This is a genomic window from Pseudomonas sp. GW821-FHT02C04, from assembly GCF_059421845.1.
This window is the reverse complement of record NZ_JBWKVT010000008.1, coordinates 115,344-196,984: the sequence shown is the minus strand read 5'-3', so window position 1 is coordinate 196,984 and position 81,641 is coordinate 115,344. Positions and strand designations below refer to the sequence as shown.

General features: G+C 62.0%; 39 protein-coding genes and 1 tRNA gene (1 of these 40 only partly in view). 18 read left to right on the top strand and 22 right to left on the bottom strand.

The genetic code is table 11. The annotated features are described in order from the left end of the window. Positions 1–209: 209 nt before the first annotated feature. Entirely contained in the window at positions 210–1,691 is a 1,482-nt protein-coding gene (gene gltX, locus AC07VV_RS25105) for a glutamate--tRNA ligase (protein WP_495037773.1), read from the bottom strand. A gap of 230 nt (positions 1,692–1,921) precedes the next feature. Between gltX and AC07VV_RS25100 the strand changes: the two genes are divergently transcribed. Both AC07VV_RS25100 and AC07VV_RS25095 read left to right on the top strand, forming a co-directional pair. After that, on the top strand, positions 1,922–2,971 hold the full coding sequence (locus AC07VV_RS25100) for an HlyD family secretion protein (protein WP_495037772.1): 1,050 nt from the start codon (positions 1,922–1,924) through the stop codon (positions 2,969–2,971). Next, positions 2,961–4,511, top strand: coding sequence for an MDR family MFS transporter (locus tag AC07VV_RS25095; protein ID WP_495037771.1), 1,551 nt, complete (start codon positions 2,961–2,963; stop codon positions 4,509–4,511). Before AC07VV_RS25100 ends, AC07VV_RS25095 begins: the two co-directional genes overlap by 11 nt. 60 nt (positions 4,512–4,571) lie before the next feature. Here the strand turns inward: AC07VV_RS25095 and uvrB are convergent, their stop codons facing one another. Then, on the bottom strand, positions 4,572–6,587 hold the full coding sequence (gene uvrB, locus AC07VV_RS25090; protein WP_495037770.1) for an excinuclease ABC subunit UvrB: 2,016 nt from the start codon (positions 6,585–6,587) through the stop codon (positions 4,572–4,574). 336 nt (positions 6,588–6,923) lie between these two features. Here uvrB and AC07VV_RS25085 point away from each other — a divergent pair, with 336 nt between their 5' ends. Further along, complete coding sequence (locus AC07VV_RS25085) at positions 6,924–8,120, top strand: amino acid aminotransferase (RefSeq protein ID WP_102621974.1); 1,197 nt, start codon at positions 6,924–6,926, stop codon at positions 8,118–8,120. A 111-nt stretch (positions 8,121–8,231) separates the two neighbouring features. Beyond that, positions 8,232–8,432 (top strand): hypothetical protein, encoded by a 201-nt coding sequence (locus AC07VV_RS25080; protein ID WP_007956421.1) that lies wholly within the window; start codon positions 8,232–8,234, stop codon positions 8,430–8,432. Here the strand turns inward: AC07VV_RS25080 and AC07VV_RS25075 are convergent. Further along, entirely contained in the window at positions 8,429–8,659 is a 231-nt protein-coding gene (locus tag AC07VV_RS25075) for a hypothetical protein (protein ID WP_102621973.1), read from the bottom strand. The two genes, AC07VV_RS25080 and AC07VV_RS25075, sit on opposite strands and share 4 nt — an antisense overlap. Positions 8,660–8,887: 228 nt before the next feature. Between AC07VV_RS25075 and AC07VV_RS25070 the strand changes: the two genes are divergently transcribed. Continuing rightward, positions 8,888–8,963: transfer RNA gene (locus AC07VV_RS25070), tRNA-Asn, on the top strand. Positions 8,964–9,084: 121 nt separating this feature from the next. Here the strand turns inward: AC07VV_RS25070 and AC07VV_RS25065 are convergent. Beyond that, on the bottom strand, positions 9,085–10,605 hold the full coding sequence (locus tag AC07VV_RS25065; protein ID WP_495037769.1) for a nucleobase:cation symporter-2 family protein: 1,521 nt from the start codon (positions 10,603–10,605) through the stop codon (positions 9,085–9,087). A gap of 254 nt (positions 10,606–10,859) precedes the next feature. On the opposite strand from AC07VV_RS25065, the gene AC07VV_RS25060 reads away from it, so the two are divergent. Then, positions 10,860–11,144, top strand: a complete 285-nt coding sequence (locus tag AC07VV_RS25060; RefSeq protein ID WP_495037768.1) for a BrnT family toxin — start codon at positions 10,860–10,862, stop codon at positions 11,142–11,144. Positions 11,145–11,147: 3 nt separating this feature from the next. Further along, entirely contained in the window at positions 11,148–11,477 is a 330-nt protein-coding gene (locus tag AC07VV_RS25055; RefSeq protein ID WP_495037767.1) for a BrnA antitoxin family protein, read from the top strand. A gap of 3 nt (positions 11,478–11,480) precedes the next feature. Here the strand turns inward: AC07VV_RS25055 and AC07VV_RS25050 are convergent, their stop codons facing one another. Continuing rightward, entirely contained in the window at positions 11,481–12,308 is an 828-nt protein-coding gene (locus AC07VV_RS25050) for an arylamine N-acetyltransferase family protein (protein WP_495037766.1), read from the bottom strand. A gap of 198 nt (positions 12,309–12,506) precedes the next feature. Between AC07VV_RS25050 and AC07VV_RS25045 the strand changes: the two genes are divergently transcribed. Next, on the top strand, positions 12,507–13,094 hold the full coding sequence (locus AC07VV_RS25045; protein ID WP_495037765.1) for a GNAT family N-acetyltransferase: 588 nt from the start codon (positions 12,507–12,509) through the stop codon (positions 13,092–13,094). A gap of 6 nt (positions 13,095–13,100) precedes the next feature. On the opposite strand, the gene AC07VV_RS25040 is transcribed toward AC07VV_RS25045, so the two are convergent. The 4 genes from AC07VV_RS25040 to AC07VV_RS25025 all read right to left on the bottom strand — a co-directional run bounded on the left by AC07VV_RS25040 (position 13,101) and on the right by AC07VV_RS25025 (position 17,015). Next, positions 13,101–14,543 carry a mechanosensitive ion channel domain-containing protein gene (locus tag AC07VV_RS25040; RefSeq protein WP_495037764.1) on the bottom strand — a complete coding sequence of 481 codons (1,443 nt, stop codon included), beginning with the start codon at positions 14,541–14,543 and terminating at the stop codon, positions 13,101–13,103. Positions 14,544–14,693: 150 nt separating this feature from the next. Further along, on the bottom strand, positions 14,694–15,320 hold the full coding sequence (gene ycaC / locus AC07VV_RS25035; protein ID WP_096821173.1) for an isochorismate family cysteine hydrolase YcaC: 627 nt from the start codon (positions 15,318–15,320) through the stop codon (positions 14,694–14,696). Between the two features lie 51 nt (positions 15,321–15,371). After that, positions 15,372–16,055, bottom strand: a complete 684-nt coding sequence (locus AC07VV_RS25030) for an isochorismatase family protein (protein ID WP_096821172.1) — start codon at positions 16,053–16,055, stop codon at positions 15,372–15,374. Between the two features lie 93 nt (positions 16,056–16,148). After that, positions 16,149–17,015, bottom strand: a complete 867-nt coding sequence (locus tag AC07VV_RS25025) for a pirin family protein (RefSeq protein WP_102621969.1) — start codon at positions 17,013–17,015, stop codon at positions 16,149–16,151. A 104-nt stretch (positions 17,016–17,119) separates the two neighbouring features. On the opposite strand from AC07VV_RS25025, the gene AC07VV_RS25020 reads away from it, so the two are divergent. Continuing rightward, positions 17,120–18,028, top strand: coding sequence for a LysR substrate-binding domain-containing protein (locus AC07VV_RS25020; protein WP_102621968.1), 909 nt, complete (start codon positions 17,120–17,122; stop codon positions 18,026–18,028). Positions 18,029–18,143: 115 nt separating this feature from the next. After that, entirely contained in the window at positions 18,144–18,947 is an 804-nt protein-coding gene (gene dkgB, locus AC07VV_RS25015; protein WP_495037763.1) for a 2,5-didehydrogluconate reductase DkgB, read from the top strand. A gap of 4 nt (positions 18,948–18,951) precedes the next feature. On the opposite strand, the gene AC07VV_RS25010 is transcribed toward dkgB, so the two are convergent. The 8 genes from AC07VV_RS25010 to AC07VV_RS24975 all read right to left on the bottom strand — a co-directional run bounded on the left by AC07VV_RS25010 (position 18,952) and on the right by AC07VV_RS24975 (position 30,759). Further along, positions 18,952–22,173 carry an ATP-binding protein gene (locus AC07VV_RS25010; protein WP_495037762.1) on the bottom strand — a complete coding sequence of 1,074 codons (3,222 nt, stop codon included), beginning with the start codon at positions 22,171–22,173 and terminating at the stop codon, positions 18,952–18,954. Between the two features lie 10 nt (positions 22,174–22,183). Beyond that, on the bottom strand, positions 22,184–22,810 hold the full coding sequence (locus AC07VV_RS25005; protein ID WP_495037761.1) for a response regulator: 627 nt from the start codon (positions 22,808–22,810) through the stop codon (positions 22,184–22,186). A gap of 143 nt (positions 22,811–22,953) precedes the next feature. Next, on the bottom strand, positions 22,954–23,385 hold the full coding sequence (locus AC07VV_RS25000; RefSeq protein WP_495037760.1) for a chemotaxis protein CheY: 432 nt from the start codon (positions 23,383–23,385) through the stop codon (positions 22,954–22,956). An 88-nt stretch (positions 23,386–23,473) separates the two neighbouring features. Continuing rightward, positions 23,474–24,682, bottom strand: a complete 1,209-nt coding sequence (locus AC07VV_RS24995) for an EAL domain-containing response regulator (RefSeq protein WP_495037759.1) — start codon at positions 24,680–24,682, stop codon at positions 23,474–23,476. A 160-nt stretch (positions 24,683–24,842) separates the two neighbouring features. Further along, on the bottom strand, positions 24,843–25,559 hold the full coding sequence (locus AC07VV_RS24990; RefSeq protein ID WP_475274794.1) for an MgtC/SapB family protein: 717 nt from the start codon (positions 25,557–25,559) through the stop codon (positions 24,843–24,845). Positions 25,560–25,613: 54 nt separating this feature from the next. Continuing rightward, entirely contained in the window at positions 25,614–28,313 is a 2,700-nt protein-coding gene (gene mgtA / locus AC07VV_RS24985) for a magnesium-translocating P-type ATPase (RefSeq protein ID WP_096821165.1), read from the bottom strand. Positions 28,314–28,806: 493 nt separating this feature from the next. Beyond that, positions 28,807–30,144: a lysine N(6)-hydroxylase/L-ornithine N(5)-oxygenase family protein gene (locus tag AC07VV_RS24980; RefSeq protein ID WP_493091519.1), complete on the bottom strand. Its 1,338-nt coding sequence runs from the start codon at positions 30,142–30,144 to the stop codon at positions 28,807–28,809. Positions 30,145–30,276: 132 nt separating this feature from the next. Continuing rightward, positions 30,277–30,759, bottom strand: a complete 483-nt coding sequence (locus AC07VV_RS24975) for a sigma-70 family RNA polymerase sigma factor (protein ID WP_096821163.1) — start codon at positions 30,757–30,759, stop codon at positions 30,277–30,279. 320 nt (positions 30,760–31,079) lie between these two features. Between AC07VV_RS24975 and AC07VV_RS24970 the strand changes: the two genes are divergently transcribed. From AC07VV_RS24970 to AC07VV_RS24960, 3 genes are read left to right on the top strand one after another with little or no spacing between them, the layout of a single operon-like run. Then, complete coding sequence (locus AC07VV_RS24970; RefSeq protein ID WP_102621962.1) at positions 31,080–32,252, top strand: efflux RND transporter periplasmic adaptor subunit; 1,173 nt, start codon at positions 31,080–31,082, stop codon at positions 32,250–32,252. Then, on the top strand, positions 32,253–34,226 hold the full coding sequence (locus AC07VV_RS24965; protein ID WP_096821161.1) for a MacB family efflux pump subunit: 1,974 nt from the start codon (positions 32,253–32,255) through the stop codon (positions 34,224–34,226). It begins immediately after the preceding gene. A 7-nt stretch (positions 34,227–34,233) separates the two neighbouring features. After that, positions 34,234–35,628, top strand: coding sequence for an efflux transporter outer membrane subunit (locus AC07VV_RS24960; RefSeq protein WP_495037758.1), 1,395 nt, complete (start codon positions 34,234–34,236; stop codon positions 35,626–35,628). A gap of 33 nt (positions 35,629–35,661) precedes the next feature. Here the strand turns inward: AC07VV_RS24960 and pvdP are convergent, their stop codons facing one another. Continuing rightward, a complete protein-coding gene (pvdP, locus tag AC07VV_RS24955) occupies positions 35,662–37,272 on the bottom strand; it encodes a pyoverdine maturation tyrosinase PvdP (RefSeq protein ID WP_495037757.1) in 1,611 nt (536 codons plus the stop codon). Between the two features lie 184 nt (positions 37,273–37,456). On the opposite strand from pvdP, the gene pvdM reads away from it, so the two are divergent. The 5 genes from pvdM (at position 37,457) to AC07VV_RS24930 (ending at position 47,002) form a co-directional block, all read left to right on the top strand. Beyond that, positions 37,457–38,827, top strand: coding sequence for a pyoverdine-tailoring dipeptidase-like protein PvdM (pvdM, locus tag AC07VV_RS24950; protein ID WP_495037756.1), 1,371 nt, complete (start codon positions 37,457–37,459; stop codon positions 38,825–38,827). Then, entirely contained in the window at positions 38,824–40,119 is a 1,296-nt protein-coding gene (gene pvdN / locus AC07VV_RS24945) for a pyoverdine-tailoring periplasmic protein PvdN (RefSeq protein ID WP_495037755.1), read from the top strand. The genes pvdM and pvdN overlap by 4 nt, the downstream gene beginning before the upstream one ends. 39 nt (positions 40,120–40,158) lie before the next feature. After that, complete coding sequence (gene pvdO / locus AC07VV_RS24940) at positions 40,159–41,067, top strand: dihydropyoverdine dehydrogenase (RefSeq protein ID WP_495037754.1); 909 nt, start codon at positions 40,159–40,161, stop codon at positions 41,065–41,067. An 88-nt stretch (positions 41,068–41,155) separates the two neighbouring features. Continuing rightward, positions 41,156–42,814 carry a cyclic peptide export ABC transporter gene (locus AC07VV_RS24935; protein ID WP_085732444.1) on the top strand — a complete coding sequence of 553 codons (1,659 nt, stop codon included), beginning with the start codon at positions 41,156–41,158 and terminating at the stop codon, positions 42,812–42,814. 36 nt (positions 42,815–42,850) lie between these two features. Beyond that, positions 42,851–47,002 (top strand): amino acid adenylation domain-containing protein, encoded by a 4,152-nt coding sequence (locus AC07VV_RS24930; RefSeq protein WP_495037753.1) that lies wholly within the window; start codon positions 42,851–42,853, stop codon positions 47,000–47,002. Positions 47,003–47,167: 165 nt separating this feature from the next. On the opposite strand, the gene AC07VV_RS24925 is transcribed toward AC07VV_RS24930, so the two are convergent. The 4 genes from AC07VV_RS24925 to AC07VV_RS24910 all read right to left on the bottom strand — a co-directional run. Then, positions 47,168–49,648, bottom strand: a complete 2,481-nt coding sequence (locus tag AC07VV_RS24925) for a TonB-dependent siderophore receptor (protein WP_495037752.1) — start codon at positions 49,646–49,648, stop codon at positions 47,168–47,170. A gap of 346 nt (positions 49,649–49,994) precedes the next feature. Continuing rightward, positions 49,995–53,207 (bottom strand): non-ribosomal peptide synthetase, encoded by a 3,213-nt coding sequence (locus tag AC07VV_RS24920; protein WP_495037751.1) that lies wholly within the window; start codon positions 53,205–53,207, stop codon positions 49,995–49,997. Beyond that, complete coding sequence (locus tag AC07VV_RS24915; RefSeq protein WP_495037750.1) at positions 53,204–66,706, bottom strand: non-ribosomal peptide synthase/polyketide synthase; 13,503 nt, start codon at positions 66,704–66,706, stop codon at positions 53,204–53,206. Before AC07VV_RS24915 ends, AC07VV_RS24920 begins: the two co-directional genes overlap by 4 nt. Continuing rightward, on the bottom strand, positions 66,706–81,641 hold the 3' portion of the coding sequence (locus AC07VV_RS24910) for a non-ribosomal peptide synthase/polyketide synthase (protein ID WP_495037749.1). The gene runs 2,029 nt beyond the window's last position; the window shows 14,936 of its 16,965 coding nt (coding positions 2,030–16,965); its start codon lies off the right edge, out of view; the stop codon is at positions 66,706–66,708. The genes AC07VV_RS24915 and AC07VV_RS24910 overlap by 1 nt, the downstream gene beginning before the upstream one ends.

The window sequence follows — 81,641 nt, the reverse complement described above, 5'->3', positions numbered from 1 at the left end:
TAGCCCCTCATCGTTGATGTCATCGCTGAGGACGGGGCGAATCTTAAGGGCGTATCGAAAGGCTGTCAAACTTATTTTTGAAAAATTTCAAAATTTTTTGTCGGCATAACAATCACTTACCACCCTCCCCCCGTAAATTCGGGGGAAAACGCCGAAGGACGGGATCAAATGATCCTGACCTCCGGCGCGTCCTGCAGAGTCAAACGCAATCAGGCGATAGCGCCCAACAGCTTTTCCCACTCTTTGTTTTCTTTCTTCGACACGCCGCCCAGCAGGTCAATCGCCTGGCGCAGGCGGAAACGGGTCAGGTCCGGCCCAAGGATCTCCATCGCATCGAGCACCGACACCGAGCTCGCCTGACCGGTGATCGAGGCAAACATCAGCGGCATCGCATCACGCAGCTTCAGTTCGAGGGATTCAACCACGGCCTGAATCGTCGCCGTGATGCTGTCCTTCTCCCACTGACGCAGGCCTTCCAGCTTCCACAGGATCAACTGCATCAGTTGACGAACCTGATCGCCCGAGAGCTTTTTCGATTCGAACAGCTTGGCATCCGGATTCACGCCACCGGCAAAGAAGAAACCGCCCAGCGGTGCAACCTGGCTGAACGTCTCGACGCGGCCCTGAACCAGCGGTGCGATCTTCATCATGTATTCGGAGTTGAACGCCCACTTCTGCACACGAGCAGCAAACTCTTCCACCGGCAGATCACGCAGCCACTGGCCGTTGAGCCACGACAGTTTCTCGATGTCGAAAATCGGCCCGCCCAGCGAGACACGCTTGAGGTCGAAATTGTCGACCATTTCCTGCAGCGAGAACTTCTCGCGCTCGTCCGGCATCGACCAGCCCATGCGGCCCAGGTAGTTGAGCATGGCTTCCGGCATGAAACCCATGCGCTCGTAGAACGTCACCGAGGTCGGGTTCTTGCGCTTGGACAGCTTGCTCTTGTCCGGGTTACGCAACAGCGGCATGTAGCACAGCTCCGGTTGTTCCCAGCCGAAGTATTCGTAAAGCAGGATCAGTTTCGGCGCCGACGGCAGCCATTCTTCACCGCGCAGCACGTGGGTGATGCCCATCAGATGATCGTCGACCACGTTGGCCAGGAAGTACGTCGGCAGACCGTCGGTCTTCATCAGTACCTGCATGTCCATGCGATCCCACGGGATCTCGACATCACCACGCAGCATGTCCGGAACAACGCACACGCCCTCGCTCGGCACTTTCATACGGATCACGTGCGGCTCGCCCGCAGCCAGGCGACGCGCGATTTCTTCCTTGGACAGCAACAGCGCACGGCCGTCGTAGCGCGGGGTTTCGCCGCGGGCCATTTGCTCGGCGCGCATCTGGTCCAGCTCTTCGGCGGTGCAGAAGCACGGGAAGGCGTGGCCCAGGTCGACCAGTTGCTGGCAGTACTTCTGATAGATGTCGCCGCGTTCGCTCTGACGGTAAGGACCGTGCGGGCCGCCGACGTCCGGGCCTTCGCTCCAGTCGATACCCAGCCAGCGCAGAGCGTCGAAGATCTGCTGTTCGGACTCGCGGGTCGAGCGCAACTGATCGGTGTCTTCGATGCGCAGAATGAACTCACCGCCGTGCTGCTTGGCAAAGCAGTAGTTGAACAATGCGATGTAAGCGGTACCTACGTGGGGATCCCCGGTAGGCGATGGCGCGATGCGAGTGCGGACGGTGGTCATGGCATGTCTCGAAAAGAATGAAAAGCAAAGAACGATCAAGCGGCGAATGGTAACAGGCGACACCCGCCCCGCTCCAGCGGACAGGGCATTTAAGCCAACTTTGCGTCTGTAACGCCCGTTGGCCGTGGTGAATGGCTGAATATCAGCAGACGGCATTTACCGTTCATCGGCTGTATGCCAGATTCGCCTGCTGATAACTTTCCTTACAATTCCTCGACTACAGTTTGCCCATGCCTGCCCAACTCAAGCGTCGCCTGTTCATTTTCCTGCTGCTCGTCCTGCTGATTGCCGGGGGCTTTTTTGCTCATTGGTTTTTCAAGGGACGCTTTTATGAAAGCACCGACAACGCCTATGTCCAGGGTGAAATCACCCGCGTGTCGAGCCAGTTGAGCGCACGCATCGACGAAGTCCTGGTGCAGGACAACCAGCATGTGGAAAAAGGCCAGTTGCTGGTTCGCCTCGAGGGCGAAGATTTCCGCCTCGCCGTCGATCGCGCCAACGCCGCCCTCGCCACCCGCGAAGCCGAGCGCCTGCAAGCCCAGAGCAAACTGACCCAGCAGGCCAGCCTGATCGCTGCCAGCGACGCACAAGTAGCAACCACGCAAGCCACCCTCGGCCGCTCGCAGGTCGATTTGTCGCGGGCAGAAACCCTGCGCAAACCCGGCTATGTCTCCGAGGAGCGGGTCACCACCCTCTCCGCCGACGCCCACATCGCCCGCTCGCAAGTGGCCAAGGCCCAGGCCGATGCGCAGAGCCAACGCCAGCAAGTCAACGCGCTGAGCGCCGAAATCAAACGCCTCGATGCGCAGATCGCCAACGCCCGCGCCGACCTCGCCCAGGCCGAACTGAACCTGACCCGCAGCGAAATCCACGCGCCGATCAGCGGTCTGATAGGCCAGCGCGCCGCGCGCAATGGCCAGATCATTCAGGCCGGCGCTTACTTGTTGTCGATCGTGCCGGACGAGGACATCTGGGTGCAGGCCAACTTCAAGGAAACCCAGATCGGTCACATGCTGCCGGGCCAGAAGGCCGAACTGGTCTTCGACGCCTACGGCGATACGCCGATCGAAGCGCGGGTCGACAGCCTGTTCGCCGCCTCTGGCGCGCAGTTCAGCCTGTTGCCGCCGGACAACGCCACCGGCAACTTCACCAAGGTCGTGCAGCGGATTCCGGTCAAGCTGACCTTCAAGGCCGATAACCCGCTGCACGGCAAGATCCGTCCGGGCATGTCGGTCACCGCCACCGTGAATATCAAAGACGCCCCAGACAATGGCCGGTGATCAACTGATCCGCCCGGTCGGCGAACCGACCCGGCGGGACTGGATCGCGGTGATGAGCGTCATGCTCGGCGCGTTCATGGCGGTGCTCGACATTCAGATCACCAACTCGTCGCTCAAGGATATTCAGGGCGCCCTATCGGCGACGCTGGAAGAAGGCTCGTGGATTTCCACCTCTTATCTGGTGGCGGAAATCATCATGATCCCGCTGACCGCATGGCTGGTGCAGTTGCTTTCGGCGCGGCGGCTGGCAGTGTGGGTGTCGCTGGGGTTTCTGATTTCGTCGTTGCTGTGCTCGATGGCCTGGAGCCTCGACAGCATGATCGTGTTCCGCGCCATGCAGGGCTTCACCGGCGGCGCTCTGATCCCGCTGGCCTTCACCCTGACCCTGATCAAACTCCCGGAGCACCACCGCGCCAAAGGCATGGCGATGTTCGCCATGACCGCCACCTTCGCCCCGTCCATCGGCCCGACCCTCGGCGGCTGGCTCACGGAGAACTGGGGCTGGGAGTACATCTTCTATATCAACATCCCGCCGGGACTGATCATGATCGCCGGACTGATGTACGGCCTGGAGAAGAAAGAAGCGCACTGGGAACTGCTGAAAAGCACCGATTACACCGGCATTCTCACGCTAGGCATCGGTCTTGGTTGTTTGCAGGTGTTTCTTGAAGAAGGCCATCGCAAGGACTGGCTGGAATCGAGCCTGATCGTGACACTGGGCAGCATCGCCCTGCTGAGCCTGATCACCTTTGTGATCGTGCAGGTTTCCAAACCCAATCCGCTGATCAACCTCGGCATCCTGCGCAATCGCAACTTCGGGCTGTCGAGCATTTCCAGCCTTGGTATGGGGGTCGGGCTGTACGGCTCGATCTATCTGCTGCCGCTGTACCTGGCGCAGATCCAGAATTACAACGCCCTGCAGATCGGCGAAGTGATCATGTGGATGGGCGTGCCCCAGCTATTTCTGATTCCGCTGGTGCCGAAACTGATGAAGTTCGTGTCGCCCAAATGGCTGTGCACCCTGGGTTTCGGCCTGTTCGGATTGGCGAGTTTTTCATCCGGCGTGCTCAACCCGGACTTTGCCGGACCGCAGTTCAATCAGATCCAGATCATCCGCGCCCTCGGCCAGCCGCTGATCATGGTGACCATTTCGCTGATCGCCACGGCGTACATCCTGCCGCAGGACGCGGGCTCGGCATCGAGTCTGTTCAACATCCTGCGCAACCTCGGCGGCGCCATCGGTATCGCCCTGCTCGCCACCCTGCTGGACGCGCGCACCAAGACCTACTTCGATTACCTGCGTGAAGCCGTGGTACCCACCAATCCGCAGGTAGCCGAACGCCTGGCGTCGATGACCGATCGTTTTGGCAGTGACACGGCGGCGCTGGGCAAGTTGAGTGAAATCGTTCATCAGCAGGCGCTGATCATGGCCTACAACGATGCGTTTCGTTTTGTCGGGATTGCGCTGGGGATCAGCATGCTGGCGATATTGCTGACCAAGAAGCTGCCCACCGGCCTGAAGGCCGGCGAGGCGCACTAACCTTGAGTGGACGCAGAGCGTCCAGGGCTGCATTCCCACGCAGAGCGTGGGAACGATCAGTCAGACTGCCAACAATCGCTCGCGCATTTTGGCAATCTCGTCGCGCATCTGCGCCGCCGCTTCGAATTCCAGGTCGCGGGCCAACTGGTACATCTTCTCTTCCAGTTGGCGGATGCGCTTGGTGATCTCGCTCGGCGAGCGCAGTTCGGCTTCGTACTTGGCGTTTTCTTCAGCGGCCTTGGCCATGCCTTTGCGCTTCTTGCTGCGCGAACCGGGCACGGTGGCGCCTTCCATGATGTCGGCGACGTCCTTGAACACGCCCTTCGGTGTGATGCCGTTGGCCAGGTTGAAGGCGATCTGTTTGTCGCGACGGCGCTCGGTTTCGCCGATGGCACGCTCCATCGAACCGGTCATGCGATCCGCGTAGAGAATCGCCCGGCCATTGAGGTTACGTGCCGCGCGACCGATGGTCTGGATCAGCGAACGTTCGGAACGCAGGAAGCCTTCTTTGTCCGCGTCGAGAATCGCCACCAGCGACACTTCCGGCATGTCCAGACCTTCACGCAGCAGGTTGATCCCCACCAGCACATCGAACGTGCCCAAACGCAGGTCGCGGATGATTTCGACCCGCTCGACCGTGTCGATGTCCGAGTGCAGATAACGCACACGGACGCCGTGATCGGCCAGGTAATCGGTCAAGTCTTCGGCCATGCGCTTGGTCAGCGTGGTGACCAGCACCCGCTCCTCCACTGCCACACGCTTGGTGATTTCCGAAAGCAAATCGTCGACCTGGGTCAGCGCCGGACGCACTTCAACCTGCGGGTCGACCAGACCGGTCGGGCGCACCACTTGCTCGACCACCCGCCCAGCGTGCTCGGCTTCGTAGTTGCCGGGCGTGGCCGAGACGAAAATCGTCTGCGGGCTCACCCCTTCCCACTCGTCGAACCGCATCGGCCGGTTGTCCAGCGCCGACGGCAGACGGAAGCCGTATTCCACCAGGGTTTCCTTGCGTGAACGGTCGCCCTTATACATCGCGCCGACTTGCGGCACGCTGACGTGGGATTCGTCGATCACCAGCAACGCATCCGCCGGCAGGTAATCGTAGAGCGTCGGCGGCGCCGCACCGGCCGGACGCCCGGACAGGTAGCGCGAGTAGTTTTCGATGCCGTTGCAGTAGCCGAGTTCGAGGATCATCTCCAGGTCGAACCGGGTGCGTTGCTCCAGACGCTGGGCTTCCACCAGCTTGTTGTTGTTGCGCAGGTACTCCAGGCGTTCCTGCAACTCGACCTTGATCCCCTCGATGGCGTCGAGCAGGGTTTCCCGGGGCGTCACGTAGTGGCTCTTCGGATAGAAGGTGAAGCGCGGCAGCTTGCGGATGACCTCGCCGGTCAGCGGGTCGAACGCGGAAATGCTTTCCACCTCGTCATCGAACAACTCGATACGGATCGCTTCGAGATCGGATTCCGCCGGGTAGATGTCGATTACATCGCCGCGCACACGGAACGTGGCCCGGGCGAAATCCATGTCATTGCGGGTGTATTGCAGGTCGGCCAGGCGCCGCACCAGCGCACGCTGATCGAGCTTGTCGCCACGATCGACGTGCAAGACCATTTTCAAATAGGTTTCCGGGCTGCCCAGACCGTAGATGCACGACACCGTGGTGACGATGATCGCGTCCTTGCGCTCCAGCAATGCCTTGGTTGCCGACAGACGCATCTGCTCGATGTGGTCGTTGATCGACGCATCCTTCTCGATGAAGGTGTCGGACGATGGCACATAGGCTTCAGGCTGGTAGTAGTCGTAGTAGGAAACGAAGTATTCGACGGCGTTGTTCGGAAAGAACGACTTGAACTCGCCGTACAACTGCGCGGCCAGGGTCTTGTTCGGCGCCAGCACCAGGGTCGGACGCTGTACCTGGGCAATCACGTTGGCGATGCTGAAGGTCTTGCCCGAGCCGGTCACACCGAGCAGGGTCTGGTGCGCCAGCCCGGCTTCGATGCCCTCGACCATCTGGCGAATGGCTTCAGGCTGATCGCCGGCTGGGTCGAATCGGGTGACGAGCTGGAATTCAGACATAAACACCTCTGGATTCGCGACGCTGCGGACAAACCGGAGCCCCACGAGAAAGACCGCAAACGACCGATGTCGCGCAAGGAAAAACGAAGATTGTGCTGAATGTGGAGCCGATTGCCTCGCCTTTCAAGGCAAACGTCCTACATCCGGTAAAGTCTCCGACAAGTCCATTCGACTAACGGTCGAGAAATAATCGGAAAAACTTACCTTAAAAGCCGAATCGCCTGTCGCCATTGATCGATGATGGCCTCTATACTAGCTCCCCGTTTGTGCACCGCTCTAGTGCATTCGGCTGGAGCGCCACACGTCCCTCCACTCTCCATTAGAGCTGCCGTAAAAATGAGCCTGTTCTCCGCTGTCGAAATGGCACCCCGCGATCCAATCCTGGGCCTCAACGAAGCATTCAACGCCGATACCCGGACCAATAAGGTCAACCTCGGGGTGGGTGTGTACTGCAACGAAGAGGGGCGAATTCCACTCCTGCGCGCCGTCATCGAAGCCGAAACCATTCGCGCGGCTCAGCACGCCTCCCGCGGCTACCTGCCAATCGACGGCATCGCTGCCTACGATCAGGCCGTGCAAAAGCTGCTGTTCGGCAATGATTCGCCACTGCTGGCGGCTGGCCGCGTTGTCACCACTCAGGCTGTCGGCGGGACCGGCGCCCTGAAAATCGGTGCCGACTTCCTCAAGCAACTGCTGCCGAATGCCGTTGTGGCGATCAGCGATCCGAGCTGGGAAAACCACCGCGCGCTGTTCGAAACCGCCGGTTTCCCGGTGCAGAACTATCGTTACTACGACGCCGCCACCCACGACGTAAACCGTGCCGGCCTGCTCGAAGACCTCAACGCCCTGCCGAACGGCTCGATCATCGTGCTGCACGCCTGCTGCCACAACCCGACCGGCGTCGACCTGAGCCCGGCGGACTGGAACAACGTGCTGGAAGCGGTCAAGGCCAAAGGTCACGTGCCGTTCCTCGACATGGCCTACCAGGGCTTTGGTGACGGTATCGCCGAAGACGCCGCTGCCGTGCGTCTGTTCGCCGAGTCCGGCCTGACCTTTTTCGTGTCGAGCTCGTTCTCCAAGTCGTTCTCGCTGTACGGCGAGCGCGTCGGTGCGCTGTCGATCGTCAGCGAATCGAAAGAAGAAAGCGCGCGCGTGCTGTCGCAAGTCAAACGCGTGATCCGCACCAACTACTCCAACCCGCCGACCCACGGTGCAAGCATCGTTGCTGCGGTGTTGAACAGCCCGGAACTGCGCGCCCAGTGGGAAGCGGAACTGGCTGAAATGCGTCTGCGCATTCGCGGCATGCGTGAGCAGATGGTCGCTCTGCTGGCGAAGAAAGCCCCGCAGCGTGACTTCAGCTTCGTCGGTCGCCAGCGCGGCATGTTCTCCTACTCCGGCCTGACCACCGAGCAGGTTCACCGCCTGCGCAACGAGTTCGGCATCTACGCCCTGGACACCGGCCGCATCTGCGTCGCTGCGCTGAACCAGAGCAACATCGAAGTCGTGACGGACGCCATCGTTCAGGTCATCTGATCCGGCGCAGCACTGAAAACGGGAAGCTTTCGGGCTTCCCGTTTTTATTTGTCTGAAGAAAAGCCGCCACACCCTCTAGACTGCACACAGACGATATTTCAGAGAGACAACATGAAAAACGATGACCTGCGCGCCGACCGCGACGATCTGGATGACTTCATCCCCCGCGCTCCGGCCAAACGTGGCAACAACCTGGTGCTGCAAGTCGCGGCCGGGGTGTTTCTCGGCGGGCTGGCGCTGTGGCTGGTGCAACTGGGCGCGACGATGCTGTACGCCAAACTGATGCTCGGCACCTTCACGTTCGGCGGTTAAGCCAGCTCCGTTGCACGCTGAGTCGCCGCATCGTCATAAACGACGTAGAGCGATTCGGCGACCTGGCTCTTGATGGCCTTGGTGCTTTCCAGACCGAGGACAAAACCTTCGGCCTTGCCGCCCGCGCGGTTCAATTCTTCAGCCGTGGCGGCCTGGGTGATCGCGTCGAAGAGCTTTTCGGCATGCGGGCCGACGCCCTTGGGCAGGCTGATTTGCGCGGTGCTCATGCGAACACCTCGACAGTACGATGGGTCTGGATGGGGCTATTCATGGCGCGTACCTTTTCGGCGAATGGCCGGCAGCGCGTGTGACCACTTCCGGGCGGCCATGGTAGACCTCTGCTGCGGTTCTGGTAACCGCCAATCGCCAATTTGCTGCCGTCCGTCCTGACCTTTCCAAAAAAATTACAACTGGCGCTTGACTAGTCTTTTTAAATCAGTAACATACGCACCAATTCCGCAATAGCTCAGTTGGTAGAGCAAGTGACTGTTAATCACTGGGTCCCTGGTTCGAGTCCAGGTTGTGGAGCCAAATACAGAGCCCCTGAATCGAAAGATTCAGGGGCTTTTTTGTGGGCGCTGGAAAATGCAGTGCAATAAAAAGGGCCGATCAGTTTCGCAACTGATCGGCCCTTCTCATTCAGAAACAGCGGTCAGACGTGCTCACCGCTCTTGGCATGCGCCTTCGGTGCGCCGTGTCCGTGATCCGAGTCCGTCTCGATCACCGGCACTTCATTGCCGTCGCAGTCATGCAGTTTGCCGTCGCTGAAGTAGTCGCCCTCCCGCAGTGCTGCCAGATCCCGATAACGCAGGGTTCGCTCTTCTGCCGCCGCAAACACCGACTGCTGATCCGAGTTACCCGCCGTGAAGTGGTTGAATGCAAGGTTCAGCAGGATCGCCATGATCGCCGACGAGCTGATGCCCGAATGGAAAATGGTCGCGAACCAGCTCGGGAAGTGATCGTAGAAGTTCGGCGCGGCAATCGGAATCATGCCGAAGCCGATCGAGGTCGCGACGATGATCAAGTTGACGTTGTTGCGGTAATCGACCTTGGACAGCGTACGGATACCACTCGCCGCCACGGTGCCGAACAACACGATGCCGGCCCCACCGAGTACCGACGTCGGCACCGCTGCAATCACCCGCCCCATGAACGGCAGCAGGCCGAGGATCACCAGGAAGATACCGCCGGTCGCCACCACATAGCGGCTCTTGATCCCGGTCACCGCCACCAGCCCGACGTTCTGGGCGAAGGCGCTCTGGGTGAACGAACCGAAGATCGGCGCAAACATGCTCGACAGCATGTCCGCCCGCAGACCGTTGCCCAGACGTTTGGAATCGACCTTGGTGCCAATGATTTCACCGACCGCCAGGATGTCCGCCGAGGTTTCCACCAGGGTCACCATGACCACGATGCACATCGACAGAATCGCAGCGAAGTGGAAGGTCGGCATGCCGAAATGGAACGGCGTCGGGAAGCCGAACATCGGCCCTTGCGTAACGCTTGAGAAATCCGCCATGCCGAGGAACACCGCCAGCACCGTGCCGATCACCATCGCCAACAGGATCGACAGACGCGAGATGGTCGAGCTGCCGATCTTGCTCAGGAGCAGCACCAGCACCAGCGTGACCGCCGCCAGACCGATGTTCTGCATGCTGCCGAAGTCCGGAGCGTGGCTGTTGCCGCCCATGGCCCAGCGTGCGGCCACCGGCATCAGCGTCAGGCCGATGGTGGTGATCACGATGCCGGTAACCAGCGGTGGAAAGAACTTGGTGATTCGCGAGAACACCGGCGTGATCAGCAAACCGATCAACGACGCGGCAATCACCGCCCCGAGTACCGACTGAAAGCCGCCCTCCCCGCCACTGCTGACAATCGCCACCATGGTCGCGACACCGGAGAACGACACGCCCTGCACCAGCGGCAACTGACATCCGAAAAACGGTAGACCCAGGGTTTGCAGCAACGTGGCCAGCCCCCCCGCAAACAATGAAGCAGCAATCAACAGACCAATGTCCGCCGGCGATAACCCGGCGGCCTGACCGATGATCAGCGGCACCGCGACGATACCGCCATACATGGTCAGAACATGTTGCAGGCCGTAAGCCATATTCGCGCCGACCCCGAGGTTTTCGTCCTCGGGCCGTTGGTGTGAAACATGGGGCGTTTTCATGGTGGGGGGTTCCCTGGTTTTTGTTATGCGCACACTGTATTCAATACTCGTGACAAATGTCCATAGAGTTGTATACAACTTATCAGTCACATTATGGATAGGTAGCCACCCAACCTTCTATCCCGCCGCTTCCATCCCCCACAAATCCGGCAACACATCGTTAACTGCCCCCGCGTTTTATCCACCTAGGCTGAAGTGTTCATGGCGACCGACGGCGCGGTCGCGCTCTTTTTTATACATATAAAGTATGCATAATGAAGTCATTCAAGATTCAGTTCGACAAAAGCAAGAATGCTGCCAACAAACTCAAGCACAGAGGGATCAGCCTCGCCGAGGCCGAACCGGTCTTTCACGATGAGCGAGCTCTGACGATTGAGGATAACGACCATGACGAGCAACGCTGGATCACACTCGGCACCGACGCCAAGGGACGTTTGCTGGTCGTTGTGTACAGCTATCGGGAGCCGAATGTGGTTCGAATCATTTCCGCGCGCAGCGCAACGCCCAGCGAGCGACGCCATTATTTTCCGGAGACTTGATCAATGAAGGATGAATACGATTTCACCCAGGGAAAACGGGGCGCCGTAGCCTCCAACAAGGGCAAGACCCGCATCACCATCATGCTCGACGACGCGGTCATCGAGGCCGCGCGGGGGGTCGCTGAAAGCGAAGGCTATGGTTATCAGACGGTCATCAACAACACCCTGCGCCATGCACTGCTCGACAGCCGGGGTGCAGCGGACGAACTCGAGCATTCCAGCGGGCAATTCAAGAAAGGCATCACCGCCACCGACCTCAAGAGTCTTGAGAAAAAACTGTCGGCGGCCGTGAACGAAATCCGGCGGGTACTGGAGCCGGATGTAAAACCATAGGTTTCAGACCGGCTGGATCAAGCGCGCCAGCGCCAGGCGCGCACCAGGCTGGTGCGGCAAGCGCAGACCGAATTCCCGCTCCAGCAATTCGATGAGCTCATCGACATCCGTCACCTCGCGTCGCTCGCTCTCGGCACCGATGCGATGGATCGCGAAACTGCCGTTGTTCAAAGTGCGCCGCCAGCCGTCGCCCGTACGCGCGACCATCAGGCGCTGCGCGAACGGTGAGTCTGGGTGCGTCGAGACATACCAGTTGCCGAGGGTGTAATCGATGTCTTCCTGGCGTTGCAGGTCGAACAGGTACATCGGCCGCCATTCGCCAGCGACCCTGGCCCGCAACATGTAGCCATCGGCTTGCACTTCGATGCGATAGGGTTCGTGGGGGGTGGACTGCTCGGCTTCGGTATCCAGAATCAGCGGCGCGGTCGGCACCATGCCGCCGAAGCCGACATCAGTGATGTAGCGCACGCCGTTGAGGGTCACCAGACTCAAACGATGAGTCCGTGCCGTCCAGCTGCCTTCGGGCTGATTCATGACCACACGGCCGCTGATGCCCCGTGCATCGAACCCCAGCTCCAGCAACAAGGCCAGAAACAGATTGTTGAGTTCGTAGCAGTAACCGCCACGGGCATCGTCCAGGACCTTGCGCTGGATCGATGGCAGATCGATCAGCACGGGCTCGCCAGAAAGGGTCGACAGATTCTCGAAAGGAAAGGCACCGGTATGACGCAACTGCAACAGTCGCAGGGTTTCAAGGGTCGGTGCCGGGGGCGTGTCGAACCCCAACCGTTGCAGATACTGTTTCAGATTCGCCAGGCGTGGCTCGCTCATTGCTCAGTCCTTTTGCAGGGAGACGCGGATCGCTCCGCCGATGGTCGCCATGTATACGGGATCCGGCTATTGGATCGACAATAGATTTCACCAATCGGCCCTGTCGACTGATTTGAATCAGGCTCCATGAGCAGTTGCAACGACGACGCCCGTTGCGGCGTAATGGACGCTCGCCCGAACCGACAAGAGCCGCCCCTCATGCAAACCACGCTGCAAGGCCAGGGCATCCTCCTGCGCCCTCTCCAATACACCGACGCCGATGCCTTGCTCCACGCCGCTGCCGACGGCGAACTGTGGAACCTCACTGTCACCGTGGTGCCCTCGGCGAGCACCGTCGACAGTTACTTGAAAAAAGCCCTCGACGGCCGTGAGGCAGGCACGGTCATGCCGTTTGCGATCGTGTTGAAGGAGACCGGCGAGGTGATCGGCTCGACCCGGTTCTGGAAGATCGACCCGCTCAATCGCAAACTGGAAATCGGCAGCAGCTGGATTTCGGCACGCTTTCAGAAAACCTTCGTCAACACCGAGGCCAAATACCTGATGCTGCGGCACGCCTTCGAAGTGCTCGATTGCGTGCGCGTGCAGTTCACCACCGACGAAAACAACCAGAAATCACGCAACGCGATCCTGCGCCTGGGCGCACAGCAAGAAGGCGTCGTGCGTCACGAGCGGATCATGCCGGACGGCCGCAAGCGCAACTCGGTGCGCTTCAGCATCATCGATGACGAGTGGCCGCAGGTGCGCCTGAACCTTGAGCGCAAACTCGCCGGGTACGAGCAACGCTGACGGTCGTCAGGCGCGATTGCGCAGCCACTGCAGAAAGCCTTTTTTCGGCGCAACCACCGGTGCTTCCTGGGTCAGGGATTGGGCCTTGAGCAGACGGAAATCGAGCAATGCCTTCATCGCGTCGTTGATGTCGTGGCGGGCGTCCAGGCAAGGCTTGAGATACGACTTTTCGATGCGATACAGCGCACAGAAGGTCTTGGCGGAAAAGTCCGCCGGCAGCGAGGTATCGGAAAGAATCCCTGCCTCGCCGATCACTTCGCCCGGCCCCATGCGCCCGGACTCGAACGGTGTGCCGTGGCGTTTCAAGGTCACCGAGACCACACCGGATTCAATGATGAACAGATGATCGCTGACCTCCCCGCCTGCCAGGATGATCTCGCCGGCGCGAAAGGTCTGCTGGGTCATGTTCTGGCTGAAGGTTTCCTTCTCTTCCTGACGCAGGGTGGAGAAAATCGGCGAGCTGTCGAGCAGCGCCCGTGGCCGTGAGAGATGGGCCGGCGCAGCGGGTTCATCGCTCGACAGCAGATTGAACCCGGACGCTTGCAGATGCCGGTAAGCCAGATCGAACAGTTGATTGCGCACCGCGCGCTTCTCGTTCATCGAGGCCACGAACCCGCTGATTTCATACTCCGCACCGGCACTGCTCGAACTCTTCAGCGCCACGCTCGGCGCCGGGGTGTCCAGCAGCGGTCGGCAGCCTTGCATCGCCCGCTCCAGGGCGTCGATCACCGAATTCGGCCGCGCATGGGGGCTGACCTGCACGCTGACGGCAACCCCGAACATGTTGCTCGGCCGGCTGAAGTTGATGATCTTGGCCTTGGCCGCCAGCGAGTTGGGAATCACCGCCATGCTGCCCTGGGACGTTTGCAGGCGCGTGGCGCGCCAGTCGATGTCGGTGACCCGCCCTTCCGTGCCGTCGATGGAGATCCAGTCATCGAGTTGATAGGGTTTGGTGGTGTTCAACACGATGCCGGAGAACACGTCGCTCAGGGTGCTTTGCAGCGCCAGACCGACGATGATCGCCAAGGCTCCAGACGTGGCCAGCACGCCTTTGACCGGCAGATCCAGCACATAGGCCAGTGCCGCAATAATGGCGATCAGGAAAATCACCGCGCCAAGCAGATCCTGCAACAGCCGCCCGGTATGACCGACCCGTTGCATCATCACCGCGCCGATCAGCACCGTCAGCGTGCGCGCACCGAACAGCCACCAGCCGATCTGCAACCCGGTCGCCGCCAGGTGCAGCGGCACGTTGTCGGCCCACGGTGCCGGCTCCATCGGATTGAGGCCTTCGTTGAACAGCAGCACGCTGAACAGGCTGAAAATCAGCACCCGCACCAGCAGCTTCCATTCGCTGCCCCGGGAGCTGATCAGGCGCCACAGGCCAAGGTCGAGCAGGATCAGGATCAACGCGCAGAACAACGGATGTTCGGTCAGCAGAGACAGCATCAAACAACTCCGACAGAGGTCAATCGCGAGAAGATCGCACAGATTGGGCTTAGTGTAGGAGCAATTGATTTGGTGGGATGAGTGCTATTTGGCAGGCGCCGAAAAAACCTGTGGGAGACCCCTTGTTCCCACAGGTTTTCATGGCGCTGGTTACTTGCCGCTGGTCAGCGTGCTGTAACTGGTCATCAGGTTGCGGTAGTCCGGAATGTGGTTGGAGAACAGCGTACCCAGCCCTTCGATATCGTTGCGCCAGTCACGGTGCAACTCGCAGGCCAGACCGAACCAGGTCATCAACTGTGCACCGGCGCTGGACATGCGGTTCCATGCCGATTCACGGGTCAGTTCATTGAACGTGCCGGAGGCGTCGGTCACCACGAATACGTCGAACCCCTCTTCCAGGGCCGACAACGCCGGGAATGCCACACACACCTCCGTCACCACGCCGGCAATGATCAACTGTTTCTTGCCGGTGGCCTTGATCGCCTTGACGAAGTCCTCGTTGTCCCAGGCATTGATCTGGCCGGGACGGGCAATGTACGGAGCCTCGGGGAACAATGCCTTGAGCTCGGGCACCAGCGGGCCGTTGGGGCCGGTTTCGAAACTGGTGGTCAGGATAGTCGGCAGCTTGAAGTACTTGGCCAGGTCGGCCAGCGCCAGCACGTTGTTCTTGAACCGGTCAGGCTCGATGTCGCGCACCAGCGACAACAGCCCGGCCTGATGGTCGACCAGCAGAACGGCGGCGTTGTTCTTGTCCAGACGTTTGTATTGAGTGCTCATTGCAGTAATCCTCGCGTGTTGTCGACCTCGACGGAATGTCGAGGTCTCGGGTCAGCGCTGGGAATCCAGCGTTTCGTGTTCGTTCGCGACTTGCTGGGCCTTGAGGTAACTCTCGATCAGCAATTGATAATGCGGCATGGCCTGGGCGTAGACGGCTGCCCACTGCTCGGCATCGGGACGGTTCCACGAACCCTGCAGCTCGGAAAGCGTGGCCATGATGTCGATCGGCACCACCCCGGCCTGGGCCAGGCGGGCGATGGTCAGATCAGTGGCCAGTTTCGAGTGATTGCCGGAGGCATCGACCACCGCGAAGACCTTGTAGCCTTCGTGCACTGCGGCGATGGACGGGAACGCCAGGCACACGCTGGTCAGAGTCCCGGCGATCACCAGGGTTTTCTTGCCGGTGGCTTTGACGGCCGCGTGAAACTGCGGGTTGTCCCAGGCATTGATCTCACCTTTGCGCGCCACGTACTGCGCATGGGGCGCGGCTTCGTGAATCTCGGGAATCAACGGCCCGTTCGGCCCCTGCGGCACGGAGGCCGTGGTAATGACCGGCATCTTCAACAGGGTCGCAGCCTTGGCCAGCGCGATGGCATTGGCGCGCAGTTGCGGTACATCCATGTCCTTGACGATCTGGAACAGGCCGCTTTGATGATCGATCAACAACATTGCGCTGTCGTTTGGATCGATAGTCGGTTTTTGGCCATTGAAGTTGGCCGCATTGACAGTGTTCATGTGCGTTTCCTCTTTCTTTTGGGCAGCAGCCATCCCTGGCCTTCGAACCGGCCTACGCATCCTGTGTAGAGCGGGGTGTGGAAGCGCGGCGTGTCAGCCGTGCATGCGGCCGAAGCGGCCGGACTGGAAGTCGGCGAATGCCTGGTGGATTTCCTGCTCGGTGTTCATCACGAACGGACCGTGGCCGACGATGGGTTCGTCGATCGGCTCGCCGCTGAGCAGCAACACCACCGCATCCTCGCTGGCCTCAAGCGTCAGTTGCCGGCCGTCACGCTCGAACAGCGCCAACTGGCCCTGGCGTACCGATTCCAGACCGTTGACCTGCACCGAACCGCGCAACAGCACCAACGCGGTGTTGCGGCCCTCGTGCAGATCCAGCGTCAGCAACTTGCCGGCGTTCAGGCGCAGATCCCACACGTCGATCGGCGTGAAGGTGCGGGACGGGCCTTTATGGCCGTCGAACTCACCAGCGATCAGACGCAGGCTGCCCGCGCCGTCCTTGAGCGGGATGCTCGGGATGTCGCCGTCCAGAATGGTCTGGTAACCGGGCGCCGCCATTTTGTCCTTGGCTGGCAGGTTGACCCACAGTTGCACCATTTCCAGATTGCCGCCGGTTCTGGCGAAGTTGTCCGAGTGAAACTCCTCATGCAGGATCCCGGACGCAGCGGTCATCCATTGCACATCGCCCGGGCCGATGGTGCCGCCGGCACCGGTGGAATCGCGGTGCTGCACTTCGCCCTCGTAAACGATAGTCACGGTTTCGAACCCACGGTGCGGATGCTGACCAACGCCACGTCGTTCGGTGGTCGGGGTGAATTGCGCAGGCCCGGCGTGATCCAGCAGCAGGAACGGGCTGATGTGCTTGCCCAGGTTGTCGTAGGAAAACAGCGTGCGAACCGGGAAACCATCGCCGACCCAATGGCCGCGAGGGCTGGTGTAGATACCGATGATGTTTTTCATGGTTGCCTCCAATCGGGTGAGTGACGCGATGGATTAAGCTTAAATCCATGACCATTGATGGACTAGACTGCAAAAATCAGCTTTAGCGTTCTATATGGAGAACGATGGTGGAAGACCTCAACACCCTCTATTACTTCACTCAAGTGGTGGAGCATCACGGCTTTGCCGCCGCTGGTCGTGCGCTGGACATCCCCAAGTCGAAACTCAGCCGACGCATCTCGCAGCTCGAAGAACGCCTTGGCGTGCGCCTGCTGCACCGCACCAGCCGACATTGTTCGCTGACCGAGATCGGCCAGGCCTACTACCAGCGCTGCCTGGCGATGCGGGTCGAGGCCGAGAGCGCCGCCGAGCTGATCGAGCGCAATCGCTCCGAACCTCAGGGGCTGGTACGCCTGAGCTGCCCGACGGCGCTGCTCAATTCCTGGGTCGGGCCGATGCTCACCCGCTACATGCTCAAGTACCCGCTGGTGGAAGTGTTCATCGAGAGCACCAACCGCCGGGTCGACCTGCTGCACGAAGGTTTCGACATTGCGCTGCGCGTGCGCTTTCCGCCACTGGAAAACACCGACATGGTGATGAAGGTGCTGGGTAACAGCACCCAATCGGTGGTCGGCAGCCCGATGTTTGCCGAGCGCCTGTCATCACCGCCCTCGCCGGCCGATCTCAATGGTTTGCCGAGCCTGCATTGGGGCGCGGCGCAACGTGAGTATCAATGGGAGCTGCTCGGGCCGAACGGCGCTTCGGCGCAAGTCCGGCACACGCCAAGGCTGGTCACTGATGACCTGATTGCCCTGCGTCAGGCGGTGATTGCCGGAGTCGGCGTCGCTCATCTGCCAAGCGTGGTCGTGCGCGAAGACATCGCGGCAGGACGCGTGGTGGAGTTGATTCCGGGCTGGGCACCGAAATGCGGGATCGTGCACGCGATCTTTCCGTCGCGCCGGGGACTGCTGCCGTCGGTGCGTACGTTGATCGATTTTCTGGGTGAAGAATTTGCTCACAGCGACATCGCTTGAGACCTGCGATTGATTCGTGACTTCTGGTCAACAGTACTTTGCCCCGACAGCGGTTTTTCCAGAGGAATCAGACGCGGATACTCCCCCCATTCCCACTGCAACCCTGGAGTCCTGCATGTCTGTTCCCGCTTTCGGTCTTGGTACGTTTCGCCTGCAAGGTCAGGTGGTCATCGATTCGGTGAGCACCGCCCTTGAACTCGGTTACCGGGTCATCGACACCGCTCAGATTTATGAAAACGAAGCCGAGGTCGGCCAAGCCATCGCCGCCAGCGGCATCGCCCGCGACGAACTGTTCATCACCAGCAAGATCTGGATAGCCAACTTCGCTGGCGACCGGCTGATCGAGAGTCTCAAGGAGAGCCTGCAAAAGCTGCAGACCGACTACCTCGACCTGACACTGATCCACTGGCCGTCGCCGGAAGATCAGGTACCGGTGGAGGAATTCATGGACGCCCTGCTGGAGGCCAAGCGCCTGGGTCTGACCCGGCAGATCGGTGTGTCCAACTTCACCATCGATCTGATGAAACAGGCGATTGCCGCCGTCGGCGCAGAAAACATCGTCACCAACCAGATCGAGTTGCACCCGTACCTGCAGAACCGCCAGGTTGTCGAGTTCGCGCAGAGTCAGGGCATCCAGATCACGTCGTACATGACCCTGGCATACGGCGAAGTGCTGAAGGACCCGCTGATCGTGCAGATCGCCGAACGTCTGCAAGCCACCCCGGCGCAGGTCACCCTGGCGTGGGCGATGCAATCGGGTTACGCGGTGATTCCGTCGTCGACCAAACGCGCCAACCTGCAAAGCAATCTTGGCTCCACCGTGCTGACCCTGAGCGATGCCGACATGGCACTGATCGCCACACTGGATCGCGGCCATCGCCTGACCAGCCCCAAAGGCATCGCGCCGCAGTGGGACTGATCGATCAGGCCTGAAGATGCTGCGCGAGGTCGTGCATGGCCTGGCGCAGCGAATCGATGGCGGCCGTCAGTGCCGCCTCGGGCGCGTCGTCGCGACAGGCCTGTTCGAGTATCCGACAGGCCGAGACCACGCGCTCGGCACCGATCATGTGCGCCCCGCCCGTGACGTGATGGGCCAGATCACGCAAGCCTGCGCGGTCCCCTTTTTGGCCTGACACGTCCAGCCGTTCGAGGTCGACGTGCAGGCTGCTCAGTACCTCTTCACGCAATTGGCTGATGAGCGGGTTGTCCGCCCCTGCCAGCTGCAACAGCGCACTCAGGTCGAACTCGGTCGCCCCCTGATCATCCACGTGCTCGACCTCCGTTTCGCCGGCCTCTGCGGCCATCAAGGCCTGGCTCAGTTCGCGCAGCAGAATCGGCTTGAACAGGCAATCGTCCATGCCGGCCGCCAGGCATCGCTGTTTTTCTTCGATCTGCGCATTGGCGGTAAACCCCAGAATCAGGCAAGGCGCCCTGCCCGTTGCCGTCTCTTCTTCACGAATCGCTCGCGCCAGTTCATAACCATCAATCCCAGGCATATTGATATCGGTGATCAGCGCATCGAAAGGTTGCCCCCGCCACAGCACCAGCCCCTGCTCACCGTCCCCGCTGTCGACGGCGTGATGCCCGAGTTCGCTCAACTGCCGGCACAGCAACAATCGATTGACCGGGTGATCATCCACCACCAGGACCTTCAGCGACTTTACCGCCGTCACCGCTGGCGTCTTTGCAGCCATTTGCAGGAGCGGCTCCAGCACGGACAGTTCCAGTCGCAGCATGACTTGCGTACCGCGTCCCGGCTCGCTGCTGATCCACAAGTCGCCGCCCATGAGTCGACACAGATTGCGGCTGATCACCAGCCCCAGACCGGAACCGCTGGGTGCCGACGGTTGATGACTACCAACCTGCACAAACGGGTTGAACAACCGTTGCTGATCCTCGGCGCTGATCCCCCGGCCACTGTCTTCGACGATCACGCCCGCTTCCAGCTGCCCGTCCTGCTCGGTGAACATTTGCAAGCGCAGGCTGACCCCGCCTTCGTCGGTGAACTTGATTGCGTTGCTCAACAGGTTCGACAGCACCTGCTTGAAGCGAACGGGGTCGAGCAGCACCTCAACGTTGCTGCGCTCATCCAGCTCTACACGCCATGACAATGACTTCTGCCGCGCCAGGCCTTCGAACACCCGACACACCGATGCCACCACCTCGCGCAGATTGGCCCGCTCCGGAGCCAGCGACAGATGCCCGGACTCGATCCGCGCGATGTCGAGAATATCGCCGATCAAGGCCAGCAGTTGCTGCCCGGCGCTGGACGCCACTTCGATCGCCTCCCGATCGGTCACGCCTTCATCGGCACGCTTGAGGGCCAGCTCGAGCATACCGATCAGGGCATTCATCGGTGTGCGGATCTCGTGGCTCATGGTCGCGAGAAACGTGCTTTTGGCACGGTTGGCGTCATCGGCCGCATCCTTGGCTTCCTGTAATTGAAGTAGCCATTGCTGGCGCAGGCGAATCTGCCGACGCTGAAAGCCGATCCAGCCCAATGCCAGCAGCAACAACCCTGCCGCGACGGCAAACCCGCGCAATATCTGCTCTCGATGACGCTGCCAATAGCTGTCCTGCAGCACCACGTTACGACTCCAGCCCGCGACCAGAGCGTCCATTTCCTGTGGCGCAATACTCAGAAGCGCCTTGTTCAGAATCGATTGCAACTGCGGGGCATCGAGTGCCGTGGCCATGGCAACCCGGGCCGGCTGATCGCCCAGCGTGGAGACAATCCGCAAACGATCGCGGTACTGGTGATCGATCTGGTAGCGAGCTACCAGCAACGAACTCAATGTCGCATCAGCCTGACCGTCGAGCAGCGCCCGCGTACCGTCCGCCGGGCTCGGCAACTCGATCAGGCTGATCTGCGGCACATGCTCCAACAGATAATCGCGCAACGGATTGCCGCGATAGAGCGCCAGGCGTTTACCTGCCATCTCTTCAAGGCTGCGTGGCGCCTGCGCCCTCGAATCGCTGATCAAGACAAAGGGACTGTTGACGTACGAGCGGGTGAACAGCATTTCAGTTTCGCGTTCGCGGCTCGGCGTCATCACAGGCAACAGGTCCAGTTCCCCGCTTCGGAGTTGCTCGACCTGACGATGCAGAGACTCGCCGCGCAGCACCTCGAACCTGAGGCCGCTGCGCTGACTGATCAGGTTGAGCACTTGGGCAGTCAGTCCACGCAAACGGCCATCGGCGCCAAAGAACGTTAAAGGTGCGAAGTCATTGATCGCGCCGACCCGCACGACTGGATGCTGATCCAGCCATTGTTGCTCGCCGTCGCTCAGGCTCACCCGTGACTGCGCCGCCATGTCAGCGCGCCCGGCGCTCCAGCGCAACTCCATGGCCAGGCGCTGCTCCATGGGAATCGCCAGCAGGGCTTTGTCGACCAGACGTTTCAAACGCGTGTTGCTGCGGGCCAGGGCAAAGCCGAACGGATTGGCGTCAAGGCCCGATGGCCCGGCCAGTTGCAGGTCGTTGTGAAAGTGAGTGTTGATGAGATAGCTGGCGCTGATGAAGTCCCCCAAGTAGACATCATTGCGGCGGAAGGCCACGGAACCGAGTGCGTCGAGGATCGAGGGGTAACGCTGCAGATAAGCCTGCGGATAAGCCTTCTCGATAGTCGAGGCTGGCAGGTAGTCGTCCACCATGGCGATGCGCTTGCCGGCGAGATCGTCCGGTAATGGTTCGTCGAGCCGGGTCACCCACATCGGCTGATCTTCGGCGTAGGCACGGGACAGCATCAGGCGAGAATTAGCTTTTTCGAACTCGTTCGACGTGCCCAGCAGGTCCACCTCACCGGCCTCGAGCGCAGCCATGGCGCTTGCGCGGTCGGCATAACACCAGACTTCGACGCCGACGTTCAGAATCTGAGCAATCGCATCAGCGTAATCGGCCGTGAGACCTTCCAGCTCATGGCGTTTGCGGGTCAACTCAAAGGGTGGGTAATCCGGCCAGGAGGCCCCGATGCGCAATACCGGGTGCGCACGGAGCCATTGTCGCTCCTGCTCGTCCAGACGAATCTGCACACCCTCGAGGCGAGTTCTGGAGACGATTTCCAGCCTTTGCGCATTCGTAGCCGCCTGCGCTGTGCCCGCAAACAACAGCACCAGCAGGAGGACGCAACGCAAAAGGCTCATCATGCGAATCCTCTCAGATCAGACGGTGGCGCAGGGCAATCTCTCGCAACATCACCGTCGACGTGATCCCGAGTTTGAGCATCAAACGAGTCTTGTAGGTGCTGATGGTTTTGTGGCTGCGGTTCATCTCCGCGGCAATCTGCTTGTTCGGTATGCCTTGAGCCAGCCTTTTCAGGATCTGAATTTCGCGATCAGATAGCGATTTAATCCTCAGACCTTCATCACTGTGTCCATCGAGTTGCCCTGAGCTGCCCATTGGCGAGGCAGGAAAAAAGCAGTAGCCCGAACGGACGGCCTTGATCGCATTCTCCAGTTGCTTCAAATCGGCAGACTTGTCGACAAAGGCCATTGCACCGGCATGCCGGCAACGCCTCAGGAAAGTTTCCGCAGGAGCCGAGGTAAAAACCACGATTTTGCAGACCAGTCCTATCGCCTTGATATGCTCCAATACTTGCAGGCCGCCCATTTTATCGAGACCCAGGTCGAGCAGAACCAGGTCCGGTTCATGATCACGGATCATCGACACGACGCCGGCGCCACTCGACACCTCGTAAATCTTTTTGTAGCCCAACCCCTGCAGCAGCATTCGGATAGCAATGACAACCACCGGATGGTCTTCGGCTATCAGTACTGAACTCATGACAGCTCCAAGTGCAAATACATGACAATGACGCCACCGGTCTCGCTGACCGGGGCAATATGTAGCTGCGCTACGACTGTTACATGGGATGCACGGCGAATCACCTGTCAGACCTGACAGTTGCGCCATCGACCGATCTGTGATCAGGCGCGCATTTGCGCCAGCGATTTTGTCTGGCCACTGCGCGACGAGCGCTCCAGGGAAACCTCGACCGACGCCATCAACTGCGTGATTGCATTCATTGACGGCAACGCGGCGTGGCTGGAAGTGATTTTTGTCTGAAAAAGCCCGGAAACCGCCGATGAGTTCGCCGGCTCGCCATAGACCAGCGCATGCCGGACGTGCGGGTGATCGAACAGGAAGCCCCGCAGATCCGGCATCCCGGCCGCCAGCGCAGCGTTGATCACCAGCACATCGAACGGCTGGCAGCCGTAATCGAGCAGCGTCAGCAGTTCGGCGAGGTTCTGCACCGGTGCGATGCGGTAGTAATCGAGGCCATTGAACATCCGCTCGATTTTCATCCGGTGAAAATGCTGCGGGTCGGCGATCAGGATACGCAGGGTTTTGTCGGTCATCGTGGGAGTCCCGGTAGTCGCTTCAAGTGGCGGCAAAGACTACCCAAGCATCGGGACGAGCTCTGTAGGACTTTTCCGAAAAAAACCGTCACTGATCCGGATTGAACACGTCGCCATGCAAATCCAGCCATTTCAACAAGTCCGGTCCGGCCATGGGGCGTGCGTACCAGTAGCCCTGCCCTTGCGTACAACCCAGCGCCATCAGCTCACGACGCTGCGCAGCGCTTTCGATCCCTTCGATCACCACGCTCATGCCAAGGGTCTCGCCCAGCGCCAGAGTGCTGCTGATCACCGCCCGGCAACGGGGCTCATGCTCAAGGCTGCGGACGAACTCGGCATCGAGTTTGATTTCGTTGAACGGCAACTGACACAACCGCTGCAACGACGAGAACCCCGCACCGAAGTCGTCGATCGACAACCGGCAACCCATCATCCGCAGGCGGATCAGGCTTTCCAGGCTAGTGGCCGGTGCCTCCAGCAAACCGCTTTCGGTCAGCTCGAACGTCAGACCCGAACCGCAGGCGCCATGCTGCGCCAGAATGCGCTTGATGGTCGTCGTCAGCTCACTGCCGGCCAATTGCACGGCTTGCAGGTTGAACGCCATGTTCAAGCCAATGCCGGATGCCCGGGCGCTGCGCTGTACGCTCAGGGCTTGATCAAGCTGGGCAAACAGCAACTCATCGAGCAACCCGCAACGTTCCAGCACCGGCAGAAAATGCCCCGGTGCAATCACTCCCAGCGTCGGGTGCAGCCAGCGGCAAAGCACTTCGACCCCGCACACCTGGCCCGTGAGCAGGTTGAACTTGGGTTGATACCAGGCTTGCAACTGCTGCGCTGCGAGTGCCTGACGCACCGTTTCTTCACTGGCGAGGGTGATTTCCGCACCCGGTGGTCTCTGGATCGAAGGCCGGTCGAGGGACTTTCTCAGCAGATCACCCAGCACCTGCGCATGCAACGGCTTGCCCACATCGCCCAGCAGCTCAAGCCCGAGCAACGCCACCATTTGATGCACGGCCCGACGCAGATCCGCCGGCAGCGAACTGCTGATGATGATCGACCGGACCTGCCCCGACGCGCCCACGCGGTGCAGAAACTCGAGCCCGTCCATGCCCTCCATCTGCAAGTCGCACAACGCGATGTCGACCGCCCCGACCTGCTGCAATACCGCCAACGCCTGAGCGCCGTCGCCGGCCTCGTAGACTTCGTGGCAGCCGAGGGTTTTCAGCTGGTTCACGGCGACGGAGCGTTGGAACGCATGATCTTCAAGGACCAGGACACGAAGGGGCAGACAGCGCATGGGGATCGACTCGTTGACGGTTGTGCGGCGCTGATTGTCGATAAACCGGGCAGATAGCGCTGTGGGAAACCTCCGAACACTTGTGGGAAATTTCTGAAAATTCACCGAATGCGGCCGAGCCCGATTTCCATGCGGTTGCCAGGCATCGGGTTTCAAAACCTTATTCCGTGGTGCTCGGGCTCCAGAACGCCTGCACCACCAGACTCGAGGTGGAGATTCGCTTCACCAGTGCGTCCAGTTCATCGCCGTCCACCGAGGTGGTTGCGAGTGTGGCTTCGATCTCGATTTCATCAGCACCGAAGGCGTGCACATCAACGTCACTGGCCGGGTAGTTGCTGCGTTCGAGCTCGGCTTCAAGCAAGGCGAACACGGCAGTCTGCTGCGAGCGCCGGGCAATGACATAGACGATGTTGGTGACTTCCGCCGAGACCACATCCAGCGGCTGGCGGTTGATGTTGTTGACGATCGGCCGCAGCAAGGTATTCGCGGCGAGCACGAACAAGGTGCCGAGCACCGCCTCGGCCAGCAGGTCGGCGCCGGCACAGGCGCCGACCGCTGCCGAGGTCCAGAGTGTGGCGGCGGTATTGAGACCGCGCACATTGCCCTCTTCGCGCATGATCACACCGGCACCGAGAAAGCCGATCCCGGATACCACGTAGGCGACCACCCGAACCGCGCCTTCCGCCCCGCCGAGCCGGTTGGCCATGTCGACGAAAATCGCCGCGCCGACCGCCACCAGCACGTTGGTGCGCAAGCCCGCCGTACGTTGCCGGTACTGGCGTTCGAAGCCGATCAGGCCACCGAGAATGAAGGCCGCGCTGAGGCTGACCAGGGTGTCGAGCAGCGAATCGAGGTTGATGTTGTTGATAGCTTGCATGTTGAACTCCTTGAAACCGCCCCCCTTGCTCCCACAAGGGGGGAATCTTTCCTGTTACTGCCAGCCGAACCGGCGGATGTAGAAGCCTTTTACGGCCTGGGTCAGTGCCATGTACGCCAGCAGGATCACCGGCAGGAACACGAAGTACATCGACGGCAGCGCCTGCAATTTGAAGTAGTGCGCCAGCGGTCCCATCGGCAGGAAGATGCCCACGGCCATGATGATTCCGGTCATCACCAGCAGCGGCATGGCCGCGCGGCTTTGCAGGAACGGAATCTTCGGCGTGCGGATCATGTGCACGATCAGCGTCTGGGTCAGCAGCCCTACCACAAACCAGCCGGACTGGAACAACGTCTGGTGATCCGGGGTGTTGGCATCAAACACGTACCACATCAAGGCGAACGTTGTGATGTCGAAGATCGAACTGATCGGGCCGAAGAACAGCATGAAGCGTCCGACATCCCCGGGCTGCCAGCGTTGTGGCTGTTTCAGCATTTCGTCGTCGACGTTGTCGAACGGGATCGCGATCTGCGAAATGTCATACAGCAGGTTCTGCACCAGCAGGTGCATCGGCAGCATCGGCAGGAACGGAATGAACGCACTGGCCACCAACACCGAGAACACGTTGCCGAAGTTCGAGCTGGCGGTCATCTTGATGTACTTGAGCATGTTGGCGAAGGTCCGACGCCCTTCCAGCACGCCCTCCTCCAGCACCATCAGGCTCTTTTCCAGCAGGATGATGTCGGCCGCTTCCTTGGCGATGTCCACCGCGCTGTCCACGGAAATACCGATGTCTGCGGTGCGCAGTGCCGGTGCGTCGTTGATGCCGTCGCCCATGAACCCGACCACGTGGCCGTTGCCCTTGAGGATGCGCACGATGCGCTCCTTGTGCGACGGCGTCAGTTTCGCGAACACGTTGGTGGTCTCCACCGCCACCGCCAGTTCCGCATCGCTCATGCGTTCGATGTCGTTGCCCATCAACAGGCCTTGCTGGGCCAGGCCCACTTCGCGGCAGATCTTGGCGGTCACCAATTCGTTGTCGCCGGTCAGCACTTTCACGGCAACACCATGCTCGGCCAGAGCCTTGAGTGCCGGTGCAGTGCTTTCCTTCGGTGGATCGAGGAATGCCACATAACCGATCAGCGTCAGTTCCTGCTCGTCGCCCAGGCTGTAAGTGTCGCGACCTTCCGGCATCGACCGTGCCGCCACCGCTACCACGCGCAAGCCTTCAGCGTTGAATGCTGCTGTTACCTGACGAATTCTCGCCAGCAATTCATCGCTCAAGGCTTCGTCGACTTCACCGTGACGAACCCGGGTGCACACCGACAACACTTCTTCCACCGCGCCTTTGCAGATCAACTGATGCGGTTGCCCGTGCCCTTCGACCACCACCGACATGCGCCGGCGATTGAAGTCGAACGGGATCTCGTCGACCTTGCGAAACGCCGTGCCGACCTTCAGTTCACGGTGGACTTCCACGTGTTCCAGGACCGCCACGTCGAGCAGGTTTTTCAGGCCGGTCTGGTAGTAGCTGTTCAGATAGGCCATTTCCAGCACGTCGTCGGAGTCTTCGCCCCAGACGTCAACGTTGCGCGCCAGGAAGATCTTGTCCTGAGTCAGGGTGCCGGTCTTGTCGGTGCACAGCACGTCCATGGCGCCGAAGTTCTGGATGGCGTCCAGGCGTTTGACGATGACTTTCTTGCGCGACAGGAACACCGCGCCCTTGGCCAGGGTCGAGGTGACGATCATCGGCAGCATTTCCGGGGTCAGGCCCACGGCGATCGACAGCGCGAACAGCAGGGCTTCGGTCCAGTCACCCTTGGTGAAACCGTTGATGAACAACACCAGCGGCGCCATGACGAACATGAAGCGAATCAACAGCCAGCTGACTTTGTTCACGCCCTGCTGGAACGACGTCACCCCGCGATCGGTTGCCCCGACCCGCAGCGCCAGCGCACCGAAGTAAGTGCTGTTGCCCGTGGTGAGAATCACCGCCACCGCTGTCCCGGACACCACGTTGGTGCCCATGAACAGGATGTTGTCGAGCTCCAGTGGATTACGCGTATCGCGATCCGCCTGACGGGGGAATTTCTCCACCGGCATCGATTCGCCGGTCATCGCCGCCTGGCTGACGAACAGATCCTTGGCGCTGAGCACCCGGCAATCGGCAGGAATCATGTCGCCGGCCGAAAGCACGATCAGATCACCGGGCACCAGTTGCTTGATCGGCAGTTCAGTGCGCGGCGCATCTCGGCGCAGCACGGTGGCGGTGTTGCTGACCATAGCCTTGAGCGCGTCGGCCGCCCGGTTGGATTTGCTTTCCTGCCAGAAGCGCAGCAGGGTCGAAAGCACCACCATCGAGAAAATCACGGTGGCCGCCTTGAGGTCGTCCGTCAGCCACGAGATCACCGCCAACAGGGTCAGCAGCAGGTTGAACGGGTTTTTGTAGCAGTGCCACAGGTGGGTCCACCACGGCAGCGGTTGCTCATGCTCGACTTCGTTGAGGCCATGCTGCGCACGCAGCACATCGACTTCGAAATCGGTTAGCCCGTCGGTGTGGGTACCGAGGTTCGACAGCAACACGCCGCTGTCGCAATGGGCGGCGTCCACCAACGTGTTGGCCAGGGTGGGCGGCACTTCACGGCTGACCGTGGTGTCGCGAAGACTTTCCAGCACGGCCAGACGACGGAAGTGCCGGGCGATGTGACGGGTCCGCAGGAAGCCTGCGAAAAATTCCTTGAGCGTAAGTTTCATGGCTGTTGCCCCTATGGTCAGCCGGGAAACCGTCAAGCAGGTACGTCCAGCCCTCTTGCACCGAAAAATTCGGCACGGCAAGGGTTGGCGCGCCAGTCAAAAAAGACAGGCGTGTCGATAGGGCTGCGATTGCGACGAAAAAGTCGAAACCACGCTCTTTTCAGCGTCGATGAGAAGGACGTCGGGACATGGTCTCAACTGACCATGATCGGGATGCCGCTGCTCGCTGTTCGGCGAGACAACGGCACAAAGGAATGCGCGTTATCTTGCCGAGAATCTGCCGGTTACAAGGACCGGCCGACAACTGTCACTCGAACAAGTACCCACTGTGGGTCTCCGCTATTGATGAAAACGCGCGAAGCTTACGCCCCGATGCCTGGAGAGTAAACCCGTAAAGGAAATGAGGTTGGGGGATGTGGAGGTCATTCAGGAAGGGTTCAGGATTGACCTCGAAACGACTCCCGCGCTCAGCGCGGGAGTCGTCAGGAAGTCATCAGCTGGCCGTGGCCAACAACAAGTCCATCACCGAACGGCTGTGCCCACGATGTTTGCCATGCTCATACAGCGAGCCGGCAATCTCGTCTGCGCGGATCGGCAGGATCGACAGCAGCGTATCGCTCAGGCCGTGGCTGGCCTGGCAGAAGCCCTGCATGTACAGACCGGCCTTGCAGCGCTCGTCGGTGATCAGTTTGTAGTTGCGATCGACTTCGAAGTCGCCCAGGTACTCTTCCAGCGGCGCCAGCAGTTTGCGGTGCATCTGACGCTCGTAACCGGTGGCCAGCACGACCGCGTCGTAGGCACGCACGGTGACTTCGCCGGTGGCATTGTTGCGCACGGTCAGTTCGATACCGTGCTCGGTGGCAGTGGCTTTCTCGACAGTGGTCAGGGTGCGGAACGCATGACGTGCCACGCCCGAGACTTTCTGGCGATAGAAGATGCCGTAGATGCGCTCGATCAGGTCGATGTCGACCACCGAGTAGTTGGTGTTGTGATACTCGTTGACCAGACGCTCACGCTCGCTGCTCTTCTGCTGGAAGATCAGGTCGGTGAATTCCGGCGAGAACACTTCGTTGACGAACGGACTGTCGTCCGCCGGCTTCAGCGCCGAGCCGCGCAGGATCATGTCGACCTGCACCGACGGGAACGAATCGTTCAGATCGATGAACGCTTCCGCCGCGCTCTGGCCGCCACCGATGATCGCGATGCTCATCGGTTGATTATTGACGCACGGCTGCTTGGCCATCTCCGCCAGGTACTGCGAGTGGTGGAACACTCGGGCATCGCCCTTCAGCGCCTTGAAGGCTTCGGGAATGCGCGGTGTGCCGCCGGCGCTGACCACCACCGAACGCGCGGTGCGAACGAATTGCTGGCCGTCCGTCCCACGGGAAATCACCCGCAGCGCTTCAACCTGATGGTTGTGCAGCACCGGCTCGATGGTCAGCACTTCTTCGCCGTAGCGGCTCTGTTCGGTGAACTGCGCGGCGACCCAGCGCAGGTAGTCGTTGTACTCCATGCGGCACGGGTAGAAGGTGCCGAGGTTGATGAAGTCCACCAGACGACCGTGCTGCTTGAGGTAATTGACGAACGAGTACGGGCTGGTCGGGTTGCGCAGGGTCACCAGATCCTTGAGGAAGGAAATCTGCAATTCACTCTGGGTCGACAGCGTGTTGCCGTGCCAGCTGTAGGTCGGTTGCTTGTCGAGAAACAGCACATCCAGTTCGCCCTGGGTCGGGCCGCGCTCTTGCAGAGCGATGGCCAGCGCCAGGTTCGAAGGGCCGAAACCGACGCCGATCAGGTCGTGAACGATGGGCGATGCAATTGCCTGTGTCATTTCCAGTGTCCTCTGGATGTACCCCTCAACAGCGGGGATGAAGCCTGGGTGACCTGACCGGCCTTGTGCAGGACAGCAGATCGTCTGTTGAGTAGGAACGAGGACGGTGAAAAAAAATTTAACCGGGAACGATCAATGTCCATCCCATTGCTTGATGCGCACCCGGCAATGTTTCATGGCGTTGACGATGTGTTTTTCGACCAAGGCCTTGGAAATACCCAGGCACTCGGCGATCTCCGGGTGCGACAGCCCTTCGATCTTGCGCAGCAAAAAGCTCTCGCGGCACAACGCCGGCAGCTCGGCCAGTGCACGCTGCAACAGCGCCAGGCGCTGGCCATGATCGAGACTGTGATGAGGAGAAGGACTGAAATAGCGCTCTTCGCTGTCGAGCACATCAAGGGATTCGACCTGACGCGAGGCATTGCGCCGGTGGTCATCGATCACCAGGTTGAGCGCCGTGCGGTAGAGAAATGCGCGGGGCTGCTCGATTGGCGTGTCGCTGGATCGTTCCAGAACCCGCAGATAAGCGTCATGCACCACATCTTCGGCCACCTGGCGGTTGCCTAGCTTGGCGTTCAGGAAACACACCAGCTCGCGATAGTAGTTTTCCAACATGACTCCCGGCCGCAGGGTGCGGTTTCGATCCTTGAGCCAGACCGGCGATCTGCCAAAACAGGCAGTGGCACGATGGTGGCAAATTCAGACGCGTAATTTATAGTAATTCTCATATAGATTTAAAGCGCTGTTTCCATTTGCCCGACAAATTGTTGCCAGCTATACCTGTTACCGCGTTTTTCAGCGCTTAAATTCCCCACCCCGTCTCTCGTTTAAAGGACAGCCCCCCGTATCTGTCGCGCCCTGCGACAGCGTTCGACCGTGGCCCGTTCGCGGTGCCTGCTGAACGACGGGCCGATTTCCACTGGCCGGAACCCTGCATGAAACGTCCCCGCCCCGCCCGACGCGCCCTGCTCATCGCCCTTTGTCTGATTCCCGTTATTGCTGTTGCCGCCTGGCAAGTCTTGCCGCCCGGCCGGGACAAATTCGCCACCGTGCAAGTCTCCCGTGGTGATATAGAAAGCAGCGTGACCGCACTCGGCACCCTCCAGCCACGCCGCTATGTGGACGTCGGCGCCCAGGCTTCAGGGCAGATTCGCAAGATCCACGTGGAAGTCGGCGACGTGGTCAAGGAAGGCCAACTGCTGGTGGAAATCGACCCGGCCACGCAAAAGGCCAAACTCGACGCCAGCCAGTTTTCCATCGAAAACCTCAAGGCGCAGTTGCAGGAACAACAGGCTCAACACGAACTGGCGCGCCAGAAGTACCAGCGCCAGCAGAACCTGGCCGCCGGCGGCGCCACCCGAGAAGAGGACGTGCAGACCGCCCGCGCCGAACTCAAAGCCACACAGGCGCGGATCGACATGTTCCAGGCGCAGATCCGTCAGGCACAGGCAAGTCTGCGCAGCGATCAGGCCGAACTCGGCTACACCCGGATCTTCGCGCCGATGGCCGGCACCGTGGTTGCGCTGGACGCTCGCGAAGGCCAGACACTCAATGCGCAACAACAGACGCCGCTGATCCTGCGGATCGCCAAGCTGTCGCCAATGACGGTCTGGGCGGAAGTCTCCGAGGCTGACATCGGCCACGTCAAACCGGGCATGACCGCTTATTTCACCACCCTCAGCGGCGGCAACCGGCGCTGGAGCAGCACCGTGCGGCAGATCCTGCCGGTACCGCCCAAACCGTTGGATCAGACCAGCCAGGGCGGCGGCAGCCCGACCAGCACCAGCAAAAGCGGTGCCGGTCGCGTGGTGCTGTACACCGTGTTGCTGGACGTCGACAACGCCGACAACGCGCTGATGGCGGAGATGACCACCCAAGTGTTCTTTGTCTCGAATCAGGCGAAAGACGTCCTCACCGCACCGATTGCGGCCCTGCATGGCAGCACCAAACCCGACAGCCAGATTGCCCGGGTCGTGGCACAGAACGGCGACATCGAGCAACGCACCGTGCGCACCGGCATCAGCGATCGCTTGAAAGTGCAGATCCTCGACGGCCTCAGCGAAGGCGATCATCTGTTGATCGGCCCGGCCGACGGCAACGGAGGCTGAATGCAAACGCCCCTGATCGACCTGCAGGACATCCGCAAATCCTACGGCGGCGGCGACGCACCGGAAGTTCACGTGCTGCGCGGCATCGACCTGTCGATCCATGCCGGCGAGTTCGTGGCGATCGTCGGCGCGTCCGGCTCCGGCAAATCGACGCTGATGAACATCCTCGGCTGCCTCGACCGGCCCACGTCCGGCGAATACCGCTTTGCCGGGGAAAACGTCGCTGGCCTGGACACCGATGAACTGGCCTGGCTGCGTCGCGAAGCCTTCGGTTTTGTGTTTCAGGGATACCACCTGATTCCGTCCGGCTCCGCCCAGGAAAACGTCGAGATGCCGGCCATCTATGCCGGCATTCCCGCCGCCGAGCGCCATGCACGTGCCGCCGCCCTGCTCGAGCGCCTCGGTCTGGCCTCACGCACCGGCAACCGCCCCCATCAACTGTCCGGTGGTCAGCAACAACGGGTGTCGATCGCCCGCGCCTTGATGAACGGCGGTCATATCATCCTCGCGGACGAACCGACCGGCGCGCTCGACAGCCACAGCGGCAAGGAAGTCATGGCGCTGCTCGACGAGCTGGCGAGCCAGGGTCATGTGGTCATCCTTATCACCCACGACCGTGAAGTGGCGGCCCGGGCCAAGCGCATCATTGAAATCAGCGACGGCCTGATCATCCGCGACAGCGCCACGGAAGACCCCACCGTGCAGGCCAGCGCCAACCCTGGTGCCTTGCAGGCCGTGGATCTGCGCAAGCGCCTGAGCGAGGGCAGCGAAGCGAGCGGCGCCTGGAAAGGTGAGCTGGTCGATGCGGTGCAGGCGGCGTGGCGCGTCATGTGGATCAACCGCTTCCGTACCGCACTGACACTGCTGGGGATCATCATCGGCGTGGCGTCGGTAGTGGTGATGCTCGCCGTTGGCGAAGGCAGCAAACGCCAGGTCATGGCGCAGATGGGCGCCTTCGGCTCCAACATCATTTACCTCAGCGGTGCCGCGCCGAACCCGCGCACACCACCGGGCATCGTCACCCTGGATGAAGTCGCCGCACTGGCCAGCCTGCCGCAGATCACTCGCATCATGCCGGTCAACGGTGCCGAAGCCGGGGTGCGCTTCGGCAACCTCGATCACATGAGTTACATCGGCGGCAACGACACCAACTTCCCGGACATCTTCAACTGGCCGGTGGTCGAAGGCAGCTACTTCACCGAGGCCGATGAGCGCAACGGTGCGGCCGTCGCGGTGATCGGCAAAAAGGTCCGCGACAAGTTGCTCAAGAACGTGAGCAATCCGATCGGCCAATACATCCTGATCGAGAACGTGCCGTTCCAGGTAGTGGGAGTACTGGCCGGCAAGGGCGCCAGCTCCGGCGATCAGGACAGCGACAATCGCATCGCCATCCCCTACTCCGCGGCCAGCGTGCGGCTGTTTGGCACGCACAACCCCGAGTACGTGGTGATCGCCGCCGCTGACGCGCGCAAGGTCCATGAAACCGAAATGGCCATCGAGCAATTGATGTTGCAGTTGCACAACGGCAAGAAGGATTTCGAGCTGACCAACAATGCCGCGATGATTCAGGCCGAAGCGCGCACGCAAAACACCCTGTCGCTGATGCTCGGTTCGATTGCCGCGATTTCGCTGCTGGTCGGCGGCATCGGCGTGATGAACATCATGCTCATGACCGTGCGTGAACGCACTCGCGAAATCGGTATCCGCATGGCCACCGGTGCCCGTCAGCGCGACATCCTGCGTCAGTTCCTGACCGAGGCGGTGATGCTGTCGGTGGTCGGCGGCATTGCCGGCATCGGCCTGGCGCTGCTCGTGGGCGGCGTATTGATACTCAGCGAAGTCGCCGTCGCATTTTCCCTGGTGGCCATCGCCGGCGCCTTCGCCTGCGCACTGATCACCGGGGTGGTTTTTGGCTTCATGCCCGCCCGCAAAGCTGCCCGGCTCGACCCGGTCACGGCCCTCACCAGTGAATGATCGATCTATGAAACCGCAACTGAGCCTGTTGACCCTTTGCCTGATGCTGAGCGCCTGCGGCAGCCCCGCCCCACGCCCGGAGAGCGGCGTGACCGCCCCCGCCGCATGGCAGTCGCTGACCGGGCAATCGGTGGCGCAGACCAACCGGCAATGGTGGACGCATTTCGCCAGCCCGCACCTGAACCAACTGATCGGACAGGCGCAAAGCGGCAGCCACGATCTGGCCGCCGCCATCGCCCGCGTGCGTCAGGCTCGCGCCAGCACGGTGATCGCCGGCGGTTCGCAATTGCCGGAAATAACCGCAGGCCTGAATGCCAACCGCCAGAAACTGCTGCGCGGCAACGGCTACAGCCAACTGGATGCCGACAGCAGCAACAAGGCTGTGGACTACTTCGACGCCAACCTCAGCGCCAGTTATGAAATCGACTTCTGGGGCGGTCAGGCTGCCACCCGCGAAAGCGCCCGCCAGGGCTTGCGCGCCAGTGAGTTCGATCAGGCCACCGTGGAACTGACCCTGCTCAGCGACGTCGCCAACCGTTACACCCAGGCGCTGTCATTGCAGGAACAAAGCCGCATTGCCGCGCTGAACCTGGCCAACGCGCAGAGTGTTCTGCAACTGGTGCAGACCCGTTTCAATGCCGGCTCTGCCACCGCGCTGGAACTGGCCCAGCAGAAAAGTCTGGTGGCCGCGCAACAGCGACAACTGCCCACGGTGCAGCAACAGGCCGAGGACGCGCGAATCGGTCTTGCGGCTCTGCTCGGGCGACCGGCGCAGGAATTGCCACCGAGCCTCGAATCGTTCGATCAACTGCAATGGCCGCAAATCGCTGCCGGATTGCCCAGCGATCTGCTGACCCGCCGCCCGGACATCGCCCGCGCCGAAGCGCAACTGGCAGCCGCCCAGGCAGACGTCAAAGTCGCCCGCGCCGCCATGCTGCCCAAGGTCACCCTGAGCGCGCAGCTGGGTTCCGGCGCCAACCGCTTCGACGATGTGATGCGCAGCCCGTTCTACAACTTCACCGCCGGGCTGATCGCGCCGATCTTCAATAACGGTCGCCTGTCCGCAGAACGCGACAAGGCGACCGCCCGCCAGGAAGAACTGCTGGAAACCTATCGCGGCGCGATCATCAATGGCTTCGCCGACGTGGAAAAAGCCCTGAACAGCATTCAGGGTCTGGATCAGCAGCGGCAATGGCAGACCGAAGAGCTGAATCAGGCACAGACTGCGTTCAATCTTTCCCAAAGCCGTTACCAGGCCGGCGCCGAAGACCTGCTGACCGTGCTGGAAACCCAGCGCACGCTGTACGCCGCGCAGGATCTCAACGTGCAACTGCGACTGGCGCGGATGCAGGCGAGCATTGCGTTGTACAAAGCGTTGGGCGGGGGTTGGGAGACGCGCTGAAAAACAAAAGATCGCACGCAGCGATCTTTTGCTTCAAACCTTGGCTTTCAAATGCCGCGCATACCACGGCCGCTGCGGCACGCGGCGGAACAGTGCGGCGAGTTTCTTCTCGTCGCCGATGAAGGTGATGCGCAGCGCCAGCTTCATGGTCTCGGGATCCATCTCCACTGACTTGCCCACCTGCAACCCCGGCGTGGTGCTGCAACCGTGAGTGGTTGGCCCCAGCCACGGGTCAGCGACTTCGTTCCAGCGCCCCGGCGCAAACCACTGCACACCGTTGACCACTTGCCGGGTGACTTCACCCGGATGGAAGCGCTCGTGAGCGCGGAACCAGTCTTCGATACGGTCATCGATCCAGCCATGGAAATGCCAGAACACCGGGTTGACGTGGGATGAAAACGGATCGCCGAGGAAGTCGTTTTCCGCCGCGAACCAGCGTGCGGCGAAATCCGCCGGATCCCGGGCAAACGGCACCGGTTGGCCGTTGGACGGATCGCGCGGCACCGAGGCCCAGCGCATGTGCAGCCAGTCGTGCAGCCCCAGCTCCACTTCTGAACCGAACTGGCCCAACGTGAGCTTGGCCAGATAGGCCGGGTCGCGGTACTGCGACTCCCAGACCTGAAAATTGCTTTCATAGGTCTCGGCAGTTTTCAGGTCGCTGACCCACTGGCTGTACTCATTGTCGCCATCGGCCAGCCACGTCGGCGGCAGTGCCGTGCCGTCGTGGTTATCGAAGTAACGGGCGAAACCGACCCGGTCGCGGATCAGTTCGGGTTGCGGCAGCGGGAAATACTCCCACGACGGCAGATCCTGCATCGAACGCGCCGTCCCAAGCATGTGCCGGTGCATGAAGAAGAAGTCGACGCCCGAACCGTTGCGATCCTTGCGGTCGCCACGGGCATCGCGCTCGTTGTCACGCGGGCCGGGCTGCCAGCCGAGACCGCGCAACGCGTTGCGCTTGTCTTCGGCCAGGGTGTGCCACTTGTCCCGCGTCGCATGCCAGACCTGGTGAAACAACCGATGCTCGGGAGAGATCAGCCACGCCAGCAGCGTCGGATTCAGCGGCGTGCGCTGCCGTGCTTCGGGGAACAGATGTTTGACGGCAATGAAGCGGTTGTCCTGCATCGGCAGCGCCAACGGCCGATCCAGACGTGACACCCGACCGCTGAGGCTGCCGCTGCCGGCGTTGCCGAAGTCGGCCCAGACTTCGTCGAGGATCATTTGCAGTTCGTAGTCGACATGACCGTTCGCGCTGATCAGCCGCCAGCTCAGCTTCGCTGCGTCGCCCTCGGCCAGATCTCCGATTATTCGGTAACGCGGTGTTTCGCCGGAGCGCAGACGCTCGGGCGTATCCAGAAAACCGCAGACACCGCGCCCCTTCTGGCCGATGTCGAGGAACACTTGCAGACCGCTTGCCGGCAGCCCTTCGACGCCGGAGTCGCGGCCCTCGAAACGGATGTCCCAGACCCCGCGCAACTTGTTCGCCAGACGCTGACCGGCCATGTCGGCCACGTCGAACGACGCCTCGCCGGGGGTGATCGTGGGGTCCGGTCTGGTCCATTCACGATGACCAAAATAAGCCGCAGGTACCGCAGCGCCGGTCAGCGCCAGGCCTGCCATGAACCATCGTCGAGAAATCTTCATTGCCCTACCTGTGTCAGCCATGAAGCAGGCCTTATCCAAGCTAGAACGTACGCTGCCCCGACAAATTTAAGGGCGCCCCCGCCACAGGGCGATGCGACTAAATTTCGTTGCCAATCACTCGTTCTTTCCAGATAGCAATGGCCCCTGCGCCAGTACCTCGACGGCGAACCTGACTGAGATGGCAATGACAAAACCACGTTCGAAAAAGGCTCTTTTCATTGGCCTGCCACTGGCCCTGGCGATCAGTGCCGCAGCAGGCTTCGCAGCCTGGGATTACTGGCTCAACGACAACCCCGGCTATCCGGCCAAGGTGATGGACCAGGCCCGCGAGATGCACCAGCACCTGCTGTCGTTCGACAGCCACATCACCGTCCTCCAGGACTTCGGTACCCACGGCAATGAAGCCGACAAGGACGGCCCGGGGCAGTTCGACCTGATCAAGGCCAATCGCGGGCAACTGTCCGGTGCGGCGCTGACGATTTTCGGCTGGCCGGAACTGTGGAACGGCGCCAATGCGCCGCACAAGCCGACGGCGGGTTTCGTTGAAGAGGCGCGCAACCAGCAGGAGATCCGCTACAAGATCATCTCCGGCATGGTCCGCGACTTCCCCAATCAGGTCGGGATCGCCTACACGCCCGATGATTTCCGGCGCCTGCACGGCGAAGGCAAGTTCGCGATTTTCATCAGCATGCTTAACGCCTACCCGCTGGGCCACGACCTGAACCTGCTGGATCTGTGGACGGCGCGCGGCATGCGCATGTTCGGCTTCAGCTACATCGGCAACAACGACTGGGCCGACTCGTCCCGGCCACTGCCGTTCTTCAATGATTCGCCGGATGCGCTCGACGGTCTCTCCGACATCGGCAAGCAAGCGGTCAAGCGCCTCAACGACCTGGGCGTGATCATCGACGTGTCGCAGATGTCGACCAAAGCGCTGGAGCAAGTCGCACAACTGAGCCGTACACCGATGGTGGCCTCGCACTCGGCGCCACGGGCGATGGTCGACATCCCCCGCAACCTCAGCGACAAAGAACTGCAACTGATCAAGAACAGCGGCGGCGTGGTGCAGGTGGTGGGTTTCTCGCAGTACCTGCGCCCTCTGACCCAGACCACACAGGACAAACTCAACGAACTGCGCAAGAGCTTTGACCTGCCGCCACTGCCCAACCTCGCCGTGGCGCTGATGCCTGGCGACCCGATCATCGCCGCATGGCCCGAGGCCAGGTTCGGCCAGTACGCCAGCCGCCTCTACGCGATCCTCGATGAAGAACCCAAAGCCACGCTCAAGGACTACGGCGACGCCATCGATTACACCGTGCGCAAGATCGGTATCGACCACGTTGGCATCAGCTCCGACTTCAACGAAGGCGGCGGCGTCAAAGGCTGGGAGAACGTCGGCGACATCCCCAACGTCACCGCCGAACTGATTTCGCGCGGCTACTCCGAAGCCGACATCGCCAAGCTCTGGGGCGGCAACTTCCTGCGGGTCTGGGATCAGGTGCAGAAAGCCGCCCGACCTGCGCTGATTTCACAGCAGGACAAGATCAAGCCATGAGCGATCGTCGTACGTTTCTCAAGCAGGCGGGGATTCTCGCCGCCGGCCTGCCGCTGGCCTCGGGCATCGCCCAAGGCGCCAGCCCCGCCAGCAACGCGAACATTGCGCCAGCGGCGCTGGCACAGGACAAGTGGGCGCAGTTGCGCACGCTGTTCGAGCAGGATCCGGACTGCCTGCACTTCTCCAACTTCCTGATCACCTCGCACCCCAAACCGGTGCGTGACGCCATCGCCCAGCACCGCGCCGCCCTCGACAAGAATCCGGGACTGGCGATGGACTGGGACCTGGGCGTGATCGAGCAGCGCGAGGAAGAGGTACGGGTCTGGGCGGGGCGCTATCTGCAAGCCGACGCCAGACAGATCGCCCTGACCGGCAGCACCACCGAGGGCCTGGCGATGATTTACGGCGGCGCCCATGTGCGTGCCGATCAGGAAATCCTCACCACTCAACACGAACACTACGCCACCCACACCATCCTCGCGCTGCGCACACAGCGTGAAGGCACCAAGGTGCGCAAGATCCGTCTGTTCAAGAATCCGCACACGGCGACCAAGGCCGAAATCCTCGCGGCCATCGACAGCAACATCCGCCCCGAAACCCGCGTGCTGGGCATGTGCTGGGTGCATTCGGGCAGCGGCGTGAAACTGCCGATCGCCGAAATCGGCGCGTTGGTCGACAAGCACAACAAGGGCCGTTCGGACGAGAACCGGATCATTTATCTGGTGGACGGCGTACACGGCTTCGGCGTCGACGACCTGAGCTTCCCGGCGATGAACTGCGACTTCTTCATCGCCGGCACCCACAAATGGATGTTCGGCCCACGCGGCACCGGCATCGTCTGCAGCCGTTTCGATCAGGTCAGGTACGTCACGCCGATCATTCCGACCTTCTCCGAAGCCACCGCGTTTTCCACCACCATGACCCCCGGCGGCTACCACGCCTTCGAGCACCGCTGGGCCTTGAACGAAGCGTTCAAATTGCACCTGCAATTGGGCAAGGCCGAGGTCCAGGCGCGCATTCACGCCTTGAACAGCTACCTGAAAAAACGCCTGCAGGAACACCCGCAGATCGAACTGGTCACGCCGCTGAGCCCCGAACTGTCCGCCGGCTTCACCTTCTTCCGGGTCAAGGGCAAGGACTGCGACAAGATCGCCGCCTACCTGATGCAGAACAAGGTGATCGCCGATGCCGTCGACCGCGACGTCGGCCCGGTCATTCGCAGCGCGCCGGGCCTGCTGAACAACGAACAAGAAATCGACCGCTTCATGACCGTGCTCGTCAGCCAGATCTGAGCACCGCGAACTCCTTTAAACCTGTTATCGAGAGAAATGATGAACAGTGAGCTACGTAGTTTTTCCATCAAGTCGCTCCCCGCGCTGACCCTGGCCGCCCTGCTCGCCAGCCTGTTGCCGGGGCTGGCGCAGGCGGCTGAACCGCTGCAGCCGGGCAAGGTGTTCAAAGACTGCAAGGACTGCCCGGAAATGGTCGTACTGCCCACCGGCACCTTCACCATGGGCACCCCGGAGGACGAAGTCGGCCGCGAGCCGGACGAAGGCCCGATGCACCCGGTGACGTTCGCCAAACCGCTGGCCATCAGCCGTTTCCAGATCCTTCGGGGCCAGTGGGACGCCTATCTCAAGGACACCGGTTATCAGATGCCCGACGGTGATGACCGCGAGGGCCGCGCGTGCAAGGCCGGGATTCCGGATTACGCCGGCAGCGACCCGCGCAAGCAGTACACCGACAAGCATCCGGCCGTGTGCATGGACTTCGCCGAGGTCAACGCGTACGTGGCGTGGCTCTCGAAAAAGACCGGCAAGCAATACCGTCTGGTCAGTGAATCCCTGCGCGAATACGCCGCGCGTGCCGGCAGCGCCGGGCCCTTCCCTTTCCCGTTCGATGAGGGCAAGGAATACAGCATCGCCAAACACGCCAACACCTACGGCGCAGCCGATGGCTACAACTTCACCGCACCGGCCGGCAGCTTTCCGGCCAACGCCTTCGGCGTCTATGACATGCACGGCAACGTCTACGAGTGGACCGCCGACTGCTACAACGAAAACTACGTCGGCGCCCCGAGTGACGGCAGCGCGTGGCTGACCGGCGACTGCACCATCCAGCGCATCCGCGGCAATGACTGGGGCGAGGCACCGGTGTTCTCGCGTTCCGGCAACCGCAACGCGGTCTACCCCAAAGTGCGGGGCGACTGGCTGGGCTTTCGTGTAGCCCGCGACCTCTGATCCACCCCGGCGTCGGCCATCGGGTCGACGCCCTCCCGGTTTTTCTCGAATCATCGCCCCCAGCGGCCTCCAAAAGCGGAATCCCCCCATGACCACTAAATCCCGTGGCGCCATCAGCGAAGTTCTCAGTCTGCTCAAGCCCTATTGGCTGGTGGTCATGATCTCGATCATGCTCGGCATGGTCGGCGGCCTCAGCGTCACGGCGTTGCTGGCGACCATCAATGACGCCCTGAACGCCAACGGCAGCCCGTCGCTGGGCGTGCTCGCCAGTTTCGCCGGGCTGTGTGCACTGGCACTTTTGAGCTCGATCCTGTCCGACATCGGCACCAACCATGTCGGCCAGCACATCATTGCCGGACTGCGAAAATCCCTGGGCGAAAAAGTCCTGCTGGCGCCGATCGAACAGATCGAACGCTTCCGTAGCCATCGCCTGATCCCGGTGCTGACCCATGACGTCGACACCGTCAGCGACTTCGCGTTTTCCTTCGCGCCACTGGCCATTGCCTTCACCGTCACCCTCGGTTGCCTGGGTTACCTGGCTTACCTCTCGGTGCCGATGTTCGCGCTGCTGCTGGTGGCGATCATCATCGGCACCGTCGTGCAGTACGTCGCCCGGGCCAAAGGCATCAAGGGTTTCGAAGCTGCCCGTGAAGCCGAAGACGAACTGCAAAAGCACTACAGCGCCATTGCGGCCGGCGCCAAGGAACTGCGCATTCATCGCCCGCGCCGTCAGCGCATGTTCAGCCAGCGCATCGAAGGCACCGCCGATTACATCTGCAACACCCACATCCGTTCGATCAACACCTTCGTGGTTGCCAAGACGTTTGGCTCGATGCTGTTCTTTGTCGTGATCGGCCTGGCACTCGCCCTGCAATCCTTCTGGCTGGGCACCGACAAAGCGGTGCTCAGCGGTTTCGTGCTGGTGCTGCTGTACATGAAAGGCCCGCTGGAATACCTGGTGACCACCCTGCCGGTGGTCAGTCGCGCCAACATCGCCTTCAAACGCATTGCCGATCTGGCAGAACAGTTTTCCTCCCCGGAACCGCACCTGCTGCTGAGCGACACCGCCAGCGCCAAACCGGTGGTCGAGCATCTGGAACTGCGTGACGTTCACTACGCCTTTGCCGCCGTGGACAACAACAAACCGTTCACCCTCGGCCCGGTCAACCTGTCGATCCGTCAGGGTGAAATCGTGTTCATCGTCGGCGAGAACGGCGGCGGCAAAACCACCCTGATCAAATTGCTGCTGGGGCTGTATGCGCCAAAGGGCGGGGAAATCCTGCTCAACGGTGCGCCCGTGGTGGCCGAGAACCGTGACGATTACCGTCAGTTGTTCACCACGATTTTTGCCGACTACTACCTGTTCGACGAACTGGTGCAAGGCGATCAACAAGTGCCCGAGGACGCCAACCGCTACCTCGAACGCCTGGAGATTTCGCACAAGGTCAGCATCCGCGATGGCGCGTTCAGCACCACCGATCTGTCCACCGGCCAGCGCAAGCGCCTGGCCCTGCTCAACGCGTGGCTGGAGGAACGTCCGGTGCTGGTGTTCGACGAATGGGCGGCCGACCAGGACCCGGTGTTCCGGCGGATTTTCTACACCGAGCTGCTGCCGGAACTCAAATACCTGGGCAAGACCATCATCGTGATCTCCCATGACGACCGTTATTTCGACGTCGCCGACCAACTGGTGCGCATGCAAGGCGGCCAGGTCATCAGCGAAAAAGCCCCGGCAGCCGTCTGCTGAGCCGGGCCCGCCCCTGTCGAGTGTTAAGAGAAAGCCATGAACGAACTTCTTGATGATGACCTGCTGGCGCTGCTGTTGGCCGATGCCGACGCCGTCGAGCCAGACCCGGTCGCCACCCGCCGCGCGCGCCTCGATCGGGCGCCGCTGTCGTACGCCCAGCAGCGCCTGTGGCTGGTGCAGCAACAGGCACCGGCGAATGCCGCCTACAACTTGCCGCGCGCCCTGCGCCTGGACGGTGACCTCGATCCGCAGGCGTTGGAAACCGCGCTCAACGCAGTGATCGACCGCCACGACATCCTGCGCACTGCCTTTCGCGAAATCGACGGCGTGCCGACCCAGGTGGTCGAGCGCCAGACACGCCTGAACCTCAAGCGCCAGGACCTTTCCTCACTGGATGAGGACTCCCGTCGCCTGCACCTGGAACAACGCCTGCAAACCCAGGCCCTGCAACCGTTCGACCTGAGTCGCGCACCGCTGATCCGCACCACCCTGGTCAAGACCGCCGAGCGTGAACATGTATTGCTGCTGAACATGCACCACATCGTGTCCGACGCCTGGTCCAACGCAATCCTCATGCAGGATCTGGCGCGCGCCTATGCGCAGGCCAGCGCCGGCCTCAGCCCGGTACTGAGCGAGTTGCCGATCCAGTACAGCGACTACGCGCAATGGCAACGCAGCGAGTACCTCGACGGCGTGGCCTGCAAGCGCGCCGACCATTACTGGCGTCAGTATCTGGGCCGCGAACTGCCAGTGCTTGAACTGCCGGTGGATCATGCCCGTGCCGAAGGCCAGCAACACCTGGCCGGGCGTCATTCCCTGAGCCTTGCGCCCGCAGCGCTGCAAGCCCTCAACCGCTTCTGCCAGAACGAAGGCCTGACCCCGTTCGTGCTGGCGATGGGTGCCTGGCAACTGCTGCTCGGCCGCTACAGCCAGCAGCGCGAATTCACCGTCGGCGTGCCCAACGCCAGCCGCAACCGCAGTGACAGCCAGGAACTGGTGGGCTTTTTTGTCAGCAGTCAGGTGTACAAGGCGACGCTCGACGGCCAGCAACCGGCGTGGGACTTCCTGAACGCCTTGCGCGCGCATTCGCTGGCAACGTTGGAGCACGCCGATTACCCGCTGGAGTTGTTGTTCGATCAACTGCAACGCGGCAGTGCAACATCGCTCAATCCGCTGTTCCAGGTGTTGTTCAACTGGCGCACGGGCGGCGGCGAGCCGGCGGCCGTGGAATGGGGCGGGCTGAACCTGCAATTTCTCGATGCCGGCGAAAGCCAGGCCAAGTTCGACCTGTCGCTGGACATCGACTTCAGCCCGCAGAACCTGCAAGCCACCTTCGAATACAGCCGCGACCTCTACACCCCCACCACCATCGAGCGCATGGCCCGGCACTGGCAGCAATTGCTGCTGCAACTGATCGCCCGCCCCGACCTGCGCCTGGACGAGTTGCAATTGCTTGATGCCGAAGAGCATCGGCAGACCCTCGCCGAATGGAACCCGCAGCAGACCCGAATCGCCCCGTCGCTGTGCCTGCACCAGTTGATCGAAGCGCAGGTCGCCCGCAATGGCGCCGCCATCGCCCTGACCTTCGGCGAACAACAGGTCAGTTACGCCGAGCTCAACCGCCAGGCCAACCGTCTGGCCCACCGTTTGATCGCCAACGGTGTCGGCCCGGACGTGCTGGTGGGCATCGCCGCCGAGCGCTCGCCGCAGATGCTGATCGGCTTGCTGGCGATTCTCAAGGCCGGCGGCGCCTATGTGCCACTGGACCCGGCCTACCCGGCTGATCGTCTGGCCTACATGATCGAAGACAGCCGCATCGACTGGGTGCTGACCCAGTCCCATCTGCGTGAACAATTGCCATTGCCGGCCCACGTGCGCTGCGTGCTGCTCGACGACGCCACGAACCTGAGCGACGCCGCCGAACACAACCCCGACGTCGCCGTGCAGCCGGACAATCTGGCGTACGTGATCTACACCTCCGGCTCGACCGGCAAACCCAAGGGCGCCCTGCTCGCGCATCACAACGTGGTGCGCCTGTTCGAAGCCACCAGCGGTTGGTTCGGCTTCGATCAGAACGATGTCTGGAGCCTGTTCCACTCCTATGCCTTTGACTTCTCGGTCTGGGAGATTTTTGGCGCGCTGCTGTACGGCGGTCGCCTGGTGATCGTGCCCCACGCCGTCAGCCGTTCGCCGCAAGACGTCTACACGCTGCTCTGCGAGGAAAAAGTCAGCGTGCTGAACCAGACGCCGTCGGCGTTCAAACAACTGATGAAAGTCGCCTGCGAAGCCGACCAGCCGTTGACCCAGCAACTGCGCTACGTGATTTTCGGCGGTGAGGCGATCGAGGTGAAAAGCCTGCGCCCCTGGTTCGAACGTTTCGGCGATCAGGCCCCGCAACTGATCAACATGTACGGCATCACCGAAACCACCGTTCACGTCACCTACCGGCCGCTATCGCTGGCCGACCTGAATGCCGAGTCCGCCAGCCCCATCGGCGTGCCGATTGCCGACCTGTCCTGGTACCTGCTGGATGAAGGCCTCAACCCGGTCGCCAAAGGCTGCACCGGCGAGCTGTACATCGGTCGCGCCGGGCTGGCCCGGGGTTACCTGAACCGCACCGACTTGACCGCCACGCGCTTCATCCCCGACCCGTTCGACAGCGTTCCGGGTGGGCGTCTGTACCGTACCGGCGACCTGGCGAAATACTGCAACGACGGCAGCATCGAATACGTCGGGCGAATTGACCATCAAGTAAAAATCCGTGGTTTCCGCATCGAACTGGGCGAGATCGAAGCGCGTCTGCTCGATCAGCCGCAGGTGCAGGATTGCGCGGTGCTCACCCACGACGGCCCGAGCGGCCTGCAATTGGTGGCCTACATCATCGCTGCGGATTCGACGGAACTGCGCGACACCCTGATCGCTGCTCTGCGGGCGCAATTGCCCGATTACATGGTGCCTGCGCACCTGTTGTTCCTTGAGCGCTTCCCGTTGAACGCCAACGGCAAACTCGACCGCAAAGCCCTGCCGGAGCCGGATGCCAGCCTCTGGCAACGAACCTACGTGGCGCCGGGCAATCCGCTGGAAGAAGCGCTGGCCAGTCTTTGGCAGCAGTCGTTGAACATCGAGCGCGTGGGGATCACCGACAACTTCTTCGAGTTGGGCGGCCATTCGATTCTCGCGATCCAGTTGATCGCCCAGCTCAAGGCACAGCTCGATATCGAAGTGCGCCTGCAAGAGTTGCTGGCCCACCCGACCATCGCTGAGCTTTCCGCTTTCGTCGCCCGCCAGCATTTCGCAACCGCGCAGTGTGTGGTCGAACTCAACAACGCACCGGCCGACGCACCGGCACTGTTCTGCCTGCACCCCAGCGGCGGTATCGTGTTCTGCTATCAGCCACTGGCCAAACGCTTGAACAACCGGGCGAAAGTCTACGGCGTGATGCATCGCGGCTTCTCGCAGCAACACAACGACGCGCAAACCTGGTCGGAGATGATCGCCGACTACAGCCGTGAAATCGTCGACACCCAGCCGCAGGGGCCTTATCACCTGATGGGTTGGTCACTGGGTGGCCCGCTGGCCATGGACGTGGCCGCGACACTGGAGTCTCAGGGTCATGAAGTGGCGTTCCTGGGGCTGGTCGACGGCACCGTGCCGGCTTCGGCCTTCCCTGCCGACCTGCCACGCTTCCAGCGAGCGGACGACGAAGCGCTCGGCGTCACCTCGGAAGAAGTGCTCGACGCCGTGCACTACTTCAACCTGCTGTTCCCGACCCTGGCGCTGCGCACCACCGCCTACCTGCAAACGTCGCCGCATGGCAGCGTCAAAGACTTCTATGACTGGGCGGCGGGTCAGGTCGAACCGGGGCAAGGTGACTTGCTGGCCACCGTGCAGAACATCAAGAGTGAAGTCATGAATGCCCAGGCGTTCTCGGTGCATGAGCGTCTGGTGGAAGCCTTCGACGCCTTCACCTTCAAGCCACTGCGGGTCAAACCGAGTTGCTGGTGGGCGGTGCCGGAAAAAACCGCAGAGGAACTGGCTTTCAGCCAGGCGCTGATCCAGCGCTACAGCCAATCGGGCGAACTGAACTGCTCGCAGCTGTCACCGCTGGAACACCGCAGCATGATCTTTCAGGATGAATTGCTTGAACCCCTGATCGATACGTTCCTGAGCAACAGTCGAGTGCGCTGAGCCCTCCGCGCAAGACCCAAAAGCCCCGTCAATCCTTGATTGACGGGGCTTTTCTTTGGAGGGCCTTTCGTTCATCCGCCGCTGAAGCCAGACACCGCCGATTTATTCAGGGCAATAAAAAACCCGACCTGCAATGGCAGGCCGGGTTCGGGTATTACCGGTGGATCAGAACTGCGGTTTGTACGTCACGCTGAACATCACGTTACGCGGGTCGCCGTAGTAACTGTTGCTGTTGATCTGGGCGAAGGCCGGAATGATGTAGCGCTTGTCGAACATGTTGTTCAGGTTGACGGCCAGGTTGACCTCGTCGGTGGCCTGGTAGGCAACGCGCGAACCCCAGATGGCAAAGCCCGGCAGATCGAAGCTGCGGTCGAAGCTGACCGTGCTGCTCTGGGCATTCACGCCGGCACCGACGCTGACCTTGTGGAAGTCACCCGGCAGGGTGTAGTCGCCCCACAGGCGGAACATGTGCATCGGCGTACCGGTGGCGAAACGCTTGCCCTTGAGGTCGGTGTCTTCGAGGAACTTGGTGGTGTTGTAGGTATAACCGCTGGAGATCTGCATGCCATCGAACAGTTCACCGGCGATTTCCGCTTCCAGGCCCTGGCTGCGAACCTTGCCCGACGCCGTCGAGCAGTACCAGCCGTTGCAGGCTTCCGGTCCTTCGATGTCGGTGGTCAGGTCAGACACGGCGCGGTTCTTCTGGATGTAGCGGAACAACGCCAGGGAGGTATTGAAGCGGCCATCCATCAGCTCGCCCTTGATACCCAGCTCGTAGTTGGTGCCTTCGATCGGCTTGAGCGCGGTCTTCTCTTTGGTCAGCTGGGTTTGTGGAATGAACACTTCGGCAACGCTGCCGTAAGCAGACCACTGCTCGTTCAGCGCATACACCATGCCGACGTAAGGCGTTACACGGCCGGTGCTCTTGATCGAGTTCTTCTCGCCACCTTCCTGCAGTTCGCGGGCGAAGTAGTTGTCCTGGTCGAAGGAGAAGTCATACCAGCTGGTACGCGCGCCGAGGATCAGGGTCAGCGGGTCGGTCAGGTTGATTTTCCAGCTGCCGTAGAGGCCTTTCTGGCGAACATCGTAGGTGCTAACGGCCAGGTTGGCGGCGTCGGCGATCATGTCGAACGACTTCTGCGGACGGTTGTGATCGATGTCGAAAATGTCTACGCCCGGCGTGAACTGGCGAGCGTATTGGTCATCGCTGGTGAACTTGGAGTAGTTCGCACCGACGGTCAGGCCTTGCTTGAAGCCGAAGCCTTCAAACTGACCGTCGAGGTAGATGTCGAACGCACGGTTCTTGTTCGCGAAGTCAGTCGAGTAATCGGAGAAACGTGGGCCGGTGCTGCCGCCCACCGGAACCACGCCGGCAACGAACTGATAAGTCGCCTCGTTCGATTCGTTCATGGCGATGGCCGACGCTTTGACTTTCCAGCTGTCGTTGAAGTGGTGTTCAAGGTCGGCGTACACGGCGGTCTGGTCGTTCATCGAACGGTTCCAGGTCGCACCGGTGTAGGTCGAGCGCGGCAGGTTGATGTTGCTCGCGTCGGCGTAGCGCGGCAGGCCCAGCAGGTACGGACGGCCGTGGCTCTTCTTGTTGCTGAAACCGATGCCGAGCACGGTGTCTTCGTCCAGGTCGAAATCCAGGGCGCCGTACACGGTCTGTTCCCAGTTCCAGGCGTAGTCGGTGAACGAGTGGTCTTTTTCATAGTTGACCACTGCACGACCACGGATGGTGCCGGCATCGTTCAGCGGACCACCGACGTCAGCCTGGGAGCCATAACGATCCCAACTACCCGCCTTGGCAGTGAGGGTCACGGTCGGTTCGGCCTGGCCGCGCTTGCGCACCATGTTGATCGCGCCGCCCGGGCTGTTCGCGCCTTGCAGCAGGCCGGCCGCGCCACGGATCACTTCCATGCGGTCGTAGATCGCCATGTTTTCGGTGATGTAGCTGCCCAGCGCATACACGTTGCGCGGGATCGGCACGCCGTCGTACTGGATCGCTTCGATGTCGAAACCACGGGAGTAAATGAAGATACCCGGGCCTGGCGACTTCAGCGCGGTCAGGCCGGTGGTGGCTTCGACGGCCTGGGTCAGGTTGCTGATGTTCTGGTCATCCATGCGCTTGCGGGTCAGGACGCTGACCGACTGCGGGATGTCCTTGAGTTTCTGCTGGCCCTTGCCGATGGTCACGGCACCGGTGGTGTAGGAATTGGTGCCTTCGGTGGTGGTGCCCAGCGCGGTGGCGTTAATGGTGGTGGCACCCAGTTCCAGACCTTTGGCGCTGCCACTGCGCACCAGCATCAGGGTGTTGCCTTCCACGGTGAAACGCACATCGGTGCCGCGCAGGAGCTGGCCGATGGCCGACTCCGGGGTCATGTTGCCTTTGACTGCAAAGCTCTTGAGGCCCGCCAGATCATCGGCGCTGTAGATGACCTGCATGTTGCTCTGCTCGCCAAACGCTTGCAGCGCCTGTGGCAGGGACTGTGCCGCGATATTGAAGGCTTTGTCTTCGGCCTGGACCTGAGCACTGAGCGGCAGCAGGCACGCCATGCCCATCCCCGCCAGTACAGAGCGCGAGCGCAACGTTCGGGAAATCACCAGGGCCTTGAACAGGGGTTTCAATTCGTGAATTGCGGACATTGTGCTCTCTATTATTGGTCGAAGTGGAAAAGCCTGCGGGCCGCCGAGCGCCCCTCGAAATGCATACCCGCGCTCCGGGATCGTTCAATCATGTGAATCGATCGACTGGCCCCTCCCCGGGCAGCAGTCGCCCGCGCAGTGGCGCGAGCCGGTCATGGGTTGCGTAAGAAATCCGTTTGTTGCCGCGTGAAAACCTGACTGAAAAGGCCCTTTTTCGAGTCATTTCACGCGCTTACGTTAGTAAGACGGTGCAGACCGGAAAAACCGGAATGCGTTTGTTTATCATTTGTGAAATAAATTAAAAAAAACCGTCGCACTGGGGCGACGGTTTTTCCTGGGCGGACGGTTAAACGTCCTGAGCCACCTTGGCGGCTTGCAGTTGCCGGGCCTTTTCGGTCAGCAGGGCTTTTTCCTCGGGACTCATCGATTCAAGACGCACCCGCGCCTGAGCCAGTTTGTCCAGTTGCCCCGGACTCGCTTCCTGATCGCGCAACGCTTGCGCAAGCCCAGCCACGGTTGGATGGTCGAAGACCACGCCCGGGTGGATTTCGCACTGCAACAGCTTGCGAATACCCGCGACCAGTTTGATCACCAGCAACGAATGGCCACCGGCGGCAAAAAAGTCGCGTTCGACGCTCAGGCGATCCTGCCCGAGCAACTGCGCCATGCGCCCGGCCAGCAAGGTTTCCAGGGCGTCTCGCGGCGCGACGTAATCGTCGTCGACACCCTGATCGGCCAGTTGCTGCAAGGCCTTGCGGTCGATCTTGCCGTTGGCCAGCCGTGGCAAGCGCTCGATGAAGCGAATCTGCTGCGGCACCATCACCGCCGGCAGTTGCTGCGCCAGTTGCTCACGCAGGCTGTCCGCCGCCAGCGATTCACGCGCCACGACAAACGCCTGCAAGCCTTGCTCAGGGCTGTCCCCGGCAATCACCACCGCTTCCTGCACGGATGGCAGGCGCAGCAATTGCGCCTCGACTTCCGTCAGCTCGATGCGGAAACCGCGCACCTTGATCTGATGATCGCGCCGCCCGTGCAGGACAATCGCGCCTTCAGGCAAATAGCGCGCAAGATCGCCGGTACGATACAGGCGTTCGCCGTTGATGAACGGGTTGTCGATCAACAGTCCCGCCTCGGCTTCGACATTGACGTAGCCGCGGAACAGCTGCGCACCGCCGACATACAACTCGCCGACGACACCGACCGGCGCCAATTGCTGCTGCGCGTCGAGCACGTACACCTGATTGTTGGCGAGCACCTGGCTCAGCAGACCGGCGCCCTGCCCCGGCGCAACCTTGTGCACCATCACGCCGACCGTGGTTTCGGTCGGGCCGTAGTGGTTGAACACCTGACAGTCGCTGCGCACTTGCGCGATGCGCTGGATCAGCGGCGCGGCGATGGCCTCCCCGCCCAGCACCAGAGTTCGCGGCAAACGCGGGGTATCGCTGTCGAGTAACGCCGCCAGATGCGACGGGACGATTTTCAGGCAGTCGACGGCATGCTCTTTCAGAAAACCGGCGAATGCCTGTGCGTCTTGCATCTGTTCATCGCTGGCCACGTGCAGCGCCGCCCCGTTGAACAGCGCACCGAACAACGTGGTATTGCCCAGATCCGCCGCCACCGTGGAAGTCAGACCGAAGTGCCGGTGACCGTCCAGCCCCAGCGCCGAGCTGACACTGGCGGTGTAGTTGAGCAGATGCTGGTGTTCGATCAACACGCCTTTTGGCGTGCCGGTAGAACCCGAAGTGAACAGCACGTAGGCGAGATCGCGGCCCTGGGTTTCATGGGTCGGAGCTGGCACAGCTTCTGCTGCCAGCAATTGATCGATTGAACGCACCGGCAGCGCACTGTCGTGCCATTCAGCGATCTGCGTGGCGTCGGTCAGCAACAGGCCGGCACGCGCTTGTTCGAGCATCAGTTGCTGACGTGCCAGCGGCCATTGGCGATCCAGCGGCAGATACGCTGCGCCCACTCGCCAGATCGCGAGCATCGCCACCACCAGCGCCGCCGAACGCGGCAAAGCCAGCGCGACGATCGAATCACGGCCCACGCCTTCGGCATGCAAGCCCGCCGCCAGTCGCTCGACCTGCGCCTGCAACTGAGCGTAATTCAGACTGCCGGCCTCATCGGTCAGTGCCAACGCTTCTGGCGTGGACTGCGCCCATTCGGCGATGCGTTGCGGCAGCAAAGGGGTGTCAGCCCAGGAACGTGCCGACGGATTGATCGACAGCAAACGCTGACGCTCGGCCTCGGTCAGCAGGCTGATCGCATTCAACGGCGCATGTGCGTCGGCCACGATCTGGCCCAGCAGCGCGACGTATTGATCCAGCAGCACTTGCATCGACGCCGCGCTGTAACGCTGCGCGGCATATTCCAGCGCCACCGCGCTGGCCGCGTTTTCCGCGTTCAACTGCACTTGCAACAGCAACTCGAACACGCCACCGCGCCCGGTCTCCACCCGTTGCGCCGTGCAGCGGGTCGCGCCGATCGCCACTGGCTGTGCCTGACGGAGCAGCGCAAAACCATAGGCCGAACGTGCAGCTGCCGGTTGAAGTTCAGGGGCCCAGTATTCCTGCCAGAGACGATGTTCTTCCAGGCGCGCGGCGACTGTCGGCAGCCATTGCGTGAATGACTGTTCGGCATCCACAGGCAGATTCAGCGGCAGGGTTTTCTCGAACACGCCGATTGCGCCGGAGAAATACTCATAGTCTTCACGACCATCGTGGCGCCAGCCCATCAGCACTTCGTCGCGACCGCTCAAACGCGCCAGCAACAGCCACCAGGCGCTTTGCATCAGCACCGCAACCGGTTGTGCAACGGTCTGCGCCAGACGCTCAAGCCCCACGATCAATGAAGCGTCGAGTGGCTTATTGAGGCTCGCCGAATCAGCGCCCGACACCGTGGATTCGCGTGCCGCCAGCCAAGGCGTCGACAGGCTCGCATCGACGCCATTGAGCTGTGCCTGCCAATACGCCCGGGCGGTTGCGGCATCCTCGTCGAGGATCACTTCGCTGCGCCATTCCAGGTACTGACCGAACTCGCCCGCCTCTTCGTCTTCAGGCCATTCAGACTGTTCATACGCGCGCAGCAACTGCTGATAAACCAGCGTCAGTGCGTTGTCGTCCAGGCTGTGACGGGCCGCGCCCAGCACCAGCGCCCAACGCTGTTCGGGCAGCGCGTACAACACCGCTTGCACACCGGCCGATTCGCCGGGCACAAAGGCGCGCTGCGCCCATTCGGTCAATTGCGCCTGAATCTCGGCTTCGCTGGCCGGTGCGTTTTGCACCGTCAGCGGGAAGCGCTCGGCGACGTCAGTGAACTGGCGCAGACCATGAAAACCCGGGGCCTTGGCCAACCGGGCCAGCAACATCGGTTGCTGCGCCAGCACCTGGTCGAAGGCCGCTTGCAGGCGGGCCACGTCGAGCTCGCCAGCCATATCGATACGCAAGAAACGCGCGGCATCAGCCCAGCACGCGGCACCCGGCAGTTGATCGCAGAGCATCTGCTGCTCGGGGGTCAACGCCTGCCCCACGTCCTGTTGTTCCATCACCACCTCGTTCATGCCTCTGTTCCTTCGGTTGCGCGAACCGGCTCGCCACGGGCGCCTTGCAAGTCGCTGTGGTCGAACATGTCACCCATGGCGACGACAATCTTGCGCGGACCTTCGAATGGATCGCGGGCATGCGCCACCAACATGTTGTCGAGCAGAATGGCGTCGCCCTTCTGCCAGTCGAACCGCACGGCGCACGCTTCGTAGAGCTCGCCGATGCGCTGCATCACCTCGTCTTCGATCGGCGTGCCGTCCCCGTAGTAAACGTGGCGCGGCATGCGCTCCAGACCGAACATCGACAACAGGTCTTCACGCACATCCGGTTCCAGCCAGTAGATGTGGTGCAGTTGCACCTGGTTGAAGAACGATTTGGCACCGGTCACCGGGTGGCGAATGATCGCCGGGCCCGGGGTGCGGGTTTGCAGTTCGTCGTTGTCCAGCCAGCGCCATTCGATACCGCCAGCCCGGCAACGGGCCTCGACTTCGGCGCGGTCTTCGGTCTTGAAGAAGTGCTGCCACGACACGTCCAGTTTGTCGGTGAAGGTGCGTACATACAGCAGGCCCTTTTCCTCGAACTTGTCGCGCAGATCCGCCGGCAGTTTTTCGTACATCAAGCGGCAATCCACCACTGGCGTCGCGCCGCCAACCGGTGCCGCCACTTCGCAATAGAACATCTGCTTGCGCGGCCAGCGGTCCTGATGGGAACTCTCGTTGTGGAACAGAATCATCTTGCGTTCCGGGTACGGCGTGGAGCGGTAGGTGTTCTTGCCGCCCTCTTTCTTCGGCAGATCGCCGTACTGGCCGTACAGACCGGGCTGGATCGCTTCGGCGAAAGCTTCAAAGCCCTGAATGCCGTCGAGTTCGAAACCGCGGAACAGGATGCCGGCGTGGGTGGCCAGCTTCGTTTCAATCAGCGGCCGGTTGTTCTTGATCCACTCGATCAGGTCCAGTTGCGGCTCGTTCGGTTCCACCAGCAGCGGGAACGGTTGTGGCGCCGCCATCAACGATTCACGCACCGGCGCCGGGCGTGCCTTGGCCACCGGGGCGGCGCCGCGCTTGAGGAATTTGCCCAGTTTGTCGGCCTTGGGTCCGGGGGCAGACGGCCGGGTGGCCGCTGCTAAATTGTCGACTGGCATGCTGATAGCTCCCAATTGAATGTCCTGATCAGCGACGATCTGTTCCAACAGGGCTATCCAGGCCTTGACCAGGTACTGAATGCGCTCATGTCCGAACAAGCTTGTGGCGAATTGCCAATTACCCAGCAATTGCCCTTCTTCTTCGTCAACGAACAATGCCATGTCGAATTTAGAATGGGTCTCCAGCGACGGCAGCGCTTCGACGCTCAAACCGCCCATGGCCTGGGTGCGGCCCGGCAGGTTGTTCATCACGAACAGCACCTGTACCAGCGGGTTCATGCCCTTGTGACGGGGCACGCCCGACGCATCGACGATCATGTCGAACGGCAGGTCCTGATGCTCCAGCGCTTGCAGCAGCGTGTCCTGGGTCTGCGTCAGGAACCCGCTGAACGAGGCCTCACTCGCAAACCGCGAACGCAGCGGCAGCACGTTGACGAAGAAGCCGATCAAGCGCTCCAGCTCCGCCCGCTCACGCCCGGCCACGTCGGCACCGACCAACACGTCGGCGCCTTCACTGACCCGGTGCAGCAATACCTGGAACGACGCCAGCAACGTGCTGTACAGCGTGACACCGGCCCGTGAAGCCAGCGCCCGGACGTCGCGGCTCAACTGAGCGCCGAGGGCAAACTGCACCGCGTCGCCAGCGTAGGACGGCGTCAAGCCGCGCGGGTTGTCCAGCGGCAGGCTGAGCTGGCCGTTGTAGCCGGCCAGTTGCTCTTTCCAGAACGTCGCCTGCTGCCCGAGCACGCCTTGCTGTTCCAGCGCCTGTTGCCACAGGGCAAAGTCCGAATACTGCACGGCCAGTGCCGGCAAGGCATGCGGTTCGCCGATGCTGGCGCGGTCGTAGATTTCCACCAGTTCGTTGATCAAAACACCCATCGACCAACCATCGGAAATGATGTGGTGCATCGAATACAGCAACACATGTTCGCCCGGGCTCAGGTGCAGGATGCGGCCGCGCAACAGCGGCGCCTGCTCCATGTCGATCGGCGTGTTGGCGTTGTCGAGGACGGCTTGCGCCACCTGTTCTTCCTGATCGCTGCGCGACAGGCCGGACAGATCGATCAGTGGGAAATCCAGCTCGACTTCATCGACGATCACGGCAATCGGATCGCCCTCATCGTCTTGCACGTAGGCAGTGCGCAACACTTCATGGCGCTGCACCACTTCGGCGAAACTCGCCAGCAGGCGCTGCACCGACAAATCACCGCGCAAACGCAACGCCATCGGCATGCCATAGGCGGACGTGCCGCCGGACAACTGCTCGGCAATCCACAAGCGGCGCTGCACCAGCGACAACGGCGCGCTGCTCTTCGCGCCATGAGCCTTGAGCTCGACCTGACGTGAATCGAACGCCGCCAGCTCCGCCCCGACGTTGGCCTGCATGACCGCCGCCAGATCCTTGAGCACCGGCGCGCCGAACAGATCGCGCAGGCTGAGCGTCAGACCGGTGACTTTGCGCAAGCGCGAGACAGCCTGGGTTGCCAGCAACGAATGACCGCCGGCCTCGAAGAAGTGCTCGTTACGCCCGATCTGCTCGCGCTCCAGCACGTCCTGCCAGACCTGAGCGATCTGTTGCTCCAGTTGGCCCTGTGGTGCGACGAAATCTTCGCTCGACACCTGGCTGTCCGGCAGTGGCAAGGCCTTGCGATCCAGCTTGCCGCTCGGGCCGATCGGCAATTGCGTCAGCAGCAGGACATGGCTTGGTTGCATGTAGTCCGGCAGGCTGTTTTTCAGCCCGTCGCGCAGTGTTTGAAGCAGCGCTGCATCATTGTTGGCCAGTGATTCGTCGTGCGGCACGACGTAAGCCACCAGTTGCTGACCTCCTGCCCCCGGCTGCGCCAGCACCAATGCCTGACGCACACCGTCCTGGCGCAACAGGCAAGTCTCGATCTCGCCCAGTTCAATGCGGAAACCACGCACCTTGACCTGATGATCGAGACGCCCTACGTATTCGATCAATCCGTCGACGTTGACCCGCGCCAGATCGCCGGTGCGATACAGCCGCCCGCCAACCGTACTGAACGGATCAGGCAGGAAGCGATCAGCCGTCAGATCAGGACGCTGGAAATACCCCCGCGCCAACAGCTCGCCACCGATCAGCAACTCGCCCACTACGCCTTGCGGCACCGGCTGCCCGGCGCTGTCGAGGATATGAATCGTGCGCCCTGCCAGACCGTGACCGATCGGCAATGCCGCCGGCAGCGGTTGGCCGCCCTGCACGTAGTCGACGCAGTCGAGCACGGTGCTGGTGACCGTCGCTTCGGTCGGGCCATAAGCGTTGATCAGTTGCACCTGCTCAAGCCCTGCACGCTGATACGCCGCGATGCCTTGCGGCGGCATGACTTCACCGCCCACCACCATCTGGCGCAGACGGCCGTAGTCGCGCGGGCCGTGGTCGGCGAAGTCCTGAACTACCACATTCCAGTACGCGGTGGTCAGGTCGGCGATGCTGATGTCCCGGTCGATAATTTGCTGATACAGGGTTTCGCTGTCCCACACCTCGTTGCCACGCAGCACCACCGCCGCGCCGCAGACCAGCGCCGGGTAGACCTGCTCGACAAAACTGTCGAAGTTGAACGTCGCAAATTGCAGCACCCGATCACTGGCCGACAGGCCTTTGTAGGCTTCGGACACACGGGTGTGCCGCGCCAGCGTCTCGTGGCTGATGCCCACGCCTTTCGGGCGACCGGTCGAGCCGGAGGTAAACATCACGTACGCCAGGCTCTGCCCGTGCACGACGGGTGACGGGTTGCTGTCGAGCAACGGCCATGCATCGCCGTCCACTGTCAGCGTGCGCACACCGACCACCGATGGCAGTCGCTGCAGCAGGTGTTGCTGACTGAGCATCAGCCGCAGGCCGCTGTCTTCGATCATTGCCAGCAGACGGTCGGCCGGGTAGCCAGGGTCCAGCGGCACGTAGGCACCACCCGCCTTGAGCACGGCCAACAGGCTGATGATCATGTCCATCGAACGATCAACCGCAATCCCCACCAGCACATCGCTGCCGACGTTGTGTTGCAACAAGCCGTGGGCCACGCGGTTGGCGGCCGCATTGAGCTCGGCGTAAGTCAGTTGCCGGTCTTCGAATATCAGGGCAATGGCGTCCGGGGTTTGTGCCACTTGCCGTTCAAACCACTGATGCACGCAATGTTCGCTGGCCGGCGCTTCGACGGCAGTAAGCATCGGCCCGGCCGCCAGGGCCAATTCGCCGAGACAGGTCGAGGACGGTGCCTGCACCATCTGCTGCAACAGGTGATCGAGCTGGCTCGCCAGTTGTTCGACCGAACGTCCGTCGAACTGCTCGCGGTCGAAACTCAGGTGCAGCGACAGTTGTGCGTCGAGGCTGACCGCGAGGGTCAGCGGGTAGTTGGTCTGTTCGTGATTGGCCACTTCACCAAAACGCAGATCCTGCGGCGCACCTTGTTGCAGCGCTTCGGACACCGGGTAGTTTTCGAACACCAGAATGTTGTCGAACAGCGCTTCACCGCCCTGCCCGGCCCAGCGCTGAATCTCGAACAGCGGCGTGTGTTCCTGCTCGCGCAGTGCCAGGTTCTGCGCCTGCACCTGTTGCAACCAGGCACTCAGCGTTTGCTCGGCACGCGGACTGGCGATCACCGGCAAGGTGTTGATGAACAGGCCGATCTGCTGCTCGACGCCGGCCAGTTGCGCCGGACGCCCGGACACCGTCGCACCGAAGCTGACGGTGTCGAGCCCGGTGAAACGTTGCAACAGCAGCAGCCAGGCACTTTGCACCAGCGTGTTGAGGGTGACTTTGTGGCCACGGGCAAACTCGTTGAGCTGTCGCGTGCGCACCTCGTCCAGCACATGGAAACGCTCGCCATGGCCCTTGACCGGTTGCACTGCGGTAAACGCGCGCGCCAGTCGGGTCGGCTCTTGCAGGCCGGCCAGTTGCGCGTTCCAGAACGCTTCGCTGACGTGCGCGTCCTGTCGCGACAGCCACTGAATGTAATCGCGATAACGACCCGCACCACCGGCCGGTGGCTGACCGCTGTAGCGCTGCAGCACTTCACCGAGCAACTGCGAATTGCTCCAGCCATCCATCAGGATGTGATGGCTGGTGTAGATCAGGCGGCAGGCATCCGCAGCGGTTCGCACCACCCGCAGACGCAACAACGGCGCGGCGCCCAGTTCGAAACCTTGCTGCTGTTCGGCCAGCGCCAGGGCGGCGATGGCCTGTGGCAGGTCCGCGCGGTCACGCCAGTCGAGCACGCTGAACGGCACGGTCAGGTGCTTGTGGATGACTTGCACCGGACGCTGGAATTCACCGTCCCAGACAAAACTGCTGCGCAGCACATCGTGGGCATCCAGCGCGTCTTGCCATGCCGCACGGAAGCGTTCGATGTCCAGGCCTTGAACGTCGACGCACATCTGATTGATGTAATCGCCGGCCTGTTGCTCGTACAGGGTGTGGAACAACATGCCCTGCTGCATCGGCGACAGTGGATAGATGTCTTCGATCTGTTGCGGTGCCAGTGCCAGCGAATCGAGCTGCACCTGAGTCAGGTGCGCCAGCGGGAAGTCCGACGGCGTTACGCCGTGGCTGTCGCTTTGGCAGCAATGCTCCAGCAACGCCTTCAGTTCCTGCGCATAGGCATCGGCCAGCGCCTGAATGGTCGCGGTGTCGAACATCTGCGAACTGAACGTCCAGCCGACACTCAACTCACCGCCATACACCTGACCGTTGAGGGTCAGCCAGTTACCCAGCGCGGCCAAAGGGCTCTGCTCGGCGCCGGCCGGCTCGTTGGCCGGACTGAACAGTGCACCGCCATCGTCAGCGAAACCGGCGTCGAACTGACCCAGGTAGTTGAAGGTGATGCGCGGCATCGGCAACGCTTGCAGGGTCTGACGCGCTGCGTCGTCGCCCAGATAACGCAGCGCACCGAAACCGATGCCTTTGGCCGGAATCCCGCGCAGTTGCTCCTTGACTGCCTTGATCGAACCGGCGAGATCACCAGTCGGCGTCAACCGGACCGGGAACAGGCTGGTGAACCAGCCGACGGTGCGGCTCAGATCCAGTTCATCGAACAGGTCTTCACGGCCGTGGCCTTCGAGCTGAATCAGGGTTGATTCGCTGGCGGTCCAGCGGGAAATGACCCGCGCCAGTGCGGTCAGCAGCAGGTCGTTGACCTGGGTGCGATACGCCGCCGGTGCCTGTTGCAGCAGTTGGCGGGTCTGCTCTTTGTCGAGGCGGGTTTCGACGCTCGCGGCGTAGCGGTTTTGCAGCGCGCCGTCAGCGTGATCCAGCGGCAGCGCGACATTCGCCCCTTGCAACTGCGCCTGCCAGAAACCCAGCTCCGTTTGCAGTGCCGGGCTGGCCGCGTAGGTTTGCAGACGTTGCGCCCAGGTTTTCGCAGCGCTGGTCTTGGCTGGCAACTTGAGTGCCTGACCAGCCTGCAACTGCTGATATGCCTGTTGCAGGTCTTCCAGCAGAATCCGCCACGACACCCCGTCGACCGCCAGGTGATGGATCACCAACAACAAGCGCTGGCTGCCATCGGCCAGAGTCGCCAACAGTGCCCGCAGCAACGGGCCGTTTTCCAGGTCGAGGCTGCGTTGCGCCTGTTCGCCCAGTTGTTCCAGCGCGGCATCATCCGCCACCGCGTGTTGCCAGAGCAGCGGTTCGACGCCCGGAGCACGGTGAGTGGCAGACCACTGGCCGTCACGCTGGCTGAACGCCAATCGCAAGGCATCGTGCTGCACCAGCAGCGCCTGCAACGCTTGTTCGACGTGGGCGGCCTCCAGCGTTTCGCGCGGTTTGAGCAACACCGACTGGTTCCAGTGATGCGGCTCGGCCATGGCGCTGTCGAAGAACAATTGCTGGAACGGCAGCAACGGACTGTCGCCCGTCACCGGGCCCTGATCAATGCTCGGACCGGCCACACCGACCTTGGCCACGGCTGCCAGACTCTGCACGTTCTGGTGCAGGAACAGATCCTTGGGACTGAAATGAATCCCGGCCTGACGCGCGCGGCTGACCACCTGGATCGAGATGATCGAATCCCCGCCCAGCTCGAAGAAGTTGTCGTGAATACCCACCTGCTCCAGGCCCAGCACGTTCTGCCAGATCGCCACCAGCGCTTGCTCGATCTCGCTGGTCGGCGCGCTGTAGGCTTTCTGGCTGACGCTCAGATCGGCCTTCGGCAGGGCCTTGCGTTCGAGTTTGCCGTTGGGGCTGACCGGCATCTTCGCCAGCAACAGCCAGTGTTGCGGGATCATGTATTCCGGCAGGTTCTGGCTCAGGTGTTCCTTGAGACGGCGCTGGAAGGCCTGACGACGATCATCGTCCGCCTCAAGCAGGGATTCATCGTTCGGCACCACATAGCCGACCAGCAACGAACCGTCCTGGGCGATGACCACGGTTTCCCGTACATCATCGTGTTCAGCCAGACGCGCTTCGATTTCGCCCAGTTCGATACGCAGGCCACGGATCTTCACCTGATGGTCCATACGCCCGGCGTACTCGATCACGCCGTCGGCGCGGTAGCGCGCCAGGTCACCAGTGCGGTACAGACGCTGGCCGTCACCAAACGGACTGGTGACGAAACGTTCGGCGGTCAACGCCGGACGACAGTGATAACCACGAGCCAGGCCTTCGCCGCCCAGATACAGTTCGCCGATCACACCGACCGGCAACGGCGCCAGGCTATTGTCGAGGATGTAAGTGCTCAGATTCGCAATCGGCTGACCGATCGGCACGCTGTCGCGGCCTTCGTCGCGGCAGGTCCAGTGGGTCACGTCGATGGCTGCTTCGGTCGGGCCGTAGAGGTTGAACAGCCCGGCGTTCGGCAGTTTGGCGAACACCTGCTGCTGCGCATCGACCTGCAACGCTTCACCGCTGCACACAATCCGGGTCAGGCTGGTGCACTCGGCCACCGCCGGATCCTGCAGGAACGCCTGCAACATCGATGGCACGAAGTGCAGCGTGGTGATGCGTTGCTCGGTAATCACCTGAATCAGTTGCGCCGGATCACGGTGCGCGCCCGGAGCCGCGACCACCAACGAAGAACCGGTCATCAACGGCCAGAAGAACTCCCATACCGACACGTCGAAGCTGAACGGGGTCTTTTGCAGCACGCTGTCATCGGCTGTCAGTTGGTAAGCCTGTTGCATCCAGCACAAGCGGTTGACCAGCGCCGAATGGCGGTTGCCCGCACCTTTCGGTTTGCCAGTCGAGCCCGAGGTATAGATCACGTACGCGAGGTTTTCCGGATCGATGTCCAGCTCCGGGTTGGCCTCGCTGCGACCTTCGAGCCAATCGCCTTCCTGATCCAGCACCAGGCTGCGCAGCCCGGCCGGAACTGGCAGTTGCGCCAGCAGATGACTTTGCGTCAGCAGCAAGGCAATACCGCTGTCCTCGAACATGTAGGCCAGACGATCCTGCGGGTACTCAGGATCCAGCGGCAGATAGGCGCCACCGGCCTTGAGAATCGCCAACAGGCCGACAACCATTTCCAGCGAGCGTTCGACCGAGATGCCGACCAGCACTTCCGGGCCGACACCGTTTTCGATCAACACCGCTGCCAACTGATTGGCGCGAGCGTTGAGCTGAGCGTAAGTCAGACGTTGTTCACCAAACACCAGCGCCAAGGCGTCCGGGGTGGCGCGTACCTGATCCTCGATCAGCGAATGCACGCTGCGCGACAGCGGGTATTCGGTGGCGGTGGCGTTCCAGCCTTTGACAATTAGCTCGCGCTCTGCGGCGTCGAGCAGCACCAGTTCGGCCAGCGGACGCTTCGCGTCAGCCACGACGGCTTTGAGCAGGTTCAGCCAATGCCCGGCGAGGCGCTGGATGCTGCTCGCTTCGAACAGATCGGTGGCATAGGTGAAGGACGCATCCAGGCCTTCCGGGCTGTCGCCGGTGTCCAGCGCCAGATCGAACTGCGCGGTCCGGTGTTCCCAGCTCAGGCTTTGCAGGTTCAGCCCCGGCAATTGCGCGACGAGATCGGACTCGGCTTCGGTGCGGTGGTTGAACATCGCCTGGAACAACGGGCTGTGGCTCAGATTGCGCTCAGGCTGCAAGGCATCGACCAGTTGCTCGAACGGCAGGTCCTGATGCATTTGCGCGGCAATCGCGGTGTGCTTGACCTGCTGCAACAACCGGGCGAAATCCAGCGCCGGTTCGAACTCGGCCCGCAGCACCTGGGTGTTGACGAAGAAGCCGATCAGTCGCTCGATTTCCAGACGATTGCGGTTGGCAATCGGCACCCCGACGCGAATGTCCGACTGACCGCTGTAACGGTGCAACAGGGTCTGGAACGAAGCCAGCAGCAACATGAACACGGTCACGCCTTCACGCCGCGCCAGCGCCTTGAGTGCGTCACCCAGCGCCGGTTCGATGGTCACGTTCAGGCGCGCACCGCGGAAACTCTGCACGGCTGGACGCGGGTGGTCGGCCGGCATTTCCAGCAGCGGTTGTTCGCTGCCCAATTGATTTTTCCAGTACGTCAGTTGGCGTTCGCGCTCGCCGTTGTCCATCCACTCGCGCTGCCACACCGCGTAATCGGCGTACTGCACCGCCAGCGCCGGCAACTCGGCCGCGCGGCCCTGACTGAACGCCGCGTAACAGGCGATCAGGTCTTCGATCATCACCTGCATCGACCAGCCATCGGAGACGATGTGGTGCAGGGTCAGGACCAGCACATGGTCGGTGTCGCTGATGCGCAGCAAGGCCACCCGCAGCAACTCGCCTGCCAGCAGGTCGAACGCCTGCTGGGTCTGTTGTTCGACGAAGGCTTGGATCTGCTCATCCGTGGCGTTGGCCAGCATCTGCTCGTGCAACGCCACCTGCCCGCTCGGCCGGATCACTTGCTGCACGCGCCCGTCGGTATCGACAAACGCCGTGCGCAGGCTTTCGTGGCGCTGGATCAGCGCCTGGAAGCTTTGCTCCAGCGCCGCACGATCGAGTTCGCCGCGCAGGCGCAGCGCGGTGGGAATGTTGTAGGCGGCGCTTTGCGGGTCCATCTGCCACAGGAACCATTGACGTTCCTGGGCGTAGGACAGCGCCAGCGGTTGCTCGCGGCCGACCTGCGGAATCAGGGTTTGCGTGGTCTGTTGATCGGCATCGAGGACGCGGACAAACGCTTCCAGGCTGCTGTGTTCGAACAGCGTGCGCAGCGGCACCTGAATATCCAGCGTGCGGCGGATGCGCGACACCACCTGGGTCACCAGCAGCGAATGCCCACCCAGCTCGAAAAAGTTGTCGGTCAGGCCGACGCGCTCAAGCTTGAGCACGTCCTGCCAGATCGCTGCGACGTGTTTTTGCAACTCGGTCTGCGGCGCCACAAAGGTGTTTTGCAGGGTGCTGGCATCAAACTTCGGCAACGCCTTGCGCTCGAGTTTGCCGTTGGGGCTGACCGGCATTTTCTCCAGCCAGACCCAGTGTTGCGGCACCATGAATTCCGGCAGGCTCTGCCCCAGATGTGCCTTGAGTTCGAGGTTTTTCGCACTTCGCGTGGCGTCGTCGGCACTCAACAGCGCTTCGTCGTCGGGCACCACGTAGGCCACCAGCAACGAGCCGTCCTGAGCGATGACCACGGTTTCGCGCACGTCATCGTGTTCGGCCAGACGCGCTTCGATTTCGCCCAGTTCGATGCGCAGGCCACGGATCTTCACCTGATGGTCCATACGCCCGGCGTACTCGATCACGCCGTCGGCGCGATAGCGCGCCAGGTCGCCGGTGCGGTACAGGCGTTGGCCGTCACCGAACGGGCTGGTGACAAAGCGCTCGGCAGTCAGCGACGGACGACGGTGGTAACCACGGGCCAGGCCTTCGCCGCCCAGGTACAACTCGCCGATCACACCGACTGGCAATGGCGCCAGGCTGTTGTCGAGGATGTAGGTGCTCAGATTCGCAATCGGCTGACCGATCGGCACGCTGTCGCGACCTTCGTCGCGGCAGGTCCAGTGGGTCACGTCAATCGCCGCTTCGGTCGGGCCGTAGAGGTTGAACAACTCGGCGTTCGGTAGTTTAGCGAACACCTGCTGCTGCGCATCGACCTGCAAGGCTTCACCGCTGCACACAATCCGGGTCAGGCTGGTACATTCCGCGACCGCCGGATCTTGCAGGAACGCCTGCAACATCGACGGCACAAAGTGCAGCGTGGTGATGCGTTGCTCGGTAATCACCTGAATCAGTTGCGCCGGATCACGGTGCGCGCCCGGAGCCGCGACCACCAACGAAGAACCGGTCATCAACGGCCAGAAGAACTCCCATACCGACACGTCGAAACTGAACGGGGTCTTTTGCAGCACGCTGTCATCGGCTGTCAGTTGGTAAGCCTGCTGCATCCAGCACAAGCGGTTGACCAGCGCCGAATGGCGGTTGCCCGCACCTTTCGGTTTGCCGGTCGAGCCGGAGGTGTAGATCACGTAGGCGAGGTTTTCCGGGTCAATGTTCAGCTCCGGGTTGGCCTCGCAGCGACCTTCCAGCCAGTCACCTTCCTGATCCAGCACCAGACTGCGCAGCCCGGCCGGAACCGGCAGTTGTGCCAGCAGATGGCTTTGGGTCAGCAGCAAGGCAATGCCGCTGTCCTCGAACATGTAGGCCAGACGATCCTGCGGATATTCAGGATCCAGCGGCAGGTACGCACCGCCGGCCTTGAGAATCGCCAACAGGCCGACGACCATTTCCAGCGAGCGCTCGACCGAGATGCCGACCAGCACTTCCGGGCCGACACCGTTTTCGATCAACACCGCTGCCAACTGGTTGGCACGAGCGTTGAGTTGGGCGTAGGTCAGACGTTGCTCGCCGAACACCAGCGCCAAGGCGTCCGGGGTGGCGTGTACTTGGTTTTCGATCAGCGAATGCACGCTGCGCGACAGTGGGTATTCAGTGGCCGTGGCGTTCCAGCCTTCGACAATCACGTCGCGTTCTGCGGCGTCGAGCAGCACCAGTTCGGCCAGCGAGCAACTCGCGTCGGCCACAACCGCTGTCAGCAGGTTCTGCCAATGCGCGGCCATGCGCTCGATGGTTGCAGCGCTGAACAGATCGGTGGCGAAGGTCAGCTGTGCGCCGAGACCTTGCGGGGTCTCGAAGGTGTCCAGGCTCAGATCAAACTGAGCGGTCTGGCTGGCCATGCTCAGCGGATCGATTTGCAGCCCCGGCAGACGCGCGCCTTGCTGGGGCTCGCCGGTCGCGAGGTTCTGGTGGTTGAACATCACCTGGAACAGCGGGCTGTGGCTCAGGCTGCGTTCCGGTTGCAGGGCTTCCACCAATTGTTCGAACGGCAATTCCTGATGCGCCTGGGCGCCCATCGCCGATTGCTTGACCTGTTGCAGCAGGCTGCGAAAACTCGCCTGCGGGTCAATGCGTGCCTTGAGCACCTGGGTGTTGACGAAGAAGCCGATCAGGCGCTCGGTCTCGACCCGGTTGCGGTTGGCGTTGGGCACGCCGACGCTGATTTCGTTCTGGCCGCTGTAGCGGTGCAACAAGGCCTGAAACGAGGCCAGCAAGACCATGAACACGGTCATGCCTTCGCGCTGGGCGAGGGTTTTCAGACCGGCAGCCAATTGATGGTCGAGGGTCACGTCGAGCCGCTGACCACGGAAGCTCTGCACCGACGGCCGAGGGAAATCGGTCGGCAGTTGCAGCACCGAATGGTCGGTGCCCAGTTGCTCCTGCCAGTAAGCCAGCTGCCGCGCGCGCTCGCCCGCCTCCATCCAGTGCCGCTGCCAGATGGCGTAGTCGGCGTACTGGATCGGCAATTCGGCGAGGCTGACGTCGCGCCCCTGTGCATAACCGGAATACAACTGCACCAGTTCTTCGACCATGACCCGCATCGACCAGCCATCGGCCGCAATGTGGTGCACGGTGACGGCCAGCACATGGTCGTCATCCGCCAGACGCAGCAGGCTGGCGCGCATCAGCGGGCCGGTCTGCAAATCGAATGGAAGGTGCAACTGTTCGTTGATGTAGGCCTGAATCTGCTGCTCGCGTTGCGCCGGATCCGCCGCGACATCCAGCGCATCCACCGCAATGGTCAGCGGCAGCTGCGCGTGAATCACCTGCACAGCGCCCTCGTCGTCCTGACCGAAGGTGGTGCGCAGGCTGTCGTGACGGGCGATCACGGCGTTGAACGCACGCTCCAGCGCCGGCACGTCGAGGGTGCCGCGCAACTGCAGCGCGGTCGGAATGTTGTAGGCCGCACTGTGCGGGTCCATCTGCCAGACAAACCATTGCCGGTCCTGAGCGAACGACAACGGGATCGCGGTGAATTCCTCGCGGGTCTGCGGGATCGGCAGGTTCGCGGGAGAAACCCCTTCCTGGAGCATCTTTTCAAGATAGAGCGTGCGCTTTTCCAGGGGCAGACAAATAAACCGCCTGGCAATCTTCAGTGCGACATTCCTATCCATCAAGCCTCCTCCATTTCATCAAGCAGGGATTCCAGCTTGCTCAGTTTCAACATATCGACTTGCTCATCGGCGGCGTCCAGCTGGCTGACGAAATCGCCAAGCGCGGGGTGCTGGAAAATCAATTGCGGTGTCAGCTTCAGGCCCAGTTCCAGTTGCAGGCGCGAAACCACGGTGACGGCCAGCAAGGAGTGGCCGCCCAGTTCGAAGAAGTTGTCGTTGAGGCCGATGCGCTCCAGTTGCAGCACGTCCTGCCAGATGGCCGCCACTTGTTGTTGCAGTTCAGTGGACGGCGCGACAAAGGCCTGCTGCGCCTGGCTGGCATCGAACTTGGGCAGTGCCTTGCGTTCGAGTTTGCCGTTCGGGCTGACCGGCATTTTCGCCAGCAGCACCCAGTGCAGCGGAACCATATAGTCAGGAACGTTCCGGGCGAGGTGTTCTTTAAGGCGCTGGAACAGTTCGCTGCGGCTGGCCTCGTCGGCCTCCACCAGACTCGTGTCGTTTGGCACCACATAACCCACCAGCAACGAACCGTCCTGAGCGATGACCACGGTCTCGCGCACCTCATCGTGTTCGGCCAGGCGCGCTTCGATTTCGCCGAGTTCGATACGCAGACCGCGGATCTTCACCTGATGGTCCATGCGCCCGGCGTACTCGATCACACCGTCGGCGCGATAACGCGCCAGGTCACCGGTGCGGTACAGACGCTGGCCGTCACCGAACGGACTGGTGACGAAACGCTCAGCCGTCAACGCCGGACGACGGTGGTAACCACGGGCCAGGCCTTCGCCGCCCAGGTACAGTTCGCCGATCACACCGACCGGCAGCGGCGCCAGGCTGTTGTCGAGGATGTAGGTGCTCAGATTCGCAATCGGCTGACCGATCGGCACGCTGTCACGACCTTCGTCGCGGCAGGTCCAGTGGGTGACGTCGATCGCCGCTTCGGTCGGGCCGTAGAGGTTGAACAACCCGGCGTTCGGCAGTTTGGCGAACACCTGCTGTTGGGCATCGACTTGCAACGCTTCACCGCTGCACACGATCCGGGTCAGGCTGGTGCACTCGGCCACCGCCGGGTCTTGCAAGAACGCCTGCAACATCGACGGCACGAAGTGCAGCGTGGTGATGCGCTGTTCGGTGATCACCTGAATCAACTGCGCCGGATCACGGTGCGCGCCCGGAGCCGCCACCACCAGCGATGAACCAGTCATCAACGGCCAGAAGAACTCCCACACCGACACGTCGAAGCTGAACGGGGTCTTTTGCAGCACGCTGTCGTCAGCCGTCAGCTGATAGGCCTGTTGCATCCAGCACAAGCGGTTGACCAGCGCCGAATGACGGTTGCCCGCACCTTTCGGTTTGCCGGTCGAGCCGGAGGTGTAGATCACGTAGGCGAGGTTTTCCGGATCGATGTTCAGCTCCGGGTTGGCCTCGCTGCGACCTTCCAGCCAGTCACCGTCCTGATCGAGCACCAGACTGCGCAGCCCCGCCGGAACCGGCAGTTGCGCCAGCAGATGGCTTTGGGTCAGCAGCAAGGCAATCCCGCTGTCCTCGAACATGTAGGCCAGACGATCCTGCGGGTACTCCGGATCCAGCGGCAGGTACGCACCGCCCGCCTTGAGAATCGCCAGCAGGCCGACAACCATTTCCAGCGAACGCTCGACCGAGATCCCGACCAGCACTTCCGGGCCGACACCGTTTTCGATCAATACCGCTGCCAACTGGTTGGCGCGAGCGTTGAGTTGGGCATAGGTCAGACGTTGTTCACCAAACACCAACGCCAGAGCGTCCGGTGTGGCGCGCACCTGATCCTCAATCAGCGAATGCACGCTGCGCGACAGCGGGTACTCGGTGGCAGTCGCGTTCCATTGTTCGACCTGCTGCTGTTGCTCGTCGCTGGAGAGCAATTCCAGTTGGCCCAACGCCAGAGCGCCGCCCTGCATCATCTGCGTCAGCAGGTTGTGCAAGTGTTCGCCCAGTCGCGCAATGTCGACTTCGGCAAAATGCGCACGGCCATAGCTGAAGTGCAACGACAGGGTGTCGCCCATGCTCACGGCAAGGGTCAACGGGTAGTTGGTCTGCTCGTGGTTGGTGACGTCGGTGAAGCGCAATCCGGCCGGCGCACCCTGTTGCATGGCCTCCGATACCGGGTAGTTCTCGAACACCAGAATGCTGTCGAACAGGGCATCGCCGCCCTTGCCGGCCCAGCGCTGGATCTCGAACAGCGGCGTGTGTTCGTGCTCGCGCAGGCTCAGGTTTTGCGTCTGCACGGTGTGCAGCCACTGGCCGACACTCTGCTCGGCACGCGGGGTGCCAATCACCGGCAGGGTGTTGATGAACAGCCCGATCTGCTGCTCGATGCCTTTGAGATCCGCCGGGCGTCCGGCCACCGTCGCACCGAACGCGACTGTGTCCTGACCGCTGTAGCGTTGCAGCAACAGCAGCCACGCCGCTTGCACCAGGGTGTTGAGGGTGACTTTCTGTTCGCGGGCGAACTCGGCCAGTTGCCGGGTGGCAGCGGCATTCATGACGCGCTGATGATCGGCATACCCTGCGACGTCCATCAGGTCATCACGACGGGCGATGGCCTGGGTCAGGCGGGTCGGCTCTTGCAGGTCGGCCAACTGGGTTTTCCAGAAGGACTCGCTGACGTTGCCGTCCTGACGTTGCAGCCAGGCGATGTAGTCTCGATAACGCCCCACCGATTGCGCCAGCGGCTGACCGCTGTAGCGGTGCAGCACTTCGCCCATCAACTGCGAGTTGCCCCAGCCATCCATCAGAATGTGATGGTTGGTGTAGATCAGGTGATAGGTGTCATCGTCGATGCGCACCAGACACAGGCGCAGCAACGGCGCGGCAGTCAGCTCGAAGCCCTGTTTGCGCTCCTGCGCAGCCAGTGCGTCGAGGTCGGCCTGATAGTCACGGCGACCACGCCAGTCCTGCACGCTGAACGGCAGTTCGACCTGTTTGTGCACCACCTGCACCGGGCGCTCGCCCTGCCACAGGAAACCGCTGCGCAGCACGTCGTGCGCCTGCAACGCCGCCTGCCAGGCGGCACGGAAGCGCTCGACATCCAGGCCCTGCACATCGGCCCGGGTCTGGTTGATGTAATCACCCGCCTCTTCCTCGTACAGCGTGTGGAACAGCATGCCTTGCTGCATCGGCGACAGCGGGTAGATGTCTTCGATCAACGACGCCGGCAGCGGCAACCCATCGAGTTGTGTCTGGCTCAGCGGTGCCAGCGGGAAGTCCGACGGTGTCACACCGTGCACGCCGTCGCGGCAGCAATGTTCGATCAGCGCCGCCAGTTCCTGCGCGTAATCGTCGGCCAGGGCTTGAACGGTGCCGCGCTCGAACATGCGCTCACTGAAGGTCCAGCCGAGGCTGAATTCCCCACCGTAAATGCCGCCGTTGAGGGTCAACGGACTGCTGAGCAAGGCGTCCAGGCTCTGCTCGGCACCGCGTGCTTCACTGGATGGCGTAAACAGAGCGGCCTGCCCAGCATCGAAGCTGCTGTCGAACTGCCCGAGGTAGTTGAAGGTGATCGCCGGTTGCGGCAAAGCACGCAGGGATTCGCGGACCGCGTCGCTGCCCAGATAACGCAGTACACCGAAGCCGATGCCTTTGTTCGGGATGGCGCGCAGTTGTTCCTTCACCGCTTTGAGCGATGCGCCGAGTTCTGCGCTGGCAGTCAGCTTGACCGGGAACAGGCTGGTGAACCAACCAACGCTGCGGCTCAGGTCGATGTCGGCGAACAGGTCTTCGCGGCCATGGCCTTCGAGCTGAATCAGCGTCGAATCCTCACCGGTCCAACGGCTGATCACCCGTGCCAGTGCGGTCAGCAACAGGTCGTTGACCTGGGTGCGATAGGCCGCTGGCGCGTCTTGTAGCAATTGCCGGGTCAGCTCTGCGCCGAGTCGGGTCTGCACCGTCTGTTCATGACGGCTCTGCAAGCTGCCGTCGGCGTGATCCACCGGCAACTGGCTGGACACGTTTTGCAGCTGTTCGAGCCAGTAAGGTTGCTCGGCCAGCAGCGTTTCGCTGCTCGCATAAGCGTGCAGGCGCTCGGCCCAGGTTTTGAACGCGCTGGTCCGGGCCGGCAGTTTTACCGGCTGAGCGTTGCTGATTTGCTGGTAAAGCCCTTGCAGGTCTTCCAGCAGAACACGCCACGAAACGCCGTCGACCACCAGGTGATGAATCACCAGCAACAGCCGCTGAGTACCGTCCGCCAGGGTCGCGAGCACGGCGCGCAACAACGGCCCGCCGAGGGCGAGGCTGCGCTGCGCTTCAAGGCCCAACGCTTCAAGTTCAGCGGCGTCTGCAACCTGGGTTTGCCACAGCAGATCATCCGGCTGCTCGCCGACCGCCCGGTGTTGTGCGGTCCATTGACCGTCGACAGACGCAAACGACAAGCGCAATGCATCGTGGTGTTCGACCAACGCGTCGAGGGCGGCCTTCAGATGCCCGGCGTCCAGGGTCTGCGAGGTGTTGAGCAGCACCGACTGGTTCCAGTGATGCGGCTCGGCGACGCCTTCTTCGAAGAACTGCAACTGCGCCGGCAGCAACAGCGACGCACCGGTGACCGGCGACTGGTCGATGACAAAACCGCCCTCGCCGACCCGCGCGACACTGGCCAGACCTTGAATGGTCTGGTGCTGGAACAGGTCTTTCGGACTGAAATGAATACCCGCCTGACGGGCGCGGCTGACCACTTGAATCGAGACGATCGAGTCACCGCCCAGTTCGAAGAAGTTGTCGGTCACACCGATTTGCGCCAGGCCCAGCACCGCTTGCCAGATGTCCACCAGCGTTTGCTCGGCGGCATTGGCGGCCGCCAGGTAATCCTGCTGCGCCTGCGCCGCATCGGGTTTCGGCAACGCATGACGATCGAGTTTGCCGTTGGGCGACAGCGGCATTTTCGCCAGGAACAACAGGTGCGTCGGCACCATGTAGTCAGGCAAGGTTTGCTGAAGCTGCTCGCGCAATGCACGGCGCAGTTCGCTTTGCAGATCGCTGTCGGCCATGACCGACTCGGCGTCGGTCGGCACCACGTAGGCCACCAGTTGCTGACCGCTTGGCCCGGCCACCGCCATCACCAGCGTTTCACGGACGCTCTGGGAATCCAGCAGACGCGCTTCGATTTCACCGAGTTCGATACGGAAACCGCGAATCTTCACCTGATGGTCGACACGACCGATGTACTCGATCACCCCGTCGGCACGGAACCGCGCCAGGTCACCGGTGCGATACAGACGTGCGCCCGGCTGCACCGAGAACGGATCCGGCATGAAGCGCTCGGCGCTCAGATCCGGACGGTTGAAATAACCGCGAGCGAGCAATTCGCCGCCGATCATCAGCTCGCCCACCGCGCCGACCGGCACCGGTTGGCCGGCGATGTCCAGCAGGTAAATGGAACGGCCCGGCAACGCCGAACCGATCGGCAAGGTCGATGGCGTCGGCTCGGCACCGGTCACGTAGTCGCCGCAATCCAGCGACGTGGCGGTCACGGTGGCTTCGGTCGGGCCGTAGGTGTTGAGCAAACGAACGTGGGCCAGACCGGCCTTGTTCCAGGCCGCCATGCCTTCGGGCGGCATCGCTTCACCGCCGGCATGCACCTGGCGCAACACGCCGTAGTCACGCGGGCCGACTTCGGCGAAGTCCTTGGCCAGCATGCCCCAGTAAGCGGTGGTCAGGTCGATCACGCTGATGCGTTTGTCGAGCATCTCGCTGTACAAGGTTTCGCTGTCCCAGATCTCGGTGCCACGCAGCACGACCGAAGCACCGGTGATCAGCGCCGGATACAGCTGCTCGACGAAACCGTCGAAGTTGAACGTCGAGAATTGCAGCACGCAGTCCTGCGCGGTCAACGCCATCAGGTCCACGGTCACGTAGGCGTGCTTGGTCAGCGAGGCCTGATTGATCCCCACGCCTTTCGGACGTCCGGTGGAGCCCGAGGTGAACATCACGTAGGCGAGGTTATCGGCCAGGGTCAAGTTCGGCAGATCAGCGCTTTCGAGCTGCTCTGGTTGACGATCAACACACAGCACCTCGACGCCTGCGACCTGCGGCAGACGCTCCAGCAGATGGCTCTGGCTCAGCAACAGCAGCAGGCCGCTGTCTTCGATCATGCAGGTCAGGCGATCACTCGGGTATTGCGGGTCCAGCGGCACATACGCACCGCCGGCCTTGAGTACCGCCAGCAGGCTGACAATCATCTCCAGCGAACGCTCGACAGCGATCCCCACCAGTACGTCAGGACCAACGCCGCGTTGACGCAAGGTGTGCGCCAGACGATTGGCCTGCTGGTTGAGTTCAGCGTAGGTCAGACGCTGATCGGCAAAGTACAGCGCAACCTGATCCGGCGCCCGTTGCACCTGCTGTTCGAACAATTGATGCACGTGCAGCGCACTTGGGTAGTGCCCGGCGCAATAGCCCCAATCATTGAGCGCCAGTTCCCGTGCAGCCGCGTCGAGCAGTTGCAGGTCGCCCAGGCAACGTTGATCGGAACCGCCGGCCATCTGCATCAGCACGTGGTTCAACTGAGCGCCCAGTTGCTCGACGGTGGCGTCGGCAAAGTGCTCGCGGTCAAAGCTGTAATGCACTTCCAGCGTGCCTTCCAGGCTTACGCCCAGGGTCAGCGGGTAGTTGGTCTGTTCGTGGTTGGCCACCGGGCCGAAGCGCAGACCTTGCGGTGCGCCCTGCTCCAGCGCCTGGGCAATCGGGTAGTTCTCGAACACCAGAATGTTGTCGAACAGCGCTTCGCCGCCCTGCCCGGCCCAGCGCTGGATATCGAACAGCGCGGTGTGTTCGAACTCGCGCAGCGCGAGGTTTTGCGCCTGCACCGCTTGCAGCCAGCTGCCGAGCGATTGCTCGGGCCGTGGGCTGGCGATCACCGGCAAGGTGTTGATGAACAGACCGATCTGTTGCTCGACTCCCGGCAAGTCCGCCGGACGCCCCGCCACGGTGGCACCGAACGCGACGCTGGCCTTGCCGGTGTAGCGTTGCAGCACCAGCAGCCATGCAGCTTGAACGAGGGTGTTGACGGTGACTTTGGAAGCGCGGGCGAACTCACCCAGGCGAGCGGTCTGCTCGCCGTCCAGCACGCGATAATGGTCGCCGTAGCCTTGCACCGCCGGCGCATCTTTCGGCCGGGCGATGGCATGAGCCAGGCGCGTCGGCTCGTCCAGCGTGCGCAACGCCGGCAGCCAGAACGCTTCACTTGCCGCCGCGTCCTGACGCTGCAACCAACCGATGTAATCGCCGTAGCGACCTGCGTGTGCCGCGCTGAACTTGCCGCTGTAGCGCTGCAGCACTTCGCCGAGCAACTGCGAGTTGCTCCAGCCATCCATCAGGATGTGGTGGTTGGTGTAGATCAAGTGATGACGCTGATCATCGATGCGTACGATCACCAGACGCAACAGCGTCGAGGCGTTCAGGTCGAGGCTCTGACGCTCGGCGTCGGCCAGGGTCTGCAACGCGTCTTCCCGATGCGGCTGCGCGCGCCAGTCGTGCAGGCTGTAAGGCATTTGCGCGTGCTTGCTGACCACTTGCACCGGCGCATCCAGCTCACCCTGCCAGACGAACCGCGTACGCAGAATGTCGTGCGCATCGACGGCGGCCTGCCAGGCCTGATGGAAACGCTCGGGGTCGAGGCCTTCGACGTCCAGGCGCATCTGGTTGATGTAGTTGCCGGTGGACTCTTCATACACCGCGTGGAACAGCATGCCCTGCTGCATCGGCGACAGCGGATAAACGTCTTCGATCAGCTGTGGCGCCAGCGGCAAGCCGTCCAGTTGAGCCTGGCTCAAGCGCGCCAGCGGGAAGTCCGACGGCGTGACACCGTGATGATCGGCCTGGCAGCAATGCGCGATCAGCGCTTGCAGCTCCTGGGCGTAATCATCGGCCAGACGCTGAATCGTTGCCTCATCGAACATCTCGTGGCTGAACGTCCAGCCCAGGTTCAGTTCGCCGCCATACACCTGGCCGTTGAGCGCCAACTGGTTGGCCAGCGGCGCATTGGCATTCAGTTCATCGCCCGCCGCTTCGCTGGATGGCACGAACAGCGCGCCGTCGGCTGCGTCGAAGCTGCCATCGAACTGGCCCAGGTAGTTGAAGGTCAGGCGCGGAACCGGCAGCTGCGCGAGAGAGGCGCGATCGGCGTCCTCGCCCAGATACGCCAGCGCACCGAAACCGATGCCCTTGTTAGGGATCGCGCGCAGTTGTTCCTTGATCTGTTTCAGCGACGCGCCCAGCTCTGCAGCCGGCGTCAGTTTGGCCGGGTACACCGTGGTGAACCAGCCCACGGTGCGGGTCAGGTCGACGCTGTCGAACAGCTCTTCACGGCCATGGCCTTCGAGTTGAATCAACGCGCTGTCGGCGCCGGTCCAGCGCACCATCACGCGGGCCAGTGCAGTTAGCAGCAAGTCATTGACCTGGGTGCGGTAGGCCGCCGGAGCGTCCTGCAGCAACTGACGGGTCAGGGCCTTGTCCAGACGGGTGCGCACGGTCAGCGCGTGACGGTTTTGCAGGCGACCGTCGGCGTTGTCCAGCGGCAGCGCGACATCGGCACTCTGAAGCTGCTCCTGCCAGTACGTCAGTTCGGAACGCAGCTCGCTGCTGCGGGCGTAGGTTTGCAGGTGCTCGGCCCAGGCCTTGGCGGCGCTGGTTTTGGCCGGCAATTGCAGGGGCTCACCCGCTGCGATCTGCCGGTATGCGCTTTGCAGATCATCGAACAGAATCCGCCACGACACGCCGTCCACCACCAGGTGATGGATCGCCAGCAGCAACCGCTGGCTGCCGTCGTCGAGGTTCGCCAGCACTGCACGCAGCAGCGGCCCGGCTTGCAGGTCGAGGCTGCGTTGCGCCTCGTTGGCCACCGCTTCCAGCGCGGCGGCATCGGCCACATCGATACTCCACAACAGAGCATCGTGGCGGCTGTCGACGCCACGGTACTCGGCGTGCCAGCCATCGGCCTGCTCGACGAAGCTCAGGCGCAAACCATCGTGGTGCGCGACCAGCGATTCCAGCGCCTGCTCCAGTGCCGCTGCTTGCAACGGCTGAGTCGGCTTGAGCATCACCGCCTGGTTCCAGTGGTGACGCTCAGGGATGTCCTGTTCGAAGAAGGCCTGTTGCACCGCCAGCAACGGCAGCACACCGGTCACCGGGCCCTGATCGATGGCTTGCGCCTGCTCGCCGACCTTGGCCACCACCGCCAGTGCAGCGATGGTCTGGTGCTGGAACAGGTCTTTCGGCGTGAAGCGGATTCCGGCTTGCCGCGCACGGCTGACCACCTGGATCGAGATGATCGAATCGCCACCCAGTTCGAAGAAGTTGTCGCTGACACCGACCTGCTGAAGTTTCAGCACGTCCTGCCAGATCGTCGCCAGTTGTTGCTCCAGTGCGGTTTGCGGAGCGACGTAGGCTTGTTGCAGTTGGCTGACATCCGGCTTCGGCAGGTTCTTGCGATCAAGTTTGCCGTTCGGTGTCAGCGGCATGCGCTCCAGACGCAGCACATAGGCCGGCACCATGTGCGCCGGCAGTGTGGCTTTGAGTTGCTCGCGCAGGTCTTCGGCGAAATCCTCGCGCGCCGAATCACCGACCACGTAGGCCACCAGACGCTTGCCGCTGCCGGCGCTGCCTTCCTGGGCCACGACCACTGCTTCCCGCACGCCGTCGAGGGCTTGCAGGCAGGCTTCAATTTCCCCCAGCTCGATCCGGAAACCACGAATCTTCACCTGATTGTCGATGCGATCCAGGTAGTCGAAGGTGCCGTCGGCGCGCTGGCGCACCAGGTCGCCGGTGCGGTACAGCAAACCACCGGTGTGGCTGAACGGATCCGCGACGAAACGCTCGGCCGTCAGCCCCGGACGGTTGAGGTAACCACGCGCCAGGCCCGTGCCGCCGAGGTACAACTCGCCAGCCATGCCTTGCGGCAACAGGTTCAGATCGGCGTCGAGCACATAGGCGCTGCGATCGCCGATACGGCTGCCGATCGGCGCATAGGCCGCACCGCACGGCACTTCGCGACCGGCCTTCCAGATCAGCGGCGTGACCACGGTTTCGGTCGGCCCGTAACCGTTGATGATGTAGTCCGGATCGAGGGCGCGTTTGACCCGTTCGAAACTGGCGCTCGGCACCGCGTCACCGCCGAAGCAGTAGATGCGCACCTTGGGTGGGTTGCCCTCGCGCTCGGCGTGTTCGGCCAGTTGTTGCAAGTAAACCGGCGGGAACGCGACCACGGTCACGCCGTGTTCGCGCATTGCGTTGTAAGTCTGCTCAGGGGTCCACAGCGTGTCGTCGCGGATCAGCAGCGAGGCGCCGTGGGTCAGGCTGGTCAGCCAGCGCTCGTGGGCACCGTCGAAGGCGAACGACATGAAGTGGAATTCGCAGTCGCTGTCACGCATTTCATAGCGCTGACCGATGGCCTGGCAGTGCATCGCCAACGGGCCGTGGGCAACGCTGACGCCTTTCGGATTTCCGGTGGAACCGGAGGTGTAGATCACGTAGGCAAGGTTGTCCGGATCGAGCTGCACCTGCGGTGCCTTGATCGGCCACTCGCGCAAGTCGAGGCGATCCAGTTCCAGCACCGGCACCGATTCGGCGACCGGCAATTGCGCCGACACCGACGAATCGCTGATCAGCAACGCCAGCCCCGAATCCTCGATCAGGTACGCCAGACGCTCGCGCGGATAACTGGTGTCCAGCGGCACATAGGCACCGCCCGCCTTGAGCACGGCCAGCAAGGCAACGATCACCGCTTCGCTGCGCGGCAAGGCCACACCGACTCGGGTTTCGGCGCCGACACCGCGGGCAATCAGCGCGTGGGCCAGTTGATTGGCGCGCTGATCGATCTCGCCATAACTGAAGTGCTGGCCGTTGAAAATCACCGCCGTGCGCTGCGGACGCTCGGCGGCCAGGGCGCTGATCCGCTGGTGCACAGCGACGTCCACCGGGTATGGCTGCGGATGGTTATCGGCCTGTTGACGGGCGTGTTCGCCAGCGTCGGCCAGGGCGATTTCACCGAGGCTGCGCTCGGCGGACACGGCAAACTGCTCAAGCAATTGCAGCAGGTGCGCGCTGATGCCTTCGATGGCAGCGCCAGCGAAATGGCCGCGATCGAAACTGTAGTGCAGCGCCAGTTGTTCGCCGAGGGTGACGGCAACGCTCAACGCATAGTGGGTCTGTTCCAGGTTGGCGACTTCGCCGAACACCACGCCCTGATCGGCGCCTTGTTTCAGGGCCTGGGCAATCGGGTAGTTTTCGAACACCAGGATGTTGTCGAACAGCGCTTCACCGCCCTGCCCGGCCCAACGCTGAATGTCCGCCAGCGGCGTGTGCTCGAAATCGCGCAGGCCGAGGCTTTGCCCCTGCACGGCTTGCAGCCAGTGGCCCACGCTTTGATCGGGACGCGGCGCGCCAATCACCGGCAAAGTGTTGATGAACAGTCCAACTTGCTGCTCGATGCCCGGCAGGTCCGCCGGACGCCCGGCGACCGTGGCCCCGAACGCCACGGCTTCGTGACCGGTGTAGCGTTGCAGCAACAGCAGCCACGCGGCCTGGATCAAGGTGTTGACGGTGACTTTCTGCTGGCGGGCGAAGGTTTCCAGCACACGGGTTTGCGCCACGTCGAGGGTCTGGAAGTGATCGCCGTGACCGCTCTGGCTGTCGCTGGTCGAAGCCACGCGGGCCAGACGGGTCGGCTCTTGCAGGGCGGCCAGTTGCTCGCCCCAGAAGTTTTCGCTGAGTTGAGCGTCCTGACGTTGCAGCCAGGCGATGTAGTCGCGGTAGCGTCCGCCGGCATTCGCCGGAATCTGCCCGCTGTAACGCTGCAACACTTCGCCGAGCAACTGCGAGTTGCTCCAGCCATCCATCAGGATGTGGTGATGGGTGTAGATCAGGTGCCACTGCTCGGCGCCGGTCTGCACCAGCACCAGACGCAGCAACGGCGCGCAGGTCAGGTCGAAGCCTTGTTGGCGTTCGGCATCGGCCAGCGCCGCGAGGGCTTGTGGCTGATCGTCACGGGAGCGCCAGTCCAGCGCGGTGAACGGCAATTGCACCTGTTTGTGGACGATTTGCACCGGCTCGGCCAGCTCGCCCTGCCAGACAAACCCGCTGCGCAGGATGTCCTGAGCATCGACGGTGGCTTGCCACGCATCGCGGAAACGTTGCGGATCGATGCCTTGAACGTCGACGCGCATCTGGTTGATGTACTCGCCCGCCGCTTGCTCGTACAGGGTATGGAACAGCAGACCCTGCTGCATCGGCGACAGCGGATAGAGATCGTCCAGCTCACCGGCCGGCACCGGCAGCGCATCGAGTTGCGCCTGCGTCAAGCGCGCCAGCGGGAAGTCCGACGGTGTCGCTTGCGGCGCTTCGAGCGCACAGCAATGGTCGATCAAAGCGTTGAGTTCAAGGGCGTATTGATCTGCCAGTTGCTGCACGGTCGCCGTGTCGAACATCTCACGGCTGAAGCCCCAGTTCAGCGCCAGCTCGCCGCCGTACACCTGGCCTTCGACCGTCAGCCAGTTGGCCAACGGCGCCGAAGGATCCTGCGCATCACCGCCACCTTCACCGGACGGCACAAACAGGGCTGCCTCATCGAACTGACGGTCGAACTGGCCGAGGTAGTTGAAGGTGATACGCGGTTTGACGTCGCTGTTCAGCGACGCCGCCGTTTGCGCGTCCGCCAGATAACGCAGTGCGCCGTAGCTCAGACCTTTGTCCGGCACGGCACGCAGTTGTTCCTTGATGGCTTTGATCGAAGCGCCCAGGTTGTCCGCCGGGCGAAGATTGACCGGGAACAGGCTGGTGAACCAGCCGAGGGTGCGGGTCAGGTCGACGTCATCGAACAGGTCTTCGCGCCCGTGACCTTCCAGTTGAATCAGGGTGCTGGCCTGACCGCTCCAGCGGCAGACCACGCGGGCCAGTGCAGTCAGCAGCAGGTCGTTGACTTGGGTGCGATAGGCCGCCGGCGCCTGTTGCAGCAACTTGCGGGTTTGCTCGGCGCTGAGCTTGAGCTCGACCTTGTCTTCGAAACGGTTTTCCAGTGCGCCGTCAGGACGCTCGCAAGGCAGTTCGGCACGCGGTGCGTCACGCAGTTGCGCCTGCCAGTAATCGAGGCTTTCAGCGAAAGTCGGCAGATGCCCTTGCAGACGAGCGACCCACTGCTGATAGGAACTGGTCTTGCCCGGCAAGGCACTCGCCGCGCCGCTCAGGGACTGGGTGTAAGCGGCTTGCAAGTCTTCCAGCAAAACGCGCCACGACACGCCGTCGATCACCAGGTGATGCGCGACCAGCAGTAAACGCTGGCCGCCATCGGCCAGATCCACCAGCATCGCACGCAGCAATGGCCCGTTGCTCAGGTCCAGGCTGCGCTGGGCTTCATCGCACAAGGCCTTGAGGTCTTCCAGCGATTGCGCGTTGCGCTGCCACAACACCGACTCGCCGGTTGGCGCGGCATACGCCTGCTGCCAACCCTCGGCAGTCGATTCGTAGCGCAGGCGCAGCGCATCGTGATGGGTGAGCAACTGGCTCAGCGCGCGATCCAGTGCGCCAGCGTCCACAGGCTGTTGCGCCGTCAGCAACAGCGACTGGTTCCAGTGCTGAAGTTGAGGAATGTCTTGCTCGAAGAACCACTGCTGCACCGGCGCCAGCGCCACGGCACCCACGGCCGGGCCTTGGTCGATCAGGGTCTGCTGACCCTGACGGGCGACCTGCGCGAGGCTGCGGATGGTCTGGTGCTGGAACAGTTCTTTGGGGCTCAGCACGATCCCGGCCTGACGGGCGCGGCTGACCACTTGCATCGACACGATGGAGTCGCCGCCCAGTTCAAAGAAGTTGTCTTCAAGGCCGACGTTTTCAATCGACAACACGTCCTGCCAGATCGCCGCCAGGGCTTTTTCCAGAGCGCTGCGTGGCGCCACGTGTTCGCGTTGTTGCTGGCTGCCATCGACGGCCGGCAACGCCTTGCGGTCGAGTTTGCCGTTGGGCGTCAGCGGCAGTTGTTCGAGGAACAGCAGGTACGCCGGCACCATGTAGTCCGGCAAATGTTGGCGCAACGCTGCTTTCAGGGTTTCACGCAGGCTTGCCTGGGCATCGGCATCCGCCGCCAGCACGGTCGCGTCGATCGGCACGATGTAGGCCACCAATTGTTGGCCGCTGGCGCCTTCCTGAGCCAGCACTGCCAGCTCGCGCACGGCCTCTTGCTGCAACAGCCGCGCTTCGATTTCGCCGAGTTCGATACGGAAACCGCGCACCTTCACCTGATGGTCGATCCGGCCGACGTACTGCAGCGCGCCATCGGCCTGATAACGGGTCAGGTCGCCGGTGCGGTACAGACGCTCGCCGTTGTTGGCGAATGGATTGGGCACGTACTTCTCGGCGGTCATCGCCGCGCGGCCCAGATAGCCACGGGTGATGCCGGCGCCCGCCAGATACAGTTCGGCAGCTGCGCCTTGCGGCACTGGTTGCAGATCGGCGTCCAGCAGGTAACTGGCGGTGCCGGTCAGTGGACGACCGATGCTCGGCGTACCGCCCGCTGCACGACGGGTCCAGGTCGAATACGTGGTGTCTTCCGACGGGCCGTACAGGTCGTAGACGTGTTCGACGCTGGCCTGCTGGTACAGCGCCTCCACCAGACTTTGCTTCAGCGGCTCGCCCGCGAGGTTGATGATGCGCACGCTCGACGGGATCGCACCGTCGCGCTGCAAGGCATTGATCGCCGAAGGCACGGTGTTGATCAACCGCACCTGATCGCGTGCCGGCAGTTGCGGCAACTCCAGGGCATTGCGCGCGATGATCACCGAGCCGCCGTTGGCGAGGGTGACAAACAGCTCCCACACGGACAGGTCGAAGCACACCGACGTCGACGCCAGCACACCTTGAATGTCATCGCGGCTGTAGACCGTGCGCGACCAGTCGATCAAGGCCTGCACGTTGCGGT

What these genes read in the sequence shown, in the direction of transcription:
- pvdO (WP_495037754.1), top strand. Translation starts at nt 40,159, where the DNA reads ATGAACAGTGAGCTACGTAGTTTTTCCATCAAGTCGCTCCCCGCGCTG.
- AC07VV_RS25050 (WP_495037766.1), bottom strand. Translation starts at nt 12,308, where the DNA reads ATGAGCGAGCCACGCCTGGCGAATCTGAAACAGTATCTGCAACGGTTG.
- AC07VV_RS25080 (WP_007956421.1), top strand. Translation starts at nt 8,232, where the DNA reads ATGAAAAACGATGACCTGCGCGCCGACCGCGACGATCTGGATGACTTC.
- uvrB (WP_495037770.1), bottom strand. Translation starts at nt 6,587, where the DNA reads ATGTCTGAATTCCAGCTCGTCACCCGATTCGACCCAGCCGGCGATCAG.
- AC07VV_RS24960 (WP_495037758.1), top strand. Translation starts at nt 34,234, where the DNA reads ATGAAACCGCAACTGAGCCTGTTGACCCTTTGCCTGATGCTGAGCGCC.
- AC07VV_RS24920 (WP_495037751.1), bottom strand. Translation starts at nt 53,207, where the DNA reads ATGAACGAGGTGGTGATGGAACAACAGGACGTGGGGCAGGCGTTGACC.
- pvdN (WP_495037755.1), top strand. Translation starts at nt 38,824, where the DNA reads ATGAGCGATCGTCGTACGTTTCTCAAGCAGGCGGGGATTCTCGCCGCC.
- AC07VV_RS25055 (WP_495037767.1), top strand. Translation starts at nt 11,148, where the DNA reads ATGAAGGATGAATACGATTTCACCCAGGGAAAACGGGGCGCCGTAGCC.
- AC07VV_RS25000 (WP_495037760.1), bottom strand. Translation starts at nt 23,385, where the DNA reads ATGACCGACAAAACCCTGCGTATCCTGATCGCCGACCCGCAGCATTTT.
- AC07VV_RS25060 (WP_495037768.1), top strand. Translation starts at nt 10,860, where the DNA reads ATGAAGTCATTCAAGATTCAGTTCGACAAAAGCAAGAATGCTGCCAAC.
- AC07VV_RS25025 (WP_102621969.1), bottom strand. Translation starts at nt 17,015, where the DNA reads ATGAAAAACATCATCGGTATCTACACCAGCCCTCGCGGCCATTGGGTC.
- AC07VV_RS24970 (WP_102621962.1), top strand. Translation starts at nt 31,080, where the DNA reads ATGAAACGTCCCCGCCCCGCCCGACGCGCCCTGCTCATCGCCCTTTGT.
- ycaC (WP_096821173.1), bottom strand. Translation starts at nt 15,320, where the DNA reads ATGAGCACTCAATACAAACGTCTGGACAAGAACAACGCCGCCGTTCTG.
- mgtA (WP_096821165.1), bottom strand. Translation starts at nt 28,313, where the DNA reads ATGAAACTTACGCTCAAGGAATTTTTCGCAGGCTTCCTGCGGACCCGT.
- pvdM (WP_495037756.1), top strand. Translation starts at nt 37,457, where the DNA reads ATGACAAAACCACGTTCGAAAAAGGCTCTTTTCATTGGCCTGCCACTG.
- AC07VV_RS25045 (WP_495037765.1), top strand. Translation starts at nt 12,507, where the DNA reads ATGCAAACCACGCTGCAAGGCCAGGGCATCCTCCTGCGCCCTCTCCAA.
- AC07VV_RS24930 (WP_495037753.1), top strand. Translation starts at nt 42,851, where the DNA reads ATGAACGAACTTCTTGATGATGACCTGCTGGCGCTGCTGTTGGCCGAT.
- dkgB (WP_495037763.1), top strand. Translation starts at nt 18,144, where the DNA reads ATGTCTGTTCCCGCTTTCGGTCTTGGTACGTTTCGCCTGCAAGGTCAG.
- AC07VV_RS25100 (WP_495037772.1), top strand. Translation starts at nt 1,922, where the DNA reads ATGCCTGCCCAACTCAAGCGTCGCCTGTTCATTTTCCTGCTGCTCGTC.
- AC07VV_RS25065 (WP_495037769.1), bottom strand. Translation starts at nt 10,605, where the DNA reads ATGAAAACGCCCCATGTTTCACACCAACGGCCCGAGGACGAAAACCTC.
- AC07VV_RS25075 (WP_102621973.1), bottom strand. Translation starts at nt 8,659, where the DNA reads ATGAGCACCGCGCAAATCAGCCTGCCCAAGGGCGTCGGCCCGCATGCC.
- AC07VV_RS25085 (WP_102621974.1), top strand. Translation starts at nt 6,924, where the DNA reads ATGAGCCTGTTCTCCGCTGTCGAAATGGCACCCCGCGATCCAATCCTG.
- AC07VV_RS25020 (WP_102621968.1), top strand. Translation starts at nt 17,120, where the DNA reads ATGGTGGAAGACCTCAACACCCTCTATTACTTCACTCAAGTGGTGGAG.
- AC07VV_RS24975 (WP_096821163.1), bottom strand. Translation starts at nt 30,759, where the DNA reads ATGTTGGAAAACTACTATCGCGAGCTGGTGTGTTTCCTGAACGCCAAG.
- AC07VV_RS24995 (WP_495037759.1), bottom strand. Translation starts at nt 24,682, where the DNA reads ATGCGCTGTCTGCCCCTTCGTGTCCTGGTCCTTGAAGATCATGCGTTC.
- AC07VV_RS24990 (WP_475274794.1), bottom strand. Translation starts at nt 25,559, where the DNA reads ATGCAAGCTATCAACAACATCAACCTCGATTCGCTGCTCGACACCCTG.
- AC07VV_RS25010 (WP_495037762.1), bottom strand. Translation starts at nt 22,173, where the DNA reads ATGATGAGCCTTTTGCGTTGCGTCCTCCTGCTGGTGCTGTTGTTTGCG.
- AC07VV_RS24980 (WP_493091519.1), bottom strand. Translation starts at nt 30,144, where the DNA reads ATGACACAGGCAATTGCATCGCCCATCGTTCACGACCTGATCGGCGTC.
- pvdP (WP_495037757.1), bottom strand. Translation starts at nt 37,272, where the DNA reads ATGAAGATTTCTCGACGATGGTTCATGGCAGGCCTGGCGCTGACCGGC.
- gltX (WP_495037773.1), bottom strand. Translation starts at nt 1,691, where the DNA reads ATGACCACCGTCCGCACTCGCATCGCGCCATCGCCTACCGGGGATCCC.
- AC07VV_RS25030 (WP_096821172.1), bottom strand. Translation starts at nt 16,055, where the DNA reads ATGAACACTGTCAATGCGGCCAACTTCAATGGCCAAAAACCGACTATC.
- AC07VV_RS24915 (WP_495037750.1), bottom strand. Translation starts at nt 66,706, where the DNA reads ATGGATAGGAATGTCGCACTGAAGATTGCCAGGCGGTTTATTTGTCTG.
- AC07VV_RS24925 (WP_495037752.1), bottom strand. Translation starts at nt 49,648, where the DNA reads ATGTCCGCAATTCACGAATTGAAACCCCTGTTCAAGGCCCTGGTGATT.
- AC07VV_RS24965 (WP_096821161.1), top strand. Translation starts at nt 32,253, where the DNA reads ATGCAAACGCCCCTGATCGACCTGCAGGACATCCGCAAATCCTACGGC.
- AC07VV_RS24935 (WP_085732444.1), top strand. Translation starts at nt 41,156, where the DNA reads ATGACCACTAAATCCCGTGGCGCCATCAGCGAAGTTCTCAGTCTGCTC.
- AC07VV_RS25005 (WP_495037761.1), bottom strand. Translation starts at nt 22,810, where the DNA reads ATGAGTTCAGTACTGATAGCCGAAGACCATCCGGTGGTTGTCATTGCT.
- AC07VV_RS25040 (WP_495037764.1), bottom strand. Translation starts at nt 14,543, where the DNA reads ATGCTGTCTCTGCTGACCGAACATCCGTTGTTCTGCGCGTTGATCCTG.
- AC07VV_RS25095 (WP_495037771.1), top strand. Translation starts at nt 2,961, where the DNA reads ATGGCCGGTGATCAACTGATCCGCCCGGTCGGCGAACCGACCCGGCGG.